Origin of the sequence: Nucisporomicrobium flavum (assembly GCF_016464385.1) — a bacterium.
Classification (GTDB): Bacteria; Actinomycetota; Actinomycetes; order Mycobacteriales; family Micromonosporaceae; genus Actinoplanes; species Actinoplanes flavus_A.
In genome coordinates this window covers 1-115,343 of the sequence record NZ_JADMLH010000011.1, presented here as the reverse complement: position 1 = coordinate 115,343, position 115,343 = coordinate 1, and the positions used below count along the sequence as shown (strand labels likewise).

Here is a 115,343-nt window from a genome sequence, read left to right as displayed (position 1 = left end):
GAGTAAGCCACCTCGTTGGTGATGGCGCGACGCTCCTCGTCGAGCCGTAGCTGCTGCTGACCGCCGGGGTTGGCACTGAGGAGCAGGATCGTGTGACGCGGCGGGGAGCTACCGGCCCCCCGGTCGGGCGAGGGCGCCACCTGCCCGTTGTGCACGATTTTGTCCCGCCCCACCGTGTCGCCGGATTTGTTTCCGAAGATGATGTCGCCCATGCCTGGTTCTGACGGACAGTCCGTCAGGACCAGGCATGGGTATCAAGCACATAGGCGTCGAGGTAAAAATCAAGAAACGCACCCTGTGGGTGGGCGACAAGGTCTACCCCCTGGCGCACGTCACCCGGGTGGAGCCACTCGAGATCGTGCCCCGGCGCGGGCGGATCCTCGCCGTCTACGGCCGGCAGGCGGGTGCCTGGCTGGGACTCGGTCTGCTCGGACTCCTGGTGCTGGCGTGTGCCGGCAACACGCTGCCGCTGTCCGTCTACACCGTCTACGAGCTTGTCGTGCTCGCAGCCCTGGTCGTGCTCACGACACAGATGATCCGCCGCCTGACCGGCGCCACCCTCTACGTGCTCAGTATCGCCACCTCCGGCAGCGCGCACGAGGTCGTGGCCAGCTGGGACCGGGACAGAATTCAGCGACTGCTGGACAAGGTCGTCGCCGCGATCGACGACCCGGCGGTCGACTACACGGTCCACATCGACCACATCGACGTCACCGGCGACGCCGTCTTCGGCGACAAGAGCGGCGACGTCATCCACCGCGACAAGCACGTCCACTGAGCCGGGGCGAGGCGTCTGAAATGCAAGAAGTCACCGCGGCGCTCAGCAACCTCATCGTGAGCGCCCTGCTCCTGCTCGCCGGACCCACCGTCCTGATGCTGCTCGTCCGGCGTTTCGTGCCTTACCTCGGCGAACAACTCTGGCGCATCTACTGCGACGTGCTGATGTGGTCGATCCGGGCACCGTTCCGGCTGGTCCGTTTCCTGATCAACGAGGTCACCGCCCGAAACCGCCGGTAGCAGTCCGTTCCCGCACAACTGTGCCGCAAGCAAGCTGTCCGTCAGGAGTGAGGCAGACGGGCGGAGCTCACATCCCGACCGAAGGAGGTTCTGCCGTGCAGGAGAGAAATCCGAACAAGATCGCCAACGAGCTGAGCAAGATCACCGAGGGGCGGCCGAGCAGCGAGGAACTGGTCTTCGACCCGCGCAGCGGACAGCTGGTGGTCACCAGCCAACCGAGTCCGGATCAGGTCATCGCCACCGACACTGCCGAGAACGGATACTTCGGATGAGCGGGGACCGGCCGAGAGTCTTTCTTTACCAGGAGCACCTCGACGCGCTGCGGTCCCGGCTCGGTTCGCAGCTGACCAGCGTGCAGGCCGACGCACTGGGCATGGCTCTGGATGGCGGCGAGGTGTTCCACGTGTACCTGCAGCCGCCGCAGGCGCACTTCGCCGGGAGGCCGTGCCGAGCGCACGTGGTCGTGTCGGAATCATCGCCGGGCGCTGTCCCCCAGCCACCGGACGACGCCGTCGAGGTGGTCGTGATGGTCGAGATCCGCGGCGATCGGCTCAGCGGCCGCGGCACGGTCTGGCGGGCGGACGGCCCGGTGCCGGCCGACGTCACGCTGGTGCCGGTATCAGCCGACATCTATTCGCGGTCCAAGGGCCTGCTGGAGACCGATGCGCTCGCCGGCAAGTCGGTGGCCGTCGTCGGTCTCGGCAGCGGCGGTTCGACCATTGCGGTGGCGCTCGCCCAGAGCGGGGTGGGCCGGCTGGTGCTGGTCGATCGCGACCGGCTCGAGGTCGGCAACGTTGCTCGGCACGCCTGCGGCATCGGCGATCTGGGCCGGCGGAAGACCAGCGCCGTCGCCGACCTCATCCACGGGAAGAACCCGGCGCTGCAGGTCGTCACCGCCGACGTCGACATCGTTCGCGAGCCGGAGGCGGCGCAGGAGGCGATCGAGGGCGTCGATCTGCTGATCGCCGCGACCGACAGCGACCGGAGCCGGTTCGTCCTCAACCAGGTCGCGCTCGACAACCGGATCCGGGCCGTCTTCGGCCGGGTTCTCACCCGCGCCTGCGGTGGCGAGGTGCTCCGGGTCCGCCCGTTCGAGGGACCATGCCTGAGCTGCGTGTACACGGAGCGTTTCCTTGCCCAGCGGCCACGGGAGTACTCGAGTCGAAGTGAGGCACGGGAGGACGCACCGGCCTATGTGGGAGACGACGATCTGGAAGCTACCGTGCAGGTCGGCCTGGCCTCGGACATCGCGCCGGTCTCCAACCTCATGGTCAAGTTGGCGCTGGTCGAACTGTCCCGCGGATCCGCCGGCGGGCTGGACAGTCTCGGCGACGATCTGCTCGCCGACTTCTACGTCTGGGCGAACCGCCGGGAGAAGGTCTATGCGTCCTGGCCGAAGATGGGCTACCAGTTCAGCCAACCGTCCATCCTCCGCTGGTACGGGGCGAACCTGGCCCGCCGCGAGGGTTGCCTTTCCTGCGCCCCTGTCCACAACGTGTCCTCCAGCTATTTCGGCGCACCGGAAGGGGTGCGGTGATGACCGTCCATGCCACCACGGGGCAGCCCACCGACACGCCCGCCGAGGAGTTCTTCACCGTCTCGATCCACCAGTCCGAGGTGGACCGGATCGCCAGGTGGGTCGCCAACCATCCGGACTGTGAGACCGGCGGTAACCTCTTCGGCTTCTGGACTCACGGCGGCGCCCCGGCGGTGCAGCTCACTCTGGGTCCCGGGCCTGGCGCGGATCACCAGCTCACCGCCTTCTTCCAGGACGTCGATCATCTGCGGACGCACGGCCGGCGAGCGCAGGAACTGTACGGACTGCAGCACATCGGGGACTGGCATTCGCATCACCGCCTCGGTCTGGCCGAGCCCAGTGGCGGAGACGCCTCGACGACCCTGCGCACCCTGCAGACCAACGGATTCGAGCGGTTCGTGATCTTCATCGCGAACATCAGCGATGAGCCTCGCGACCGCGGCTGGCGACGGCGCCGCGAGTTCACCGGCCTCGTGCGGCTCAACGCGTTTCTCTTCGAGCGCGGCCGCTCGACGTTTCGTCGCGGCCGGTTCCTCGTGCTGCCGGAGGAGAGCCCCATCGCGCACTCCGCGGCTCAGCAAGGCATCACTGAACCGTACGCGCCGGGATCCGTGCGTGTTCGCCTGCCGCTCGCCTCCAGGACGCCCACGCAATCCGCCTCGCACGCCCAAGGCTGGTACTCCCGACCGGCCGGCACCGAATTCCTGCGCGCTGTGGATACGGCGTGCCGGCAGCAGTTCACCGACTGCCGGATTCTCGTCAGGTCGGACGACGGCATCCTGCGGTACGAGTTCGCGACGCGGAAATCGGACTGGGAAATGGTCTTCCCGGCGGCCTTTCCCCATGAGCCGGCGGAGTTGATCCGTGACGGCAAGCGATTCAAGCCGATCGAGGCAGGCCGGACTCCCACACCGGACGACTTCTGCCGGCAGATCCTGGAATCGGTGCACAGCTCCGAATCGGGTGGTCCGTCACTGGGGCCGCCGGATCATGGGACGCCTTCCGATCAAGACCTCCTGCCCCGCGAGGACCTGCCCGAAGAGGAAGAACGTCGCGATGATCTGGACTGACTCCCAACAGCAGCGCCTGCTCCAGGAGCGGGCGATCCTGGCCCACTACTTCCCGACCCTGACGTGGTACAACCCGAGCATTCGCGGTTCCACGTGCGTCCAGGGCATCATCGCCACCAATGCCGGCGGACGGTACGCGATCCGGATCATGCTCTCGGCGTCCTATCCCGCCGAATGCCCGCAGATGATCGTGGTCGCTCCAGCGGTTCTCCACGACTTCTTCGGCAACCCGCTGACAACGGCCAGCAGCGCGATGCACACGTGGGACGCCGTTGACGGCTGCACCAAGATCTGCCACTACAACCCGAGGTACTGGGTGCCGACGAACACCATCTACCTGGTCGCGCTGAAGGGCCGGATCTGGCTCGAGGCCTATGAGGCGCACCGCCGTACGGGCCGGCCGCTCGACGACTTCCTTCCCCACATGGCCGCCTGATTCTCTCTGCGGGGGCGCGACGCGGCGCCCTTCCCTTACCTCCGGCCGGGTGACGAGGCGGGCCGCCTCTTACCCGCCGCCGGCGATCAGCCGCCGGGACAGTCGAGGGGCGGAACCTCTGATGCGTCATGGCAGGGGGTCGTAAGATCACGTTGGGACGATGGGGAGATGCCGTCGTACCCCCTGCCCACGTCCGGTCCCGAACCGCTCGCGGAATGCCGGGGAGCTTTTCCAACGCTCGTCTCAGGTTGACGGGTGATGCTGGCCCCGACAGCTGTGGAGGTGACCGAACGTGCACGTGCTGATCGCGGACGACGACGCCGCTATCCGTGACTCGGTGGCGCTGGTGCTCCAGGTCGAGGGATACGACACCAGTACCGTCGCCAACGGGCTCGCGGTGCTCGAGGGTGTCGACGCCAACCCGCCCGACCTGTTGATCCTCGACGTCATGATGCCGCGCCTCGGTGGGCTGGAGACGTGCCGGCGCCTGCGGACCGCCGGGTCGGATCTGCCGGTGCTCATGCTCACAGCCCGTGATCAGGTCGCCGACCGGGTCGCCGGTCTGGACGCCGGCGCCGACGACTACCTGCCGAAGCCGTTCGCGACCGAGGAGCTGCTGGCACGGGTCCGGGCGCTGCTCCGCCGCCGCACGGCTCCCACCGGGGAGTCCACCGCGCTGTCCTTCCTCGACCTGCGGCTGGAGCCGGATCTGTTCGAGTCCTGGCGCGGAGAGCGTCGCCTGCAGCTGACCCGCACCGAGTTCTCGCTGCTGGAGGTGTTCCTGCGCAACCCGCGCAGGCTGCTGACCCGGGAGGTGCTGTTCGACACCATCTGGGGCTACGACATGAGCGCGACCACCAACAACCTGCAGGTCTACATCAGCTACCTGCGGCGGAAGCTGGAGGCCGAGGGCGAACCCCGGTTGTTGTACACCGTTCGCGGCGTGGGCTACGTGCTGCGGGAGACGCCGCCGTGACCTGGGCCCCACCCCGCGTGCTGATCCGGATCCGCGAGTGGTGGCGCTGGTCGTCCCTGCGGACCAGGCTGTCGGTCATGACGGCGGCCGGGATCGCCGTCGGCTCCTTCGCCGCGTCGATCGTCGCCTGGCAGGTGCTCGCCTACGAGCTGCGCCACTCGATCGAGGAGCAGCTGCGCAGCGACGCCGCCCCGCTGCTCGCGGTCATCGAACGCGACGGTGCGTCCGCCGCCACCCTGCCGGTGGCACCCGACTCGGCGCTGACCGCCCGGATCCTGCTGCCCGACGGCACGGTCCGCTCGCCGGTCGGGTTCCCGCTCGCCCTGCCGGTCACCACCGACGCCCGGCGGGTCGCCGACGGGCGGGCTGCCGCCCGCTTCGACCTGATCGAGGTCGATGACGGCATCGACGACGACGACAACTATCTGGTGTACGACCAAGACGTGTTCCTGGTGTACACGGTCCACACCGACGGGGGCGCGGTTCAGGTCGCCCGGGACGGCCAGTTCTACGGCCAGGCGACCACGTCGTTCGCGCTGTTCCTCGTCCTGGACGCAATGGTCTGTGCCGGCAGCGGCGTGATCGTCGGGCGGATGGTGGCACGCACCGTGCTGGCGCCCGTCGACCGGCTCACCGCCGCGGCGGTCCGGGTGGCCCGGACGCACAACCTCGACGAGGCGATCGCCGTACGCAGCGGCGGCGAGATCGGCCAGCTGGCCCAGGCCATCAACGACATGCTCGCGGCGCTGGAAACCGCCCGCCGGGCCCAGCGGCTGCTGGCCGACGACGCCGCCCACGAGCTGCGTACGCCGCTGACCAGCCTGCGCCTCAACATCGAGCTGCTGATCCGGCTGGATCGCCGTGGCACGTTGCAGACCGCGCTGGAGCCCTCGGCGCGTACCAAGCTGCTCGACGACCTGGGCGCGCAGGTCGCGGAGCTCAGCACGGTCGTCGCCGAGCTGACCGAGCTGGCCCGGGGTGACGTCACCGCCGAGCGGACCGAGGTGGTGAACCTCGCCGATCAGGTCGTCGCGGCGGTGACGCGGGCCAGGTCCCGGGTCCCGGACGTCGATCTCGTGCTCGATCTGGCACCAGTACCCGTACCGGTCACCGGGCGCGCCGCGGCACTGCAGCGGGCCGTGCTCAACCTCGTCGACAATGCCGGGAAGTGGTCGCCGCCGGGCCAGCCGGTGAACGTGCGGCTGGCGGTCGAGGGCGGCGTCGCGGTGCTGGAGGTGGATGACGCCGGACCGGGCATCGACGTGGCGGACGTACCGCGCGTGTTCGATCGGTTCTACCGGGCCGATGCGGCGCGGGGCCTGCCCGGCTCCGGTCTGGGACTGTCGATCGTCCGGCGGGTCGTGGACACCCACGGTGGTGACGTGTCCGTCCACAGGTCCGATCGCGGCGGTGCCCTGCTGCGCGTACGCCTGCCTCTCGCATCGCCCTCCGACGCCGCTCCTGTGGGGTGACCCGCCGCCCCATGCCGGGCGGGTCGATCGACCCGCCCGGCTTCGAAGCACCGGGGGTGACCCGGATCAGTGCTGTGGCACCGGCTCCTCCACCTGAGGTGTCGGTTCGCGGCTGGGCTGCGGTGGCGTCGGCCCGGCCGACAGCCGGCTGGGCCACCAGACGGACCGGCCGAGGAGCAACGTGAGCGCCGGTACGAGGATCGAGCGGACCAGCAGCGCGTCGAGCAGGACGCCGAAGGCGACCAGGAACCCGAGTTCGACCAGGACCACCAGCGGCAGGGTGGCGAGCACCGCGAAGGTGGCGGCGAGCACGACGCCGGCCGAGGTGATCACCCCACCGGTCGCGGAGAGGCTGCTCAGGATGCCGGACCGGGTGCCGTGGGCGAGCGACTCCTCCCTGGCGCGGTGCATCAGGAAGATGTTGTAGTCGACGCCGAGCGCCACGAGGAACAGGAACGCCAGCACCGGTACCGCGTTGTCGATCCCCTTGAAGCCGAGCAGGTGGTCGAAGACCAGCATCGACCCGCCGAACGCCGCGGCGAACGACACGATCACCGTGCCGATCAGCATGATCGGCGCCACGATGGCCCGCAGCAGCAGTCCGAGAATCAGTACGACCACCGCGAGGACCAGGGGGATCACGATCCTCTCGTCCCTGGAGGTGGTCGTGTCGGTGTCCATGTGCTCGGCGCCCGGACCGCCGACGATGGCCTCGGCACCGCTGATCGCGTGGACCGCGGTGCGGACCCTGCGGATCGTGTCGTACTCCTGCGGGGTGTCCGGGGCGGCCTTCGGGAACGCCTCGATCTGCGCCCAGCCGCCGTAGGTCTCACCCGGGAACGCCTCGACGACGCCCGAGGTGCCCTTCACCGTGTCGAGCACCTTGTCCTGGTACGCCGGGCGGACGTACACGGTCATCGGTTGTCCGCCCTGCTCCGGGAAGTGCTGGCGGAGCACGGTGAAACCGGCGACCGACTCCGGGGTGTCGAGGAAACCGTCCTGCTGGCGCAGCGGTCCGGTGTTGCCGGTCAGGCCGACCGCCAGCGCGCCGAGCACCGCGAAGGAGCCCAGCACCGCCAGCCAGCGCCGCCGGTCGATGAACCGCCCGATCCGTCCCCAGACCCCCGCACGCCTGGTCAGCTCGGCACCGAACCGGGGCACGAACGGCCAGAAGACCCGCCGGCCCAGAAGCACCAGCATGGCGGGGAAGAGCGTCACCATGGCGAGCAGAGCGCAGATGACGCCGACGGCACCCACGGGACCGAGCCCGCTGGTGCTGTTGAGGTCGGCCGCGAGCAGGCACATCATGCCGGCGACGACCGTGCCCGCGGAGGCGAGGATCGCCGGCACGGTCCTGCGCCACGCGTGGACCATGGCGGCCCACACGCTCTCGTACTGGTGCAGGGTCTCCCGGTAGCGCGCGATCAGCAACAACGCGTAGTCGGTGCCGACGCCGAAGACGAGGATCGTCAGGATCGCCGAGTTCTGATCGTTGACCACGATGCCGAACGTGCGGACCAGCCAGTACACGGTCGCCATCGAGACGAAGGCGGCGACGCCGACCGCGAGGAGCGGCACGAACCACAGCACCGGGCTGCGATAGGTGAGGATGAGCAGCACCGCCACCACGAGCACGGTGGTCAGGAAGACCTTGACGTCGAGGCCCTCGAACACCGCGTCGAGGTCACCGTCCACTCCGCCCGGCCCGGTGACGTGCAGCTTCAGACCGGCCGGGCGGTCCGTGGCGGCCTCGCGCAGCGGTCCGACGAGATCTTCCGGGCCGCCGTACGAAGCGCTCACCTCCAGGGTGAACATCACGGCTTTGCCGTCCTCGGCGAGCATGAGGGGCGACTGTTCCTCGTCGTCGGGAGCGGGTGTGCTGTTCTTCGCCGGGTACCGTTTCACCAGGTCCCGGTAGTGCCGCTCGGCGGCCGAGCGGTCGGCGGCGGTCAGCGCGCCGTCGCGGTGGTAGAGGAAGACGAACGTCTCTGCGTCCCCATCCGGCTGACTGTCCTCGATCGCGGCGACCCGGGTCGACTCGGCGCTCGCCGGCAGGGTGTCCACCACCTTGTCCGACGTCACCGAGCTCAGCTTCGCGGCGAACGGCCCCACGACCACCGCGAGGACGATCCACAGACCGATCACCAACCACGGTACCCAGCGACCCGTCCGTCGGCTGCCAGGCCGATCCCGCGTGGATGCTGCCTTGACTGCCATACCATGCCTCCCATGTCTTTCCGCCCATTCGTGCTGCCCGTTTCTAGTTGCCGAAACTTAGAGCGGCGTTAGAGGCGCTATTCCGATGCCGGAAAGGACACAAGGCTTGGGAGTTCGATTCAATGAACAGCGGCACGGCCGGGAACCGTCACCCGTGCCGTTTTAACATTCGTCTCAGGTTCGCCCGATAGAAAGGAGGAATCGACGATGAGCCCCCTCAGATCGGGTGCGCCGGAACCCGCACGGCTGCGGGTTCCGGCGTCATGATTCTCAGAACAGGCCGTTGCTGTGCGGCAGGTCGCCCTTGATCTCCGGGGTGACGTCCCAGTGCTCCACGATCTTGCCGTTCTCCACCCGGAACAGGTCGTAGAAGGCGGTCGGGGTGGCACCGAAGCGGCCCTCGGAGACGGTCAGCACGAAGTTGCCCTCGGCGACGGCCTTGTGCACGGTGTCGTAGACCATGCTGACGCCCTGCTCGGCGAGCGCGCTGAGCGCCGCGCCGAGACCGTCCAGGTTGTCGCCGATACCGGTGTTGTGCTGCCAGTACTTCTCGGTGCTGAGGTAGTCGGTGATCGTGTCGGTCTTGCCGCGCTTGAGCACGGTCTCGACGAACTCGACGACCAGCTCGCGGTTGGCGTCGGTGGCGCCGAGGTCGGTGACCTCGGTGGCGCCGTCGGTCTGCGAGCGGCCCGACACGGTCCTGTCGACGCGCGGGGTCAGGGCGTCCCAGTGCTCGGCGAGCTTGCCGTCGGCGACGCGGAAGATGTCGAAGGCGACCAGCGGGTCCGGGCCGAAGCCGTGGTAGGTGCCGTGCAGGGCGACCAGGTCGCCGTCGGCGATGACGCGGTGCAGGTCGTAGCGGAACCCGGCGGGCAGATTCTGGACCAGATTCCGCAGGCCTTCGGGGCCGTCGGCGGCCAGGGCGCTGTGCTGCACGTAGGTCGGCACGACCCAGCGGTCGACGGCTGACGGGTCCTTCTCGCCGAACAGCTGTGCGGCGGCGCTGAGAACGATGTCCTTGGCAGTCATGATGGTGTCGCCTTCGTCAGGAGTGGTGGCTGTGCTGTTGCGTCCACGGTAAAGATCGAATCGGGCCGTTACCGGGTAGGCTGATGACTCGTGATGGTCAAAAACCGACACGCCTCCGGTGGGGACGTCCCGGAGATCGGATTTGCCGCGCCGGCGGGCACACCGGCCGGCATGGAGGTCATGACCCTCGCCCAGTTGCGAGCACGCACCGGCCATCCCGTGCCGGGTGCACCACAACGCCCGACGTTCCACCACCTGCTGACCGTCAGCCGCGGCACGCTCCGGCACACCGTCGACTTCACCGGCTACACCCTCACTGCGGGCACGTGGCTGTGGGTGCGCCCCGGCCAGGTCCAGCAATGGGGTCAGCTCGACGACGTCGACGGCACCCTGGTGCTGTTCCAACCGGACTTCCTCCCGCCCGACAGCGGCGCGGCCGGGCTCGACAACGCGTACGCGCCTGTCCTGCACGAAGCGGCCGGCGACGAGGCGCACCGCCTCCTCGACGCCACCGAGCACCTCACCCGTGCGTTCATCAGCCCCGGAGGGCTGCCGCTCGAGGTCCATCAGGCGGTGCTGCGGCACCTGCTCGCCGTCCTCGTCCTGCGCCTGACCCACCTCGGCACCCCCTCCGGCAGCCCTGCCCCCGAACCGAACGACACGTTCCTGCGACTGCGCGACGCCGTCGAACGCGACTTCACCCGCACTCGCCGCCTGGAGGACTACGCCCGCGCCCTGGGCTACTCCGCCCGTACGCTCTCCCGCGCCACCCAGGCCGCCACGGGCGTCAACGCCAAGGAATTCATCGACCGCCGCGTCGTGCTGCAGGCCCGGCGACTACTCGCCCACAGTGACGACACCGCGGCACAGATCGCCACCCGGCTCGGCTTCACCAGCGCGACCAACTTCAGCAAGTACTTCCATCAGCGCACCGGCACCACCCCGATCGCGTTCCGGGCGGCGGTGCGGGCGGGCCGGCCCGTGACACCGGCATCGATCTAGGACCCTGGATCAGCCGCAGAACGATCCGCGTGCGCGGACCGGGCACTGCAGCTCTACCACGACGTGCCAGGCGTCGGCGATGTCGGAGGCCGGACCATGATGGACCACACAAGCACCGCTGCTCTCCCCCGGCAGTTCCACGACTTCCAGCCCGGGCGGGACAGCTCCGCCGGTGGCGACGGGCCGGCCCACCGCGACATCGATCTTCGAGCCGTCCGGCCGGCCGTGGTACGTCTGGACGCGCGGGCGAGCTCCTTCAGCTGGAACGATTCGTTGGTCACGGTCAACCCTCTCTCGATGGATCGGAGCCGTCTGCCCACTTCCGCCAGCCGCGCCGTGTCGGCTTCGATGCGCTGGGCCAGCTCAGCCTGCCGGAGGCGGAGCAGGTCCATGAGGTCGCCGAGCGGACACTCGGGTGTGCCGGGCGAGGTCTCCGATACTCAACATGACCTCTGCACTCCAGGCCATGACACCGTGTCAAGGTCAACCACCCGACCATCTTGTCGGCCGCGTTGCGGTCACGGCTACGCGATGAGGCAGATACGCTGCGTGACATGCTCCGGTGGGTACGCGCGTTTCTCGTCCTCGTCGTGGTGCTCCCGGGCACCGTCATTCTCGGGGCCGGACCGGCTTCGGCCTACAGCCGGGAGACCGTGTACGCCCTCGGCGCCGGGGGCAACCTGGTGGCCGTTCTCGACCCGGCGAAGCCGAACTCCGCGGAGACCACCATCCCCGTGGCGCCCGGCGCCATGGCGATCGTGCTGTCCCCGGACGGGTTGCGGGCCTACGTCGCGCATCGGGGCAGCGCCCCGTCGATCTCGGTCATCGACACCGTGGTCGACAAGGTCGTGGGCAGCGTGCCGTTGCCGGGCAACCCGACGTGGCTCACCATGGCGCCGGACGGGCAGCGGCTCTGGTTGAGCCACGAACGCGCCTCCTCGCCTTTCACCACCGAATGGCTGGCCTTCGTGAACCTGCCCACCGGGGCCCTGCAACAGCTCGACGTCGAGCTCCACGGGGAATCCTGCCGGGTCGGCGTCACCCCGAGCCTGGCCTCGGCGGTCTGTCACACCGGCGAGGCCGCCTCGCTGAACTTCCTGACCGGCGAGGTGCTGCACGGCCAGGTGTACGGCGACGGTTCCCTGTCCGGCCTGGTCGTGGACCCGGGCACCAACCAGCTGTGGGCGTACGAGTACTCCGGACTCACGCTGTACGCCGCCGACGCGCGGACGTTCGTACGGCAGAACCAGTTCCTGCCGGGCGACGACGCCGAGTACGGCACCGGTCTGGTCTCGCTGCCCGGCGACGACCGGCTCTTCCACCTCTACGACAACGGCCAGGTCGTCACCCTGGACCGCAACACCGCCGCCGTCCAGCACGTCGGCGCCGTGCCCGGCACTCCGAAGGCCCCCCAGCTCGGCGCCGCGGCGAGCCGGGTCTACGTCGCCGCCACCAGCAGCTCCGGCAGCACCGTGTACCGCCTCGACACCGCCACCGGCGTCGCCACCGCCCTGCTGTCCGGTCTGTCCACCGCGCCCCAGGGCTTCGCCGTCGGTGACGTGCCACAGCTGCCGTACGTGGACCTGCAGACAGCACTCGCCGTGACCACCGCGGCCGGTCCGGCGTACACCTGGACCGCCCGCGTGCGCAACGCGGACGCCCGGCTGTCCGCCGAGGCCCGCGCGACGCTCACCTTCACCGGGACGGCCGTCCAGGTGACCGGCGTGCAGGCCCCGACCGGCGTACGGTGCTCCGCGGTACGCGGCGGTGTCCGATGCGACCTGGGCCGCGTCCCGCCCGGCGGCAGCGTGCCGGTCGACGTCCGGGTCCGGCCGGCCGACGGGGGCACGGTCCGCGGCACGCTCACCGTCACCAGCGACAACCCCGACCCGCGCCCGGCGGACAACACCGCCACCGCGACCGCGGGTGGCCGCGGCTGACTTCTGCTGCTTTACTATGCCCCTAGTAAAACAGTAAGGGGCTGCTGTGTTCGTCTTCCGGCTCGACACCCACTCCGGCGTACCGCCGTACCTGCAGCTCGTCCAGCAGGTCCGGCAGGCGGTCCTGCTGGGCTTCCTCCAGCCCGGCGACCGCCTGCCGCTCATCCGCGAGGTGGTCGAGGACCTGGCGATCAATCCGAACACCGTCGCCAAGGCGTACCGGCAGATGGAGCAGGAGAACCTGGTCACCGGCCGGCCCGGCCAGGGCACGTTCGTCAACGAACAGCAGTCGGCCGCGATGCCGGCATCGACGTACACGTCGCTGCGCCGCGGCCTGGCGACCTGGCTGCGCCGGGCGTACGCGGCCGGCCTCGACGAGCGGGCGGTCGACGCGCTCTTCACCTCCGTCCACCAGCAGACGCGGAACGAGGACGTGGCGTGACAGCGGCCGAGTTCGCGCTGCGCACCGACGGCGTGGGCAAGCGGTACCGGAAGGGCTGGGCGCTGCGCGACTGCACCCTGGCGTTGCCGGCGGGCGGCGTGATCGCCCTGGCCGGGCCGAACGGCGCGGGCAAGACCACACTGCTGCGCATGGTCGTCGGGTTGCTGGCACCGAGCACCGGCACGGTGGAGGTCCTCGGCCACGACGTCACCGCCAGCACCCCGCAGACGCTGTCCCGGATCGGGTTTCTGGCCCAGGACCACCCGCTGTACAAGCGCTTCACCGTCGCCGAGATGCTTCGCTTCGGCCGGGCCTGCAACCTGCGGTTCGACCAGGGGATGGCGGAGCGCCGCCTGGCGAAGCTGGGCATCCCGCTCGACCGCAGGGCCGGTACGCTCTCCGGCGGGCAGCAGGCTCAAGTCGCGCTGGCCCTCGCCCTGGCGAAGCGGCCGGAGCTGCTCGTCCTCGACGAGCCGGTGGCCAGCCTGGACCCGCTGGCCAGGCACGAGTTCCTGCAGGTCCTCATGGGCGCGGTGGCCGAAGGCGGAGTGACCGTCCTGTTCTCCTCCCACGTCGTGCACGAGCTGGAACGCGTCTGCGACCACCTGGTCGTGCTCAACCACGGCCGGGTCACGCTCACCGGCGACATCGACACCCTCCTCGCCGAGCACCGGCTGCTCGTCGGCCCGCGTACGGCCACCGACCTCGACCGGTCCGGCACCGTCGTTCAGGCCGTCCACAGCGACCGGCACACGACCCTGCTGGTCCGCGACGGCGGGATACCGGCCGCGCCCGGGTGGCAGGCCCAGCCGGTCGCGCTGGAGGAGCTGGTGCTGGCGTACCTGCGCCGGCCGTCTTCAGGGGTGGCGGCGTGACGTGGTTGATCTGGCGCCAGCACCGGACCGAGGTCTGTGTCCTGGGTCTGCTCGTCGGCGTGTTCGGCATCGCCCTGCTCGTGCTCGGGACGCAGGCCCACGACCTGTTCCCCGGCGGTCCCGCCCGGTGCACGGGAGAGGCCGGTGTCAGCGATGCCTGCACGGCCTCCTTCCGCCGGCTCGACGCGGAGTACGGGTACGTCGAGAACCTCTTGGCGGCCTTCTATCTGGTCCCCGTCGTCATCGGTGCGTTCCTCGGTGCGCCGCTGCTCGCGCGCGAACTGGAGGAGGGCACCTGGCAGCTCGCCTGGACGCAGGCCGTGCCGCGGATGCGCTGGCTGGCGGCCAAACTCGCGGCACTGGCCGGCGTCACCGTCACGCTCACCGCGCTGTTCACCGCGGTGCTCACCTGGTTCCGTCAGCCGTTCGACGCGTGGGAGGGTAGTTTCCAGTACGACGCCTTCGACCTCGAAGGGCTCGTCCCGGTGGCGTACGCACTGTTCGCCTTCGGCGTCGCCACCGCCGCGGGGGCGATTTTGCGGCGCAGCCTGCCCGCGTTCGGCATCGCGTTCGGGGCGTTCCTCGCCGCCCGGATGTCGGTGGCGCTGCTGGCGCGTCCCGCGTACGCCACCCCGCTCACCACCATGGAGCCGGTCCCCGCCGGCGGCTCGGAGGACCGGGCGGTCGCCGACTGGATGATCGAGCACGGCTACGCGGACGCCACCGGGCGCAGGCTGAGCTGGACCGAGTACGACGATCTGAAGGCCGCCGCCGACCGGGCCGGCACCAACCTGAACCAGTTCCTGCACGAGCGAGGCATCCAGCAGTACGGGGTCTACCACCCCGCCGACCGGTTCTGGACGTTCCAGCTCACCGAGGCGGCCCTGTTCATCGCCGTCGCAGCGGCCCTGATCGGCGTGGTGGTGTGGCGCGTACGGCGCCGCATGGTCTAGCGCCGCGACCACGGCCTCGACGAGACCGCCTTGACAGCGGGCGTATATAACCGTTAGATCAAGCTAACCGTTATATGGGGGCGTCGATGCAGCAGGAAGTCGTCCTCGCCATGCTGGCCAAGGAAGCCTCGCGGGGTTATCAGCTGCGTGCGCGGCTCCGCGACGCCCTCGGCCCGCTCGGCGACGACATGAACGCCGGCCAGATCTACGTCACGCTGACCCGGCTCGAGAAGGCCGGTCTCGTGACGGTGGAGGAGTCCGCGACCAGGGCCGAGCGTCCGGACGGAAAGGTCTACTCGCTGACCGCCGACGGCCATCATCGGGTGGCGGAGTGGGTCAGCGAGGTGAGCTGGCCGCGACCGGACCTGGCGGTGTTCCACCTCAAGCTGGTGGCAGCCGCGGCCGCACGGCTCGCCGACCCGATCGCCCTCGTCGACGCTCAGCGCCGCGAATTGCTGCGCCGGCTTCGTGACGCTCAGCGTGCCGTCATGGCCGAGCCGGAGGGCTCCGATGCGGCTCTGCTGTACGAGGGCATCGCGCTCCGGCTCCAAGCGGACATGCGGTGGCTCGAGGCCTGCGAGAAGAGCTGGACCCGCCGAAGGAGTGGATCGTGAGCCACGCCGCCGACAAGCCCGTGCTCCGCGCCCGCGGGTTGCGCAAGGAGTACGGGAAGGGGGAAGGCCTGGTGCGCGCCGTCGATGACATCGACATCGACATCCGGGCGGGTGAGACGGTTGCCGTCATGGGGCCCAGCGGCTGCGGGAAGTCCACGCTGTTGCACATGCTCGGAGGGCTTGACCGGCCGTCGGCCGGGGAGGTTCTCGTCAACGATCATCGTGTCGACCAGATCGGGGAAAGAGCGCTGGCCCGGCTGCGCCGTACCGACATCGGCTTCGTGTTCCAATCCTTTCACCTCCTGGACGAGCTGACCGCGGTCGAGAACGTCGAGTTGGCGGCGCTGCTCGCCGGCCGCCCGCCGCGGGCGGCTCGGAGGCGTGCGGAGGCGTTGCTGGCTGATGTCGGGCTGACCGGCCGGGAATCCTTCCTGCCCTCCTCGCTCTCCGGCGGCCAGCGGCAGCGGGTCGCCGTGGCCCGGGCGCTGATCAACGAGCCGGCCATCGTGCTGGCCGACGAACCGACCGGCAACCTCGACAGCGCCTCCACGCTGGATGTTCTCCGGCTCTTCGAGGCCTTGCACGAGTCCGGGCAGACGCTGCTCATCGTCACCCACGACGAGCGGATCGCCGCCACCACCGACCGGATGATCTCCATGCGGGACGGCTCCTTCGTCGACGAGACCGTGCTCACCGCCGACACCACCGGACAGCTGCGCGTCTTCGCGGGACCAGAGGCCTGAAAGCCATGGGCCGGATGCTGCTCGTGAGCCGCCTCGCCATGCGAGACCTGCGCCGGCGCCGCGCCGAGGCGGCACTGCTGCTGCTCTGCGTGCTGGCGGCCACGACGACGTTGACCCTGGCGCTCGTCCTGCACGACGCGGCCAGTGATCCGTACCAGCGCACCCGGGCGATCACCAAGGGCCCCGATGTTGTCGCCACCGGTCCGCTCTCCCGCCTCGAGACACTGAGCGGCGCGTCCGGTGTCGCCGGCCACAGCGGACCTTTCCCCGTCACAGCGGCGAAGCTGCGGACGTCGTCGTCGAAGACGTCGGATGTGCAGGCCGTCGGCCGCGACAGCAACGCGGCAACGGTCGACCAGCCCCTACTGACGGACGGCGCCTGGGCCGGCCCGAACGGTGTCGTGCTCGAAGCCGCCTTCGCGCGCGCTCTCGACGTAGGCGTCGGCGACCAGGTGACCCTCGCGGGCCGCTCCTTCTCGGTCACCGGTGTCGCGATCACCGCATCCTCGGCTCCGTATCCCGGCTCGCTGTGCCTCGTTCCCCGCGGCTGCGTGACCGGCTCCACCGAGGGCGCACCGGCCGGGGTGCTGCGAAACCCCGGCCTGGTCTGGCTGACGCGGGCGGACGTCATGAGCGTCGCGCAGAAGGCGGACAACCAGTTCGCCGTGCTGAATCTGAAGCTGGCCGACCCCGATGGCGCGCAGGCATTCATCGACGCCAACGGCGGACGTGGCCCCCGTGCCCTGCCTATGCACCCCTGGCAGAACATCCTCGGCGACGCCACCGAGCTCGCCCACGACTCACAGATCCTCCTGTTCATCGGCACCTGGCTGCTCGCGCTGCTCGCGGTGGCCAGCCTCTCGGTGCTGGTGGGCGGCCGGATGGCCGATCAGACCAGGCGGGTCGGGCTGCTCAAGGCGGTCGGCGCCACACCGGGCCTGGTCGCTGCCGTCCTGGTCGCGGAGTACGTCATGGTCGCCGTCAGCGCGGCCGGGGGCGGTCTGGCCATCGGCACGTTCACCGCTCCGCTGCTCACCGGGTCCAGCGCCGGCCTCATCGGCGGCGCGGGCACGCCGTCGGTGACGCTGCCGACCATCGTCTGGGTGATCACCGCGGCGCTCGCGGTCGCGGTCATCGCCACCGCCGCACCGGCCGTCCGCGCGGCCCGTTCCAGCACCGTGGACGCACTGGCCGACGCGCCGCGTCCACCGCGCCGCATGCGCCGGCTGACCGCGGTCTCGTCGCGGCTGCCGATCCCGCTGCTCCTGGCGTTGCGGCTCGCCGTACGCCGACCGCGACGGGTCCTTCTGGGGATCGCCATCGTCCTGATCACGGTCAGCGGGATCTACGTCCTGCTGATCCTCAACACCTACCTCGGCACCCAGGAGCTCAGTGGCGGATATGGCGCCGCTCAGGTCGAGGTGCTCCGTCACGTGCTTCTCGTCTGGTCGGTCATCCTGCTCAGCCTGGCAGCGGTCAACACCATCGCCATCACCTGGGCGACAGTGCTCGACAACCGGCACGCCTCCGCGCTGGTACGTGCCCTCGGCGCCACCCCGGCCCAGATGACCACAGCCCTGGTCGGAGCGCAGGTCCTTCCCGCCCTGCTCGGCGCCGTCCTGGGCGTCTTCCCCGGAGGACCCGTCCTGTTCCATCTGATCAACGCGATCGCCGGCGGGGCCGGTGACCGGGCGACACTTCCCACGCCCTGGCAGGCGACTGCCCTGATCGCAGCGGTGCTGGTCGTGGTAGCAGCGCTCACCGCCGTACCAGCCCGCGTCGGCGGCCGCCGTCCGGTCACCGAGACTCTGTGACCCCGCGACGGGCGCGTCTCCTCGCCCGGGCCATCCGCCACAGGTACGCCGGGGTGGGCGGAACCCAGCCCAGCTGCGTGGCCAAGGCCTGGGCCACCGTGCCGTGCCGTCGTACGCCAGGAACGGGCCGACCTGGCGCCCGGCCACCCAGCGGACCAGGGGTTGTTTCGCCCGCCGGGAAGACCCGTCGATGACGTTGATCGGTCTTCCACCCGGTGGTAACGATGATTGTCGATCGATGGACGCGAAGGAGCTGACATGCGAGTGACCCGTCCGAACAGAGCCGCCCTGGCGGCCTTCGCGTTGGTGCTTCTCACCCCGGCGGTCGCCGTCGCGCAGGAACCCCTGGCGGCCGCGACCGGATCATCGGCAGCCTGGGCCGACGGATGGACGGCGTCCGCTCAGGGGGTCTATCCGATCGGCTACTCGGTCGGCCAGCCCGGGCCCGTCGGGCCCGCAGGCCCCGGGAACACCGCGCCGCTGCTGACCGCCGCCTTCCCGGACAACCAGGCCCACAACCAGACGGTACGCATGATCGTGCAGCCCGGCGTGGAGGGCTCGCGCTGGCGGGTGCGGCTGACCAACGAGTTCGGCACGCGGCCGGTGACCTTCGGCCGGGCGTACGCGGGCCTCCAGCGCATCGGTGGCGCCGTCGTGCCGGGCACCAACCGCGCGCTGACCTTCGCCGGCCGGCGTACGGTCACGGTCCCGGCGGGCCGGACGGTCCTGAGCGACCCGGTGCCGGTCCGGGTCACCGACGCGCAGTCCCAGCACCTGGCCGTCAGCCTGTTCATCGCGGGCGACAGCGGGCCGATGACCTGGCACGCTGCCGCCTTCACCACGTCGTACCTCTCGGCCCCGAACGCCGGCGACCGCACGGCGGACCTCACCGACCGGGCGTTCCCGCACTCCACCACCTCGTGGTTCTTCGTCTCCGAGGTGCAGGTCCAGCGTCGGGACACCGCCACGGTCGTGGCCTTCGGCGATTCCATCACCGACGGCTTCTTCTCCACGATCAACGGCCGGGACCGGTGGCCCGACGTCCTCCAGCGCCGGCTGGACGAGCGCGAACCCGCCGGCCGCGAGGTCTCCGTCGTCACCGAGGCCATCGGCGGCAACATGGTCACCCGGATCGGGCGTACGCCGGGCGGGTGCACCCCGTGCGACGGCCCGCCGGCCGTCGACCGGCTCGACCGCGACGTGCTCCAACGGCCGGGCGTCCGGGCCGTCATCCTGCTCGAGGGCATCAACGACCTGGGCGGCGGAGGCGCGACCGCCGACCATGTGATCGCCGGCTACCGGGACATCATCCGCCGGGTGCACGCCCGCGGCATCAAGATCATCGGCGCGACGCTCACCCCGTCCGCGGGCACCGCCTTCGGCCTGTACGGCACCCCGGAGACCGACGCCGCGCGCCGCGCGGTCAACACCTTCATCCGGACCAGCGGCCAGTTCGACGGCGTCGCCGACTTCGCCGCCGTGACGGAGGACCCGGCCAACCCGGGGCACCTGCTGCCGGCGTACGACACCAACAGCAGCGTCGGCGGGCCCGGCGACCACCTGCACCCCAACCGGGCGGGATTCATCGCCATGGGACAGGCAGTGGACGTGTCGCAGCTCCTGCGGTTCGCGCTGTACCCGGCCGCCAGGCCTGCGGCCTGACTGCCGATCCGCCCGGGGTCGCCGACGGTCGACAGGCGACCCCGGGCGGCGCGGCGGCCGCGGGCGGCGCACACCAATGGCGGGCGGCCCATCGGCGGCCGGGTGTTCCCGGACCCGCTGGGAGATGGCGCAGCCCCGTTCGACGGTGGTACCACCGGCAGCGGCCCTGCGGCAGGCGGCGATCTAGGCCACAACGGCTGCGCGGACAGCATCAGCGAAGCGCTTGTTCCGGACCATTTCGCCGAGCGGGACGCCGGCGGCCGCTTCCTTCTCAATGATCCCGTTCAGCGCGGGCAGAAGCTTGAAAACCTCCCGCTCGGCGGCACCCGTATCCCAGACAAGGGTCGCCAGCTTCTCGCATTGCTTGACGGCCTCCTTGGGAGATGATGCGAGCCGGTCAGGGCCGATCGCCCTCACCTTCAGCGCGGCCATGAGGTGATATCTGGTAGGGCGGTAGAACGAGCGGACGCGCCGATTGCGGAACAGCCACTCCAGGCGATAGTGGGTCGCAGCCGCGACGTAATATGCGGCCGGCGGGTGCCCGGGCTGGAACAGGTCTCCATGCCGTCGGGTCGTGAGGTCCTTGTAACGACCCACCGACGCGGGCTCGCCAAGGAACATCGCGGCATACGCCCTCGTGAGTTCGGCGCGGTTGATCACCCGGGTCTTCTCCACCTCCGGCCGGTTGGCGTACTGCTTCGAGCGGCGCTCATACCAGAGCCGCTGCGCCGGCGCCTGCGCCGCGAACCAGTCCTCCAGCTCCTTATGGAAATCCTCGCGGACCGACAGTTCCTCCTCGCTGACCGCAGTCTGGCGGTTCGTGGCGGCGATGATTCCGGCGATGACCTCCTCGTCGCCGGAGTGGACGACGCGAACGCTGAGCTGAACCTCGTCCGACAGGTTGCCACGCTCGTGGAACAGCACATGGCACGTCTGGCAGCCGTTGACCACCTGGAAGTCACGGATGTGCACCTCGTCGCCGACCACCCGAAGGTTGCGGGTCACGACCGTGACGCCGTTGTTCAGTACGGCGAAACGACGTCTTTTCGAGTCATCGCGGATCGTTTCTCGAATCTGGCTGTTGACCGGGTTGTAGCCCTGGAAGTCACGGACGTTCTCGTGGAACAATGCAGCGCGGATGTGCCCGGTAGGATCGGTGAGGACCTTCTCCACCAACTCCTTGGCCGATACGATTCCGAGCAGCGACTCCTCGACGCCGGGCATTTTCGGCAGCGAAACCTTCTTCGCCATCTCGAAGGTCGCCGGCACCGCGTGCGTCGCCCGTTTGTACAGTTCCCGCAGATCGTCACGGGTGACGCATTGAACGGTCACGTCGTCGAAACGCCCCGACCGCATCAGGTTGCGTTCGGCGGTGGCGCCCTTCTTCCTGAGCATCTCGGCGACCTGGACGCCGGTGGTTACATAGCGGATGTGCAGCTTCGGCCGCCCGCCCGAAAACTTGGCGATGTTTCGGTAGACGGCATCCAGGCTCGCACGGAAGTTCTCCACGTCGGGCGACGCGGGGTACGGCAGTTCGCCGCCTTTGACGACCACATGAGACAGGTTGTCTGCCAGGTCGGCGATCACCTTGGACTCGAACTTCTGGCTCGTCTTGGCCTGGACCACGATGATGTGCACGTCCAGCTGCTTGGCTTGGTCGGTGACCGCCTCGACGTCGGCCTTGTCGTGCAGCAGATTCCCGTTCACCAGAACGCCGCAGACGTCGATCCCATAGTCGTTCCCACCGCCCATGCGGAACGAGTCCGGGGCGAAGTCACTTTCGTAGAACGAACTCAGGACGCAGAAGCCGGCGAATGCCTCGAACGCCTCGTCCTGGGCGAGTGCTTCCAGGTCATGGTCGGCCTGGAACTGCTTCATCAGGCTCTCGATGACGATGTCCATCCGCGTTCCTTCACTCTGCCCTGGCGCGTTGGAGAACTTCCTCCGCGCTCAGCGCGCTCTTCGGGTGATGGCTCAGGCACATCGGCGCGTTCAGCCGGCGGAACGGTGTTCCCTCGGCGACCGCATAGAATTCGCCTGCCTTGAGCCGCGAGATCTCCAGCACCGCACTTCCCTTGGCCTGAGCCACCTCCTTGGCCGCAGCAATCTGCGTGGGACTGTTCAAGAAGCCGTAGAACTGCGTCGCGGCGTTGCCGACGATCCGGTTGTGGATGCCTTTCGGCGCTTGTGTCGCGAAGATGAGACCGAGGCCGTACTTGCGGGCCTGGCTGGCCAGCGCCAGAGCGCTCTCGGTGCAGGCAGTGACCGGCCCTGAGGGCACGAGCGTCTGCGCCTCGTCCATTACGAACAGCCCGCCGAGCGGCTTGTCACCGGCCGGATGGCGCTTGATCCACGCGAACAGCGCCATCTGAAGCTGATTCACAAAACCCTGTCGCTGCTCGTCGGTCGGAAGCCCGATGAAGTTGACGACCGAGATGCGGGCGCGCTTCCCGGGCGCCGGGGTCATCAACACACCCGGGTCCAGCGCCACACCGGCCCCGCCGAAGAGCGGGTCGTTGACCATCGCCGCCTGCAGGGTCTCCGCCATGTCGGCGGCCAGCTCGTAGGCCTTCGCCAGCGTAGCCGCCTCGTGCGGGAGGTCTTTCAGCATGTCGACGAAGTCGGCCAGTCCGCCGCCACCGCGGCGGGCGAAGTGAGCCATGGTCTGCCTCAGCACGGCCCGTCCGCGGTCCCCCTTGGCCGTGTTCGCGGCCATCCGGGCCCGAGGCGCCAGCGCGGCGACCGCGGCGTCGAGCGCCAGCGCGAACTCGTCCGGCTCGTCCAGGACCGCCGCGAAGTCGGGTAGCGGTTGCAGGCTGAGCGGCCGACCTGATTCCCGCCGCGGCGTCCACACCACCACGTCGGTGCCGTCGAAATAGTCGGCGGCCTTCTGTGGATCCCCTGGCTCCCATCCGGCGGGCGGTGTGGGCCACGGGTCACCGAGGCGCGCGAGGTCGTTGTTGGGATCCAGCACGATGGCCGAGACGCCGTGGATTGCGCACTCCTCGATCAGGCGGCGGATGAGGACCGTCTTGCCCGACCCGGACCCGGCGAAGATGACGGCGTGCTTGCGGAGCGACTCGAGCGTGGCGCGCACCGGCCTGCCATCGGAGATGCCGAGACTGATCTCGTTCTCCGCCTCGGGCGCGTCCTCGCGTTCCGGTACGTCGTTTCCCGGCGCTGGGGCCGAGGGTGGCCCGAACACCGTGGTGAACAGCGCAGTGTTCCAGGCCGGCCGGCGCGACACCAACCAGTGCGGCAACGCCGGGTCGTGCTCGTCGAGCATGGTGGCCAGTGCGTCGAACGTACGTAGGTCGTCCTCGGAGACCTCGGTGATGATTCCGCCGAGGTCAAGGAACTCCTGGCGAACGCGCCGGCTGACCGGGCCGCCCGGCCAGTCGGTATTGCGCAGCAGGACGGCGCGGCGCTTGCTGATCTCCGGACGAAGGTTCGCGAAGTCGCGTAGCCGGCGCAGCCGCGTCTGCACAGCTCGGTGGTGCGGATGCGCCAGTGCCCGGAACGACCACTGTGCCTCGTCCTCGGTGGTGTCGTCGAGCGTCTCGCGCAGCCAGGCATGCAGTGAAGGACTGCCGTCCTCCCCCGGCTGCACCTTGTACCGGCTGCGGCGATCGCCCTGCTCGATCGTCCAGGCACGTAGGCCTGCGTCGAGCAGCCGCGGCATCACATGATCTTCGCGGGCGGGGTCGATCGCATCGCCGACCTTCGCCTGCCCGCGGAGTTCCGCCAGCCGCACGTCGAACCTGGTCAGGTGCTCCTGAGGCGTGTCCGGCGCGATCCGCTGCTCCGGTCGAGCGACCTCGCTGAAGTCGGCGAGATGGACGACGACTCCCGCGTCCAGGCAGGACTCGACATGATCGTCGGCACGCTGCAGAAGCTGCCGGGGAGTGAAGTTGCTCGCGGTGTCGAAGGCCTCGCGCAGGATCGGCCACGTCGGATACGGCGGGTCGAACTCGGCCGTCTCGAAGAACGGCTCGAACTTCGCCGCCAGCAGGCGCTCGGCGACCTCGGCAGATGGAAGAACGCTGAGCCTGGTCTCCTGCCGGAAGCGATTGGTGACCGAGTCCAAGGCCGATCTCCTGATCAAGTTCCAAGAAGTCGGCAGGCATGCGACGACCGTCACCGTCCGGCTCAGTACTTCCCGTAGCTGCATCAGTCCGTTGCCCAGATCGGCGGCCAGATCGATCGGCTCACCCGCCGATGTTCGCGCCTGAGCGAAGATCGTGTCGATCTGGTCCACCGCGAGCATCGTCGGTCCGGTGATCGCCAAGAGCCGCGAGATCTCCCCGGCGACCTCCTGCGGCTTCTTCAGGCCCGCGGGAAGACCCCACGCCTTCAGGGCATCCGCGGTCCCGTCGTCCGCCGACAGCAGCCAGCTCTCTGCCATGTCGCAGACATCTTCGTCAGGTGAGGCGATCAGCACCAGAGCGCGAAGGGTGTATCGGCAGTCCCGTCCCACCTCGGGGTATGCGCGCCGTACGCCGCTCACCAATTGATCGAGTGCCTCCGGCGTGATCGGCCGATCACCACGCGCCATGAGCCGGGTGGCGTTGGTGACCTGCGCGATCTCGGCGAGTGCACCAAGAAAGACGGAAAGCTGCAAATGCCGGTACGAGCCCGAACGCCGCAGTCCTCGAAGGAAGGCGTGCACGATGTTCGTCCAGAAGCTACGACCGTCCGCGATGCCCATGAGGAAGAAATAGCCGTGTCTGAGCTGCACCTGCTCACGTGCCCACCGCACCAGATGCGTCTTGCCGGCACCCTGACGCCCCTCGATCACGAGGCCCAGCGGGCATCGGACCTTGCTGTTCTCCGCCTCTTCGAAGGCGCGTAGCAATGCCTCGCCGACGTCGCCGTTCAGCTCGTCGATATGAATGTCGAGCGGCGACCAGACATCTTCCGGCGTCGGCGCCCAATCCAGCCTGCTCAGTTCGGAGAGCGCACGTCGCTCGGCCGGCTCGATCACAGCTTCCCGATCGCGATCAGGTGCATGTCCTCTCCGCCGACGCTGATCGCAGCGGCGCGTGCTTCGTCGGTCAGGGCCCGACGGTTCGGGTCAGGGTCGAGATGAATCTGTTTCCGCCGATTGAGATCGAGAAGCGTGGCGTCGAGGTCAGCACGCGAGATGGCGGTGAGCCGCTCCCGGATCTTCTCGAGACCGACAAGGTCGCCGGATCGCTCGGCGAGCTCGCCGTAGACCCGCCGGATGCCGTCCTCAGCGGACTCTTCCACCGCGAAAACATCGGCGAGCTGATAGTCCAGCTTCTCCATGAGCCGGTCGAGGTTGCGCAGCGTCGCGTAGTGCAGGCGCCAGGCAGGCGACGTCTTGGTCGGCGGCTCCGCGGTGAGCTCCTCGCGCGCCCTCGCCCACCCTTTGTCGGTGAGTTCATGAAAGATCGCCTGGCGAGGACCCTTCCGCCACGTGATCAATTTCTCGTCACTCAATTGATCACGGTCTGCCTTCTTGATCGTCAATCCGTAGCGACTGTGAAGATCCGGATTGGAAACCTCGGAAACGTAGATCATAAGTGCGACCAGGGCTTGGCGGGCTGAGGTGCTGAGGGCGTCTGCCATGGAAGCATCATGGCCGGTGCACACCGATATCGCGAGAGTCCAACCTGACAATTGACGGCTTACTTCGAAGCGGGTAATGCAGTTCGCCATTCATGATCAGGCAGGCTGACAACGTTCGTACGGCAGAAGCAGTTCCTGCTGGGCGACATCGCCGAGTACGGCACCGATCTGAGCTCGCTGCCCGGCGACGACCGGTTCCTCCGCCTCCTCGACACCGCCACCGGGCTGCTGTCCCGCCTTACCTCCGCGCCGCAGGGCTTCGCCGTCGGGGAGGTGCCGTAGCTGCCGTACCTGGACCTGCAGGCAGCACTCGCCCCGACTGGCCGATGGGGGCGGTCCGCGGCATGCTCACCGTCACCAGCGACAACCCCGGCCCACGCCCTCGGCGGACAACCCCGCCACCGCCATAGCCGGGTGCGGCTGGCCGCCATGAGACGACCATTCGCCGCTCAGCTGTGATGTCCGGGTCCGGGAGCCGGGCACCATGAGGCAGGCTGTGGGGCGTGACCGACTACGCGTACTCCACCGCGGCCGAGCTGACCGCGGCGATGGATCGTGGCGACGTGTCCGCGGTCGAGCTCACCACCGCCGTGATCGCGCGGATCGAACGACTCGACGGCGACCTCAACGCGATCTGCGTGACCGACTTCGACCGGGCCCTCGCGGCGGCGGGGGCGGCCGATGCGGCGCGGTCCCGGGGCGAGGCCGGGCCCGTGCTCGGCGTACCGATGACCATCAAGGACTCGATCGACGTCGAAGGGTTGCCCACCACCTGGGGTTTTCCGCAGTTCAGGGACCACGTGGCGGCCCGCGACGCGGTCGCGGTCGCCCGGCTCAGGGCGGCCGGTGCCGTGTTCCTCGGCAAGACGAACGTGCCGCTCGGGCTCGGCGAGTTCCAGTCCTTCAACGCGATCCACGGCGCCACGAACAATCCGTGGGACCTCGGGCGTACGCCGGGCGGCTCGTCCGGCGGCTCGGCCGCCGCCCTCGCCGCCGGCCTCGGCGCCCTGTCGATGGGCTCGGACATCGGCGGCTCGCTGCGCGTGCCGGCGCACTTCTCCGGGGTGTACGCGCACAAGCCCTCGATGGGCCTGCTCCCGTTGCGGGGACACGCGTTCCCGGGCAGCCGGCCGCTCCCCGAGTTCGGTGGCGACCTGGGCGTCATCGGGCCGATGGCCCGCGGCGCGGGCGACCTCGCGATGATGGTCCGCCTGCTCTGCGATCCCGACGAGGCCGGCCCGGGCATCGCCTACCGGACCGCGTTGCGCCCGGCCCGGCACGACCACCTGGCCGCGTTCCGGGTCCTGGTGGTGGAGACGCATCCGCTCATCCCGGTCTCCACCGAGGTGCGCGCCGCGATCGACGGCCTCGCCACCCGGCTGGAGGCAGCCGGGGTGACGGTGCGGCGGCACAGCCCGCACCTGCCCGATCTGGCCGAGGGCGCCCGCTCCTACATGCGCCTGCTCCAGTCGGCCGTCTCGGCGGGCTTTCCGCCCACTGTCTACGCGGCCGGTCTCAAGGCCGCGGCCGCCCTCGACCCGTCCGACACGTCACTGTCCGCCGAGCGGGCCCGGGGTGCGGTCCTGAGCCATCGCGACTGGGTCGCTGCCGACACCGTCCGCGCCGTCCAGCGGGCCCAGTGGGCCGAGCTCTTCACCGACATCGATATCGTGATCGCGCCGGTCTTCTCCACCCCAGCCTTCCCGCACGACCACAGCGAGCCGATGGCGAAGCGCGTCATCCCGATCGACGGCGACGAGCACAGCTACCTGGACCAGACGGCCTGGGGCGGCATCGCGACAGCGCCCGGCCTGCCGGCGACCTCCGTGCCGGTCACCCGCTCGGCGCAGGGGCTGCCCATCGGCGTCCAGCTGATCGGCCCGCTCCTCGAGGACCACACCCCGATCCGCTTCGCCGAGCTGCTCGAGCGGGAGTTCGGCGGGTTCACCCCTCCCCCGCTCGGCGCACCCGCGTAGCCGCGGCCGCGACACTAGAAGACGCGTACGGCGACCTCGGCGCGCGCTGCCAGGAGCCGGTCGATCTCGTCGTCGAGGCGGACGAGGGTGAGCGACGCGCCGGCCATGTCGAGGGAGGTGCAGTATTCGTTGACGTAGCTGCGGCCGACGGTGATGCCCCGGTCGGCGAGCTGCTGGTGGGCGCGCCGGTAGAGGACGTACAGCTCGCTGATGGGCGTACCGCCCAGGCCGTTGATCATGAGAGCGACCCGGTCACCGCCGCGGTACGGAAGGTCGGGGACGACCGCCTCGAGCATGTCGTCGACGATCGCGTCCGCGGTCGACAGCTTGCGCCGCTCCCGGCCCGGCTCGCCGTGGATGCCCACCCCGAACTCGATCTCATCGGCCCCCAGGTCGAACAGCGGGCTGCCCTTGGCGGGCGGGGTGCACGCCGTGAGCGCGACGCCGAAGGAGCGGGTGACGTCGTTGACCTTCGTCCCGATGCGGATGAGCTCGTCGAGGCCGGCGCCCTGCTCCGAAGCGGCACCGACGGCCTTCAGCACGAAGAAATTCCCGGCCACCCCGCGCCGGCCGACGGTGTAGAGGGAGTCCTTCACCGCCACGTCGTCGTTGATCGTGAGCACCTTGACCTTGATGCCCTCGGACTCCGCCATCTCCCGGCCCATGTCGAAAGCCATCCGGTCGCCCGTGTAGTTGTTCACGAGCAGGAGCACGCCCTTCGGGGAGGCCAGCAGCTTCGTGGTCTCGTACACGTAGTCCATCGGCGGCGCGGCGAACACGTCGCCCGGACAGGCCGCGTCGAGCATGCCCTTGCCGACGACCATGACGTGCGCGGGCTCGTGCCCGGAGCCGGATCCCTGGACGATGGAGACCTTGTCGTCGCGCGGCGCGTCGGCCCGCATGATGAGGTTGTAGTCGGGCACGTACCTGAGGGTGTCCGGGTTGGCGAGGGCCAGGCCCTCCAGCATCTCGGGTACGAAGGCCTTCGGGTCGTTGACGAACTTCTTCACGACGTGGCTCCTTATCTGGACCAGACCTGGCTGATGCGCTCGACGATCACGGCCACGGCCATCGCGCCGGCGTCGACCGAGCCCTTGCTGCGCTCTCCGGTGTAGGCAGCCCGTCCGCGCCTGGCGACCATGTCCTTGGTGGCCTCGGCCGCCTCGCGTGTCGCCGCCGCAGTCGCGGTGAGAGCGTCCGCGACGGACCTGCCCTGCTTCAGCTGCTGCTCCAGCGTGTCGGCCATCGGGACCAGCGCGTCGAGCAGGGTCTTGTCGCCGACGTCGGACTGCCCGCGGGCCTTGATGCCGTCGATGGACGCCCGGAGCATGGCGACCGCCTGCTCACCCGAGATCTCGGCGCTGTCCCCCGCGGCGATGCCGGCCCGCAGGAACGCGGTGCCCCAGATCGGCCCGGAGGTGCCGCCGATCCGCGAGGTGATGGTCATACCGCTCTTCTTCAAGAACGTTCCGACATCCGTACGGTCGAGGGCGTCCCAGCCTTCCAGCAGCTTCTCGAAGCCCCTCGCGAGCGAGTACCCGAAGTCGCCGTCACCGACGACGGCGTCGAGGTCACCGAAGTACTTCTCGTTCTCCACCGCCGTCTCGGCGATCGTGCGCACCACCAGCTCGGTCTGCTTGAGCGCGTCGCTGCTCACGGGTTTCCTCCTTGGACGCAGGCGCTGAGGTCCTCCAGCGTGAGGTAGTCCCCCGGGGTCGCCCCGCTCCGGTTGGCCAGCACCTGCACCGGCGGGCGTCCAGGGTCGCCGAGCTCCGAGACGACGAGGACGGCCTCGGCGAAGTCCTCGCCGCGGGTGTAGCCGTTGACGGTGACGAGGCACGCCAGCCCCGCCCCGGCGGCGGCCAGCAGCCCGTTGCGGGAGTCCTCGACCACGAGGGTGTCCGCGGGGTCGAGCGAGAGCCGCGAGACGGCGAGCCGGTAGATGGCGGGGTCGGGCTTCTTCGCCGGGACGACGTCACCGGCGAAGACGGGTACCCGGTCCGCCACCTCCTTGCCCACGGCGTTCTCGAGGACGGCCTGTACGGACTCCTGCGCCGACGTGGAGGCGACCGCCACGGTCCAGCCCGCGTCGAGCGCCGCGGGGATGATCCGGGAGATGCCCGGGCGCGGCGGGATGCGGCCCTCGGACACCAGGCGCTTGAACGCGGCGGTCTTGGTCCTGTGCCACCGGGCCAGGAGGTCCCTGCGCGCGTCCTCGTCCTCCGGGATGCTCGCGGCACGGACGAACTCCGGGTCGGCGAACAGGCTGGCCATCCGCTCCTTGCCGCCGCCGATCTTCAGCTTGTCGGCATACTCGTCCTCGCTCCACCGTACGGGCAGCCCGAAGTGCTCGAAGGTCTCGTTGAAGGCGGGCAGGTGCCCGTCGCGTTCGGTGTCCGCCAGGACACCGTCGCAGTCGAAGACCAGACCGCTCACCAGGCACGCCCCGAGCCGCCGAAAAGCCGGATGTGCCGCTTGGCCATCTCGATGACCGCGGTCCGCTGCGCGGTGAACAGCGCGGGCGGGTCCCACTTGCCCTGGGCCTCGGCCGCCTTGAGGAACCGCAGGCTCTCCTTCAGGTAACTCTCCTTGAGCGCGGTGGAGATGTTGACCTTCGCGCACCCCCGGGAGATGAGATCGGTGAACTGCTCGTCCGAGAGGCCGGTGCCGCCGTGCAAGGCCATCGGTACGCCCGTCGCCTCGACCAGGTCGGACACCCGCTGGTGATCGAGGACGGGCGCGGACCTGTACTGCCCGTGCGCGTTGCCGATGGCCGGGGCGAAGCAGTCGACGCCGGTCCGCTTGATGAAATCGACGGCCACCTCCAGGCTCTGGATGCGGGACGCCTCGTCGGAACCGAGGTCGTCCTCCACGCCCTGGATGCCCTCGATCTCACCCTCGACGTGCGCGCCCGTTCTGCGGGCCTCGGCGACGACCTCCGTGGTCTGGCGCAGGTTCTCCGCGACATCGAGCTCGTGGGCGTCGAACAGGACGCTGTTCCACCCGCCGGCCAGGCAGTCGCTGATGACGTCGCGGTGGGGGCAGTGGTCCAGGTGCAGCGTCACCGGCACCGGCACGTGCCGGACCAGGGCCTCGAAGATCCCGAACAGCTGCCGGCGACCGTACGCCCGCACGGTCTTGACCGAGGTCTGCAGGATGACCGGGGCGTTCTCCTCGGTCGCGGCGGCGAGCACCGCCTCGATCGTGAGGTCGTTGAGGATGTTGAATGCCGCGATGCCGTACCTGCCGGCGAGCGCGCGGTCCAGCATCTCCTTCATCGCGACGACGGGCACCGGGTCCCCCTGTCGGTCGAGTGGCGTGGCGCTCGGTCAGTAAAGCCCTCGCCGGCGCAGCTCAACCATGGGGGAAATCCCCCAGTCGCCCGGCCGGCGCCCTTTCAGATGGGGCGTGATCCGGCGTTCACCCCGTCCATTGCGTCTGCTCCAGCGGTCCTTCTACCGTCCAACCATGCGGCAGGAGTGGCAGCGCGCACCGGGCGACGGCCGTCCGCCGCTGGACGTCGCCGTCGGCCGCCTCTACTCGGATCAGGGACTGGCCCACGTCCTGCGCCATCTGCTCGTGACGAGCAGCGAAGTAGTGCCGGGGATCGCGGGCAGCGTGTCGCTTGTCGACGCCCGTAGCGGGACGTACAGCAAGGTCGCCGAGATCGGCGTGCCCTGCAAGCTGGGTCGCAGCTTTCCGCTCGACGAAGGTGCAACCGGGGAAGCCTTCGCCCGCCGCCGCCCGGTCGTCCTGCCGAGCTACGAGCGCGGGTCGGGACGGCACCTGCCCCCCGGACACCCCGCCAGCCGGGGATCAGCGGTCGCGGTACCCATGTGGTGGCGCGGCGAGGTCATCGCGGTCAACATCGGCTTCGCCGGCGAGTCCCGCAGCTACTCCGCGAGGGAGATCGACGCCCTGGAGGTGCTGAGCCAGGCCGGAGCGGGTGCCATCCTCCGCGCAGGCGACGCCGGGCAACCTCTGCTCGCCCGCATCATCCGGGAACGCTTCACCGCCGAGGCCGAACTCACCGGCATCGCCACCCGGGTCACCGAGGTGGGCACGGCCCGCCCGCTCGGCGAGGAAGTGGCGCAGGTCGCCACCGAGGTGGTCACGGTCGCCGCCCTCGCCGCCTCCCGGAGCGAAGGGGTGAGCCGGGTCCACGTCGCCGTCGTCCACCGGGCGGAAGGTCTCCGCCTGCTCGTACAGGACGACTCGGCACCGGCCGGGCACACCGGTCCGGACCCGGACCCGCTCGGCCTGGGCACCACCTCATGGTCGCAACTGCTCGCCGCCGCGGGCGGGGCGGTCACGGTGGACCGGGTCCCCGGCTGGGGCACGGTCGTACGGGCGGACGTCCCCTACGCCACCGGCAGGCCCGCCACCGCAGCGCCGGTCACCTCCTTGCCGTCGCCGCTGAGTGCGCGGGAGAAGGAAGTGCTGACGCTGCTGGCCCAGGGCCGGACCGACCGGGAAGTGGCGGCCGTGCTGTTCCTGTCGCCCAAGACGGTGGAGAAGCACGTCGGGGCGGCGCTCCGCAAGACCCGCACGACCAGCCGGACGGGCGCGGTCGTCCGGGCATTGGAAAACGGCTGGATCACGCGGCCAGCGGGCTGAGCTCCGCGGCCCGCTACACCGTGGCGTCGTGCCGGACGTTGCGGATCCGGTGAAGGGCGACGCCGGCGGCGCTCAGTTGGCCGGCCACCTCCATCGAGGAGTTGTCCAGGAACACCGCGACCTTCTCGTCGTCGCCCAGGTGGCAGGCCGCCACCAGCGTGCCCAGGTTGATGGGATCGATGCCGCGCACGTCGCGCAGGTCGAACACCAGCCGCAGCGGCCGCAGGCGGCGTACGGCATGAACCAGGGTGTGGCGCAGCTCGACCGCGTCCTCGGCGCTCAGGACACCGTGCGGCTGGATCACGAGGCTGCCGTCAGGACCGGTTTCTACGTCGACCGTCGTACCGGTCATCCGTGTCACCTTCCGCTGCGCGATGGGGCTCCGAGCGGTCAAGACTAGGCGGCGACCGAACCCCGGTCGACCTCCGGGCGAAAAGTTCACCACATCACGGTGACGTCACGCGGACGATGTCATCGGCCGACGTCGCCGCCCCGGATCGGGCCGGCGGTGCGGCGGGTCATGCGCGCAGGCTGGTTACGCCGTAGGTTGCCGCTGCGACGGCACAGGCGGCCGCTCCCGCTGCGGCGACGGTTCCGCCCGTACCCGTGGCCCACCAGGCGATCGCGCCCAGCGCGAGGGCGTCGCCCAGCAGGGCCACCCCGAACCAGGTCGCGTAGTTGCTGGTCGTGAACGCCACCCCGCCCGCCACCACCGCGACCACGCCGCCCGCCATCGCGAGCCATTCCCCGGCCGCGATGCCGCCGATCAGCGCGACCCAACCGACACCCCAGACCGCAAGCGCGAACAGGGTGATCCGCCCGGCCAGGGCCGCGAAACCGGCGGCGAGCGCGAGCACAGCCACGGCGATGACCGTGATGCGGCCGTCCGGCCACGCGATGCCGCCGGCCATCAGCGTGGCTCCCAGCGCGAGCAGCAGAGTGCCCATGGCCGGCCTCATGACCGCGCGTCCCAGCTGACCTCGCGGGGGCCGTCGAATCGTCCCTCCGTGAGCGACAGCAGCACCTCCGTGCGCACCGGTCCCCCGCAGGCAGGGCAGGCGCCGGTCAGGGCGGCCGCGTACCCGTCCTCGACCTCGCGCACCCGGTCCTCGTCGCGGTACGTCCACTGGGGTGTTCCCTGCAACCGCGCCGGTGTGCCGCAACCGGGGCACGGCACGTGCAGCAGCGCGGTCGCCGGGGTGAGGCGCGGGCCGATGGCGGCCGAGCCGTGCAGCCGGAGGACGACGGTGCGGCCTCGCTGGAACCGTACGCGCAGCAGATCGGGGCCTTCGGTCAGCAGGCGACTCAGCGTTCCCGGCGGCAGCGGGTCCAGGCCGGCGCGGATCTGCCGGGCCGTGAACACGTGGGCCAGGCGCAGCAGGTCCGTGCCCAGGTCGACGGCCAGCGCGCGCCGCAGGTCGCCGTCGACGGCCGCGCGCAGAAGGTCGGCGGCCGGCCCGGTGCCGAACCAGTCGTGCTCGGTGATCCAGTCCGCCGCGGTGTGGTCGTCCGGTGCCGCCAGCCACGCCGCCAGGCCATCCGATTCCACGATGCCGTGCGCCCACCCCAGGACCGCGCGGAGAAGCCGAGCCTGCTGCGCCGGATCCAGGCCGCCCGCCGGATCTTCCAGGGGGTACGGTGACCGCTCCCCCAGCGGCAGCCGGTCCAGTACGCCGAGCAGTTCGCCGTCCGTCGCGCTGCGGTGCAGACACCGGAGCGGCTCGGACACTTCGGGCGCGTACTCGAGCAGGTGCGGGAACTCGGCCAGGGCGGCCAGGTGCGCCTCGTCGTCGACGACCAGGATCCGGGAGGCGACCGCAGCCACGACGCCGGGGTTGTCAAGCTCGCGCAGGCGCCCGGCCGCTGTACGCCCGGCCCAGCCGTCGTCGGCGAGGTACCCCAGGAGTGCCCGGAACACGTCGTCGGTCAGGGGGCGGCGGACCAGCGCCTGAACGTACTGCTCCCGGATCGTGCGTACCGTCTCGACGCGCGCTGCGGCGAGGAACGCTGGTGTGTCCCGCCATTGCAGCTTCTGTACGGCCGCCAGCCGCACCTCCGCGCTCGGGTCGGACAGCGCCCGGTGCGCGTCCTCGGGGCCGAACCGGGAACTTCCGCGCAGCGCCTCGAGCCGGACGACCGGCGAGGGGTCGGCGAGGAAGCGGCGGTTGAGGTCGACAGGACGGTCGATGGGACGGACCGCCCGCAGCGCCCGTACGCGAAGCCGCTCCTCGCTGCTGACCTCCAGCTCGCGGCGCACCGGCTCGGCGTCGGGGCCGAAGATCTGCAGCAGCCGGCCGACGCGCTCGTCGTCCTCGGCCAGGTCGACGACGGCCCGGCCGATCCGGTCGTCGGCCGGCGGGTGCCGGCGGAGGACAGCCGCCAGGGCTGCCGCCGCGGCGTCGCTCAGGGAATCCCAGCGCTCGGCCACGCCGCCCGTGACCTGCACCTCGGCACCGTCGTGCAGCGCCAGGCCGAGCAGCTTGCCGATGAGCTCGGGCCCACCGTCCCGCCCGGCTCTCTCCACGGCCAGCAACCGGGCCAGGTCATCGGGGTCGTCCAGTTCCTCGGCGAGCGACACCCCCAGACGATAGGTCGCCCTCACAACTGCGGGGTCACGCGCAGGACGGCGCCGGTGGCGGTGTCGATGACCACCAGAAGCCCGCCGCCGCGGGCGTATCGCGGGTCGCTGAGCAGGACCTCCGCCTCCGGCTCTCGAACCTCCACCTCCGCCTCGGGATATGACGGGCGACCGAGCTCGGCCGCTCTCGCCCGCGCGATGGCGATGAGGTCGGCATCCGTCACGGGCCGAGTCTATGGCTCGCCCGTGCCGGTGCACCTAGGCTGTCCATTGAGGGGGTATCGACCATGACACTCCGCGACACCCCGCCCTTCCGGGCGGATCACGTCGGCAGTCTGCTCCGGCCCGCGCGCCTGCTGCGGGCCCGCGAGGAGCACGCGGCCGGGAAGATCGGTGACGACGAGCTGCGCGCCGTCGAGGACGACGCGATCCGCGAGGTTGTCGCGATGCAGCGCGACGTCGGGCTGCGCTCGGCCACCGACGGCGAGTTCCGGCGTACGTCCTGGCACATGGACTTCATCTACCAGCTCGGTGGCATCAGCCGCACCGACGAGAAGATCCAGGTGCACTTCCGCAACGCGGAGGGCGAGCTGGACTTCGAGTCCGCCGCGCTGGCCGTCGACGCGCCGGTCCGGCTCACCGACACCATCTTCGGTGAGGCGTTCGCGTTCCTCGCGCGGACCGTCGGCCCCGGCGTGACGGCGAAGCTGACCATCCCCTCGCCGAGCATGGTGCACTACCGCGGCGGGCGGGCGGCCATCGATCCGGCCGTGTACCCGGACGAGGACCAGTTCTGGACCGACCTCAGCGCCGCGTACGCCGAACAGGTCCGCCGGGTCCACGGCCTGGGCTGCCGCTACCTGCAGCTCGACGACACGAGCCTGGCCTACCTCAACGATCCCGCCCAGCGCGCCCTGCTCAGCTCGCGGGGCGACGACGCTGAGCACCAGCACCTGCGCTACATCAAGCAGATCAACGCCGCGATCCAGGACCGGCCGGCCGGGCTGGCGGTCACCACGCACATGTGCCGCGGCAACTTCCGCTCGTCCTGGGCGGCCGAGGGCGGCTACGACTTCGTCGCCGAGGCGCTGTTCAGCGAGCTGGCCGTGGACGGCTTCTTCCTGGAGTACGACGACGAGCGCTCGGGCGGCTTCGCGCCGCTGCGGTTCGTACCGCCGGGCAAGATGGTGGTGCTCGGCCTGGTCACCACCAAGCGCGGCGAGCTGGAATCGAAGGACACGCTGAAGCGCCGCATCGACGAGGCCGCAAAGTATGTGCCGCTCGAGCAGCTGTGCCTGTCCCCGCAGTGCGGCTTCTCGTCCACGGTCGAGGGCAACGTGCTCTCGTACGACGAGGAGGTCGCGAAGTTGCGGCTCATCGCGGAGATCGCCGAGGAGGTCTGGGGCTAGCCGGGGCCTTCGCGGAGACCCCCGCCGGTTCGCCGAGCCGGACCCGGTGCCGGTCCGGCGTGGCGACGGTGGGCAGCCGGACGGTGAAGGTGGCGCCGGCTCCGGGGCGGCCCTGCGCCGTGATGGTGCCACCGTGACTGGTGACGACCTCCCGCAGCAGGGCCAGGCCGAGGCCGAACCGCCGTTCCCCCGCGCCGTCCCCGCGGTGGAACCGGTCGAAGATCCGGTCGGCGTCGGCCGGGTCGAAGCCGGCGCCGTTGTCCGCGACCAGCACCTCGGCGCACCCGGGGTCGCTGACCGTCACCGTGACCCGGCCGCCTCGCGGGAGGTGGGTGAGGGCGTTGGCGAGCAGTTCACCGATGACGCGGCGCAGGGCGGATTCGATGCCGGTGACGAGGACGGGGCCGTCCGGGACCGTCAGCGTCAGCTCCTGCCCGCGCTCCGCGGCCCGGTCGAGCTCGGCGGCGACCGCCCCGGCCGCGACGGCCGTGAGGTCGACCGGGATTCCCGGCAACCGGTCGGCGGGGACCGCGGCAAGGCGGGCGGAGAGCAGCAGTTCGTCGACGATCTCGCCGAGCCGGCGGGTCAGCTCGACGAGCCGGTCCAGGTCGCGGCGCTCGGTCGTGGGCTCGGCGCGGGTGGCGCGGCGGGCCAGCATCTGGGCCCGGGTGTGGATCTGCGCGATCGGCGTCCGTAGCTCGTGGCTGGCGTCCGCGACGAACCGGCGTTGCCGGGCCAGTGCCTCGACCAGCGGCGCCACCGCCCGGCGGCCGACGAACACGCCGGTCAGGACGGACCCGAGCAGTCCGGCCGCCGCGGCCAGCGTGAACGCCCACAGCAGGTGCCGGCGGTCGGCGAGCTGGAAGCGGGCGTCGAACACCGCCTGCACGACGCCGCCGTCCCGCGGCTCGGTGCGGATGTGATACACCGTTGCGCCCCGGTCGGCCTGGCGGGTCCGGCCGGCGCCGGTGGCTGTCACCCGCTGCGCCTCGGCGTCCAGGGGCAGGCCCGGCGGCGGCGGGCTGCTCCGTCCGGTGAGCACGCCGTCGTCGTACCGGAGGATCCAGCTGCAGCCGGGCGGGCCGCTGATCGATCCGTTGGCGACCCCCCAGGCCAGTTCCCGGTCGATCTGGGCCTCCTGGCTGCGCAGCAGGACGGCGTACGAGATCCCGCCCGCGAGCCCGAGGAGCGCGGTGAAGACGAGCCCGACCGCCAGGCCGATGCGCAGCCGGGCCCGCCGTACCAGGGTCGTCTCGATCGGACCGGCCGCCGTCACAGCACACCGAGCCGGTATCCGAGGCCGTGCACGGTCCGCACCACCTGCCGCCCGAGCTTGCAGCGCAGGTAGTAGACGTACGTGTCCACGATGGAGGCCGCCGCTGCCTCGTCGAAGACCCGGCTGCGCAGGTCGGCCCGGGAGTGCACGCCGGTGGGCCGGGCGGCCAGCACTCGCAGCAGTTCGCACTCGCGCCCGGACAGCGGCACCCGCGTGCCGTCGGGCAGCACCGCGAGCCGGGTGGCCGGGTCCAGCAGGCCGGCGCCGATCCGCAGTGCCTCGACGGACTCCGGTCTCCGCCGGCACAGGGCGCGCAGCCGGGCGCTCAGCTCGTCCAGGTCGAACGGCTTGGTCAGGTAGTCGTCGGCGCCCGCGTCGAGGCCGGCGATCCGGTCGCCGACCGCGCCGAGGGCGGTCAGCATCAGGGTCCGGGCCCGGACGGAGCGGGAACGGAACCGTTTCACCAGGTCGAGTCCGTCGAGGGCGGGCAGCAGCCGGTCGATGACCATCACGTCGTAGCGCCGGCTCAGCCCCAGGTGCAGGCCCAGCTGGCCGTCGCGGGCCTGGTCGACGGCGTACCCCTCCTCGGCGAGGGTCTCGGTGAGCAGGTCATTGAGCTCGGCGTCGTCCTCCACGAGGAGCAGCCGAGGCCCGGTCCGATCATCGCTCGCATAGGGATCCATCGATCTATGGTAGTTGCTCCTTCAATCATTGGGACCCCTCCGCGCCGACCAGAACCGGTTCAGTCGTCACCGGCCGCGCCCGCGCGTCCCGGCGCTCGATCCAGCTCAGGGCCGGCGTCGTCATCAGCGTCGTGACCAGCGCGACCAGCACGAGCACGGTGAACAGCGCCGGGCCGACGATGCCGGCCTCCAGCCCGACGTTCAGCGCGATGAGCTGCATCAGCCCGCGAGCGTTCATCAGCGCGCCGACCCGCAGGGCGACCCCGTTCGGCTCGCCGCGCAGCCGCGCCGCCGCCCAGCAGGCACCGAACTTGCCGAGGATCGCGAGGGTCACGCACCCGACCGCGAACAGCAGCACGGCCGGGTTCCCGAGCAGGCCGAACTCGGTACGCAGCCCCGAGAACGTGAAGAACAGCGGCAGGAAGACGGTGGCCGCGACCGGGGTCAGCGTGTCGACGACCGTGTCGGTACGGGCGGTGTGCGGCATGACCACGCCGACCGCGAACGCGCCGAAGACCGCGTACAGCCCGATCTCGTCGGTGTACCAGGCGACCAGGAAGAGCAGCACCACCGTGCCCAGCAGCCGGGCCTGACCGGAGAGCCGCTCGGTGTGCATCAGCGCGCCGGCGACCCGCCTGCCGCCGTACCAGAGCACCAGGCCGAAGAGGACCGCGCCGCCGCCGGTGACGACGATCGGGGCGGCCTCGCCGGAGGCGAACGCCAGCACCACGGCCAGCATGATCCAGGCGACCATGTCGTCGATCGCGCCGCTGGCCAGCGCGAGCGAGCCGTGGCGGGTCCCGGCGTGGCCGCGCTCGGTGATGATCCGGGCGAGCATCGGGAACGCGGTGATGGCCAGCGCGACGCCGACGAACGCCGCCGACACGCCGATCGGCACCCCCTCCTTCTGGATCGGTACCCGTCCGGCGGTCACCAGCACCACCAGGACGCCGAGCACCAGCGGGACAGTCACCCCGGCCAGGGACACGGCCCCGGCCGTACCGGCGAGCCTGGTGGTCCGGTGGCCGGCGAAGGCGTAGCCGGCCTGGAACATGAACAGCACGAGCCCGACCTGGCCGACCACGTACAGGACGGGCAGGAGCGGAGCCGGGAACAGCGCGTCCTGGACGGTCGGGAAGAGCAGCCCGAGCAGGGACGGTCCGAGCAGGACGCCGGCGAGCATCTCGCTCACCACCGGCGGCTGCCCCACCTTGCCGAGCAGCCACGCGATCAGCCTGCAGAACACCAGGATGACGGCGACGGCGATGAAGAACCGCGACGCGAGGTCGGTGGGCGTCATACTCGTTCCTCCTGGAAGTAGGTGGTGCAGAGTCGCTGGCGTCGCGCGTCGAGGACCATCCACGTGCCGAGGACGAGCTGTTGCAGGGAACGCCCGACGCCGCCCCAGCGGTCGCGCAGCGCCATCAGCGCCAGCCGGGCCCGTCCGGGACCGGGAGTCCCGGCGGGTGTCAGGTACGCCGGTCCGCGGTTCGGCATCGAGCGGGTGTGCTGCACCGAGGAGGACAGGGCGTACCGGCGCAGCACCTCACGGGTCGCCGCGCGCAGCATCACCGGGGCGGCGCCACGTGCGGGACAGGCGCGGTTGGCGGTCACCCCGTACGGGATGAAGTGCGCCTCCTTGCGCGGGAGCCCGAGCCAGCGATCCGGGTCGAACGCGTCGTCGGCGGCCGGGCCCGTGCGCTGGTACGCCAGATAGTCGAACAGCAGCACCGAACCGGCCGGCAGGGTGACCCACTCGTCCACCACGATCGGCGCCGAGGTGATCCGGTGGGCGATCCCGAAGAGCGGGTGCACCCGCAGCGTCTCGTCGATCAGCCGGTCCACCGCGGCGTCGTCGTCCGGGTCGGGCACCGCGTCCGGGTACGCCGCCACGGTCAGCAGCACGTGCGCCATCGCCTCGGACATCTGCACGACCGCCGTGTTGAAGAACGCGCCCTGCAGGTACCAGGCCGTCTCCTGGGCGGTGAACGGCTCGGGCAGCAGCACCGGGCACGTGCCCGCCTCGATCCGGCCGAGCAGGTACCGGGTCATCCGGTCCCGGCGGTCCAGGTGTCGCAGCCCGGTCGCCTTGAGGGCGGTCACCACGTCGTCGGCGTTCGCCACGATCAGGTCGCGGGCCGCGCGCGGGCACGGCTCACCGAAGACTGCCTCGAACCAGACCTCGGCCCAGACCGGCATCATCAGGTCCCGCAGCCGTACGCGCACGGTCCGCCCGCCGGGCAGCTCGCCGAGGACCCGCCGGGTCGCCGCCGCGGCCAGGCCGGCGGAACGGGTGTGCGGCATGGCCAGCACCTGACGGGTCGTACGGGCGACCGTGCGGTGCCGCTCCCCCGGTTCCAGATGTTCCTGGTGCATCTGAGGACCGGGCGCGAGCCAGTACCAGAACAGGTCGGAGAGGCCGGCGCCCCGGCTGCGCCCGTCGGCGGCCGGGTCGGCGTACACCCGCTCGAAGTGTTCGGCCCCGACCAGCGGGCCCGGCACCGGGATGCCCTCCTCCCCGTTGATCCGGACGAAGATCCACTGCCGCAGCCGGACCACCGCGGGCGGCAGCCAGCGGGGCAGACTCCACACCAGGAGGACCAGGAGGACGCCCAGGAGGATGAAGAGGATCATGGCGCCACCAGGTCAGCAGTCAGCTCGGCCGGGGTACGGGCGCCGACCAGCGCGAGCGCGGTGTCCAGTTCGGTACGCAGCCGATCGAGCACCTGCCGCACCCCTGCGCTGCCCCCGCCGGCGAGCCCCCACAGGACCGGCCGCCCGATCAGCACCGCGGTCGCACCCAGCGCGAGGGCGCACAGCACGTCCACACCGCGCCGGACCCCGCCGTCGAGCAGGACCGGCACCCGCCCGCCGACCGCATCCACCACGGCAGGCAGTGCCCGTACCGTGGCGATCGCGCCGTCGAGCTGCCGACCGCCATGGTTCGACACCACCAGCCCCGACACGCCGTGCTCGACCGCCAAAGCGGCGTCCGCCGGATGCAGCACCCCCTTGAGCAGGATCGGCAGCCCGGTGACGCCACGCAGCCAGTCGATCCGGTCCCAGCCGAGGCCCGCGTCCATCACGATGTCGCGGACCCGGCCGGTGGTGTCGCGCATGTTCTCGCACACCATCCCGGCCGGCAGATCGGTGAACCCGTTCCGCAGGTCACGCTCCCGCCGCCCGAACACCGGCGAGTCCGCGGTCACCACCAGCGCCCGGCAGCCGGCCGCCTCCGCGCGCCGGATCACCGCCTCGGTGAACGCCAGGTCCGGCTGCGGGTACAGCTGGAACCACAGAGGGCCGCCGGCCTCGGCGATCGCCTCGAGTCCCGTGGTCGACGCCATGCTGACCACGAGGATCGTCCCGGCGGCGCCGCGGGCCGTGGCCGCCTCGCCATCGGGATGCGCCAGGCGGTGGAACGCGGTGGGCGCGACGAGGATCGGTGCGGCGAGCTCCGTACCGAACAGCGTGATGCTCAGGTCGCGCTCACCGGTCGCCCGGAGCACCCGCGGTACGAGCCGCAGCCGCTGGAACGCCTCCTCGTTGCCGCGCAGGGTCCGCTCGTCCCCGGCCCCGCCCGCGAAGAAGTCGGCGTACACCGGGTCGAGCCCCGTCAGCTGTCCAGGCATCGGCGTACGAACGCGGCGAGCGGCTTGACGTGGACGTCCGGGCGGTCCCACTGGTTCTCCAGGTTCTCCGCCAGGTGGTGCTCGGCGGTCACCACGCCACCGCTGTGGTGCCGTACCACCGGGTGCAGGTACGCGGCGTCGTGCGCCTGCCCCGGGGTGTCCTGCGCGATCCGGGAGACGGTGATGTCGAACGGGTCGACCTGGTCGTGGCGGGGCCCGTACTCGAGGGTGACGACGAAGGCGTGGTCGGCGGGGCCCAGCCCGGCGCGCGCGAAGTAGTCGACCGGCACCTCCTCGTGGTACGCCGCTTCCCCGCCGGCGACCGTGACGACGTCGCCGAGGAAGCCGAACTGCTGCCACAGCGCCGAGCTCCGGTTGACCCTCGCGACGACGGCCTCGGCGATCGCCTCCGGGGTGGGCTCCACGGGCGTGGCCGGCCAGGGCGACCCGCCGTACCGTCGCTCCAGGATTCGGAAGAGCGCGCGTACGGCATAGCGGAAGCCGTGGATGAAGCCGCTAGTGGACTTCTTGAAATCGCGCACCTGGGAGACGGTCCCGGCGAAGAAGAGACCCGGCACGTTCACCGACTCCCATTCGTCGGTCTGCGCCGGGAACCGGTCGCGGATGACCAGCTCCGGCCGGCACGAGTCGTCGAAGATCGACGGGTCGAACCGGAAGCCGGTGCAGGCGAGCACGCGGTCGTAGCGCAATTGCTTCACCACCTCATCGGCCCGCGAGAAGCGGACCGTGACCAGGTATCCGTCGCCGTCCCGCTCGATGCGGAGGATGTCGCCGTCGAGGATCGCGTTCGCCGACTTGAGCTGATAGGTGTCGAGGAAGTTGTTGTTGACCGCCCGCAGGTGCCCGACGAAATGCGTGCGCCACGCCATCCGCACCGGACTGGGCCCGGCCACGTGGATGACCGTGGTGGTCTCCATCAGCGCGTCCGCCGTCTCGAAGGCGGAGTTGCCCTTGCCGATGATCAGCACCTTCTGGTCGAGATAGTCGAGCGGATCGACAGACATCTCGTCGTAGCCCTCGGCCAGCTCGAAGCCCTCGATGTCCGGCCGGTAGGTCCGGGACACCCCGGTGGCGACGATCACCCGTCGTGCCGTGAAGACTTCGTCGGCGGTACGGACGGTGAAGACGTCCCCGGCCCGGCCGACCCGTTCCACCCGGGCGCCGTAACGGACCTTCACACCGGACTTCGCGGCGAAATCGGCCAGGTAGCGCACCATGACGTCGGCGGCCGGGAAGTAGGCGCCGGTGTACCCGGTGAACAGCAGCGCCGGGTCGTCGCCGAGGAGCGAGTTCCAGTCGAGCCGCAGGTTCAGCTCCGGGTCGTCCGTACCCGTGTGCGGTTTGTTGATCGAGATCAGCGTGCGGTGCCGCGGATAGCGGGTGAAGAACGCACCCGGGACGTCCGATCCCTCGAGCACCAGGTATTCGTGACCGGCACGCTCCATCAGGGCGGCGAGCTGCAGCCCCGCCGGACCGGCTCCGATGATCAGATAGTCAAGCGTCATGGCGGTCACCTTCGGGGAGAGAAATGGCTGCGACCACGCCGGCCGCGCGTCGCACGTCGCCGTCGAGCGGCCGGTCCGGGTCGACCGGGGGTACGGCCTCGACGAGCGCCGCCATCACCGCGGCGCACCCGTCCGCCGTCGGGGTACGCGCGCCGACGTGGGCCGCCTGCCGCAGTCCCACCGCGAGCGACCCCACGATCAGGTGCAGCAGCCGCGCCTGGTCCACGGCGCGCAGCGCGGCCTGCGTACCGAACGGGACGACGTCCTGGTTGTGCAGGTTGGTCGGCAGGCTCTGCATGCTCGCCGGCGTCGCGTCCCGGCGGATCTCGGCGACCAGCGCGGTCGAGGCGAGCTGCACGCCCTGCAGGCCGTGCTGCTGCCCGGGCCCGGCGGCCAGCATCGGCGGCAGCCCGGTGTTGCGGTCAGGGTCGACGAGCAGGTCGAGCTGCCGTTCCGCGAGGTTGCCGAGCTGCGCGATCACCGTCGACAGCAGGTCGGCGGCGAACGCGGCGGGCTGGCCGAAGAAGTTCCCGCCGTGCACGACCAGGTCGTCGTCCGGGAAGAACAGCGGATTGTCGCTGACGCCGCCCAGGTCCGCCGCGACGATCCCGTCGACGAACCGCAGGGCGTCCTCGGCCGCGCCGAGCAGCTGCGGCGAACACCGGATGCTGTACGGCTCCTGCAGCGGCCGTTTGCCCGACGGGGTGAGGCCCTCGGTGACCCGTCGCATGGCGGCGCCGACCTCGATCACGCCGGGATGCCCGTACGCGGCGAGCAGCCGGGCGTCGAGGAACTGCGGATCGCTGCCGAGCAGATCCGTCAGCAGACACGTGAGAAGCTGGATCGCGCGGTGCGCCGTACGGGTCGCGTCCAGGGCCAGGGCGGTCGCCGCCGTGGTCAGCGAGGTGCCGTTGACCAGGGCCAGGGCGTCCCGGCCGTCCAGGGGCAGCGGCGCGAGCCCGGCCCGGGCCAGCGCCTCGGCGGCGGGCATGCGCACGCCGTCCACATAGGCGTGCCCGCGGCCCCGCAGCGCCTGTGCGGCCGCACCGAGCGGGATCAGGTCGCCGCTGGCCCCGACCGAGCCGAGCCGCGGCACGGCCGGCACGAACGTGGTCGCGAGCATCGCCGCGAGCGCGTCGACGACGTGGGGGGACACCCCCGACGCGCCCTGCGCCAGGGATCGGGCCCGGATCAGCATGGTCGCCCGGACGACCTTGGCGGCGAGGTCCGGGCCCTGCCCGGCGCCGAGGTGGGCGAGCGTGTTGTCGGCCTGGTCACGCAGGTCGGCGCGGCCCGCGTAGCCGACGAGGGCACCGAAGCCGGTGGTGCTGCCGTACACCTGGCGGTCGTCGCCGAGCACCTCGGACAGGAAGTCGCGGCCGGCCGCGACCCGGTCCCGGACCGGCTGTCCGATCAGGACGGTGACCGGGTCGCGGGCGGCCCGCAGGTCGGCGATCCGCAGCGGCGCCGCGAGGTCGATCGCTGTCGTCATGGCCGGGACGCTAGAGCGCGAATATCAGAGGGCTCTGAAATCGCGTCGTTACGGTGCGCACATGACCCTCGATTACCTGATCATCGGAGCCGGACCGGGCGGGCTCCAGCTCGCCGCCCTGATGGACCGCGACGGTCGCGACTACCTCGTGCTGGAGGCCGGAGCCGCTCCCGGGAGCTTCTTCGCCACCTATCCGCGGCACCGCACGCTGATCTCGATCAACAAGGTGTGGACCGGCTCCGACGATCCTGAGTTCAACCTGCGGGCGGACTGGAACTCGCTGCTCACCGACGATCCGGCGCTGCTGTTCAAGCACTACAGCAAGCGGTACTTCCCGGCCGCCGGCGACTTCGTCCGCTACCTGGCCGACTTCGCGCGGGACCTGCGGGTCAGCTATGACACCCGTGTCACCCGGATCGCGTACGACGGCGAGGTGTTCACCGTCGAGGCCGGCGAGACGGAGTTCCGGGCCCGCCGGGTGATCGTCGCGACCGGTGTCTCGCGGATGTACGTCCCGCCGATCGAGGGTGCGGAGCTCGCCGAACGGTACGACACGGTCAGCGTCGACCCGGACGACTTCACCGATCAGCGGGTGCTCATCGTCGGCAAGGGCAACTCCGCGTTCGAGACGGCGGACGCGCTGGTCGAGACGGCGGCGGTGATCCACGTCGCCGGCCCGCACTCGGTCCGGCTCGCCTGGCAGTCGCACTACGTCGGGCACCTGCGCGCGGTCAACAACAACTTCCTCGACACGTACCAGCTCAAATCCCAGAACGCGGTGCTCGACGGCACCATCGAGCGGATCGCCCGGCGCGACGACGGCGGCTTCCGGATCGACTTCCGGTACGCCCGGACGGTCGAGTCGATCCGCCACATCGACTACGACCGGATCATCCTCTGCACCGGCTTCCGGTTCGACGCGTCCGTCTTCGACGACTCGGCCCGCCCGAGGCTGGTCATCAACGACCGCTTCCCGGAGCAGACCCCGGCGTACGAGTCGGTGAACGTACCCGGCCTGTACTTCGCCGGGACCCTGACCCAGCAACGCGACTTCAAGAAGTCCACCGGCGGCTTCATCCACGGCTTCCGGTACGGGGCCCGCGCCCTGCACCGGATCCTCGGCGCCCGGCACCACGGCACCCCGTGGCCGGCCACCCCCGTGGAGCCCACCCCGGAGGCGATCACCGACGCGATCATCGCCCGGATCAACCGCACCTCGGCGCTGTGGCAGCAGTTCGCCGTGCTCGCCGACGTGGTCACGGTGGACGGCGGCGTCGCGCGCTACCTGGAGGAGGTGCCGGTCGCGTACCTGCGGGACAACGGTCTCGGGCCGGACGTGTTCGCCCTGGTGACCACGCTCGAGTACGGCGCGGACCACGACCAGGGCGACCCGTTCGACATCACCGTGCCACGGATCGCCGAGAACGACCCCGCCGCCGCCCACGACGCCAGTTACCTGCATCCGGTCGTCCGGGCGTACCGCGGTGGGCAGGTCGTGGCCGAGCACCACCTGGCGGAGAACCTGGAGAACGAGTGGAACCTGCCGGCCGTGCACCAGCAACCGCTCGCGCTCTTCATCAAGGGCGTCCTGGCCGATGCCCACTGACGTCTGGCCGCAGGCGGTCCTGGACCTGCTGGCCACCGGCGACGACCGGCCGGTGTTCTGCGACGGCGACCGGGTCGTCACCGCCGCCGGGATGTCCGCGCTGGTCCGCCGGACCGCCGCCGGTCTGCGCGCCGCCGGAGCCGGGCCGGGCACCGATGTCGCGCTGCGCCTGGGCGTCACCGCCGAGGCTTTCGCGGCGACCATCGCCGCGTTCGCCGTCGGAGCCCGGGTGTCCGGCATCCGCACCGGCCAGAGCACCGGCCACCTGGCCCGCCTGCTCGGCGGCGACGTGCTGCTCGTCGACGACGCCCGGCTCGGCGAGCTGACGGCCACCGCCGACGACGGCGGCCCGTTGATCGCCGCCGGCCGGCCGGACGACATCGCCCGGATCATCTGGACCAGCGGCACCACCGGTCACCCCAAGGGCTGCCTGCAGACGTACGCGGCGATGAGCGCCGCCTGGGCGCCGTACCCGGACCGGTGGCCGCCGGCGATCCGGGAGCTCGCCGCCCGCCTGCGGCGGTACCTCGTCTTCGGCTCGCTGAGCAGCCAGGTCATGCTCGAGTACGCCATCGTGACCCTCGCCGCCGGCGGCACCCTCGTCGCCGCCCGGCCACCGGGGTTCCCCGCGATGATCACCCGGCACCGGGCCACCGCGAGCGTCATCACCGTCGGGAAGCTGCACCAGCTGGTCCGCGCCCAGCGCACCGACCCGGCGGACCTCAGCTCGCTCCGGGCCCTGCTCGTCTCGGGATCGCCCCTGCCACCGGCCCGGCTCGCCGAGGCGCTGGACGTGCTCGGGCCGGTCGTCTTCCACGGATACGGTCAGACCGAGACCGGCATGATCACCATGCTGACCCCGGCCGAGATGCGCGGCCCGGGCGCCGTGCTCGCCTCGGTCGGCCGCCCGCCCGCGGTGACCCGCCTGGCCGTCCGGGACGCCGCCGGCCGCCCGGCCGCCGAGGGGGAACTCTTCGTCCGGACCCCGGCGCAGGCCTGCGGGTACGCCGGCGACCCGGCCGAGACCGCGGACGTGTTCGCCGACGGGTGGGTCCGCACCCGCGACCTGGCCCGCCTCGGCCCGGACGGCTACCTCTACCTCCTCGGCCGGGCCCGCGACGTCATCATCGTCGACGCCACCCTGGTGTACGCGGGCCCCATCGAGCGGGCGCTGGCGAGCGACCCCGCCGTCGCCGAGGCCTACGTGGTCAGCCGGCCCGACGACGTCACCGGGGAGGCCGTGCACGCCTTCGTCGTACCGGCGGACGGCCGCACACCGGATCCCGCGGCCCTGCGCCGACTGGTCGCCGGCTCGCTGGGCGAGGCGGCCGCGCCGCGAACCATCCGGACGATCGACCGGGTACCGGTCTCGCCGAGCGGCAAACCGGACAAGAACGCCCTGCCGAGCTGATCCGGACCTTTCATCGCACCGGCCTGCCGGCTGTCCGGACCGGCAGCGGAGTCGGGTCCTCCTCAAGTCTGATCAGCTCGTGCGTCAGCGCGTCGACGATCGCCGGCAACAGCGACGAACGTGTGTCGTCGGCGACGGCGGACACTGACGCGTACTTCTTGATCACGTCGGATCTCACCATCGATGCGAGTCCCGCGTTGGTGCGCATGAGGAGCTTGTAGACCGGCCACCCCAGGTCTTTGTCCTGCGCCGAGCCGATGAGGTTGAGCAGCGCGAAGGCGCCCGCCACCCGGGCGAAGTCGGCGGCCGAAGGGAACCGCTGCCCGTACCAGTCCCCGATGTGCGGCAGCACCTCGAGCAGCCGCGGCCGGGCGATGATGACCGGCACCGCGCGGACCGCCTCCGCTGTGGACGTCACGGCGGCTGCCACGAGCTCGGCGGTGTCGTCCCTCGACAGGTGGCCGCAGTGGGTGAGCACGTACTCCACCACGGCGAACGATACCGGTGGCCGAAGGGGCCCGATCCGCCTTATCGCCTCCAGCAGCAGCGGAGCGCTGGCGGGCGAGGGGGCGGCGAAGAGCCGACGGGCAAGGACATCGGAATACAGCTGGACGGGGCTCGCGGCCGCAGGCACGGGGGTACCCCGCCAGAGCGCGACACCGACGTGGGCCACATCGGCGGCGGCGCGGTCGAACAGCAGCCGCGCCTCGTACACCTCCTGCATGTCGTGTGCGAAGCCATCGCGGCGAAGCCCGAGGCAGTAGGCGCCGTCGGACACGACCGGCTCGATGGCGTGCAGGACGCCGAGCCATGCCGCTTCCTCCAGTCCCGCTTGCATCAGCCGGACGACCGACCGCCACCATGCCAGCGGTTCCTGTCCGGCGGGTGCGAGATCGGTCAAGGTGATCGACCGGTGCGGGTCCAGCAGGAGACGGAGCAGAACAAGATTGATGACGTACGCCGCCAGCCGCTGAACCGTGGTCCGGGAGTGCGGGTTGTAGTCGGTCTCCTTGCTGAGGATGCGATGCCGGTCGACCTTGCTCAGCAGCATTTCCAGCACCTTGCCACCCGACGTACGCACCTGGGGCCGCAGCTTGTCGATGATCTGCCGGAGGAATCGCACGATCGCGCCGTCGGCTATGGGTCGATGCGACAGCAGGGCGTAGAGGACCTCGTCCTTGTCCCAGGCGACGCCGGGACGCAGCCTGCCGTCGACGTAGTCCTCGTACAGGTCGATCAGTTCTCTGGTCCGGTCGACGGCATGGTGCGCGATGAGGTATTCGGCGAAGGTGGCGTGCAGAAACTCATACGTCTTCCGGCTCCGGTCCGGCTCGCCGGTCTCCGACGTGTGGATGAAGAAGAACCGGCCGATGGTGCGCCGCGCCTCACTGAGCGGCTGCACGAGACCGGGCCGGTCGTCCTGCGCCGAGAGCCCTTCCGGATCGAGCGTTTCCAGGTCCTTCTGGAGCTGCACCTCGGAAACGAACTGCCGGCCACGGTTGAACATCCCGTACGCGGCAATCCCCAGCCGCCAGAGCTCGGCGTTCACCATCGGTTCCGGCGGCGCCTCCACGGCGCGATTCTCGCGGTCGGACTTGCGTAGTTCGCGGCGGGTGAAGTCGATGAGCAGCTGCTGGTAGACGGCCGCCTCGCTGGCGGCGACCGTGTGGCCGCCGGAGGCGGTCGCCTGTATCGCAATCATCAGCAGAAGCAGGGGTTGCCGAGCGATCGCACCTACGGCCAGCACGGACGGCAGTGACAGGCCGCCGGCGCCGCCCGCCGAGGCGCTCTCGTTGGCACCGTTCCAGGTCTCGATCCACTTCTCGACCTGGGGGTCGGTGAAGTCCTCGAGCCGCAGGACCGCGCATCCGTGCGGGATGCCGGCGATGTCCGCGACCACCTGACGGGAGGTCACGATCACGGCCACCGGAGAGTCCTGGCCCGTCTCAACCCGCTGGAACTCCTGTACCCGGCTGAGGTAACCGGACTCGGTGGTGCCGGTGGCCTGCATCAGCTCGTCCAGTCCGTCGAGGAGAACGACGCGCGTGGCGCCACCACCGAGCCCCTCCTCCGGCGAGGTCGCGTCCGCGATCGCCGCCCAGCGGGCACGCGCGTGCGTCGACCGGTCGAGCACGTCCTGTATCTGCTGGAAGATCGGTGCGCTGGGGGCTTGGACCTGCCGGAGCGGGACCAAAAACGCGGGAAACGAGGTCGAGGAGAGCCGAGCTGTCAGCACCCGCATCAGCAACGACTTGCCGGCACCCGGGTGCCCGAGGACGACGAGCGGCTGCTGCGTGCTTCGCGCGGACGCGAGGTAGGCGATGAGGAACTCGTCCAGGTCGGACCGCACCGGATGGCCGGCCCACCAGTCCTCGTTCGAGGGTTGCGATTGGCCGTCGATGACAGCGAACCGGAACCGGGGAGCGATATAGCCCTCTTCGATCGAGGGAATGGAGACCGTGGTGGTGCCCTCCATCTCGCCGATCCTGATGAGGGGCTGGGTGAGGATGGCACGGTTCGCCTTCTCCAGCGCGATCCGGTCGGCTTGCGGTTGACGCGGACCGGACAGCAGCGAGAGCACGGTCTCGACCCGGTGCAGCGCCACGGTCTGGCTGCGCAGCGCGCCTACGATGTCGCGACCGGCCGCCTTGATCGCCCGGTCGGCCGCTCGCTGGCCACCGAGCATCGCCCAGACCAGGAACTCCGGTACGTCGGACGCGAGCCTGAAGTAGTTCTCCTCGTACCGCTGAACGGCATCGGCCACCAGGTCGTCGGGCGTGGGCTCGTACCCGAGATCGAGCCAGGCTCGTCGCCAGGCGGAAATCTTCTCGAACGAGGCGAAACACCGGGTGAGACCGGCTCGGAGCTCAGGAGCGACATGACGCTCGAGGTTCTCGTCGAACGAACAGCCGGCCCACGGAACCTCGACACGTGCCCCGAGCAGCTCATCCACCGCCGTCCGGTACTCCTCGGCGACATCCGGTTCGGCGAGGAGGAACCGCTTCTCGCGGTCGTTGAGTTCCAGCGTGCGGTATGCCGGACCCAGATGGGTCTGAAGGCTGTGAAACATCGCCTCACCGACCAGGACCGTGTGGGCGGCCGTGATCAGCTGGATACGGTCGTAACCGGCCGCCGAGCCGAGCCGGCCCCGGATCCACGACGTGCCCTTGCCGAGCAGCTTGAGCAGCTCTCCCTTCTGGTCGATCCAGCCCCAGACCTGGGTCAGGACGGCGTTGCCGGTCGGCAGAGCCACCGCTCCGGACGCCAGCAGGATGCCGCCGAGGAGGAGGTCCAGCGTGTTGATCAGAGCCGGTTGCTCCGCTCCCAGCAGCTTCAAGGCGGATCGGTAGGTCAGCGGGAGCTTCATGATTCCTCGGCTCTGCACTACGGGACACCCCGGCGACGCATGGCGACTTGCCAATGTAGGGTTCGCGCCGTCCGCACCCGAGCGTCTGTCGTGGATCCGACCGTCCCAGCCTCGGTCGCCCTTGATCGCCGCCGACGGTGACCCCATGAACGACGGGTTGCCTGGCGGCGACGCGGCGTTGCGGTACGGTGATCGCCGTCACCGTCCACACGGGTTCGCGAGGCGGAGGTTAGGCGTGCCGGTCACAGGCCAACGTGTCGTGCGGCGGGCGCTGGGGCGGCGTCTGACGCGGCTGCGCACCGCGTCCGGGATGAGCCGGCGCGATGTGGTGGAGGCGCGGCTGGGCATCTCGGAGCCGACGCTGCACCGCATCGAGACGGGCAAGGTGCCGGTCACCGGGGCGAACGTACGCGCGCTCTGCTGGCTCTACGGCGCCGACCAGAGCATCACCGACGCGCTCGCCGACCTGGCGCTGGGCACGTCGCAGCAGGAGTGGTGGGACGCGAGCCCGGTCATCCCCGAGTGGTTCAAGCTGTACGTCGGCCTGGAGGCGTCCGCGTCCCGCCTGTTCGGGTACGACGGCGAGGTGGTTCCCGGCGAGCTGCAGACCCCGGACTACGCGCGAGCCGTCTTCGGCGCCGAGCAGCCGGTCGATGTGGAGGCCGCCGAACGCCACATCAAGCTGCGCATGCAGCGGCAGAAGACGCTCTTCGGCCGTACCCCGCCGATCCGCCTCATGACGGTGCTCGGCGAGGGTGCACTGACCCGGCCGGTCGGCGGCGAACAGGTGATGAAGGGTCAGCTGGAGCACCTGCGGCGGCTGTCGCTGGAGGACACGGTCGACATCCGGGTGCTGCCGTTCTCGGTCGGGGCGCACGCGGCGATGGCCGGCGCCTTCCGGATCCTGGAGTTCGACGACCCGGACGATCCCGACGTGGTCTATCTGGAGTCCCACGTCGGTGCCCTCTACCTGGAGGAGCAGGCCGAGGTCGACGAGTACCGCCGGATCTTCGACCTCATCAGCAAGGATTCCGTACCCGTCGGGGAGTTCCGGTGACGAAGGGGAAAGCGACGTGACAAGCGTGGGCCGCGGCGCACAGGACGCACACCGGAAGCCCGTCACGGCAGCCCGGCTGTACGACTATTACCTGGGTGGCATCCACAACTTCCCGGCGGACCGCGAGGTGGGGAAGGCCCTGCTGGAGCGGACCCCGATGCTGCGCACCATCGCCCGGGACAACCGGGCGTTCCTGGCCCGCGCCGTCCGCTACCTGACCTCGGCCGGCGTGCACCAGTTCCTCGACCTCGGCTCCGGCATCCCCACCGAGGGCAACGTCCACGAGATCGCGCAGGCGGCGGTCCCGGACGCCCGCGTGGTCTATGTGGACATCGACCCCGACGCGGTGTCGGAGAGTCTGGAGCTGCTCGAGGGCAACCCGTACGCCACGGCCATCCGCGCGAACGTCCGTGAGCCACGAGCCGTCCTCGACCATCCGCAGGTACGCACCCTGCTGGACTTCGACAAACCGGTAGCGGTGCTGATGGTCGCGGTGCTGCATTTCGTCGAGGACTCCGACGAGGTGTGCGACATCGTGGCCAGGTTCCGCTCCGCGCTCGCGCCGGGCAGTCACCTCGTGATCGCGCACGCGACGATCGACGAGCTGGTCTTCGACGAGCGGCTGTGGGAGAAGACGCAGCAGGACTACCGCCGGCAGACCTCGACGGCGCTCGTTCCCCGCAGGAAGAGCGACGTGGCCCGGTTCTTCGACGGGTTCGAGCTGATCGAGCCCGGCCTCGTCTGGCTCAACACCTGGCGGCCGGACCCGGACATGGTCGATGAGTTCAAGGACAAGCCGGAACGCTCGAGCTTCTACGTCGGGGTCGGCCGCCTGTCCTCCAGCGGACCCTCCTGACGCCCCGGAGTGGTCAGTCGGCCAGGAGCTGGTCGAACTCGCCGCGCTTGGCGCCGAACAGGAACGAGTCCCACTCCTCGAGCGTGAACACCACCGTGCCGGCCTCGCGTGCCTTGCTGTTGCGGACCTCGATCCGGCCGTCCTGGCGGCGTGCCTCGACGCAACTTCCGCCGTTGCCCGTCGACCTGCTGGAAATGATCCAGCCGGTGTCGCTTCTCATCAGTGCCCTCCCCCTCGAGCCGCTTGCTCTGGGTAACCGACGTACCACCGATCCGGTGGCCGGTGTGTCACCCAACGCCCGCTTTGAGTGCCCGTCAGCACGTGATATTCACGCCGGACTCTTTCACCACGAAAGTGGCGCATACCTAGCGTAGGCGAAACCCGCCATCGATGCATCATGTCATCGCGACAGTTGTCCCCGTGAAATCTTGCACGGGTCCCGCCCGACTGCCATGATTCCTCTGTGGAGCTCGACGGCTCCTGCTGGTCCGCCGCAGTTGGAGAGGACGGCCGATGCGGATCCTCGATCCTGCCGCCGCCGACATGGGCGGTGTCCTGCCGGATGACGCCGAGCCGCGGACCGGAGCCGAGGCCGCCCGCCTCCAGGCTCGCATCGATCAGCTCGCCGCGCACGTCCAATTGCTGGAGCAGGAGCGCGCCTCGCTGCGCTGGATGGCCGGTCACGATGAGCTCACCGGACTCGCCAACCGCCGCCTCTTCCACGCGCTCGCCCCCGAGCTGCTGCGCGGCGACGACTGCTCCCCGGCCGTCCTGATCCTCGACCTCAACGGCTTCAAGCCGATCAACGACACGTACGGCCACGACGCCGGCGATGAGGTCCTGTGCGCGGTCGCCGCCCGCATGACCGCCTGCCTCGGCGACCACCTGGTGGCCCGGTTCGGCGGTGACGAGTTCGCCGCGCTGCCGCGAGCCCCGCGCGCGGACGCCCCCGAGACGTGGTGGCACGAAGTGGCCGGTTCGCTGAGCGCCGCGATCGCGCCTCCGATGGACGTGAAGGGCCACGCCCTGTCGGTCACCGCCTCGATCGGCGTCGTCCCGGCCGAGGGCTCCGCCGATCTCCTCGACCTGCTGCGCCGCGCGGACCAGGCGATGTTCAGCGCCAAGCGGCACGCGAGCACCACCGGGAAGGCCGGCATCACCTGGGTCGTCGCCACCGGGAACGGCGACCACGTGGAGACGTACGAGCCGGACCTGACCACCCCGGCGCCCGCGGTGGCGTGCCGGCCGGGCGACCCCGTGTGGGTGCACCGCAACGGCGCCCGCCGCGCGGGAGTGGTCGAGGGCGCCTGCGAGTGGGCGGCCCTGGTCCGCTACCGGTGCCCGAACGGCGCCGGCACGATGGTCGACACGATCCCCACGAGCTGCCTCACGGTCCGGGCCGAAGCCGATCCGTACCTGGACCGGAGAGCCGCCGGATAGCAGCGGCGCCGGCGCTCAGCCGACCGTCAGCACGAGCTTCCCGTGCAGGCCACCCGCCGACACCCGCCGGTGGGCGTCGGCCGCCTCGGTCAGCGGCATCGTGTCCGCCACCCGCGTGCGGAGCCGTCCCTCCGCCACCTGCACCACCAGGTCGGCCAGCAGGTCGCGGTCGAGCCGGATGAGCTGCAGCTCCTGGCGCACGCCGCGGGCCGGAACGATGGCCGAGGTGGGCCGCGTGGTGACCACCACTCCCCTGTCCTCGACGGCGGCGGCCGCCGCCTCGCCGACGGGGACCGCGTCGAACACCGCGGCCACCGGACCCACCGTGGCCAGATCGGCGGAACGGGGAACCACCTCGTGGGCGCCGAGGTCGTGCACCCACTGCTCGTCCCCGTGGCCGGCCTGCGCCAGGACCCGGTAGCCGTCCCGAGCGGCAAGCTGGACGGCGAAGCCACCGACGCCACCACTGGCACCGGTGACCAGAATGCTGCTGCCGGCCGGAAGCATGGCCAACGACACCAGCGACAGTCCCTGATGCGCGGTCTGGGCGTTGAGCGGCACCGTGGCCGCGGACACGAAGTCGAGCCCGTCCGGCAGCGGCACCAGCCAGTCCGCCTCGGCGGCCACGAGCTCGGCGTAGCCGCCGGGGTTGCCCCGCGTCAGGTACCACGGGATCATCCCGACGACACGGTCGCCCACCCGGAACTCCGCCGTGCCGGAACCCACCGACACCACCTCGCCGGCGATGTCCCACCCGGGCGAGAACGGCGGCGGCACCGGCCCGCGCGGGATCTCGCCGGTGGTGGCGGCCAGGTCGGCCGGGTGCACACAGACCGCACGGGTCCGGACGACCACCTGCCCGGGACCGGCCTCGGGATCAGGCAGTTCCGTCACTTGCAACACCTCAGGACCGCCGAGCGCGGCCGCCACGACTCCCAGCACCCGTCCACTCTAGACCCGGCAGCTACTGGACCGGATTCCACCCGTCGCTGCCGGCGAGGTACTTCTGCGCGGTGTAGCCGTCGGCCGTGGAGGCGCTCAGCTGCGGCCGGTCACCGGTCCCCGGGGTGGCGCCGGATCCCGTGTTGCCGTACTCGGAGAATCGGCAGGTCCTCCAGGAGAAGCCACTCATGTCCTGCCAGGCGCCGGCCTGGCGGATGTGGCCGCCGAGCGCCGACTCGCGGATGAGCACCTGACCGATCGCGTCCGTCGCACCGCCGGCGTGCCAGCAGCGGCCCAGAGCAACGGTTTCCGCGGCGGCGGAGCTCACCAGCGTCGACCGGGTGATCAGGATGCCGTACTTGTTGGCGGCGTTCGTGGCGGCAGCGGTGATGTAACCGTTGTTGGAGCTGCCGCGGTCGAGCGAACGGATCGTCGTGCTGTCGACGACCAGCGCCCCGTTGCCGTAGATGAAGTCGACGGCACCCTCGATGTAGCTCTTGTAGACGTACTGCCGGACCTGGGACGCGCCGGTGCCGCCCCAGGAGAGGAAGGTGTCCTGGTAGCCCTTGAGCTGGACGTTGCGGTACACCTGCCGGTCGCCGGCGGCGTACAGCGCGAGGGCCTGGCTGTCGTGGCCGGCGTACGTGTTCTGGATGGTGAGGCCCTTGACGGTGGTGCCGGCGGCCTGGTTGAGCACGACGGCGCTGCCGGCCGTACCCGCCGTCGAGGCCGGCCTGGCACCCGTGACGACCACATCGGACGAGGTCCCCGTCGCGCCCTGCAGGGTGATGCCCGGCTTGCTCGAGGGGATGAGCACCTGGCCCTGGTACGTACCGGCCTTGACGGTGATGACGGTCCCTGAGGTCGCGGCCGCAACCGCCTCCTGGATGGTCCGGTAGGTGCCCGAGCCGTCCGCGGCGACCGTGATCGTGGCGGCGGCGGAGGCGTCCCCCGCGGCGACGGTGACGGCCGCTACCGCGGCGACGACGGCAGCGACGGCGGCGCAGGCTCGCGCCGGTCGGTGGTCGGCGACGGAGATCATGGGCGCCTGCTTTCTCGATAAATGTTACCGATAACAAGATTGGTCGAGCAGATGGGCCCGCTGCCGATGCACTGCTTCGAGCATCGGCCACCCCCACCAGGGTGTCAAGTGATGCTCATCGATATCTGCCCGCGCTGTGAACGGTCACAAAGATGGTCCGGGCGGAACCACCAGCTCTCATGGCGGGACCTCTGGCCGTACCGATCATGGGGCTTGATGCCCTGCCGCGCCGGGCTTTGCGACCGGACGCTGGGTGGCATGATTGCGATTCTTCTCGGCCTGACCGCAGCGGTCCTCCTCGTCGCCGGACCCACCATGATCGTGCAGGGTCTCGTGGGCCGGCGGAGCGTCACCAGCGAGCTGGCGCAGCAGCGGATCACCTTCCCCGCCGACGAGGGTCTGCCCGCCGGCCTGCACCGCTACGCCGGGACGCCGGTGCACACGGGCGCGCAGGCCAGGGCGTTCGCGGAGCTCATCGGGGCGCACGTGGCGAAGGCGACCGGCGGCCGAACGTACTCCGAGATCGCCGACGAGTGGATGGCCGGGGGCCGCACCGATGACCGGCTGGCCCGGCTGCGCGAGACCGCGTTCATGGGTCAGAGCCTGCGGGGGGCGCTGCTCGGGGCTTACCAGGCGTGGCAGATCACCGTGCTGGTGCTCGCGCTCGGTGCCGTGTTCACCGCGATGGGCGCCGCTTTCCTGGCCCTGGCCCTGCACGGTGTCTGACGGCCCGGCGGGACTTAAGCCTCTGTCCGGCGGTGCCCATGGTTCCGCAAGCTCGCACCGCACACCGGGCGAGGACAGGAGACGCAGGATGGCTGACGCCACACGGAGCACGGCACCGCCGGCGATCGTCCAGGGCGGGATGGGCGTCGGTGTTTCCGGGTGGCGGCTGGCGCGGGCCGTCGCGCGTTGCGGGCAGCTGGGGGTCGTCTCCGGCGTCGCCCTGGACGCCCTGCTGGCCCGGCGCCTGCAGACCGGCGATGACGGCGGGCACGTCCGGCGCGCCCTCGCGCGGTTCCCGGCGCCCGCGGTGGCCGAGGCGGTGCTGCGCCGGTACTTCGTGCCCGGCGGGCTCGCCGGCGGCCGGCCGATGCGGCCGGTGCCGAAGCTCGGCCTGCGGACCCGGCTCCAGGCGCAGCAGCTGGCCGTCGCCGGCGCCTTCGTCGAGGTTTTCCTGGCCAAGGAGGGCCACGACGGCCCGATCGGGATGAACCTCCTCGAGAAGATCCAGACGGCGACCCCGGCCGCCGTGTACGGGGCGATGCTCGCCGGCGTCGACTACGTGCTGATGGGCGCGGGCCTGCCCACGGAGATCCCCGGCCTGCTGGACACCCTGGCCGCCCACCGTCCCGCCCGCCTGACGGTCACCGTGCACGGCGCTCTGCCGGACGAGGACCACCACGTCACCCTCGACCCGCGCGAGGTCCTGGGTGAGGTGCCCGAGCCGGTGCGCCGGCCGCGGCTGCTGGCCATCGTCTCCTCCGCCACCCTTGCCGTCTACCTCGCCCGGGACCCGGTCACCCGCCCGGACGGCTTCGTCCTGGAGACACCGGTCGCCGGCGGGCACAGCGCCCGGCCGCGGGGACGGCTCACCCTCGACGACGACGGCGAGCCGGTGTACGGGCCGCGCGACCACATCGACGTGCCGAAGGTCGCCGCGCTGGGCCTGCCGTTCTGGCTCGCCGGCGCGCAGAGCAGCCCTGAACGGCTGGCCGCGGCGCGGGCCGCCGGCGCGACGGGTATCCAGGTCGGCACGGCGTTCGCGTTGTGCCGCGAGTCCGGCCTCGACGACGGTCTGAGGCAGCGGCTGCTGCGGGAGGCGGCCGACGGAACGCTGACCGTCCGCAACGACGTGCGGGCCTCCCCGACGGGATTCCCCTTCAAACTCGCCGCCCTCACCGGCACCGCCGCCGACGACCAGGTCTACGCGGATCGTCCCCGGCTGTGCGACCTCGGCTACCTGCGCACCCCGTACCGTCGTCCCAACGGCGCGGTCGGCTACCGCTGCCCGGCGGAACCGGTCGACGAGTACGTCCGCAAGGGCGGAGCGGCCGGCGACACCGTCGGCAGCCGCTGCCTGTGCAACGGCCTGACCGCCACCGTCGGGCTCGGTCAGCGCCGCGCCGACGGCTACCTCGAACCGCCCCTGGTCACCCTGGGGCAGGACCTGGCGTTCCTCCCGCACCTGACCCGGCACGGCGCCGACTACACCGCCGCCGACGTCGTCCGGTACCTGCTCACCGCCGCTCTGAGGGACAAATCATGATCACCCAGATCCTGACCGATTGCGTACGCCTCGCGACTGCCGCACCGTCACTGCACAACAGCCAGCCCTGGCGCTTCCGCTTCCGCGAGGCGGCGGTGGACGTGTACGCCGATTCACGCCGCCGTCTGCACGTGCTGGACCCGGCCGGCCGCGAGCAGCTGATCAGCGTGGGCGCCGCCGTGTTCAACCTGCGCCTGGCGCTGCGGCAGGCCGGCTTCTGGTCGGATGTGACCCTGTTCCCCGAGCCGGACGAACCCGACCTCGTGGCCCGGGTGACGCCGACGAACCCGGGCCCCGCCACGTCCGCCGTGGAGGCGCTCGCGTCCGCCATCCCGCACCGGCACACCAACCGGCGGCCGTTCGCCCAGGCCGCGGTTCCCGCCGCCGTCGTCGAGGAGCTGCGCGCCGCGGCGTACAAGGAAGGCGCCGTGCTGGCCGTGGCCCAACCGCCCGGCCGGGACGCGATCCTCGGCATGGCCCGGTCCGCGGACGGCTGGCTGCAGTCCCGGCCCGGCTACCACGACGAGCTCGCCCGCTGGACCCGGGACAGGATCCGGCGCCACGACGGCATCCCGGAGTCGGCGGCCGGGCCGTGGGACGCGCTCGAGACGGTGCCGACCCGCGACTTCTCCGGCCTGTGGCCGGGCCTGCGACGCTGTGAGAAGTTCGAGCCGCGCCCGACGATCCTGGTGCTCGCCACCGCGGCCGACCAGTGCAGCGACTGGCTGCGCGCCGGGCAGGCGCTGCAACGGGTGCTGCTCACCGCGACCTGGAAGGGCCTGGCCACGACGCCGATCAGCCAGCCGGTGGAGGTCCCGGCCGTGCGGCGCCGGCTCATCGACCCGCACGCGGCCCTGTGGGTGCAGATGGTGCTGCGCATCGGGTACGGCACACCGGCCGGCGGCACGCCCCGGCGCCCACTCGAGGACGTGCTGCTCCCCGCGTGACCGCACCCCGTCGGCGCCGCGGCGCAATCCTTACCGTCTTCTGACGCTTGCCGTGCGACCCGTCCGGGGCCGGGCGGGGCGCCGTACCGCTGCCCGACGGCTGAGCCGAGCCGTCGACGACTCGATCTCGAGGAGAGCAGCGTGCGAATCCCCGGACCACGACATGCACTGATGCGATCGCGCCACGCCAGGATCGGCATCGCCGCCGCCGTCCTGGCCGCGACGGGCGCCCTCACCGTCACGTTCGTCTCCGCGGGCGGCAAGGGCACCGCCGACGCGGCCACCGAGCTGCAGCAATACGTCGCGATCGAAACCGTACGGCCGAACGTCACGGTTCCCCGGGTCCGCGCGAACGGCTCCCGTGGCCGTTTCGTCGTCGACTGCGGCACGAACGGCAACGGCAAGTTCAGCCCCGACAACCCGGTCGCGCAACCCGGGATCAGGAACGGCGCCGAACACGTGCACGACTTCGTCGGCAACCTCGCCATCACCGCGACCTCGTCGGACGCCGACCTCGACGCGTCCGGCACCACCTGCACCAACGGCGACAAGTCGTCGTACTTCTGGCCCGTGGTCCGCATCGACCGCTCGGTACGGTCCGCCACGGCCGTACGCCAGGCCCTCGCCAGCACCACGCCCACCGTGACGTGCCCGAGGGTGCGCGACCGGCTCCCCGCCGTGCCGGCCGGCGCGCGCCAGGCCGTCCTCGCCCGGCTACGCAGCCTCGACGAGGCGACCGCCCGGGCCGACGAGCGCATGGCGAACAGCCGCGGACGCATCGACGCCCGCGCCAACGACGCGCTCCTCGCGTCCCTGAGGACCGAACGCGCCCGGCTCATCAAGGGCATCAGCGACAGCATCACGGCCGGCGGCGGCCGCAGCTCCGGGCTCGTCTCGCTCGTCGAGTGCGACGTCAGCTACGACGGCATGCACGCGGCCATGCGGCACACCGCCGCCGAGGTCAAGGCCCGCACTGTCGCCTCGGCTCAGGTCCGCTGCCCGACCGTACGCGACAAGCTCCCGGGCGTCCCCGCACCCGCTGTCGCCGAGGTGGACAGGAACCTCGCCGAGCTGGACCGGCAGATCGCCGAGGCCGACGAACGCCTGGTCACGACCCGCGGCCAGGGCGGCCCCGACTTCGTCGCCAACGCCGTCCTCGGACCGCTCAACGCCCGGCGCACCGCCGTGCTCGACCGCATCGCCACCGCCATCGGCCGCCACGCCGACCGGCCCCGGAACCTCGGCGCCCTCGCCACCTGCACCGTCGATGCGCAGAGCAGCACGCCCGGCACCGCGCTGCCCGCCCCGCAGGGACCGAACCTGGAGCTGCCCAACAACACCGGCGGGATCGTGCGGCCGTCCTCCGTGCTGATCGAGTACCGCGGCAACGCCACCGCCAAGGTCGTACCCATGCCGAAGTTCCTGCGCGCCCTCACCGGCGACGCGAAACCCACCAGCCGCGGCCCGGCCAACGCCCGCGCCGCCTGGACCTGCTCCGGGTTCGCCGACCGGCTCTCCGACCGGTACCCCGTCTGCCCGGCCGGCCGGCAGGTGCAGCGCGTCCACGACTTCCCGGGCTGCTGGGACGGCAGGAACACCGACAGCACGAACCACCGCAGCCATGTCGCGTTCGCCGACAGGACGACCGGCGCCTGCCCCGCGGGCTTCGTGGCCATCCCCCAGCTACGGATCACGATCTCGTACGCCATCCCCCGCGACGTCCAGACCAGGGGCCAGTACGCGCTCGACTCCTTCCCCGAGGAGGACCACAACCCCTTCTCCGACCACGACGACTTCGTCAACGTCAACTCCGCCCGCACGATGCAGCGCATCGCGACCTGCATCAACAAGGCCCGCACCTGCTCGGGCCGGTGAACGCGCGGTCTCGTGCCGCCCGGCCCTCCCAGGTCGCCGGCGGCACGAGACGGGGCGCGACCACTCCGAGCCGTGCCGGGCGTCTACCGCTCAGCGGCCAGGTCCTGGTCCAGCCACACGCGGTCACGCAGCGGGATGCCGTCGATGACGATCTGCTGCGGGTACCCGGTCGCCGGCGTGAACGCGTCCCGGTCCACCGAGCGCATCCGAAAGCCCTGCCGCTGGTAGAAGCGCAGATTGCCGATGCCGGCGGCCGCCGTGGCGACCCGGAGCGTGGTACCCGCCTCGGATGCCGCCAGCTCGATCGCCGCCCGTACCAGCCGCCGGCCGACGCCGCTTCCCTGGTGGGTCTCCCGGACGGCCATGTTCTTGATCTCGAATTCTCCGGGACGGCCGCCGTCGACCAGCTGCAGGTGACCGATCACCTCGCCGCCCGACACCGCCACCAGGACCCGGCCGTCATCGAGGTAGGAGTCGAGCTGGGCCACCGAGTCCTCGGCCAGCTCGAACAACGGCCGCAGGGCGGCACGGGAACCGGCATACAGCTCGATCAGCTCGTCCACGACCGCACAGTACGCGGCTCCCCTCAGGCCCGCGTCCGCGTTTCCCGTATCCTGCTCGGGCCATGAGCGACGACGCCCTGATCACCAGCCTCACCGCCGCCCTCGAGGCGCGCCCCGACGACCTGACGCTGCGCCTGCACGTAGCCGGGGTGCTCGTCGACCTCGGCCGGGCCGCCGACGCGGTGCCGCATGTCGGGCTGGTGCTCGCGCGGGATCCCGGGAACCAGGCCGCGCAGGGGCTCATGCGGCGCGCCCTCACCGCGACCGCGCCCGGTGCCGGGCCGGTCGGTCCGCCTGCGGCCACGACCGCCGGTCCCGCTCCGGACGACCCGCTGATGGCGTACGAGCAGGAGCTGTCCGATGTCGTGCCGCCCCGCTACGTCACCGGGGAGCCACCGCCCGGCGCCCCGCCCGTCCGCAATCCCGCAGGTGATCTGCCGGAACCGGTCCGCGGGGATGGCGACCGGCAGTTCGACGTCGAGTCGTCGAAGGTGCGGCTGGCCGACGTCGGCGGCATGGACGCCGTCAAGGAGCGCCTCGAGCTCTCCTTCCTGGGCCCGCTGCGCGACCCGGAACTGCGCAAGTTGTACGGCAAGAGCCTGCGCGGCGGCCTGATGCTGTACGGCCCGCCCGGCTGCGGCAAGACGTTCCTGGCACGGGCCGTGGCCGGCGAGATGGGCGCCCGGTTCATGTCGCTGTCCATCGTCGACGTGCTGGACATGTGGATCGGCAACTCCGAGCGCAACCTGCACGAGCTGTTCCAGACCGCGCGGCGTAACGCCCCGTGCGTGCTCTTCCTGGACGAGGTCGACGCCCTCGGCCAGAAGCGCTCTCAGACCCACTCCAGCTCGATGCGGACCGTGGGCAATCAGCTGCTCGCCGAGCTGGACGGCATCGACGCCGACAACGAGGGGGTGTTCGTGCTCGCCGCGACGAACACGCCCTGGCAGGTCGACCCCGCGTTGCGCCGTCCCGGCCGGCTCGACCGGATGGTGCTGGTGCTGCCGCCGGACGCCGCGGCCCGGGACGCGATCCTCCGGCTCAACCTGCGCGACCGGCCGATCGCGGGCATCGACCTGCCCCGGATCGTCGCGGCGACCGAGGACTTCTCCGGCGCCGACCTGACCCACCTGTGCGAGACGGCGGCCGAGTACGCGATGGCCGACTCGATGCGCAGCGGCAAGGTCCGGATGATCGGGCAGCACGACTTCGACCGGGCCCTCGGCGAGGTCCGGCCGTCCACCGGCCCGTGGTTCGCCACGGCCCGCAACGTCGCGATGTTCAGCAACGAGGGCGGCGCGTACGACGACCTCGTCGCGTACCTCAAGGCTCGGAAGCTGCTGCGGTGACCCCGCCGGCACCGCTCGAGGAGATGGCGGCCCGGGTGCGGCACCTGCTGGCCGTGGGACGCCCCGACGACGCCGCGCCGCTGGTCGAGCGGCACCTCGCGGAGCACCCGGACGACGTGGTCGCGCTCGTCCTGCTCAGCGCGTGCCGGCACGCCGGCGGGCGCCACGACGAGGCGATCTCGGTGGCCGCCCACGCCGCCGCGCTGGCGCCGGAGTTCCCTCTCGCCCACCGCCAGCTCGCCGCCCTGATGCTGGAGACCGGGCGCATCCGTGAGGGCCTCGCCGCGGCGCACACCGCGCGCGAACTGGACCCCGAGGATCACCGCAACGAGCTCGTGATGGTGTACGCGCTGCTCGGCGCCGGCGGCACCGGCAACATCGCGGCCGCCGACCGGGCCGTGGCACGGGCACGGCAACTCGCGCCCGAGGACCCGATGGCGTACGTCGCCGAGGGTGACGTGCAGCGCCGCATGGCCCGGTTCGGCGCGGCGCGGACGGCGTACGAGCGCGCCCTGGCGCTGGCCCCCGACGACCCGGTCGCGCTGTCCTCGCTGGCGGAGCTGGACGCCGGTCGCGGGTACGCGCTGAGCGCGTCGCCGTTGCTGGCGGCGTCCCTCGCCGCCGCGCCGACCGACGAGTCCGTCGTGCGTATGGCCACCCGCAGCGCCCGGGCGGCGCTCTGGCTGATCACCGACATCGCCAGCCTGATCGCGATCGCCGCGTCGCTGGCCGCACTGGCGGTACGGGCACAGGTCGACGGCCCGGCCGGCGTCGGGGCGGCCGTGGTGACGGCCGGATGCGGTCTTGCCGGCGCGGCGGCGTACGTCCGGTGGCGACTGCGGGCGCTGTCCGGCCCGACCCGGGCGCTGATCCGCCAGAACCTGCACCGGCCGACGTTCGCGCTGGCCGCGCTCCGGGTGCTGGTGACAGCGGTCGCCGCCGTGCTGTTCGCGATCGATCCCGACCCCAGCGGGGCCGGCGGCGTCAAGGTGTTCGCCATGCCGGCGACCTCGCTGCCGTTCATCCTCCTGCTGCTGCGGGCCCGCAACTGGTTCGCCCGCGAGGTGTCCTGGCAGGTCCGGCGGGGCTGGTTCAGCGTGGCCGCGCGCCGCCGTGAGGCCACGCCGCAGGACTGACGCCCGGCCGACTCCCTCCCCCGGCAGCGATGGCGGCGCCGCCGCGAGACAGGCCCGCCGGCGTCAGCGCAGCCGGTTCATCGCTGCCATGACCGCGCGGCTGGTGGCGCGGTCGACCAGATCCAGGACCTCCTCGCGGGTACGGCCCGGCTGGTCGTTCCACCGCGTCAGATCGCATACGCGGGCCAGGCGGAGCTCCCGGGGAGCCGCCCAGCCGGCGATCCCGGTGCCGCCCAGGCCCCGCGCCTCCTGCCAGGCGTCCCAGAGGTGATCGAGCGCCGGCCCTGCCTTGACGAAGTCGTCGCCCGGTCCGCGCTGCCGGGCGGCATAGACCACAGCGCCGACCAGGCAGGCGGCGGGGGCGCCACCGCGGTTGTCCGACGCGAGGGACGACTGCGCCCCGGGGCGGAGTGGGGCAGGGGTGCGTGCGTACCAGCGATCCTGGATCCAGCCCTGCGCGATCACCGCACGGGCATCCTGCAGGACGTGGTACGCCTCCTCGGGCCGGCCCTGCCACGGCGGGGCGTCCGGCTCCGGCCTCCGGAAGGCGCGGATCCGAGCGAGCAGCGATCGCCGCACGCCCTCCCGGTCCGGTCGTTGCTGCCGTACCGGTCCGCCGTGAGGAGTGGTGGGCCGTTCGTCAATCGTCCGTGTCATCGCTGCTCCCGAAAGTGCGGGGCCCGCCCTTCATCGTATGCACGATGAGGACGTCGCACGATGCCCGTTGTGACACGTCCGCCGGCACCGAGCCGAGCAGTCGCCCGGAGAGCGTGTTGATGCCGCGGCTGCCCACGACGATGAGGTCCGCGCCCTGCTTCTTCGCCGTCGTCAGCAGTGCCTGACCGGGATCGCCCTTGACCAGCGTCGTGGTCACGTCGGATGCGCCGGCCTCGGCCGCACGCTGCCGTGCCGCCTCGAGCGCCTCCTTGGCGGCGTCGGTCCCGGCCACCTGGTACATGCTGGTGGGGCCGACCGCCGCGGCGAGGATGCTCTGCTCCTTGGCCGTCAACGGGTGATAGGCGCACACCAGGAGGAGCCGCGCGGAGCGCGCCGCGGCGATCTCGGCGGCCTGCTCGACCGCTTTGAGCGCGGACTCCGAACCGTCGGTGCCGACGATGATCGTGCCGTACCTCATGTTCCCTCCTACGCGGCAGGCGGCTCCCTGAACGGTCAGTGCCCGCCCGGGCGGCGCCGTCCTGGCGGGGGCGGCGGGTCGGTGCCCGGTTCGCCGGGGTGCTCGGGGACGGCTTCCAGGCCGCGGTGGCGCAGTTGTTCGGGGAGGTCCTCCTCGGTGACCTCATGGCTGTGCAACAGCTGTGGTGGCTTGAGCAGGAGCCAGACCACGAAGAACAGCCCCATGGCGAGCATGATCGGCCCGATGATGAGCGCGAGGTTCAATCCAGCGGACTTGCGGATATCGGCGTCGCCGGCGGTCAGCCCGACGACTGTGACGATCGCACCGAAGATCAGGAACAGCGCGCCGGTGAAGGAACGGATGTCGAAGAGCTTCGCCCAGAAGTCGGTGCCGTGCTCGCCCGGCCTCTCCTCCGGTGACGTCATGGCGGAACCTCCTCGGGTTCAGCGGGTCAGAACGCGTAGACGGCGCCGTAGAGCCCGGCGTTGAGGACGAGCACCCCGACCCCGAGAACGATCGGCGATCGGTACCACGCGCGGGCGGCGGTGTCGGAGGCGTCGCGGATCTCCATCCCGTACACCAGCCCGTGCAGTTCCTGGTCGGTCTTGCGCGGCTCTCGCAGCGACGCGAGCACCATCGCGAGGGCACCGGCGCAGAATGCCGCGATCGAGCCCCACATCGTCTCGTGCAGATCGCTGCGGAACTGCAGCACGTCGAATTTGTAGAGCGCGTACACGAGAACGGCGGTCACCGTACCGGCCAGAATGCCCCAGAAACCCGCGCTCCTGCTCGCCCGCCGCCAGAACATGCCGATGATGAACGCGCAGAACAGCGGGACGTTGAAGAACGAGAACAACGTCTGCAGGTAGTTGGAGATATTGCTGAAGCCGGAGGCGATGAGCGCGGTGAGAACGGCGACACCGACCCCGCCGACGGTCACCCAGCGGCCCACCACGAGGTAGTAGCGGTCGGGGCGACCCGGCCGGATGTAGTCCTGCCAGAGGTCGTAGGTGAACACCGCGTTGAAGCTCGACACATTCGCCGCCATGCCGGCCATGAACGCGGCCAGCAGACCGGTCACCGCGACCCCGAGCACACCCGGGGGCAGGTACTTGTCCATCAGTGCGGGGATGGCGTCGTTGTATTCCAGTCCGCTGCCGGCGGTGCCGATGCCGGGCAGCAGAACGAGAGCGGCCATGCCCGGCAGAATGGTGATCAGGGGTACGAACGACTTGGGATAGGCCCCGATGATCGGGGTGAGCCGGGCGGAGTTGCCGTCCTTGGCGGCCATCGCGCGCTGGACCTCGGCGAAGTTCGTCGTCCAGTATCCGAAGGACAGGCAGAAGGCCAGGCCGAGGATGATGCCGATCCAATCGCCGACGGGGTTGGAGCCGCCGACGCCCGTGCCCGTCCACGGTTCCACGAACGCCGCGCCGTGTTCCGCGCTCAGCCTGTCGAACAGCCGGCCGAGGCCGCCGGTCTCCTTGATCGCGATGATCGTCAACGGGACCATGCCGATGAGCACGACGAAGAATTGCATCACTTCGTTGTAGATGGCGCTGGTCAGCCCACCCAGCAGGATGTAGGACAGCACGAAAGCGGCGGACAGGATGATGGCGAAGATGAGCGGGATGCCGAGCAGCGCCTCGAGGACGATGGACAGCGCGTAGAGGTTCACGCCGGCGATCAGCATGCTTCCCACGACGAAGGTGATCGCGTTGATCAGGTGCGCCTTCGGGTCGAACCGCAACCGCAGGTACTCGGGGACGCTGCGCACCTTGGAGCCGTAGTAGAAGGGCATCATGACGATGCCCAGGAACACCATGGCGGGAATGGCGCCGATCCAGAAGTAGTGCACCATGGACGCGCCGTACTGGGCGCCGCTGGCGGACTGACCGAGGAGCTCGACCGCGCCGATGTTGGCCGAGATGAACCCGATACCGGTGACCCATGCGGGCAGCGACCGGCCGGAGAGGAAGAAGTCCAGCGACGACTTGACCGCGCGCTTGAGCGCGAACCCGATGCCCAGCACGAAGGAGAAGTAGATCACCATCAGCACCAGATCGACCGGGCTCAGGTCCAGACTCAGGGCGCTGCCGCTGTCCGCCGCCACAAACATGATCGGCCCCTTCCCAGCTGGTGTGGGAGAGAATGTCCAGACATTTATCACGCGTACTGCGGACGGACTGACCCCTGTTTACTCATCAGCGCTCGTCGATTGTCAAGGCCAGTGAACAACGGCCCATTGACGTCGTCAAGCACGGATTCGGCATGCGCAAGGGTGGTCCGATGGCGATTGCCGGCCTCAGGCGGACCGCGGCGCGGTGTCGTCGCCGCGGAGGCCGTCCAGCTCGGCGAGGTACATCGCCTGCATGCGGCCGAAGTGGTGGACCAGGAACGTGAGCTCCTCGACGCTGTAGCCCTCGATGAGCCGCTGTGCCCGCTCGGCGAACCGCTCGTACGGTCGCTCCAGCTCGGCGGCCCGCTCCGGCCGCAGGGTGACGATCACGCGGCGCCGGTCCGCCGGGTCACGGTCGGCCGTGACATAGCCGGCCTGCTGGAGGCGGCGGAGCATGCTGGTCACGGCTCCGGTGGTGAGGTTGGTTCGCTCAGCGACCTGGCCCGCGGTGGCGGATCCGACGTCGGCCAGGAAGTCCAGGGCCTCCAGGTCGCTCACGGTGAGACCCAGCCGGTCCGCGATCGCGTACCGGAAGACCACGGACAGCCGCGAGGTCTCGCGGCCGGCACGCATGAGGTCGGCGATCGCGGACTCGCGGGCCGGCTCGTGGGTCATGCCCGCCATCATGCCTCGGGTACGGTGACCCGGTGCAGCCGCGGTAGCACCCGGGTCAGCACCCAGTGCGGGGCGGCCGCTCCCCCGGTGAGGCGGCGCATCAGCCCGGCGGCGGTGTCGACGGCACGGAAGGCGTACGGCACCATCTCGTCCTGGTACGCGGCGATCGCCTCCTCCACCGGCGTACCGTTCGCGCGGGCCTCGACAAGCCGGTGGCCGAGCAGGGCGGCGTCGCGCAGAGCGGTGTTGCCGCCGTGGGCGCCGAACGGCGGCATGACGTGGACGGCGTCGCCCATCATCGTCGCCCGGGGCACGGCCCACCGGTGCGGGCGCCGGCCGGTGGCGAAGAGGTTGAGCACGGTGGCGTCCGGCTCCGCGGTGTCGACCAGCCGCCGGATGAGCGGGTGGAAGTCCGCGCTCCTGCGGGCGGCCAGCTCCCGCAGCGCCAGCAGGTCCCCGCGGACGCCGGCGGGAACCTCCTCCTGCCGGAGCAGCAGCCCCCACATGACGTAGTCGTCGCCGGTGGGCGCATAGCTGCCCGGTGCCAGGCGCGCGAACGCCTCCCGCGGGCTCTCCCCGAATCGCATGGAGGTGAAAAAGAAGGCCCGGCCGGGCCGGTCGGCGATGGCCAGGACCCCGCTGGTCCGCAAAGCCTCCGGGATGACGCTCCCGCCGTCCCGCCGCAGCGGGGACCTGCCGTAGACGCCCGCCATCGGGGTTCCGGCCGGATCCGCGTCCGGCATGAGCTGCGCGCGCAGCGCCGAGCCGACGCCGTCCGCGCCCACGACGACGGTCGCCGGGACGGACCGTCCGTCGGTGAACCGCAGCCGCAGCCCGGCTGGGCCGCCGCTGTCGACCGCGACGGCGGACCGGCCGTAGTGGACGCGCCCGTCCAGTCCGGACATGAGGATCGACCGCAGGGTCAGCCGGTCGACCTGGCGGGTCGCGTGCGGCTCGTCCTTGAAGGTGACGGTGAAGGCGTCCCGCAGGCGCCTGTCGGTGAAGCGCATGTGCCCGCCCGGCTCGTCGCCGGTGGTGAGCGCCAGGCGGTACAGCGGGCGGGGCAGGCTCTCCCGCAGCGCCTCCAGCCCGTACCGGTCGAGGATGATCCGGTAGCCCTGCCGCCGGACGAAGGGTCCGGGGTCGCGCTCGTAGACGTGCACGTCCACGCCGGCCCGCATCAGGTACTGGGCGAGACAGAGGCCGGACAGTCCGGCGCCGGCGATCGCCACCGAGAAGTCGGTCGATATATCCATCCAGTTATCTTAATGACTAAGATGATTGCGGCAAGCCTGCCAGCTGTTCCTCGATCGCCCGGGTGTCGAGGAGGTACCACATGCGCTCGAAGCGGCCGTCGCGGAAGTGGTAGAACGCGCACTCGGTGAAGGTGACGTCGCGGCCGGTGGGTTGCAGGCCCCGCCACTCCCTGACCGGGGTGCCGGTGACGGTCAGCCGGGCCGCCGCCCGTTCGCCCTCGATGACCAGGTCGTCGAGGCGCCAGGTGTAGTCCCGCACCGAGTCCACCGCCTGCCGCATCGCGGCAACGTAGTCGTCCCGGGAGACGGGGTCGCCGTTGAAGACGAGGGTGTCGTGCACGAACTCGGCCATGCGGTGGAACTCGCGGTCGTTGGCTGCCTGAAGGTAGTCGACATAGATCGTGCGCAGGTCAGCGGCGCTCATCGGCATCCTGGCCCGGCGGGAGCTCAGGGACGCGCGTACCTCGCTGCGGTTGTCCATGTCCCCAGGTTAGGCAGCCGGTCCGGCCGGAAGGGGCCCCTGCCGGTACCCCTTTGAGCGGTGACTCCCTCCCGGGCCGGACGCGAGCTTTGCTGGGTGCATGACCACAGGTCGCGATCAGCGGTGCGCTTTGAGCCAGCCCTGGACCTCGTCGATCACCCGCTGGTCCGGTTCACCCAGCTCATCGGCGTACCTGGGTGACAGGTTCATGGTGTGCGCCAGGCCGGGGTAGATCACGACCTTGTGGTCCCGGTTGCCGGCCGCGGCCACCGCGGCGTCCGCCGCGAGGGCGGCCCGGGCCGGGGTCTCGAGGTCGTTCTCGCCGTTGAGCAGCAGCGTCGGGCCGGAGAACCGCGGCAGTGCCCGCTCGACGGTCGGGAAACGGCCGAGATCCTTCAGGTACGTGACCAGGAAGGGGTCCAGGCTGGGAATCTCCGGGTACGCGTCGATGCCGGTGAGCTCGCGCAGCACCGGGCCGGCCTCGGCGTCGACAGCGATCCGGCCGTCGTGGTTGCGGTCGGTGCCGGCCTTCACCCGCCCGCCGTCGAGCAGCACGGAGCGGAACAGGGCGGCGACCTCCTCCGGCTGGCCCACCAGGCCATCGGACGCCTCCACGGCCGTCAGCCGGCCGTCGCCGTCGAGGTCGAACTCGTCGTGCAGTTGCAGCAGCAGGCGGCCGTACACCTGGAACGTCACCAGCTGCTCGACGGGCTTGCCGACGACCGCCATCGCGACCACCCCGGCCGGTTTCGGGATGCCGTACCGCTTCGGCTCGGCGGCGAGGTTGGCGGCCACGTTGGTGCCCTCGCTGTGGCCGAGCAGCATGATCTTCGACGGGTTCACCCGCGGCGACCGTGCGGCGAACCGGACCACCGCGGCGGCGTCCAGCTGGGTGCGCTGGTACGGCTTCTCCGGCGTCAGCTGGGCGGGGTCCGTGGTGCGTACCGGCCCGATGCCGGTCACCCCGCGCTTGTTGAACCGCAGGGTCGCGTAACCCTCCCGGCCGGCGGCCTGCGCGAGCCGGACGAACGTCGAGCCCTTGCCGCCCGGCACAGTCTGGTTCATGTCGTTGCGTCCGCTGCCGTGCAGGAACACGACCAGCGGCAGACGGCCCCCGGCGGCGGCCGGGTAGGTCAGCTCCCCGTCGGTGACCCAGCCTGCGCCGAGGTCGATCCGCACCTGCTCGCGGGTGATGCCCTCCCAGCCGGACGGTGCGGCGGCCGCGGTGGTGGTGGCGGCTGTAGCGCCCGTGCGCTCGCCGGCGTTGGCGACTCCCACGCCCACGGTGAGCAGGGCGGCGGTGGCGAGAACCATCGGCAGGTGGCCGTACCTTTTCGCGATTGTCATGTCGTTGGGTCCTTCCCCGGTGGTGGACGGCGGGCCGCGCCCGGCGAACGGGCGCGGCCCGCAGGGCTCAGCGGGCGCCGCAGAGCGCGTGGTCGATCAGGTCGGTGGCCACGTCCACCGTGGGCAGCTGAACTCCGGGGTCCGGCTGGAGCGAATCGGTGTTGATCGAGACGGTGACGCTGCGGGAGCCGTCCGGGGTGACGCCGTTACGGGTCATGAAGCCGGGGATGTCGCCGCCGTGCGTCCAGTAGCCGCCGCACGAGTTCTGCGCCCACACGATGCCCAGGCCGTACCGGCCGCCCGGGAACCGGGTCGTCAGCCGGTCGCTGGTCTCGACGGTCCGCAGCATCTCGGCGAGCTGCGCGCGCTTGAGCACCTTGCCGCCCAGCAGGGCCCGCAGGAACCGGTTGGCGTCGTCCGTGGTGCTGATGATCTCACCGGCGGCGTCGGCCATGGACGGGTTCAGCACCGTCGCGTCGATCGGCTCACCGTAGCGGGGATCCTCCGGAGTTCCGCCCGGGCCGGGGAACCGCTGGTAGCCCACCGCGTGCGGGCGCGGGATGGTGGGGGTGGTGCCGGGCAGGGAGGTGTCGCGCAGCCGGAGCGGCTCCACGATCCGCGTCCGCACCTCCTGCTGCCAGCTGTGCCCGGTGACCTTCTTGATGATCATCCCGGCCACGACATAGTTCGTGTTGGAGTAGTCCCACTTCGAGCCGGGCGGGAATTCGGACGGGAACTGCAGGGACAGCTTGACGAGGTCGGCGTCGGTGTAGGTGCGCAGCCGGGTCTTCAGGAACCCCTCGGCGGTGTCCGAGTCGGTCACGCCCATGAAGTACTCGGGCAGGCCGCTGGTGTGCTGCAGCAGCTGCCGTACGGTGATCTTCCGCCCGTCGTTGCCGTTGCCCCGGATCGGGCCGGGAAGGAACCGCTCGACCGTGTCGTCCAGCGACAGCTTCCGCTCGCCGACGAGCTGCAGCATGGTGGCCGCCACGAACGTCTTGGTGTAGCTGCCGATGCGGAACTTCGCATTCCACGGCACCGGCGTCCGCGCGTCGACGTTGCCGTACCCGCTGCGCACCCGCACGTCACCGCGCGCGGTGTCCAGCTCGGCCAGCACGCCCGGGGCGCCGTACTTCCGCAGCGCGTCCGCGTCGGCCTGGAGGGTCGCGGTCAGGCCGGGCCGGAACGCGACCGGCACCGGCCGGTCGGTGGTCCTGGCCTGAGCGACCCCGATACCGACGACGGCCGTCCCGGCCACCGCCGCCGCGACGACGACTGTCATGAATGATCTCTTCATGCCGGAAACGCTAGGGAAATCCGCTCCGCGAAACGTCACCACAGAGTGGACAGTTGGCTGTCCCCCGCGCGGGGGACCCCGCTGCGGCTCGACTCCCCCGGAGCTGACGGACGCGCCGGTCAAATCGGGTGCGGCACCCCGCCGGCGGCCCTAGATTGCGTCGGATGGACCTTTCCCAGCTCGGCACGCCGATCGCTCCGATGGTCCGGGTGCACGGCGGGTTCGCCAACCGGATGTACCGGCTCGACACCGACCGGGGATCCTTCGCGGTGAAGGAGCTGAACGTCCTCGACCGCCGCTCGGCCTACCACGCCGCGGACGTGTTCCGGTTCGAGCGGGCCGCGTTCGCCGCCGGCGTCCCGATGCCCGAGCCGATCTCGGCCGGCCCCGGCATGCTCGTGCATCGGTGGGTCGAGGGCGAGAAGGTGCCCGAGGAACCCGTGTCGCCGGCGTACGCGTTCGAGATCGGTGAGATCCTCGCCCGCATCCATGCGCTCGGCGTCGCGTGGCCGCACGTCCCGGCGGAGGAGCCGGCGCCGCGGGACTGGCCCGAGCTCGCCGAGCGGGCCACGGCCACCGGGCAGCCGTGGGCCGGCGAGCTCGCCTCGCGGGTCGCGACGTTCCTCGCGATCGCCCGATTCGTGGAGACCTGTGAGCGCCCGGGCCCCGTCGTGCTGACCCACCGGGACATCCAGCCGTGGAACCTGCTCTCCCGGGAGGGGCGGCCGGTGGTGCTCGACTGGGAGCTGTCGGGGATGCTCGACCTGTCCGGCGAGCTCGGCTCGACCGCGCTGAGCCTCGCGAAGGGGCCGGGCTTCGACGACATCCGGCCCGCCATTTTCCGTACGGTCCTCGACGGCTACGCCGCGGGCGGCGGAACCCTGCCGCCGTGGGGGCCGAGCTGGTTCGTGTTCCTGATCGGCGGCTGGCTGGGGCACACGAGGTGGAACATCCTGCGCTGCCTCGCCGGTGTCGAGGCAGGCGCCGGACCCGAGCTCGCGCTGTCCCACGAGTCCGTGCGGAACGGCCTCCGCGGACTCCCCGACCTGTTCAGCCGACTCCCGGAACTTCAAGACCTGCGGGGCTGAGGAAGCTGACGCCGGTGAGCTCCTCGGAGGCGGCCCACAGCCGCTGCTGGACGGCCACCTCGTACGACTCCGGGCTGGACGTGACCAGCCGCGGGTGGCCCTTGACCTCGAAGCGTCCGCCGGGACCGTAGTACTGGCCGCCGAGCGCGGCGGGGTCGGTGGCGGCGCGCAGGGTGGGCAGGGCGCCCATCGCCGGCGTCTGGGTGATCATCGGCGCGAGCCAGGTGAGCGGGAGCCGCAGGGCCGCGGGGGCGTTGCGGGCGAGTTCGGTGCTGGAGATGCCGGGATGCGCGGCCATCGCGACCGTGGTGCCGTGCGGGGCGAGGCGGCGCTGCAGCTCGTAGGTGAACATCAGGTTGGCCAGCTTGGACTGACCGTACGCGCCGACCCGGCTGTACGACCGCTCCCACTGCAGGTCGTCGAAGTGGATGGCGGCCCGGATGCGGTGCCCGGTGCTGCTGACCGTCACCACGCGCGAGCCGGGCACGGGCAGCATCAGGTCCAGCAGCAGCCCGGTGAGCGCGAAGTGTCCGAGGTGGTTGGTGCCGAACTGCAGCTCGAAGCCGTCCCGGGTGGTCTGCCTCGGTGTGTACATCACGCCGGCGTTGTTGATGAGCAGGTCGATCCGGCCGAGCCGGGACCGCAGCTCCGCCGCCGCGGTCCGGACGGAGTCGAGCGAGGTCAGGTCCAGCGCCTGCACGGTCACGTCGCCCGCGATGCCGGCCGCGGCCCTGGCACCCTTCTCGACGTCGCGGACGGCGAGCACCACGGACGCTCCCCGCTCGGCGAGGGCCTTGGCCGTCTCGTACCCCAGGCCGGTGTTGGCGCCGGTCACCACGGCCACCCGCCCGCGCTGATCCGGAATGCTCGCCGTCGTCCAGTTCTCGGTCATGCCGGGCTCCCCAATTAAAGTACCGAAGGTATCTTGTGCCGACGACGTTAAAGTACTTCCGGTACGATGTCAACGTACCGGAGGTACGTAAGTTAGGCTGGCGGGCGTGACATTCCAGCGGGCGCGCACCGAGGAGCAGCGGGAGATCCGCCGGCGGGCCATCCTCGACACGGCGGCGGCGATGCTCGACGAGATGCCCGTGGCCGCGGTGACCCTGAACGAGCTCAGCCGCCGCGCGGGCCTGGCGAAGCCGAACGTGCTGCGCTACTTCGAGTCCCGCGAGGCGGTGCTGCTCGAACTGCTCGACCGCTTCCTGCGGGAGTGGCTGACGGAGCTCGCGGACGAGCTGGCCGCCGGCGTCGACGACAACCAGCCGATGGCCGGCCGGGCGGCAGCGGTGGCCCGGGTCCTCAGCCGCTCCCTCGCGAGCCGGACGGTGCTGTGCGACCTCTTCGGCGCCCAGGGCAGCGTGCTGGAACACAACGTCTCGGTCGAGGTCGTCACCCGCTACAAGCGCGCGTCGCTGAACCGCCTGACCACCATGACCGAGCTGATCCGCAAGCGCCTGCCGGAGCTGGGTGACAACGCCATCCTGTTCAGCCTGCAGACCATGGTGATGGCGGGCGCGCTGTCGGCGTACAGCACTCCCCCGCCGAGCCTGCAGGCGGCGTACGCGGCGGAGCCCGACCTGGCGCGCTTCCGCCTGGAGCTGGGGGAATCGCTGGAGCTGGCCCTGACCGCCACCCTGCTGGGCGTCCTGCCCCGCGCCTGACCTGGCGCACCGGGCGGATCGGCCGGCGTTAGGCTGCTCCCGTGCCGGCCGTGATCGAGGTTGTCTCCCTGATCAACGCCGCCCCCGGCACGGTCTTCGACCTGGAGCTCGACGTCGACGTGCACGCCGATTCCGTGGCCGGGAGCCGGGAGACAGCCACCACGACCACGGGCCGCCGCCGGCTCACTCTCGGCGACGACGTCACGTTCCGGGCCCGTCATTTCGGGGTGCGCTGGCGGATGACGAGCCGGATCCAGGCGTACGAGCGCCCGAATCGTTTCGTGGACGTACAGACCCGCGGGCCCTTCCGTGCCATGCGACACGAGCACCTGTTCGAGGACCTCGGCGACGGGCGTACGCGAATGACGGACCGTATGACGATCCGCGCGCCGTTCGGGCCGGTGGGGGCGGTGGTGGCCCGGGCGGTGCTCGTGCCGTACCTGAAGCGACTGCTGGTGCTGCGCGCGGCTCATGTCAAGCGTCTGGCGGAGACGGCCGGCCACGGGCGGTGAGCGCGGCGGACGTCGCGCTCAGCCGGCGAAGAGGCGGACCGGCCTTCCCGTGACGCCGACGTCCGCGCGGAACAGCGCGCCGGCGAGCGGGTCCTCGCGGGTGTCGATGTCCTCCTGCGAGGTGGTGATGAAGAGTTGGTCGAGGCGTTCGCCGCCGAACGTGCACGCGGTCACCTTGCGGGCCGGCACCTCGATCTTCTCCTCCAGCACGCCGCCGGGGCTGTACCGGTGGACGGCGCCGCCGTTGGAGATCGCGGTCCACACGCCGCCGTCCGCGTCGACGGTCAGGCCGTCCGGCCGGCCGCCGCCGGGGACCTCCGCGAACGGCCGCCGGTGGGTCAGCCCGCTCGCCGTGTCGTAGTCGAACACCCAGATGGTCGAGGCCACCGTGTCGTTGTAGTAGGCCCGGGATCCGTCGGGACTCCACTCGAGGCCGTTGGAGATGGTGACGCCCTCGAGCACCACCTCGACGGAACCGTCCGGGTCGAGCCGGTGGACCGATGCCGCCCCGGGCGTCTGGTCGTAGGCCATCGACCCGCAGTAGAACCGGCCGTCCGGGTCACAGCCGCCCTCGTTCATCCGTACGCCGGGATCGCTCCACAGCGGCGGCATCAACGTCACGGTCCCGTCCGGTTCCTCGAGGGCGAAGCCGCGTTCCACCGCGATAACCGCGCCGCCGCCCTTGCGCGGGCGGACCACCGCGGCGACGGTCGCGACGTGGCGGCGCTCGACGGAACCGTCGGGACCCAGCGTCAGGATGTCGCCCGCCAGCATGTCGACGAACCGCAGCCCGCCCCAGCCCGGATGCCATACCGGGCCCTCACCGTGGTAGACGATCGGATCGGTCACCTGCTCGACGCGCATGCCGGTCCTCCTGACCTCGGGCGACGTTCCGTACCGCATTATGCCGGGGCCGGCCGCACCCGACGGAGGAGCCGGCGATTGCCGATGGTCGGCAACCCCACCCACCCGTGTTGGCCACTGCTGACCGTAGTCGGCCAGTAACAGGAAGGCGATGCTTGAGGGGACCGAAACCGCCGTGGAGCACGGGCCGTACCGCAGCCCGGGGAGGGTGCCGACATGACATGCCAGGCCGACGTCGCGACGCGCGACAGGACCACCGGAGAGGCCGGCGCGCCGGTGGGCCGCGCCGCCGGGATCGGCCGCGAGGTGGCCGGCGTGCTGCGCCACCGGCTCTGGATCCACCCCGGGCAGGTGCAGGCCCACGCGGTCGGCGGCACGGTGGTGCTGACCGGGGACGTGGGCCGGCGGTCCACCGCCGCCATCGCCCGCCGCCTGGCCGCCACCGTGCCCGGGGTGACCGCCGTCGTCGACGACCTCCGGTACGAGTTCGACGACACGGACCTGGTCCGCTCGAAGGTGCACCGCACCCACCCGTTCAGCGCCGACCCGTTCCCGCCCGGGCCGCGGCGCCGCCCCCGCCGCCGACTTTTTGCCGGTCGTCGGCAATGAGCGAGCGCGTAATTGACCGGCCGCAGCCCCTGCCGGGCGTCGAACCGTACGCCACCATCGGAGGTCCGACCTCCCGGGAAACGAGGAGAACCGGCATGGGCGTGACATCGATCCCGCGCGCGGCGTCCCGCGGGCGGACGGTGGCGCCGGCGGTGGCCGTCGACCTGGGCAGCCGCACCGCGGGCGTATGGGCGGCACACCGCGGCACCGTCAGCGGGCCGTGCGGCGACCCGACCGCCCCGGCCGGCACGCTGGTGCGCCGGGGCCGCGTCGTGGACGCCGACGGCTGCGTCGACGTGCTGACCCAGCTCGTACGCCGCTACCCCCAGCCGGTTCCGTCCGGCGCGGTGATCGTGGCGTGCCGGCCGGTGCTGGCCTCCGAGGCGGACCAGGCGGCCACCCGCCACGTGCTCGACACCGTGTTCGCGCCCGCCCGGATCATGTTCGTCGACGGGGTCCGCGCGGCCGCGATCGGCTCCGGTGCCGCCGCGGGCAGCCTGCTCGTCGTCGACGTCGGCGCCGAGCTGACCGAGGTCGCGCTGCTCAGCGACGGCCGGGTCGTGGCCGCGCGCCGGTCCGAGATCGGCACCCGGGACCTCAGCCGGGGCGCCACCGTGGAGCTGCTCGGCGACTGCGTCGTCGGCCACGTCCACGACCTGCGCACCGGCGCCGACGCGTCACATGTGCTGACCGCGGTGGCACGCGGTCTCCTGCTGGTGGGTGACGGCGCCCTGCATCCGGGGCTCGCCTCCGCCGTGTCCGGCGCGTTGCGCGTACGCGTGCACCGCGCCGCCGCCCCTCGCACCGCCGCCCTCAACGGCGCCGGTCTGGCCGCGATGTCGCTGGCCCGTCACCCCGCCGGCGGCTGATCCGCCGAACCCACCGAGCTCACCGACCGGAGGCATCATGACCAGCACGTTGCACCGTCCGGCCCCGCTGTCCGCCGAGCCGATGGAGCTGCTGCGCAGCATGCTCGAGGAGGACTTCGCCGTGCAGACGGCGCGCCTCACGCAGCTCACCGTCTACGCCCGCATGCCCGGGCACGGCGGCTACGACGCGCACGTGCTCGAGCTGCTCACCGCCGCCGCCCGGCAGCGCATCGCCGACACGGCCACCGCCCTGCGGCGCATGGCCGAGGGCACGTACGGCGTCTGCGGCACCTGCGAACGGCCGATCCCGCTGGGCCGGCTGCGCAGCGTGCCGTACGCGAGCCTCTGCGGCGCCTGCGACCAGGCCTCCTGACCCCGCCCCGGGAGGCCGGTCAGCGCGCCGGCGATCCGTCGTCCGTACGGTCCTCGCGCAGCTCGTCGACGATGAGCAGATCGCCGCGCGCCTGCCCGGCCCGGTAGACCGCCCGGCCCACCATGTGCGCGGCGACCGGCGCGGTGACCAGCTGGAAGACGCCGACCAGCACCAGCGTCGTGACGTCGATGATGTTGTGCAGCCGCACCGCCGCGCCCGCGAGGATCAGCAGCAGCCCGAGCACCTGGGGCTTGGTCGCCGCGTGCATGCGGGACAGCAGGTCGGGGAAGCGCAGCAGGCCGACGCCGGCCGCGAGACTGAGCACCGCGCCCGAGACGAGGCAGGCTCCGGCGACGAGGTCCGCGAGGGTCTGCACCGTCATCGCCGGCTCCGCGGGGAGAACCGGGCCACAGTCACCGAGCCGATGAAACCCAGGATCGACAGCACGACCAGGACGGGCAGCGACGTCGCGTCGCGGGTGAACGCGGCCTCGGCGGCGATCGCGCACACCACGATGGCGAGCAGCACGTCCACGGCGACGATGCGGTCCAGGGTGGTCGGCCCGCGGACGATGCGGATCAGCACGAGCGACACGGCCGCGAACAGCAGCGCGGACACGATGATGCCGACGACGGTCATGAGTCTTCCCTTCTGCGGACCGGGACCGGACGGCCGAGCATCCCGATCTCGGCCTCGGAGCCGATCGCACGGACGATGCGGGCCTCGGTGGCGTACACCTCGCGGCGGAAGCGTTCGACGGCGTCGCGGTCGGCCACCCCGATCACGTGGATGTAGAGCGTGGTGGACGCCTGGTCGGTGTCCACGATCAAGCTGCCGGGCACCAGCGAGACGGCCTCCCCGGTCAGCGTCAGCACCAGGTCGGACGGCACCCGCAACGGCACCCGGATGATGGCGCTGCGCGGCTGGTGGCCGAGCCGGAACGCCAGCACGGCCAGCTGCACGCTGGCGCGGACGAGGTCGCCGGCGAACCGTACGGCGAAGCGCAGCAGCCCGAGCGGGTGCGGACGCCCGGCGAACGTGACCGCCGGGAGCGGGAACACCTTCAGCACCACGGCCGCGACGACGATCCCGCCGGCCAGGGTGGCCCAGGAGAAGACGCCCCAGAGCAGCATCCACACGGCGACGAGCACGAGGGCGGCGACGATCCGGTCGCGCCATCGGGTACGCCGCACCGCTGACGAACCGGCGGTCATGGCACCTCCTCGGCGAACACGGCGTGGACGTACGGCTGTCGCTCGCGCAGCTCGGTGGCGGCCCGGCTGGTGATGTCGAACAGCGGACCGGACACCACGGTGAGCCCCGTACCCAGGACGACCAGGGCCAGGGTGGCGCCCACCATCAGCCGGGGCAGCGCCCGGCCGGCCCGCGCACCGCCGTCCGCGGGCATCGACGCGTGCGGGGTCCGCCAGAAGGCGAGGTTCCAGACGCGGCCGATGGCGTAGAGGGTCAGCAGGCTGGTGACCACACTCCCGGCGACGAGGACCCAGGCGAGCGCGCCGCCGGCGTCCACCCCGGCCTGCAGCAACCCGAGCTTGCCCAGGAATCCGGAGAACGGCGGGATCCCGGCGAGGTTCAGGGCGGGCACGAAGAACAGCACGCCGAGCACCGGTGTCAGCCGCGCCAGCCCGCCGAGACGGTCCAGCGTCGTGGTGCCGCCCCGGCGCTCGATCAGCCCCGCGGCGAGGAACAGCGTGGTCTGCACGACGATGTGGTGCACGACGTAGAAGATCGCCCCGGACAGCCCGGCGCTGGAGGCGAGCCCGATGCCGAACAGCATGTACCCGATGTGGCTGACCAGCGTGAAGGACAACAACCGCTTGATGTCGGACTGCGCCACCGCGCCGAGGATGCCGACCGTCATCGTCAGCAGCGCGGCGACCAGCAGCACGCCGCCGGCCGGCCCGTCGGGGAAGAGCAGGGTCTGGGTACGGATGATCGCGTACACGCCGACCTTGGTGAGCAGGCCGGCGAAGACCGCCGTGACGGGCGCGATGGCCGTCGGATAGCTGTCGGGCAGCCACGCCGACAGCGGGAAGACGGCGGCCTTGATGCCGAAGGCGAGCAGCAGCATGCTCTGCAGGCCCAGCTGGAGGCCGTCGGGCAGCGCGTCCAGCCGGCCGGCGAGCTGCGCCAGGTTGAGCGTGCCGGTAGCCGCGTAGATCAGCCCGATGGCGGTCAGGAAGATCAGCGACGACAGCAGGCTGACCACGACATACGTCGTACCGGTGCGGATGCGGCTGCGCGTGGCGCCGATGGTGATGAGCACGTAGCTGGCGGCGAGCAGGATCTCGAAGCCGACGTAGAGGTTGAACAGGTCACCGGCGAGGAACGCGTTGGTGACGCCGGCGGTGAGGATCAGGTACGCCGGGTGGTAGACCGCCACGGGTACGGCGTCGTCGCCGTCGGCCATGCCCTGCCCGATCGAGTACACCAGCACGCAGAGCGTCACCGCGGCGGACACCACCAGCATGAGCGCGGCGAGCCGGTCGGCGACCAGCACGATGCCCAGCGGCGCGGCCCAGCCGCCGACGGCGACGGTCAGCGGGGGCCCGGTGGCGGTGGACGCCAGCAGGAGGACCGCGACGACCAGCGTGGCGGACAGGACGAGCACGCTCACCGCGCGTTGCAGCACCGGGCGCCGGCGCAGCAGCAGCGTCACCGCCGCGCCGAGCAGCGGCATGATGACCGGCAGCGGGACGAGCCACGTCATCGCTGTCCGCCGTCCTCGTCCTCGTTCTCCAGGCCCTCGTCACGCTCCGCGCGCCTCATGATGCGCCGGTCCTCGACGTCGTCCTGCACGTTGTCGTGGCCGGTCAGCAGCCAGCTGCGGTACGCCATCGCGAGCAGGAACGCGGTCATGCCGAGCGTGATGACGATCGCGGTGAGGATCATGGCCTGGGTCAGCGGGTCGCTCATCCTCGGCTCGGGGGTGACGCCGACGATGGGCGGGCCGCCGTACGCGCCGCCGAGCAGGATCAGCAGGTTCACCCCGTTGCCCAGCATGGTGATGCCGAGGATGACCCGGGTCAGGTTGCGTTCCAGCAGCAGGGTGACACCCGCGGCGAACAGTACGCCCACGACGACCACCAACAGCAGGTTGGGACTCAAGCTGCACCTACCTTCTCCCGGCGGGCCGTCTCGCCGGCGCGCTGGATCTGCTCGTGGCGGTCGACCTCCGCGCCGAGGCTGCGCAGGATGTTCAGCACCACGCCGATGACGACGAGGTAGACGCCGACGTCGAAGATCATCGACGTGACGAAGTGGACGTGGCCCAGCAGCGGCAGGTGCCAGTCCAGCAGGGTGCTCTGCAGCACCTGGCCGCCGCCGATCAGCCCGGCGAGGCCGGTGCCGAGCGCGATGAACAGCCCGGCGCCCATCACCGCGCCGGCGTCCACCGGCGCGGCCACCGCCAGCTCGTGCCGGCCGCCGGCGAGGTAGCGCAGCACCAGGGCCAGCCCGACGACGAGCCCGCCGGCGAACCCGCCTCCGGGGGCGTTGTGGCCGGCGAACAGCAGGTAGATCGAGAACAGCACGATCGTGTGGAACACCAGCCGGGTGACCACCTCGAGGATGGGCGAGCGCAGGCCGGCGTCGAGCGTGTGCCCGGCCATCAGCCACACCTGGCCGCGCGGCGGCGTCGGCAGCGGTGGGCGCCGGCCGCTGTGCAGCAGCCGCCCCGAGCCGCCGAACACGAGCCCGGCGACGCCGATCGCGGCCACCAGCAGCACCGAGATCTCGCCCATCGTGTCCCAGGCCCGGATGTCGACAAGGGTCACGTTGACGACGTTGCGCCCACCGCCGTACGACACGGCCGGCTCGGGGAAGCCGGTGGAGATTGCGACGGCCTGCCGGCCCGCGGTCGCCGCGTACGCCAGGCCGGAGATCACCGTGCCGACCGCGACCCCGATGGCCACGCGCAACCGGCGGGCGGCGACCAGCGGCCGGACCGAGAAGTGCCCGGGCAGCCGGCGCAGCACCAGCACGAACATCACCATGGTGCACGTCTCGACGAGCAACTGGGTCAGGGCGAGGTCGGGGGCGCCGTGCAGGATGAACAGGATCGCCGTGGCGTACCCGGTCACGCCGACCAGGACCACCGCGGCCAGCCGGCGGCGGGCCCGGGTAGCGAACCCGGCGGCGACGACGAGGACGGCCGCGGGCACCAGCTGCAGCGCGTTGTCCCACAGCCGGAACCCGCCGGGCAGCGGCCAGGCCGCCAGCAGGGCGCCGCCGCCGAGAAGGACCAGGACCAGCAGGATGGTGCCGAGATAGATGGGCAGGGAGCCGCGCTGGGTGGCGCCGGTGACCTCGATCGCGAGCCGGCCCAGGCCGTCGGTGGCCCGTTCGTAGCCGGCGGCCCCGTCCACGGGCAGCCGCACCCGCCGCCACCAGCGCGTCCGCATCGTCATCGCGAACAGCGCCGCGCCGGAGGCCAGGATCAGCGCGGACAGGGCCAGCGCGGGTGTCACCCCGTGCCAGAGCGCGAGGTGGTAGTGGCCGGCGTCGGGATAGGTGTCGGCGTAACCGGCGAGGAGCCGGTCGAGCACCGGCGCGAACAGCCCGGCCGCGAGCCCGGCCGCGGCCAGCAGCGCCGCCGGCCCCAGGAACGACCAGGAGACCCGATGGACCGTACGCGGCTCGACGGCGGGCTTGTCGAAGAAGGCGCCCCACAGGAACCGCACCGTGTACGCGACCGTCAGCATCGACCCCGCGACGACCGCGGCGAGGACCGTCCACTCCCACCAGCCGCCGGAGAGGAACGCGTCGACGATGGCTTCCTTGCCGACGAACCCGGCCAGGGGCGGCACCCCGGCCATCGACAGCGCGGCGAGCAGGGCCACCACCCACACGGCGGGTGCGGACCGGCGCAGGCCGCTGAGCTCGCGCAGGTCCCGGGTGCCGGCGGCGTGGTCGATGATGCCGACGACGAAGAACAGCGCGGCCTTGAACATCGCGTGGGCCAGCAGCATCATGGCGCCGGCCAGCGCCGCGTCACGGAACCCCGCGCCGAGCGCGACGACCAGCAGACCGAGCTGGCTGACCGTCCCGTACGCGAGCAGCAGCTTCAGATCGTGCTGACGCAGCGCGGTCCACCCGCCGAACAGCATGGTGACGGCGCCCGCGGTCAGCACGACCGGCCGCCACGGCCCGGCGCCGGCCAGCGCGGGCCCGAGCAGGCCGACGAGGAACACGCCGGCCTTCACCATCGCGGCGGCGTGCAGGTACGCGCTGACCGGCGTCGGGGCGGCCATCGCGGCGGGCAGCCAGAAGCTGAACGGGAAGATCGCCGACTTCGACAGCGCGCCGAGCAGCAGCAGGACCACCGCGACGGCCAGGTAGCCGCCACCGGGCAGGTCCGACACCACCTGCGACCAGCGGTAACTGCCGGCGTGCTCGCCGAGCATGATGATGCCGACGAGCATCGCCAGCCCGCCCAGCGTGGTGACGATCAGCGCCTGCAGGGCGGCGCGCCGGCTCGCCCGGGCGGCCGCGTCGTGCCCGATCAGCAGGTACGAGAAGACGGTGGTCAGTTCCCAGAAGACGTACAGCACGATGAGGTTGTCGGAGACGACGAGGCCGAGCATGGCACCGGCGAAGCCGACGAACACCCCGGCGAAGCGCGCGAGCCCCGGCTCGGCGGCGTCGAAGTACCGGGCGCAGTAGATCAGCGCGAGCGCGCCCACGCCGCCGACGAGCAGCACCATCAGCCAGGACAGCGAGGTCATGCGCAGGGCCACGTCGAGGCCGAGCTGCCCGGCCCACGGGTACGTCTCCGCGACCGCGTGCCCGTCGCGCATGGTCGTGGTGTGGGACAGGGCCCACACCAGAGCGGCGCCCGGAACGGCGGCCAGCACGTAGAAGGCCCGGAGCCTCAGCAGGCGGACGAGACTCGGGGCCGCGACGGCCGCAGCCAGGTGAGCGGTCAGCAGGATCAGCACACGGAGTCCCCTCTGCGCGGCGGCGGCGCCCGGTGCCGCTGACGTACCCGCGCCTGTCGGTGGGCAACCCGCCGGCTGCGCTGCACGTTCAGCGGTTCACGTAGACCGGCGCGCCGAGCAGTTCCGCGACGGTCCTCGCCTCACTCTCGGTCAGCGCGGCGGTGTGCAGGGCGCTGTCCGGCTCCTGCGGGTCGTAGATGACCAGGTCACGACGCCCGTCGCGGTGCTCCACGACGCCGAGGCGTTGCCGTGCCGCGGTGGAGAGGGCGTACGCGACCCCCACTCCCGGCAGCGCGGTGCGTTCGACGCGCGTGACGGGGGCGGTCAGGACGGGCTCAGCCGCGCTCCAGGGCGCGCAGGGCCTGCGGAGCGTGGGTGCCGGCGACCTCGACGGCGTACTGCCGGGCGCGCAGCGCGGTGGTGCTCGTGAAGTCACGGCGCCCGTCTCCGGCCCAGTGGGTGAGGTAGCCGAGAGCGGCGCCGGCGACCGCGCCCGTGACCAGGCCGCTGACCAGGGTGAGCAGCCACGCGAGGGGCAGGAACAGGCCGAGCGCCAGGCCGGTGAGCATGCCTAGCCAGGAGCCGAGCGCCGCGCCGAACAGGGTCGCGCGACCGCCGGTGAAGCGGCCCATCACCTGCTCGACGCTGTGCAGCCCGGTGCCGACGATGCGGACCCGTTCGACGGGGAAACCGGCGTCGGAGAGCCGGTCCACCATCCGTTCGGCCTCGGCGTACGTCGTGAACTCGCCCAGTCGGGAAACGTCCGTGCGATCCGTGCTGTGGTGCAGGGTCGCCGTGGCGCTCATGTCCATCACTCCCCTCGAATAGTTGGTATGGCCAAACCATACCCCATATAGTTGGTTGGCGCAAACCAACGGACGGCGTAGGGTGTGCCCGTGCACGATGACGACACCTCCGAGGCCGGGCAGATCCACGCCGCCTTCACCCGGCTGATGCGCTGGGCGCAGCGCGGCGACGTGCGCCGGTTACTGATGGGCAGCGCCGCGGAGGAGCTGTCCATGCACGACATCACACTGCTGCGGGCGATCAGCACCCACGGGCCGGTCCGCGGCTCCGACCTCGCCGCCTGGCAGGGCGTCGACAAATCGACCATCACCCCCCAGGTACGGCGACTCGAGGACCGCGGCCTCGTCACCCGCGAGGGCGACCCGGGCGACCGGCGCGCGGCGCTGCTCACCGTCACCGCCCACGGCCGGCGCAGGCTCCGCGAGGTGGACGACAGCGGGGTCCGGCTGTTCGAGCAGGCCCTCGACGGCTGGTCCGACGACGACCGGCGCGTCCTGGCGCAGCTCATGACGCGGCTCGCCGGCGAGCTGGCCCTGGTGCCCCGGGAGAGCGTCCTGCACGCCCGCCGCCGCGCCTGACCGCTTGCCGGGCACCGGCAACGACCCCGGCACGGGATCGGCCGGTGCGGGCCCTGTCCGCCGGCCCTCCCGCCGGGCCACTGTGGTGATGTCACCACAACCACCGTGGAGGTGCCCCGTGCAGCAGCAGACCGTACGCACTCTCATGACCAACCAGGTGCTCACCGTGCCGACCGGCGCCACGCCCGCCGAGGTGGTCGCGATGCTCACCGCCCATGACGTCAGCGCGCTGGGCGTCGTGGACGAGTTCGACGTCGTGATCGGCGTGCTCACCCGTACCGACGTGCTCGCCGCGCTGACCTGGCACGAGGAGCGGCCCCGCAGCCGCCTGCCGTGGCGGCGCCGCGAGCGGCCCGGCCCGGGCTGGAGCCGTACGACCGCCCGCGAGCTGATGAGCGCGCCGCCGGTGACGATCGAGCCCGGGGCGACCCCCGCCGAGGCCGCGGAGCTCATGCGGACCGCCGGGGTGAACCGGCTGCTGGTGACCGACCACCGCCGCCGGCTCGTGGGCATCATCGCCGCCGCCGACCTGCTCCGGGTCCTCGGCCGCTCCGGCGAGCCCGTCGCGGCCGGGATGCGCGTTTGACCGGCCCGGCCGCCGGACACATCTGGGTCATGGCTGTGACCGGCGAGGTGCCCGCATGATCGGCGACGCCCTGTTCCCCGTCGAGCCGTGGCAGGTCCGCGAGCCCGCGCTGGACCCGGAGCGGCTCGCGCAGACGGAGTCCGTGCTCGCCCTCGCCAACGGGCACATCGGGCTGCGCGCCAACCTCGACGAGGGTGAGCCGCACGTCATCGCGGGCACGTACCTCAACTCGTTCTACGAGCAGCGGCCGCTGCCGTACCCGGAGGGCGGGTACGGCTATCCGGAGCAGGGCCAGACCGTCGTGAACGTCACCGACGGCAAGCTGATCCGGCTGATGGTCGACGACGAGCCGTTCCACGTGGCGCACGGCCGCCTGCTGGCCCACGAGCGGGTCCTGGACCTGCGCGACGGCGTCCTGCGGCGCAGCGTGGACTGGGAGTCGCCGGCCGGGCGCCGGGTGCGGATCCGCAGCTCGCGGCTGGTGTCGTTCACCCAGCGGGCGGTGGCCGCCGTCGACTACGAGGTCGAGGCGGTCGACGCCGAGGTGCGGATCACCGTGCAGTCCGGGCTGGTCGCCAACGAGGAGCAGCCGCAGGAGTCCACCGATCCGCGGGTCGCCGCGGCACTGGACCGCCCGCTCGAGGCGGTGGCCCAGGACACCGAGCAGCACGGCGCGGTGCTGCTGCACCGCACCCGCGTCAGCCGGCTGCTGATGGGCGCCGGCATGGACCACCTCGTCGATGCGCCCGGCGACTACGACGAGGAGACCGACGTCCGCGGCGACTGGGCCCGCACGACGGTGGTCACCGTGCTGCGGCCCGGCGAGCGCCTGCGGATCACCAAATTCCTCGGGTACGCCTGGAGCTCGACGCGCTCGCCCCAGGCGCTGCGCGACCAGGTGGCCGGCGCGCTCAACGGCGCGCGGTACGCCGGCTGGGACGGCCTCGCCGCCGGACAGCGCGCGTACCTGGACGACTTCTGGGACGCCGCCGACGTCGAGATCGACGGTGACCCGGTGCTGCAGCAGGCCGTCCGCTTCGGACTGTTCCACGTGCTGCAGGCCGGCGCCCGAGCCGAGCGGCGGGCCATCGGCGCCAAGGGGCTGACCGGACCCGGGTACGACGGGCACGCGTTCTGGGACACCGAGGGCTTCGTACTGCCGCTGCTGACGTACGTCGCCCCGCACGCCGCCGCCGACGTGCTGCGGTGGCGGCACAGCATCCTCGGCCAGGCCCGCCACCGGGCCCGTACGCTGGGCCTCGCCGGCGCGGCGTTCCCGTGGCGCACGATCCACGGCGAGGAATGCTCGGCGTACTGGCCGGCGGGCACCGCGGCGCTGCACCTCAACGCCGTCATCGCGCGCGCCGCCGACCGCTACCGCGACGTCACCGGCGACGAGGAGCTCGAGGAGGAGTGCGGCCTCGAGATCCTGGTCGAGACGGCCCGGCTGTGGATCTCCCAGGGGCACCACGACGCCGACGGTGTCTGGCACGTCGACGGCGTCACCGGCCCGGACGAGTACAGCGCGGTGGCCGACGACAACCTCTTCACGAACCTCATGGCGGCCCGCAACCTGCGCGCGGCCGTCGCCGCCTGCGAGCGCCGGCCGGAGGCGGCCGCCCGGCTCGGGGTCGATGCGGACGAGACGCGGGCGTGGCAGACCGCCGCCGACGCGGTGCACGTGCCGTACAACGAGCGGCTCGGCGTGCACGAGCAGTCCACCGGCTTCACCCGCTACGCCCCGTGGGACTTCGCCGCCGAGCGCCCCGGCGAGCCGCTGATGCTGCACGCGCCGTACTTCCAGCTCTACCGGCGGCAGGTGGTCAAGCAGGCCGACCTGGTGCTCGCCATGCACTGGTGCCCGGAGGAGTTCACCGCCGAGCAGAAGGCCCGCAACGTCGACTACTACGAGCGGATCACCGTACGCGACTCCTCGCTGTCCGCCTGCACGCAGGCGGTGATGTGCGCCGAGGTCGGCCACCTCCAGCTCGCCCACGACTACGCCCGGGAGGCCGCCCTGGTCGACCTGCGCGACCTGCACGACAACACCCGCGACGGCCTGCACATGGCCTCGCTGGCCGGGGCCTGGTCGGCGATCGTCGAGGGTTTCGGCGGCCTGCGCGAGCACCACGGGCTCCTGGCGCTGGCGCCCCGGCTGCCCGAGGGCATCACCGCGCTGCGGTTCCGGCTGCGGCACAGCGGCCTCCGGCTGCTCGTCGAGGCCGGCCAGGACACCGTACGGGTGAGCCTGCGCGACGGCTCCGGCGCGACGCTGCCGATCCGGCTCTACGACGAGACCATCGACCTCACGGCCGGCGGTTCCGTGGAACGGCCCGTCGCCGCGCTGAAGCCGTTGCTGCCCCCGCCAGAGCAGCCACCCGGCTACGCGCCGAGCGCCTCATGAGGATGCCGGGGTGAACCGTTCGATGCGCCCGCGGCCGTTGTTCTTCGCCTGGTAGAGCGCCGTGTCGGCGTTCTGGATCAGCGCCTCGGCCTGGTCCGCGTCCCCACCGAGGGTCGCGATGCCGATCGACACCCCGATCCGCACCGTCCGGCCCAGCACCTCGAACGGCTCGCTCAGGTAGTTCTTGATGCGGTCGGCGACGGCGAACGCGTCGTCCTCGCCCTGCAGCCCGCGGCACAGCACGAGGAACTCGTCGCCCCCGAAACGGCTGACCAGGTCCTCGGGGCGGGTCGCCGCGACCAGCCGTTGCGCGACCGCCTTGAGCAGCGCGTCGCCGGTGGCGTGGCCGTACGTGTCGTTGACCGGCTTGAAGCCGTCCAGGTCGAGGAACAACGCCGCCACCTGGCCGCCCGCGGCGCTCGACACCCCGTCCCGGCGGCGCCATTGGCTGATGGCGGCCTCCGTGCTCTGCAGGAACAGGGCGCGGCTGGGCAGGCCGGTCAGCTGGTCGTGCAGGCGGGCGTGGGCCACCCGCGAGGTGCTGACGACCATGCCGGCGCCGATCACCATCATCAGGAGCACGGCGGCGGCGAATCCGGCGAACATGAGCCAGGCGCTGCGAGCGGTCCGGTCGTACGGCGCCAGCAGCGCCGAGTGCGAGGTCACGAGCACCGTACGCCAGTTGCTGGCGGCCACCGCATCGGCCGCGAACTGGTGGTGGCCCACCGTGCCGCGGTTGGACCTGCCCACAGCCGCGGCGATGGCCGCGTCGGGCAACGTGGCGCCGAGCACGGTGCTGTCCGACGCGACGACCACGTGCCCGGCGCCGTCGATGACGTAGGAACGGGCGCCCGCCACGTTGAGCGCGCTGCCCAGGAGGATGTTCATGCTGGTCGCGCGCTGGGGCAGGACCAGCACGCGGGTGCCGGAGCCGGCGGCGTACGGCTGGAACGCGTGAACCCACGCGACGCCGTCGACGGTGACGAGATCGCCGAAGGCGATCGTGCCGGTCTCCACCGCGCGCCGGAAGCCGGTGTCGCTCCGCAGCGCCGCGGCCCGCTCCCTGGCCCCCGCCGGGGAGGCGCCGAGCAGCGTGCCGTCCGCTCGCAGGACGGCCAGCCACGGGACGGAGGCGTCCAGGCCCGCCGCGAGGGCCCCGGACAGCGCGTCGCCGTCCGAGGCGAAGGCGGCGGCCGCCCACTCGCGGGTCTTCGGATCGCTGGCCAGCAGCGTGTCACCGACGACGCCCGCGGCCAGCCGGCCGCGGTCGTCGAAGGCCCGGATGACGCTCTCGCGGGCCTCGCTCTGGGTACGCGACAGGTAGAGGCCCGCGCCCCCGACCAATCCCATGCCGAGCACGACAGCGCAGACAATGGCGATCTTGCGCAGCATTGACGAGGACATACCCGCACGATCGGCAGCCGAGGCGCCGCACTGAGCGCCCAGCGGCGCCGGGAGTCGCCGCGCTGTCAGCCAGGTTCACTCGCAGCCCACGGGCCGCTCGAGGCCGGCGCATCCACCGCGGCGGCGACCGGCGCCCCGAACCAGCGACCGGCGGCCCGTTCGACCTCCCCGGGCTCCCCGGCCCAGGCCACCACGCCGTCCGGCCGGATCAGCACCGCGTCGAGCCCCAGATCGTCCCGGGCCGGACCGGCCACATGGCGGATCCGGCCCGGCCGGCCCCGCGCAACGTCCTCCAGGCCGCCACGGAAGTCGAGCAGGACGCCACACCCCTCCCGCAACAGCTCGCCCAGGCTGGTGCCGTCCTCGAGGCGGAAGTCCGGGGCGTCCCGGCCGGCCAGCGGATGCTCGCTGCCCACGTCGTACCGGCCGCAGAGCCCCGACACCCGCTCGAACACGTACGTCGTCCCGTCCGCGGTCGCCAGCAGGTCCCGGACCACACCCTGCAGCGCCGTGGCGCTCCCGCCCGGCCGCATCACCGCCACCTGGGCACGGGACCAGTCGAGGATGCGGGCGCCGACCGGATGACGCTCGGTGGTGTACGTGTCCAGCAGGCCACCGGGCGCGTACCCGTGCACCGTCGCGGCCAGCTTCCAGCCCAGGTTCATCGCGTCGCCGATGCCCAGGTTCAGCCCCTGCCCGCCGAGCGGCGAGTGGATGTGCGCCGCGTCGCCCGCGAGCAGCACCCGCCCCCGCCGGTAGGTCGTCGCCTGCATCGCCCGATCGGTGAAGGTCGAGACGAGCTGCACGTCGCTCAGCGTCACGTCGGTGCCGGAGATCCGGCGCAGCACCGCCTGGAGGTGCTCCCGGGTAGGCGGCTGCGACCGGTCGTACGCGCCGCCGTCGAAGTCCATCAGGCCGAGGTGGCCCCCGATCGGCATCCGCAGGTACATCCCGTCCGGCGTGAGGTTGAAGCCGGGGCGCAGCTTCTCCGGATCGGCGATCGTGGCGAGCGCGGTGTACCCGGTGAGCTGCGGCCCGGTCCCCACGAACTCGAAACCGGCCAGCCCGCGCACCGCGCTGCGTCCGCCGTCGCAGCCCACGAGCCAGCGAGCCCGGTACGTCCGCCCGCCCGCCGTCGCTTCGACGTACTGATCATCCTGCGCGACGGCGTCGACCACCACACCCCGCTCGATCCGTACGCCGAGCTCGACCGCCCGCTCGGACAGAACGGTCTCGACGGCTTCGAGGCTCGTCATGACCGCGTCCAGGGCCGGGCTGGGCAGCGTGGTGAAGCGGACCTTGGCGGGGTCGAGGGTCATTCCGGCGAAATGGCTCACGTTTCGCGGAGAAGTGCGGGGTTCTTCGTCGACACCCAGGGCGGAGAGCATGCCGCGCCGGTAGAACGCCTCCACCGAAGCGGGGTTGAGCCCGCGCATCCCGAGCGGCAGGGCCTTCCAGGCGGTGTGCGGCTGTGGCTCCCGTTCGAGCACGATCACCTCGCAGCCGGCGAGGCGCAGCTCACAGGCCAGGAACAGGCCGACGGGGCCGCCACCCACGATCACGACGTCAGGCATGACAGTTCTCCTCATCCGAACAGGGACAGGTCTCACCCGAACAGGGAAACGTCGATGGAGTCCGCCAGGGCCAGGTAGCCGGCGTCGTTGCCGTGCAGGTGGTCACCCGCGTGCAGGTCGTCGCGGATCCGGCTCGGCCGGTCCGGGTCCCGCCAGACGGCGTCGAAGTCGAACACCGCGTCGAACTCCCCGCTTGTCCGGATCCAGTCGTTGACCGCTCTGCGCGCGGCGTCACCCTCCGCGGTGTAGATGTCCTCCCCCTCGTAGGGCGCGATGGTGGTGCCGTGGACCGCGACCCCGCGGTCGTGCGCCCGCGCGATCAGCTGACGGAGGCCGGCGATGACATCGTCCGCCGTCACCGGGGCGCCCGGGAACATCGCGAGGAAGCCGGCGAGCGGTCCGTCGTCACGGGGTGCGAACGACACGATCACGTCATTGCCGCCGATGGACACCACCACGCAGCCCAGGCCGGGTGTCGCCAGCACGTCACGGTCGAAGCGGGCGAGGCCGGAGGCGCCGAGCCCGTCGGTGAGCAGCCGGTTGCCGCTGATGCCCTGGTTGGACACGTAGACACCGCGCTCGGCCAGCCGGTCCGGCCAGCTGCGGGCCGCCCCCACGGTCGAGCCGGCGCCGTCGACCCGGGAGTCGCCCAGCACGACGACCGTCCTGGCGGAGCCGCCGGCCAGCACCTCGACCGCCGAGATGAGCGCCCGGGCCGCCAGCGGTTCAGCCTCCGGGGGCAGGGCGGGGGACGCCACCGCGTCGCCCGGGATCGCCCAGCCCACGTCGAGCGGCATGTCGTGGCCCGTGCAGGCCTCGACCTTCCCGGGCAGGTACAGGCTCACGGAGAGCCGGGTGAGGGCGGCGAGCGGCAGGTCCACCGGATCGCTGACCAGCGGCGCACCCGCCGGGACGGTGGCGGTGGCCCGGCCGCCGAAGGTCAGCACGCGGTCGGAGCCCGCCTCGACACCGCCGCCGGGCGTCGCGAACCCCAGCCGCGCGGCGCCGATGGCGAGCGGCTCGGTCCCGTACTCGTTGCTGAGGCGTACGCGTACCCGGCTCCCGCCGCCGCTGACGCGGAGCTCCTGGCGCAGCGTCACGTCGGCGAATGCTGCATCGGTGACCTGGGGGGACGTACCCCAGGTACGCACCCAGCCGGCGTCTTCGAAATCAGTCATGCCGGAACGGTGCTGCCCGCCGCTGACACCGGACGGACAAGGCGTCGACACGTGGCCCACACCGCGCCGACACGAGCCGTCAGACGGGCGACCCCGCTATCTCGCGCAGCGCGTCGAGGACCGTACGCACGGCGGCCCGATGCAGGCTCTCCGGACGGGCCAGCACGTCGATGTGCCGCCCGGCCGGAAGGTCGGCCAGCGGACGCAGCACCACGCCGGGACCGGGCCGGCTGGTGTAGCCGGGCAGCAGCGCGAGCCCGCCGCCCGCCGCCACGATCGCGGCCGCGACGGTGAAGTCGTTGACCCGGTGGACGATCTCGAGGGGCCGGCCGGCGGCCGCGGCGATCGCCGTCAGCACGCCCTCCAAGGGGAAGCCCTCATGGACGCAGAGCCACGCCTCGCCCGCGACGTCGGCCACGGTCAGCGCCGCCTTCGCGGCCAGCCGGTGGCCCGCGGGCATCGCGACGGACAGCGGCTCGTGGACGAGCGGCACCACCGTGAGCCTGCCCGCCGGCCAGGGCGGGCTGTACGCCAGCCGGTGCGCCAGCACCAGGTCGTAGTCCGCGACCAGGGCGGGAAAGTGGGCCTGGGCGACGTCCTCGTCCGAGCACCGCACCGGGGGCAGGCCGGGACGGCCGAGCAGCGGGCCGAACCAGGTGAGCCCGGCGCTGTGAAAGGCGGCCACCGTCACCGGCGCGGCCGGATCGTCGAGGTAGGCGTCCACGGCGCGGCCGGCCCGGTCGAGCGCGGTGGAGACCTCGATCGCCGCGGCTGCCAGGGCCCGCCCCGCCCCGGTCAGCACGAGGCGGCGGCCGCGGCGCTCGGTCAGCGGCACCCGCGCCGAGCGCTGCAACGACCTCAGCTGCTGGGAGACCGCCGACGGGGTGATGTGCATCGCCCGGGCGACGGCGGCGAGGCTGCCCCGGTCGCCGAGTTCCCTGAGCAGGCGCAGGTGGTGCAGATCCATAAGGCATCACTACACCATCGGTTGAGAAGATGGCGGCTTGTCTTCACGGTCGACCGGCTCCACGCTGCGAGCATGTCGATACGCCGCAGCGATCTGTTCCTGCTGGCCGTGGCGGTGGTGTGGGGCAGCAGCTATCTGGCCGCCCAGACCCTCGTCCTGGCCGGCGGGGTGCTCGCCGTCCTGGCGCTGCGCTTCCTCGTCTCGGCGGTCGCACTCGCGCCTGCCATGGCGGTACGCCGCCCGGGCCTGCCGGAGCTGCGGGCCGGGGCGCTGCTCGGGCTCACCCAGGCGACGGTGCTCGTACTGGAGACGTACGGGGTGTCGCTGACCAGCGCCACCAACGCCGGGGTGCTGATCAGCCTGACGATCCTGCTCACGCCGGCGCTCGAGGGCGCCGTACGACGGCAGTGGCTGCCACCCCGGTTCTTCGCGGCCGCGGCGGTGGCGGTGGCCGGGGTCGTCCTGCTGGTAGCCGGCCCAGGGCTGCGCGCGCCGACGGCCGGGGACGCGCTGATGCTCGCGGCTGCGGTCGTCCGCGCGGCACACGTCACGCTGTCCGGGCGGCTGACGGACGGCCGGCAGTACGACACGGTCACGCTCACCTGGCTGCAGACCGCGGTCGGCGCGCTCCTGTTCACCGTCCTCGCGGCACCCGCCCTGCCCGCGGCGGTACGGGCCTTCGGGCCGGGACACTGGCTCGGCGTGCTCTACCTCGCGCTGGGCTGCAGCGTCTTCGCGTTCCTGGTGCAACTGTGGGCGATCCGTCGTACGTCCGCGGCGCGGGCGAGCCTGCTGCTGGGCACGGAGCCGGTGTGGGCGGTGCTGATCGGGGTGGGCCTCGGCGGCGAGCACCTGACCGCGGTCGCCGTCGCCGGTATCGCGCTCGTCCTCGGTGGCACGTACTACGGCCAGCGCATCGAGGCGGACCACCGCGCGCCGGCCCAGGCCCGCTCCGCGGACCGGACTGCGGCGGACGGACTTTCGCCGGCCTCGCCGCTACCCTGACATCGACGACCATGCCATGTGGACGGCGACACAGGTGGAGGGGGCGGCATGCCCGCGGACCGGCCCGACGCGGTCTTTCAGCGGGTCGAGGCGGTCAGCGGGTTCGCGTACGGCGCCATCGGCGCGGACATCCACGTCTTCGGCGACGGCTCCCCCGTCTACCTGCTGCGCCGGCGTACGGAGCCCGGCGGCACCGACTCCGCGTGGTTGCGTGCCCAACCCAGCCGGATGCTCGACTTCCGGGCCGGTACCGTCGAGTTCACCGGCCGGGAGACCGAGCTGGGGCTGCTGCGGGCCTGGATGACAGCACCGGCGGCGTTCTCGGTGCGCTGGCTGCACGGCGCGGGCGGCCAGGGCAAATCGCGGATGGCGGCGCGGCTGGCCGACGAGTTCGGCGGCGCCGGCTGGCTGGTGGTCGACGCGGTGCACGCCACGGACACCTACCCGCCGGCGGAGGGCAGCCAGGACCTGCGGATGGACGGCCGGCCCGGGCTGCTGGTCGTCGTCGACTACGCGGACCGGTGGCCCGTGGCGGCTCTGGCCTGGCTGTTCCAGAACCGCATCATGCGTCAGCGCGTGCCCGTACGGGTCCTCCTCCTGGCCCGCTCGGTGGACTCCTGGCCGCCGGTACGGGCCAAGCTGCACCGCCTCGGTGAGCGGGTGGACACCTCGGACCAGTACCTCCCTCCACTGTCGTCCACCGGCCCGGACGGCGACGGCACGGAACGCGACGCCCTGTTCCGGGCCGCCCGCGACGGTTTCGCACAGCACTACCCGCCCGCGCCCGGACCGGCGGAGATCACCCCGCCGCAGGCCCTGACCGGAGCGGAGTTCGGCCTCACGCTGGCGATCCTCATGGCGGCGCTGGTGGCCGTCGACGCACGGCACCGCGGTCGTGAGGCCCCACGCAACCTGCTGGGGCTCACGACGTACCTGCTGGACCGGGAGTACGAGAACTGGCAGGACCTGTACGACGACGCGGGGGCACCGCCACGCATCGACGCCCGTACGATGCGCCGCCTGGCCTTCTGCGCGACCCTCGCCGGACCGATGCGCCGCGACCGCGCGGTGGAGCTGGTGGCGTCGCTGCCGTTCACCGCCCCGCCGGAGCTGCTCATCGACCAGCATCGGCGAAGCTTCCCGGCCGCCGAGGGCGAGGCCGGCAACGTGCTGCAGCCGATGCTGCCGGACCTGCTGGCGGAGGAGTTCGTCGCGCTGTCGCTGCCCGGGTCGCCGGTCACCGGCTATCCGGCGGACATCTGGTCGGTCACCGCCGCGAGCGACCTGCTGGAACGGGTCGACGGACATGCCCCTCCGCACACGCCCCGGGCCCTGGCCGTCCTGACCGCGGCCGCCCAGCGATGGCCGCACGTCGGCACGGAGCTGCTGTTCCCCGTGCTGCGGCGGGATCCCGGCCTGGTGATCGACGGCGGCGGCGCGGCGCTCGGCAACCTCGTCGGGATCGACGAGCTGGACGCCGAGGTGCTCGAGGTCCTGGGCTGGCAGGTGTACGAACGCGGTCACCTGGAGACGGTCGCCGACCCGGCCGCCGACTTCACCGAACGCTGGGTCATGGAGCGCCGGGTGCCCGGCGAAGATCCGGACCCGGCCGCCTTCCACCAGCTCGCCCGGGGCATCGGTGCCGCCCGTGCGGGCCGCCACTCGGAGGCGCTCAGGGCCCTCCGCGAGGGTGTCGACGGCTATCGGGACCGTTACGCCGCGGATCCGTCCCACCGCAGGTACCTCGCTTCCGCGCTGGACAAGCTCGGCAGCGTGGAGGCGATCACCCACGACCACGAGCAGGCCATGCTCGCCTTCCGCGAGTCGGCCGCGCTGTACCGCGCCGGCTGCGACGAGGGCGAGCCCGAGCTCGAGCTGCTCGCCTTCGCGCTCGGGGCGTGCGCGCTGGCCCTCGTACGCCAGGCCCGCACGGACGAGGCGGTCTCGCTGGCCCGGGAGTCCGGTGATCACCACCGTGCCGCACTGGCGTCGGGGCCGACACCCGAGCGGCTGTCGATGCTGGTGGCCACCGACGTGCTGTGCGCGGAGGTGCTGCGCAGCGCGGGTGAACCGGCGGCGGCCGCGGCCCGGGTCGACCGCGCCATCACGTACCTGAGCTCCGGGTCCTGCCCGCGGGCGGACGTCCTGCTGCCCGAGGCGCTCCTGGCCCGATCGAGGGTCAGCGAGCGTCTCGAGCGGATCGAGGAGGCGGTCGAGGCGGCCCGGCAGGCGGCCGAGCTGTACCGCGAGCTCACCGGCGTACGGCCGTTCAACCGGCTGCGGTACGTCGAGGCGCTGCAGCAGTGGCACGACGTCCTGCGGTTCACCGGCCGCCGCGACGAGGCACGGGAGAGCCTGGCGGAGCTGAAGACGCAGGCGCTCCGGCTCGCGGACGAGTACCACGACAGCGCGCCGGTGCCGCTGAAGAAGGCCCTCGACGCCGAGCAGCGGTTGCATCCCCTCCGCGCCCTCGAGTGGAACGACCCGGCCGAGATCGCGGCGGCCGCCGAGCGACAGGCCCGGCTCCGGAACTGGGCGGCGGTGTGGGAGCTGGCGACCGCCGCGCCCCTCGACGACGCCGTCCGCGTGGCGCGACTGATCCCACCCGACCGGTGGCAGCCCGGCGACGAGCAGGCCGCGCTGCTGGCCACGCGGCTCACGGCGGCCGATCCCCGGCAGGTCGGGGACACGATCGCCGGGTTCGCCGACGAGGCCGTGACCCACACCGGCCCGGTCGGGCACGCCGGGGACGTGTCGTTCGCGCGCCAGGAGCAGATCCTGGTCATGGCCGTGCGACCCGGACGCGGACGCGAACGCCTGGTGCAGCGGGACCTGAACGGCGCCGCCGACACCGTGCTGTACCGCGGTACGACCCGGCACCGCGCGCTGGCCAGCGTCGGCCGCGATCACCTGGTCGCGGTCCGGATCGATCCGGACGGGCCGGCGCTCGTGCGCTATCGCGACGGCCGGGCCGACGTGCTCGCCCGCGGCCCGGAGCTGGGGACGGCCCGGCTGCTGCCGACCGCCACCAGCGTGATCGTCGCGATGGGACAGCGGGCCGGCGTGCTGGTCTGCGACGAACGCGGGGTGCGGCACCACCGGGACCCGGACCGGCTCGGCACGGCGGCCGGCACACCGGCCGCGGTGGCGCCGGGCGGGCGGCGGCTCGCCTTCGCGACCGGCCGCGCCCTCGCGGTGACGGACGCGGACCTGACCGCGCGGGAGGCCTTCGAGCTGCACCCGGAGTTCCTCGGCGACGTCGGTGACCTCGCCTTCGTCTCGGACAGCGAGCTGGTCACCGCCGGCGCCGCGGGCGGGCTGGCGCGGTGGGAGATCGCCGGTGGCCACCTGATCCGCGTGGCCGATGCCGGCACCGTCGCGCTCACCGACCTGTTCAGCGTGCCGTCCTGGAGGCTGCTCGGCGGCCGGTCGGCCACCGGGGAGGGACACACGGTGCTCGACGCCCTGCTCCTGCGGCCGACGCCGGCCACCGCGAGGATGCCCGGCCCCGGGCCGCTCCGGGTCATCACCACCTCGGCGGACGGACGCTACCTGCTGTGCAGCGGCCGGCTGTCCACAGGCTCCGGACGATGGGCGCGACAGCCACGGCCGGTCACTCGTATCATCGATCTGCGTCATCCCGGTACCGCGCTGCGGCGGCCGCTCGCGTCCCTGACCGCGGCGGACATCGCAGGCCTGGAGGCAGCCGCCGGAACCGGACGGCGCCGGGAGATCGTGGCGCTGGCCGCGGCGGTCGCCCGCTGGCGGATCGGAATCGGGGTGTGATGGCCGAGAAGAGCGGGCGGGCCGGTCCGGGGTGGACGCCGGCGAAGCGGCCCACCATCGCGCAGATCGTCGACATCTCCGTGCGGACCGTCGGCGACAGCGCGGCAACCAGCGACGACGGCAACTGGGACGCCGCCGAGGCGACGCTCACGTCCGCGTTCACCGCCGCGCCCGAGCAGCCGGACCGGCGGCAACAGCCCACCGGGCAGGACCGGGCGGACCTCTTCGCCGACCACTGCGCCGCGGGGCGGTGGGGCGACGCGGCCGCCGTCGCCGGCGAGCTCGAGGCGTACCACCGGAGGTACTACGGCCGATACCACCACCGGACCGTGCTGTGGACCGGCCGGCTGGGCGAGGCGTACCTGCGGGACGGCGACCCGGGCCGGGCCGAGCCGCTGCTCCTGGCCGCGCTGACCGCGCTGGAGTCGCTCCGGGGCGCCGGCCACCCCGAGACCCTGAACTGCCGCCGGCTGTACGACGCCGCCCGCGCCGGGCGTCCCGGGCCCACCCCGGCCGGGAGCGCCTCGTGACCGGCGCCGGGTCGAACCGCCAGGTCCGGCGCGGGGCCGGGAGCGCCTCGTGACCGGCGCCGGGTCGAACCGCCAGGTCCGGCGCGGGGCCGGGAGCGCCTCGTGACCGGCGCCGCGTCGAACCGCCAGATCCGGCGCGCCTTCGAGAAGATGCAGGCCACCAGCCGGGAGGCGGCCGAGCTGAGCCGTGCGGGGCGTAACGCGGCCGCGCTCAACGCCGCGGAACGGGCCGCCCGGGAATGCGTCGAGCTGTGCAGGATGGACCCGCTCTACCGGCCGGCGCTGATCGTGGTGCTGCACAACGCCGCCGTCCTCAGCCGGCTGAACGAGGACGTGCTGTCCTGGCTGCACTACGCGGCGCGGGCGGTCGTGACCGCGTACGACGCCGAGGAGGCGACCGGGCAGATGCCGGCCGAGGCCGAGCAGGCCTTCACCGCGTTCGAGCAGACGACGTTCCTCATGGCCTTCGGGCAGGGCTCGGACCTCATGCGGGAGAGCCTCGCGACGGTCCTGGACGGCTCGAGTCCCGAACGCCGGTCGGAGGCGCTGGAGACCATCGACCTGTGCCTGCGCATCGGTGACCGGCACCGGCGGTCCGGCGCGGTGGAGGCGGCCATCGGGCACTACACCGCGGCCGCGGTGCTCAGCGACGAGTGCCACGAGCTGGGACCGCCGTTCGTCGCGGCGGACTGCGCGGCATGGATGAGCCTGGCCGAGGCCCGGGTGGCGACCACCGACTACCGGCAGGGCGGCCGCGAGTCCGCGTCGCGCGCCTGTGCACGGGCACTGAACTCGCTCGGCGAATGGTTCCGGGTCTCGGACGTGGGCCTCATCTTCACCCCCGTCCACGAACTGCCGGCCGGCGCCGACCTGATGCGACGCTGCACCCTGGCCGGCGACATGCTCGTCCGCTACTCCGGGGTCCTCGACACCCTCGGGCACGAGGCCGAATCGGTGAGCATGGAGGTCGCCGGCCGCCTCCTGCTCGAGGGACTGGACCGTCCCGAACGGATGGAGGTCGACATCTCCCGGGAAATGTCGGTGGAGCGGTTCAACGCCGTGGAAGCGGGCTTCTCCGAGCGGCCGTGACGGCCCGGCGAGCCGGCGTGACGGCCCGGCGAGCCGGCGTGACGGCCCGGCGTGACGGCCCAGCGAGCCGGCCGGTATCGACCGGGCCGGATTCCGCCGTAGGCTCCGGTTGTGTCCATCACCGTCCTGTTCCTCGCGGCGAACCCCCGCGACACCGCTCCCCTGCGGCTGGACGAGGAGGTCCGGCACGTCACGCGCAGCATCCGCGCCGCCGGGTTCCGCGACGACATCCGGCTCGTGCCGTGGTTCGCCGCCCGCCCCGACGATCTCGTGCAGGGCCTGCTGGAACATCGGCCGCAGGTGCTCCACGTCAGCGGTCACGGCGACCGTACGGGCGAGATCAGCTTCGTCGGCGACGACGGGCGCACCCGGCCGGTCAGCCCGGAGGCGCTGCGCCGGATCCTCGGCGTGCTGCGCGACGTCCGCGTGGTGCTCCTCAACGCGTGCCACAGCGCCGCGCAGGCCGCGGCGATCAAGGAGCACGTCGACGTGACGATCGGCATGAGCCGCGCCATCGGCGACCGCGCGGCCATCGCCTTCGCCGGCGCCTTCTACCGGGCGCTCGGATTCGGCCTGAGCGTTCAGGAGGCTTTCGAGCTCGGGGTGGCCACGCTGCTGCTGGAGGGCATACCTGGCGAGAACATCCCGCAGCTGGTCACCCGGGACGGCGCGGCGGCGTCCCTGCATCTGCTCCGCACCGACGCTTCTGGGTCCGACGCCGCCGCGCCCGAGGCTTCCGGGTCCGACGCCGCCGGGTCCGACGCCGCCGGGGCCGACGCCGCGCCCGATGCCGAGCCCCACGCCGCGGGGTCCGACGCCGCAGGTCAGCGCGACGATCGGCCGGCGGCCACCTCGCCGGGCTGGGTGCAGAACATCACCAGCTCCGCGCCGGGCGCGATCGCCCAGGGCGCGATCTTCGGCAACGTCGTCAACCACCCCTCCCTCGATCACCCGGCGTCTCCCGCGGACACCCCCTAGCTGTTTCGCACCCGGAGGCCGGGCTACGGCGGGCCTTGGCACTCGGGGTCCCAGAGCGCCTCCACGGAGGACCGCAGCGCCTTCGCGACCTTGATGGCCAGGTAGACCGATGGGGCATAGTCGCCGGTCTCCATGGCGATGATGGTCTGGCGGCTCACCTGGACGGTGGCGGCCAGGCCCTGCTGGGTCAGGCCGGCGTCCTTGCGGGCGGCGCGGATGCGGATGCCGGCGGCACCGTCCGCTTCCGGGGAGCGGACCGGGCCGGGGACGGGTGTCATCAGTCCTCGTCCCCCGCCAGGGCCTCCTGCCGGGCGCGGCGGCGACCCTTCACGATCGCGGCCGCGACGCCCAGGAGCGCGCCGAAGACGCTGCCGACGGCCGAGCCGAGCCACGAGGAGTCGTCGGGATCGGTGACGTACTGCGCGCCGACCACGAACACCGCGTACGGAGTGACGCCGGCCACGAGCAGGACGATGCGCTTGGCACTCCAGCTGCGCGGGGTGGTGTCGACCTGCCGGTGTCGCACGTACAGCGTCGCGACCATCATGGGGACCCACAGCGCCGCCAGCATCACCGCGAGCGGCAGCACGGACGGCTTGCCCAGCACCCAGACCATGACGGCGGCGGCCCACGGCAGCAGAAGGTGGTGCAACGAGGCCGCCGTTGTCATGCCCTCGTACCACCGGAGGCGCTCGCGCTCGTCACCGTAGATGTCGCCGCCGAAATCAAGGTTCCACCGGACGACCCGGTCAAGGATTGTCGTCGTCATGCGTCCAGCATCGTGTAAAGTCGTCTTGACGTCAAGAGGACTTGACTCCGGGAGGTCAGACATGGATCCACGGCTTCGCGCCGCCGTCGACGCGAGCGTCGGGTGGTACGAGGACCTCTGCACGCTCCACGGCGTCGGGTCGACCCTGGTGGACGGCCTTTGGAGCGCGCTCAGCCCGCCGCCCCCGCTGCACTCGGACGCCGTGGTCGTCGAGCCCGCGGTGGACGCCGGCCTGGTGCGCGCCCGGCTCCAGGGCCGGGAGCACTGCGGGGTCAAGGACAGCTTCGCCACCATGGACCTGACGGGCGACGGCATGCGGCTGCTGTTCGCGGCCACCTGGATCCATCGCGCCGCCCGGCCGGCGGGCCGAAGGGACCTGCCCGCCGGGTGGGCCGCGGTGACCGGCGCCGACGAACTCGCCGCCTGGACCGGGCAGCACGACACGAGCGACGTCCTTCTGCCGCCGTTGCTGCAGCGGGCGCACTTCCGCATCCTTGCCCGGCGCTCCGGCGACCGCATCGTCGCCGGCGCGGTCGCCCGGCTCGGCAGCGGGGCCGTCGACGTCTCGAACGTGTACGCCGTACCCGGCCACCGGGTCGACTGGGCGGAGCTCGCCGAAGTCGCCGACGCGTGTTTCCCCGGCCGCCCGCTCGTCGGCTACGAACGCGGAGACGCGCTCGCGGCCGCGCTCGACGGCGGCTTCGAGCCGGTCGGTGAGCTGCGGGTCTGGGTCCGCTGACGGGCCGGGGCGCGACGGCGCTCAGCGCGGCACGACTCAGCGCGGCGGGCCGCGGCGGGCCGCGACACGGCTCAGCGCGGCACGGCGCGGCACGGCTCAGCGTGCTCAGCGCGGCACGGCTCAGCGCGGCACGGCTCAGCGCGGCACGGCTCAGCGCGGCACGGCTCAGCGCGGCACGGCTCAGCGCGGCGGGGCGCGACCGAGGCTCAGCGCGGCGGACCGCGGCAGGGCTCAGCGCGGCGGGGCGCGACCGAAGCTCAGCGCACCCGTTCGGCCTTGAACTGCATTCGCGGCGAGGCGTAGAACTCCTGCGCCTGCACGAGCCGCAGCTCCCGCTCACCGGAGCGGTACGTCGTCTCGATCAGGTCGAAGACGCTCGAAGCCGTACGCTCCAGCGACACTGCCGCGTCCCGGGTCGCGACGTAGTGGGCGGTGAACAGGGCTGCCGTGACGTCGCCCGAGCCGTTCGCCTTGAACGGCAGGTGCGGGGTGCTCACCAGCCAGGCGCCGGCGGGGTCCACGACCAGCATCTCGATCGTGCCCTCGTCCCGGTCGGGACGCTCCACGCTCGTGACGAGCACGGTCGACGGGCCCGCGGCACGGGCGAGGTCGGCAGAAGCCAGGGTCGACTCGAGGCTCGCCGGCTCGGTGCCGGTCAGATATCCGAGCTCGAACTGGTTGGGGGTGATGATGTCGGCCACCGGCACCACGCGGTCCCGGAGCAGGTCGGGGATCTCCGGGGCGACGAAGCATCCGGACTTGGCGTTGCCCATGACCGGGTCGCAGGCGTACAGCGCCGAGGGGTTCGCGGCCTTGACCCGGCGTACGGCGTCGACGATGACGTCACCGATGCCCACCCCGCCCTGGTAGCCGGAGAGCACCGCGTCGATCTGCGGGAACACTCCCCGCTCCTCCACGCCGAGCAGCACCTCGGCCACGTCCGGCGGCGGGATCAGCGGCCCGCGCCAGGCGCCGTACCCGGTGTGGTTGGAGAAGTTGACCGTGTAGACCGGGATGACCTCGACGCCGATGCGCTGCAGCGGGAACACGGCCGCGGAGTTGCCGACGTGGCCGTGGGCGACCGCCGACTGGATGGACAGAACCTTCATCACGCCAGCGTAGAGGGCGGGCCCGCACGGCCCGGCGGGATTCCCCGCCGGGCCGTCACGCCACGGCTCAGGCGACGTCGATCGCGTCGAGCTCCGCGAAGTTCGCTCCCTTGCCGTACGCGATGGTGTTGGTCCCCGCCACGAGGGTGACCGTACGCTCGCTGACCTGCCAGTTGTCCCAGCCGGTGACCGGGTAGTCCACGGTGCCGGCGGCTGCGCCGTTGACGGTCAGCGTGTGGCTGGCGGCGCCCGCGTCGGACCCGTTGGCGTAGCGGGTGGAGAGCTGGTAGGCGCCGGCCCGGGGCACGTAGACGGTGAACGTCACCCGGCTGTCGTCGAAGTCGATGCCGCCGACCACGACGCCGTTGCTGGCGCCGCCGGCCGCGTACCGGGCGTTGGCGCGGGTGAAGGCGGCGTCCTCGGCCTCGTACCGGATCTTGGCGCCTTCCACGATGGGGCGGCCGCCCTGCCAGTCGAGCCGCTGCGTGTACATCGCCCGGTACGTGAACGTCGGGTCCCAGCCGTGGAAGACGATCCGGTCGCCGTCCGGGCCGGCCACGATGTCCTGGCCGCCGGGGCCGCGTACGGTGCCGGCGAAGGCGTCGGTGGTCATCAGCGGCGCCTCCGCCTTGGTGTACGGCCCGCGCAGCCGCGTCGACGTGGCATAGCTGCTCACGTAGCTGCCGTTGCCGAAGAAGTTGGCGGAGTAGAACAGCACGTACGTGCCGTCGTGCTTCCACAACGTCGGCGCCTCGACGAGCGTGCCCTCGAACGGCTTGTTCTGCTTGATCAGCTCGGTCTCGGCGCCGGTGCGGCGCAGCCCGTCGGCGGTGACCTGTTGCAGGTGCAGCCAGGTGTCCTGGGCGCAGCAGTTGCCGTCGTTCTTCCATAGGATGTAGCGGCGCCCGTTCTCGGTGAACGAGGACGCGTCGATCACGCCACCGGTCTCCGGGGTGCAGACCAGCGAGGTGTCCCGCGGCACGAACGGCCCGCCGGGCGCGGTGGCGGTGGCGGCGCCGATGCACTGCTTGCCGGAGGCGCGGTCGTGCGCGGTGTACCACATGACGAAGCTCCTGGGCCCGGTGGAGAACACCTCGGGCGCCCAGACACCGTGGTCACCGGACCCGCCGGGCGGGAACGACCAGGCCGGGTCCGCCCAGGCTCCCAGGGCCGGCAGCGCGTCGCTCGCCTGCACGGTCCAGCTGACGAGGTCGGTGGAGGTGGCCCACTTGATGTTCCGGCCGTCGCTGTTGGTGGCGTACGCGTAGTAGGTGCGGCCGACCTTCATGACGTCCGGGTCGGCGAAGTTCTGATCGATGACCGGCCCGGAGGCGACGGCGGCCGACGGCGCGGCCGTGGCGGTGAGCAGGCCGGCGACCAGGGCCAGGACGGCGGTGGCGGCGGCCGCCGGACGCAGGAAGCTGCGCCGGCCACGGATCGGTCTCATGTGTTCTCCATCGAGGTCGGTAAAGGTGCTCCATCATGGCTCACCGAGTTCTTCAGCGCCGCTCCGGCGCTCTACCGGCTTCCCGGGTGACGGAGGCGGTCCGCCTCGGCGGGCATTCCGGCTCGGACGTATCCGTCGATCGCGCGGCGGAGGTGGTCGCGGGCGGAGTCCGGGTGGCCTTCCCGGTGGTCGAGGTCGCTCAGCATCCGGTGCACGGTCGCCTCGGTGGCGGGGTCGGGCAGCCGGACCAGCGCCGCCAGCGCGGCCCGCAGTTCGGCCCGGGCCTCGGCGGCGTCCCCGGCGGTCAGGTGGGCGCCCGCGAGCCGGGCCCTGGTGGACGCCTCGCGCCGGTCCGGGTTCACCGCGAATCGGTCCACCGCCAGCCGCAGGCAGGAGACCGCCTCGTCGTGTTCGCCGCGCCGGAGCCTCACCTCGCCGAGGTTGACCAGGGTGTCGGCCTCCGCCTCGGGGTCGGCGGCCTCGCGCAGCGCGGTGCGGGCGGCCTCGAAGTGGCGTAGCGCCGCCACCGTGTCGCCGCGTTCCAGGTGGACCACGCCGATGCTGTCGAGGGCCGTGCCCTCACCGCCCCGGTCGTCGTCGGAACGGTGGGCCTGCAGCGCCCGGTCCAGCACCTCCAGCGCGCGGTCGGGATCGCCACGCCGGTAGTGGGTGTAGCCGATGTTGTTCAGCTGGTAGCCGCGGCCGCGGGCTCCGGCGGCCTCGCGGGCGGCGAGGGAGCGTTCGAAGGCGTCCAGGGCCTCGTCGTACCGGGCCTGTTCGAGGTGGAGCCGGCCCAGGTTGAGCAGGGCGCGGCTCTGGGCGTTGCGGTCGCCGGTCTCCTGGCTCAGCTCGTACGCCCGCCGCAGGTGCTCGGTCGCGTCGGCGTACCGGAGCAGCACGGCGTTGCCGATGCCGAGGCTGTTGTGGAACGTGGCCAGGGCGGACCGGTCCCCCAGGTGCCGGGCGGCCGCCAGCCCGGCGTCGTAGACGGCGAGGCTGTCCGGGGCGTCACCGCAACGCTGGTAGTACGCGCCCAGCATGGCGGCGAGGGCGGCCGTGGTCTCGTGGTCGCCGAGCCGGCCGGCGAGATCGGTGACCGCGACGAGGTTGTGGCGCTCGCCGTCGAAGAAGGCGAGCGCTTCGGCGGCCGAGCCTTCGGGGAACGGTGGCGGAGGAGCGGGACTCGGCGGCTCGGGGCGGTGGCGGTGCGGGGCGACCACGCGGCACATCGCCGTTGCGGCCGCGAGATACCAGCGCAGGATGCGCCGGGCCGCCAGGTCGCGATCCTCCGGGGTTTCGTCGGCGGTGGCCTGGTCCCGAGCGTACAGCCGGATGAGGTCGTGCATCGTGTAGCGGCCGGGCGCGTGCTCCTCCACCAGGTGGTCCTCGACCAGCATGGCCATCAGGCGGGCCGCGGCGCCGGGGGTCAGCTCCGCGACGGCCGCCGCGGCGGCGACGCCGAAGTCGGTGCCGGGGAGCAGGCTCAGCAGCCGGAACAGCCGCTGCGCCGGGGCCGTCAGCCGGGCGTACGAGACTGCGAGCACGGCGAGCACCGCCGTGTGCGGGTCGCCGTCGACTGTGAGCGCGGCGAGCCGGTCGCGGTCGACGTCGCGGAGGTACCGCTCGATCGTCTGGTGCGGGTTGTCGTTGATGTTCGCGACGGCGATGCGCAACGCGAGCGGCAGCCGGTCGCAGACCCGGACGAGCGCCGCGACCGCCTCCGCCTCGCCCTCGGCCCGGCGGGCGCCGAGGGTACGGCGGACGAACCCGGTCGCCTCCTCCGGGCTGAACGGGCCGAGCGCCACCCGGTGGACGCCCTCGATGGCGGTCAGCCCGGCCATCCTGTTGCGGCTGGTCACGAGCGCGAGGCTGGGTGGTCCGCCGGGCAGCAGCGGGCGGACCTGGGCCACGTCGGCGGCGTTGTCGAGGAGGATGAGCGTCCGCCGGCCGGCCAGCAGCGTCCGGTAGGTGGCGGCCGCCTCCTCCGGATTCGCCGGCACGCGTTCCACCGGCACGCCGAGGCCGCGCAGGAGCTGGCCGAGCGCCTCCTCCACGGTCAGCGGCGGCACGGCCGAGTAGCCGCGCAGGTTCAGGTAGAGCTGACCGTCGGGAAAGCGGTCGCGCACGCCGGCGCTCCAGTGCAGTGCCAGCGCGGTCTTGCCCACCCCGCCCGCACCGGCGATGGCGGAGATGATCACCGCGGGGGTGGCGGCCCGCTCGTCGAGCAGGTCACTGAGCGCGGCCAGCTCGGCGTTCCGGCCGGTGAAGCCCCGGGGCGGCAGCGGCAGCTGGGCGGGCGCCGGCGCGACGGTGGCCGCCGTGCCGGCGACCACGCGCTCCGGGGCGGGGCCCAGGCCGGGGTCGCGGCGCAGGATCGCCGCGTGCAGCCGTTGCAGCTCCGGCTCCGGGTCGAGGCCGTACTGCTCGACGAGCTGGGTACGCGCCTCCTGGTAGGCGGCGAGCGCGTCCAGCTGCCGACCGGCGCGGTACAGCGCGAGCATGTAGTGCGACAGCAACCGCTGCCGGCCCGGGTTCGCGGCGACGATGTCGGCGAACTCGGTCACCGCGACGGCGTGGCGACCGGCGGCCAGATCGGCCTCCACGCAGGATTCGACGGTGGTGAGCCGCAGCTCGGTCAGCCCGGCGCCGACCCGGTCGCGCAGCCGGTCGGTGGCGACGTCGGCCAGCAGCGGCCCGCGCCACAACGCGAGCGCCTCCCGCAGCATCCGCGCCCGGGCCGCCGGATCGTCGATCGTGCGCGCCCGCTCGACCCGCGTGCGGAACAGGTGGGCGTCGACGCACTCCGGCACGACGTCGACCAGGTACGCGTCGCCGCGGTTGACGATCCGCACGCCGTGCCGCCCGGTCCGGTCCGGGTCGAGCTGTCCGCGCAACCGTGACACGTGGCTGCTCAGCGTGGATCGCGCGTTGGCCGGGGGCGGCCCGTCCCAGAGCAGCTCGACGAGGCGGTCGATGCCGACGACGCGGCCGGGTTCCAGCAGGAGCAGACCGAGCAGGCACCGCTCGCGGCGGCGACGGCTCACCTCGACCGGACGTCCCCCGTCGGCCACCTCGAACGGACCCAGCAGGCGGAACTCCATGATGGACCGTACGGTAGCCGGGCCACCCGGGCGATGAGAAATGCATTGCCCGGGTGACCCGCCGCCGGCCCGGCCGTTCGTTCAGCCGAGGATTACCGCCGTGGCAGCGTTGGTGGCGCAGCCCACCACCCCCGCCTTGGTGAACGCGGCGACCCGGGCGCCCTTGGTCAGGAAGCCCGAAGCGGTTTTGTTGGCCTTGTCGTAGAAGATGTCCGTGCCGACCCCGATGAAGGTGCCGACGCCCAACGCACCCACGACGCAGGCGACCACCGCCCCCGCCACCCGGTCCTTCGGATGCTTCTTGTACCCGGCGGTCGTGTTGTAGCCGGCCTCGTGATACTTGCGCTGGGCGTCCATCTTGGCGAACCCGGTCAGGTTCTCGGCGTCGTTGGCCATCTGGTGCCCGGCCACGTCACCGACCTCCGGCGCGTCGGGCTCGCCGCCGTACACCTCGCTGCCCCCGATGTACGACGGCAGCAGGCTGTGGTCGTGCGCGGCCCGCGCGTCGTTGACGACCGCCCGCGCGAAGGTCGGCGAGCACTCCTTGCCCAACGACTCGCAGCCCACGGCCACGCCCCGGATCGACTGCTCGAAGTCGCTGCGCCCGTTGCGGGTGCGCTCGACCTCCGGCGCCCGCCCGTCGGTGGCCTCGGCCAGCAGGTACGGGTCGGGATGGCCGGTGGGCAGGATGTAGCCGTTGATCTCGACGGCGCCGCCGTGGTAGACGGTCAGCTTGGTGCCGTTGCGGTAGGTCCGCTGATCCTTGATCGACCGCGGGTCGGGCTTGTACGAGCCGGTGCAGTCCTCCCTCGGAACGTTGCGCGGGCACAGCCGCAGGTTCTCCTTGCGCTCGCGCTCGACGGCTTTCTCGTGCTGCTGGCTGATGAGGTCGTCGGCGCGGCCGCACTCGTCCAGGCAGACGCGCAGCCCGTCGGCGTCCGTACCGGTCACCGGCGTGTTGTTGGCGTACGCGTAGCCCTGCATGCTCTGCGGGTCGGCCACGTCCAGGATCGGGTCCACCGAGATGAACCGGCCCAGCGCCGGGTCGTACTCGCGGGCTCCGAGGTGGACGGTCCCGCCGCCGTCCTGCGCGCCACCCACGAACCCGTAGAGCGTGGGCCAAGGTGCGGCGGTACCCCGGCCGCCGCCGAACGGGGTGGCCCGGCGCCGGGACGGCTGGAGGTCGGACGCCCGGAACGCGTGCTGGCTGGTGCCCTGGTGATCCCCGGCCTGCCAGAACAGCCCGGCGCCCGCGGTCCGCGACGCCACCAGACCGGCGGAGGCGTGGTCGTAGAGCCGGGTCCCGGTCACCTTGCCCGAGCCGTCCGAGCGGAATTCCGCACCGCCCAGGTACAGCACGCTGCCCTTCGCCTCGCGCTGCACGAGCCGGTTGCCGTCGGCGTCGTACACGATGCTGGCGGTGGCACCGTTCTCCGTGAGAGCGGCGAGCCGCCCCTCGGCGTCCCAGTCCAGCTTCTGCGGGCCGGTCGGGCCGGGCCGGCGGGTGGTGTTGCCGGCGTCGTCGTAGTCGTACCCGTCGGTCTGCTCCGCCGTGCCGACCTTGCTGGTGACCGAGGTGACGGCGTGCGGCTGACCGTCGTCCGGCCCCGGGTAGGCCAGCGTACGGGTGACCGTCCCGCCCGCGGTCTGCTCGGTGACCGACGTCCGGTTGCCGCTGGCGGTGTAGCCGAAGGCCTGCCGGTACGGTGCGGGACCGCCGAGGTCCGCCTGGGCCGGGTCCCCGCCGCAGTCGCCCGAGCGGGGCGTCCAGGCGTTCGTGAGCCGGCGCAGGTGGTCGTAGCGGAAGCACTGGGTGTCGTCCTGCCCGGCGGCGTACTGGGCCAGGTCGTCCGACACCGACAGGACGTTGCCCTGCTGGTCGTAGCGGTACGTGGTGTCCGCCGCGACCACCTGCGCGAAGTCACCGAGGACCTGGTGCTCGGCGAGCCGGGCGGTGCCGTGCTCGTACGTCCAGTACTGCAGGATGTTGCGCCCCGACCCGTCGGTCGCGTTGACCGAGGAGAGCTGGCCGTCCTGCCGGTACTCGGTCGAGGTGACGTACGAGCTGAGCCCCGACACGGTGGTGGGCATGCCGAGCCCGTTGTAGCCGTACGTGAGGGTCTCGTCGGCCAGCCCGCCGAACCCGGCGGCACCCGTGCGGGCCGGCATGCCGCGGGTCGCCACCGAGCCGTCGGCCGCGTAGGTCAACGAGGAGGTGTACTCGCCGGCGAGTGTGCCCTCGGCGGCGGGAATGACGACCCGGGTGCCGGTCGGCTGGTAGCGGTCGGTGTAGCCGGTCACGCCGGTCTCGTACACCGACGTGCCCTGGTGGCGCTTCGCCGAGGTCGGCTTGCCCTTCGCCAGGGTGTCGTAGGTCCACTCGGCGAGCAGCGGGCCGGTGACGGAGTCCTTGTGCTCGGCCGTACGGCGGCCCAGCGCGTCGTGCTCGTACGCCAGCGTCACGTCCCGGGCGTCGGTCATCGTGACGAGCTGGCCGGCGTCGTCGAGGCCGTACTTCGTCACGCCCTTGTCCGGATCCTCGTCCCGGATCTTCCGGCGGCGCTGGTCGTAGCGGTACCGCCAGGTGGTGCCGGCCGCGTCGGTGACGCTCTCGAGGTCACCGGCCTTCGTGTACGTGCGGACCGTCTCGTCGTACGCGCCGGCCGGCTCGTTGCCGTGGTACTGGCGGGTGGTGACGACGTTGCCGCGCGCGTCGAGCCAGTTCGCCGTGGCAGTGCCACCGACCGGCACGGCGACGCGGGTGTGGTCGCCGCCGTACGTGGTGGTGGTCCGCCAGCGCTCGGCCGCGTCCACCTGGAACGCCTCCACCGACGGGCGGCCCGCGCCGTCGTACGTGGTGACGGTCTGGGCCGGCACCGCCGTGTCCCCGGTCGGCGCGAACAGCGTCGGCGACGGCGCGGCGGCGTTGAAGTACGCCGGCCGGGTCTTGGCCGCCAGGCCGCGCGAGTCGTAGATCGTCTCGCTGATCATGCGGCCGCCCCCGACCGCGGGTACCTGCCGCTGCCGCTCACGCAGCCGGCCGTCGTAGAGCGTGACCGACTCGATGTGGCCGGTGCCCGCCGGGTTGAGCTTCTTCGTGGTGACGACCGTGGGGCCGCCGCTGTTGCGCAGGGTGTACGTGTAGCCGATGTCCGGCAGGTCGGTGCGGCCGCGGCCGGGCAGCCACACGCCGGTCAGCCGGCCGAGCGGGTCGTAGGCCGTCTCGGTGCGGCGCCGGTTGACGTCCTCGGCGACCGTCGGGGCGCCCCACGCCGGGTCGCTGTCGATCGCCGTGGTCCAGCCCATCGGATCGGTGACCACGGTACGGGTGACCGGCCCCCCGGTGGCCGGCGTGTACGCGGTGGCGGTGCGGCGGTCGAGCGCGTCGAACTCCTCGGCGACGCGGCCGTGCCTGTCGTGCGTCCTGCGACTCGTGGTGGTGTACACCGGCGCGCCGTCGTCCCATCCGGAGCGCTCCTCGACCCGGGTCGCCAGGCCGGCGGTGAGCGTCGTGCCGTACGCGGTGGCGCCGTCGTACCAGGTCCGTACGTCGGACAGGACGTCGGTGGCCTGATCCGGGGTGGCCTGGCAGCGCACGGACACGGTCTGCACCCGGGCGAGGCTGGTCACCGAGGTGCCGGCCGCGTCGGACGCGTACGTGTACCGGGTGCACTGGTCGTCGGCCGTGGTGCTGACGTCGCCCTCGTTGTCCACCCTGTCGAGCCGCCCGGTGCGGTCGGCCAGGAACACGTTCGTCTGCCGGGTGGTACGCCAGCCCCGGCCGCCGTCGAGGGCGGTGTCGGTCCTGGTGGACGCCGTGTTCACCACCCGGGCCTCGATCGTGACGCCGTTCAGCGACGCGGTCGCGGTCGGGCCGAACTGGTACGGGTCCTTGCGCGTCCGCTCGATCACGGCCGGCGTGGTGCCCAGATGGGTGAACTGCTCGAACAGCTGCCCGGTGAGCCAGTCGGAGTCCGGCACGCGGTTGCCGTCCCAGTCGGTCAGCTCGGCCGAGCGGGTGCCCTTCTCGAGCCGGTCGCCGTTCATGCCGCGGAAGTACGAGAACGTGGTGCGCGACTGGGTCTGCCCGGGAGCACCGACGGTCTCGACGACTTTGCCGTACCCGCGCCACTGGCCCCAGCTGCGGCGGGCCGGCAGGGTCAGCGCGTTGTCGTCGGAGTGCCAGGCCGGCGCCTCGGGATAGGCGTACGTGGTGACCTGGTCCGGTGAGGCGCCGGTGAGGTCGCTCTCGGTCACCTCCTTCACCACGTACTTGTGGAAGTACTCCAGCTTGGGCTTGCTCGCACCCGGCGGCAGCCAGTGGAGCGGGAAGCACAGCTTCGTGTTGGTGTCCGGAGAGGACGGGACGTTCGTGCCCGCGACGCACTCCGGCTCGGAGTAGGTGACGGTGAGCTGGCTGCCGCTCTCCGAGACGATGGAACGCATCCGGTAGCGGATGATGGAGCTGGTGGAGCCGGCCGGGTCGACCCGGTTGGAGCCCTGGACGGCCGTGAACGTCACCGGTGGCAGGCAGAGCTCGCCGCCGACCAGGCCGCAGTGCGTGATCTGGCGCAGCCAGAGGATCTTCGCCTGGCCGTCGCCCGGGTTCTTGAACTCGTGTTCCAGCCGCCACTCGTCGACGCCCCGCCAGGTCTTGGTGCCGCTGGCGACCTCGGTACGCACACCCGCCAGCCGGTTCAGCGTCCAGAACGTCGGCGAGTACCTGCCACGACAGTTCGCCGTGGTGCATGACTGGTCGAGCGGCGCGTCCGGGAAGTTGGCGGGATTCGACGGTACGCAGGTGGCACCCGGAGTGATGCAGCGTGGTGCGGTGGCGAACAGGACCCGCGCCGGGGCGGTGCCGGCGAACACCGTGTCCGCGCCGCCCTCCTGACGCGTACCGTAAGCGATCTCCCGCACCTGGCTGGACCGGACGTACTCCGGGGTGTCGGTGTCAGTCACGTTGCGCGCGTACCGGTTGATGTCGCGGCTGTAGAAGTACGACATCGTGTTGCCGCGCGGGTCGACGACGTAGTCCAGCCCCCACCGGTACGCCTGCTGGCAGCTCGATGCGGCGAACGTCGACCGGTGGCACGGTTCGCCTTCGTCGTTGCCGAACACCGGCACGTACGAGACGGAATCGGTCTGCGGGTCCTTCTCCGACGCCCGCCAGCCCGGCAGGCGGTTGAGCCCGAAGAAGTACTGGGTGCCGTCGGTCGTGGTGACCTTCCAGTGCTCGCCGTCGTCGTCGCCGTTGGCCAGGCCGGTGTCGGTGAGCCGTTCCACCCGCGAGCCGTCGTCGGCCGCCGGGCGCCAGAGCTTCGCCGCGGCGTCGTACACCAGCGGGCTGGACCGTCCGTTGAGGCTCAGCACCACGCTCTCGCCGGCCCAGCACAGGTCGCCGACGCCGGCGTGGCCGTCGTCGGCGCAGGCCCGGTAGCCGCGGTCGATCGAGCCGGGCTGCCAGCCGAAGCCCTCGCCGGCCCAGCTGGGCTGGGCGTTGGTGGCCGCCGTGAACCCGTCCACGGCCTGCGCCGAGTAGCCCAGCGCCACGGTGGGTGCGGGACCGCCGAGCGCGGGCGGCGTGCGCAGCGCGTACGACCAGGCGAAGTCGCCGGCCGAGCCGCCGCCGCTCCAGGTGCCGGACGGCTTGAGGTCGGTGGCCTGATAGTCGCCGCCGTCGCCGGAGGGGCCGGCGGCCAGGGCCACCAGCGTGCCGGAGGCGGCGACGCCGACCTCCGCGCTGAGCACCCCGGCGGCGACGTCGTTGGTGGTCCGCAGCGGGGTCGCCGCGCAGCCCGGCACTCCGGGGGTACGCAGCGCGCACTCGGGCAACCGCAGCAGCCGCAGCCGGCCGGCCCAGTCGCCGCCGTACGCCCCGGCGAACGATCCGTACCGCAGGGCCACGACGGCGCGGCCGGCGGCGGCAGCCCCGTCGGTCCGGCTCACCCGGAACACCAGCTCCTGACCGGCGCCGCGAGCGCGGGCCCGGTCCAGTGTCTGGACGCGTACCGTGCGCGGCTCGCCGGCCACCACCAGCGGTGCGGTGCCGCCCGCGCCGGCGGCGGTACGGGCCGCCGCGGACCGGGCCTGGGCGGCGCTCCCGCGCACGGTCGTCAGCTCCGTGGTCCCGGCGGCGGGCCACGCGGTGGCCGGGGCGGCGTTCAGGACCGGCGTGGGGTCCTTGGCCGGGCTGCGCCCGGGATGGTCGCCGCCCGGCACCGACTGCAGCGCCGCGGGCGGGCGCGGCCGGGACGGCTCCGCCGCCGCGGCCCGAGCGGCCGGCACCGGTCCGGTGAGGACAGTCACCAGCACCGCCGCCAGAACAGACCTTCTCCCGATCATTCGTCGCCCCTTCCGGTCCCCGTTTGCGGCGACCCTAGGCACGCGCGAATGACACCGGTCTGACACGCGCCGCCCGCGTGTCAATCCAATGGCAGACGGCGTCGCCGATGATGACCGCCGTCCGTCGGCAAGGAGTTTCAATGACCATGTCAAGCCGCGTTCGCGGTGAGCGGTGGTGAGGGATGGAACTCACGGCCGTCGCGCAGCAGGGCCCAAATAACGTCGATCAGGCGGCGGGCCAGGGCGATCACCGCTTGG

General features: G+C 71.9%; 101 protein-coding genes (1 of these 101 running past the window's edge). 46 read left to right on the top strand and 55 right to left on the bottom strand.

The genetic code is table 11. From position 1 onward, the window contains the following. Window positions 1-212: the 5' end (the start) of a CHAT domain-containing protein gene (locus IT780_RS25315; RefSeq protein WP_199514161.1), read on the bottom strand. The gene continues 493 nt to the left of window position 1, outside the view; only the first 212 of its 705 coding nucleotides appear in the window; the start codon lies at window positions 210-212; the stop codon falls past the left edge of the window. Between the two features lie 35 nt (window positions 213-247). Between IT780_RS25315 and IT780_RS25310 the strand changes: the two genes are divergently transcribed. The 8 genes from IT780_RS25310 to IT780_RS25275 all read left to right on the top strand — a co-directional run bounded on the left by IT780_RS25310 (window position 248) and on the right by IT780_RS25275 (window position 6,508). Further along, entirely contained in the window at window positions 248-778 is a 531-nt protein-coding gene (locus IT780_RS25310; RefSeq protein ID WP_199514160.1) for a DUF6232 family protein, read from the top strand. Between the two features lie 20 nt (window positions 779-798). Continuing rightward, complete coding sequence (locus IT780_RS25305; protein WP_199514159.1) at window positions 799-1,017, top strand: hypothetical protein; 219 nt, start codon at window positions 799-801, stop codon at window positions 1,015-1,017. Window positions 1,018-1,112: 95 nt separating this feature from the next. After that, window positions 1,113-1,289, top strand: coding sequence for a hypothetical protein (locus IT780_RS25300; protein ID WP_199514158.1), 177 nt, complete (start codon window positions 1,113-1,115; stop codon window positions 1,287-1,289). Then, a complete protein-coding gene (locus IT780_RS25295; protein ID WP_199514157.1) occupies window positions 1,286-2,554 on the top strand; it encodes a HesA/MoeB/ThiF family protein in 1,269 nt (422 codons plus the stop codon). The genes IT780_RS25300 and IT780_RS25295 overlap by 4 nt, the downstream gene beginning before the upstream one ends. Next, entirely contained in the window at window positions 2,554-3,624 is a 1,071-nt protein-coding gene (locus IT780_RS25290) for a hypothetical protein (RefSeq protein WP_199514156.1), read from the top strand. Before IT780_RS25295 ends, IT780_RS25290 begins: the two co-directional genes overlap by 1 nt. Further along, window positions 3,611-4,060: a hypothetical protein gene (locus IT780_RS25285; RefSeq protein WP_199514155.1), complete on the top strand. Its 450-nt coding sequence runs from the start codon at window positions 3,611-3,613 to the stop codon at window positions 4,058-4,060. Before IT780_RS25290 ends, IT780_RS25285 begins: the two co-directional genes overlap by 14 nt. Window positions 4,061-4,352: 292 nt before the next feature. Then, a complete protein-coding gene (locus IT780_RS25280; protein ID WP_199514154.1) occupies window positions 4,353-5,036 on the top strand; it encodes a response regulator transcription factor in 684 nt (227 codons plus the stop codon). Continuing rightward, window positions 5,033-6,508: a HAMP domain-containing sensor histidine kinase gene (locus IT780_RS25275; RefSeq protein WP_307831366.1), complete on the top strand. Its 1,476-nt coding sequence runs from the start codon at window positions 5,033-5,035 to the stop codon at window positions 6,506-6,508. The genes IT780_RS25280 and IT780_RS25275 overlap by 4 nt, the downstream gene beginning before the upstream one ends. A 66-nt stretch (window positions 6,509-6,574) precedes the next feature. Here the strand turns inward: IT780_RS25275 and IT780_RS25270 are convergent, their stop codons facing one another. Next, window positions 6,575-8,653, bottom strand: a complete 2,079-nt coding sequence (locus IT780_RS25270) for an MMPL family transporter (RefSeq protein WP_307831365.1) — start codon at window positions 8,651-8,653, stop codon at window positions 6,575-6,577. Between the two features lie 342 nt (window positions 8,654-8,995). Next, entirely contained in the window at window positions 8,996-9,754 is a 759-nt protein-coding gene (locus IT780_RS25265) for a nuclear transport factor 2 family protein (protein WP_199514152.1), read from the bottom strand. A 171-nt stretch (window positions 9,755-9,925) separates the two neighbouring features. Between IT780_RS25265 and IT780_RS25260 the strand changes: the two genes are divergently transcribed. The 9 genes from IT780_RS25260 to IT780_RS25220 all read left to right on the top strand — a co-directional run bounded on the left by IT780_RS25260 (window position 9,926) and on the right by IT780_RS25220 (window position 19,799). Then, on the top strand, window positions 9,926-10,756 hold the full coding sequence (locus tag IT780_RS25260; protein ID WP_233413485.1) for an AraC family transcriptional regulator: 831 nt from the start codon (window positions 9,926-9,928) through the stop codon (window positions 10,754-10,756). Between the two features lie 554 nt (window positions 10,757-11,310). Next, the gene (locus tag IT780_RS25255; protein ID WP_199514150.1) at window positions 11,311-12,696 is read left to right on the top strand and encodes a DUF11 domain-containing protein; all 1,386 of its coding nucleotides are present in this window, start codon (window positions 11,311-11,313) and stop codon (window positions 12,694-12,696) included. A gap of 46 nt (window positions 12,697-12,742) precedes the next feature. Beyond that, window positions 12,743-13,138, top strand: coding sequence for a GntR family transcriptional regulator (locus IT780_RS25250; protein WP_199514149.1), 396 nt, complete (start codon window positions 12,743-12,745; stop codon window positions 13,136-13,138). After that, window positions 13,135-14,013, top strand: a complete 879-nt coding sequence (locus IT780_RS25245) for an ABC transporter ATP-binding protein (protein ID WP_199514148.1) — start codon at window positions 13,135-13,137, stop codon at window positions 14,011-14,013. The genes IT780_RS25250 and IT780_RS25245 overlap by 4 nt, the downstream gene beginning before the upstream one ends. After that, complete coding sequence (locus IT780_RS25240; protein ID WP_199514147.1) at window positions 14,010-14,966, top strand: ABC-2 membrane transporter-related protein; 957 nt, start codon at window positions 14,010-14,012, stop codon at window positions 14,964-14,966. The genes IT780_RS25245 and IT780_RS25240 overlap by 4 nt, the downstream gene beginning before the upstream one ends. 86 nt (window positions 14,967-15,052) lie before the next feature. Next, on the top strand, window positions 15,053-15,580 hold the full coding sequence (locus IT780_RS25235) for a PadR family transcriptional regulator (protein ID WP_199514146.1): 528 nt from the start codon (window positions 15,053-15,055) through the stop codon (window positions 15,578-15,580). After that, on the top strand, window positions 15,577-16,323 hold the full coding sequence (locus tag IT780_RS25230) for an ABC transporter ATP-binding protein (RefSeq protein ID WP_307831364.1): 747 nt from the start codon (window positions 15,577-15,579) through the stop codon (window positions 16,321-16,323). The genes IT780_RS25235 and IT780_RS25230 overlap by 4 nt, the downstream gene beginning before the upstream one ends. Window positions 16,324-16,337: 14 nt before the next feature. Then, on the top strand, window positions 16,338-18,137 hold the full coding sequence (locus IT780_RS25225; RefSeq protein WP_233413484.1) for an FtsX-like permease family protein: 1,800 nt from the start codon (window positions 16,338-16,340) through the stop codon (window positions 18,135-18,137). Window positions 18,138-18,395: 258 nt separating this feature from the next. Further along, the gene (locus IT780_RS25220; protein ID WP_199514144.1) at window positions 18,396-19,799 is read left to right on the top strand and encodes an SGNH/GDSL hydrolase family protein; all 1,404 of its coding nucleotides are present in this window, start codon (window positions 18,396-18,398) and stop codon (window positions 19,797-19,799) included. A 183-nt stretch (window positions 19,800-19,982) separates the two neighbouring features. Here IT780_RS25220 and IT780_RS25215 read toward each other — a convergent pair whose 3' ends face one another. Genes IT780_RS25215 through IT780_RS25205 form a run of 3 tightly spaced genes read right to left on the bottom strand, consistent with a single transcriptional unit; the run spans window position 19,983 to window position 25,391 of the window. Further along, on the bottom strand, window positions 19,983-21,701 hold the full coding sequence (locus IT780_RS25215) for an AIPR family protein (protein WP_199514143.1): 1,719 nt from the start codon (window positions 21,699-21,701) through the stop codon (window positions 19,983-19,985). A gap of 10 nt (window positions 21,702-21,711) precedes the next feature. Then, window positions 21,712-24,783: a helicase HerA domain-containing protein gene (locus IT780_RS25210; protein ID WP_199514142.1), complete on the bottom strand. Its 3,072-nt coding sequence runs from the start codon at window positions 24,781-24,783 to the stop codon at window positions 21,712-21,714. Further along, complete coding sequence (locus IT780_RS25205) at window positions 24,780-25,391, bottom strand: hypothetical protein (protein WP_199514141.1); 612 nt, start codon at window positions 25,389-25,391, stop codon at window positions 24,780-24,782. The genes IT780_RS25210 and IT780_RS25205 overlap by 4 nt, the downstream gene beginning before the upstream one ends. Before the next feature lie 503 nt (window positions 25,392-25,894). On the opposite strand from IT780_RS25205, the gene IT780_RS25200 reads away from it, so the two are divergent. Beyond that, window positions 25,895-27,367 carry an amidase gene (locus IT780_RS25200; protein WP_307831363.1) on the top strand — a complete coding sequence of 491 codons (1,473 nt, stop codon included), beginning with the start codon at window positions 25,895-25,897 and terminating at the stop codon, window positions 27,365-27,367. Window positions 27,368-27,381: 14 nt separating this feature from the next. Here IT780_RS25200 and dhaK read toward each other — a convergent pair whose 3' ends face one another. From dhaK to IT780_RS25180, 4 genes are read right to left on the bottom strand one after another with little or no spacing between them, the layout of a single operon-like run. Next, window positions 27,382-28,377 carry a dihydroxyacetone kinase subunit DhaK gene (gene dhaK, locus IT780_RS25195; RefSeq protein WP_199514140.1) on the bottom strand — a complete coding sequence of 332 codons (996 nt, stop codon included), beginning with the start codon at window positions 28,375-28,377 and terminating at the stop codon, window positions 27,382-27,384. Window positions 28,378-28,388: 11 nt separating this feature from the next. After that, window positions 28,389-29,024, bottom strand: a complete 636-nt coding sequence (dhaL, locus tag IT780_RS25190; protein WP_199514139.1) for a dihydroxyacetone kinase subunit DhaL — start codon at window positions 29,022-29,024, stop codon at window positions 28,389-28,391. After that, window positions 29,021-29,803, bottom strand: coding sequence for an HAD-IA family hydrolase (locus IT780_RS25185; RefSeq protein ID WP_199514138.1), 783 nt, complete (start codon window positions 29,801-29,803; stop codon window positions 29,021-29,023). The genes dhaL and IT780_RS25185 overlap by 4 nt, the downstream gene beginning before the upstream one ends. After that, window positions 29,800-30,660: a class II fructose-bisphosphate aldolase gene (locus tag IT780_RS25180; protein ID WP_199514137.1), complete on the bottom strand. Its 861-nt coding sequence runs from the start codon at window positions 30,658-30,660 to the stop codon at window positions 29,800-29,802. The genes IT780_RS25185 and IT780_RS25180 overlap by 4 nt, the downstream gene beginning before the upstream one ends. Before the next feature lie 175 nt (window positions 30,661-30,835). Between IT780_RS25180 and IT780_RS25175 the strand changes: the two genes are divergently transcribed. Beyond that, window positions 30,836-31,984: a LuxR C-terminal-related transcriptional regulator gene (locus IT780_RS25175; protein WP_199514136.1), complete on the top strand. Its 1,149-nt coding sequence runs from the start codon at window positions 30,836-30,838 to the stop codon at window positions 31,982-31,984. 13 nt (window positions 31,985-31,997) lie between these two features. Here IT780_RS25175 and IT780_RS25170 read toward each other — a convergent pair whose 3' ends face one another. The 4 genes from IT780_RS25170 to IT780_RS25155 all read right to left on the bottom strand — a co-directional run bounded on the left by IT780_RS25170 (window position 31,998) and on the right by IT780_RS25155 (window position 34,786). Beyond that, window positions 31,998-32,336, bottom strand: a complete 339-nt coding sequence (locus IT780_RS25170) for an STAS domain-containing protein (protein WP_199514135.1) — start codon at window positions 32,334-32,336, stop codon at window positions 31,998-32,000. A 166-nt stretch (window positions 32,337-32,502) separates the two neighbouring features. Continuing rightward, window positions 32,503-32,931, bottom strand: coding sequence for a hypothetical protein (locus tag IT780_RS25165; RefSeq protein ID WP_199514134.1), 429 nt, complete (start codon window positions 32,929-32,931; stop codon window positions 32,503-32,505). Between the two features lie 8 nt (window positions 32,932-32,939). Continuing rightward, on the bottom strand, window positions 32,940-34,562 hold the full coding sequence (locus IT780_RS25160) for an amino acid adenylation domain-containing protein (RefSeq protein WP_199514133.1): 1,623 nt from the start codon (window positions 34,560-34,562) through the stop codon (window positions 32,940-32,942). Window positions 34,563-34,582: 20 nt separating this feature from the next. Next, complete coding sequence (locus tag IT780_RS25155) at window positions 34,583-34,786, bottom strand: hypothetical protein (protein ID WP_199514132.1); 204 nt, start codon at window positions 34,784-34,786, stop codon at window positions 34,583-34,585. Between the two features lie 63 nt (window positions 34,787-34,849). On the opposite strand from IT780_RS25155, the gene IT780_RS25150 reads away from it, so the two are divergent. Continuing rightward, on the top strand, window positions 34,850-35,971 hold the full coding sequence (locus tag IT780_RS25150) for a 5-methyltetrahydropteroyltriglutamate--homocysteine S-methyltransferase (protein WP_199514131.1): 1,122 nt from the start codon (window positions 34,850-34,852) through the stop codon (window positions 35,969-35,971). Here the strand turns inward: IT780_RS25150 and IT780_RS25145 are convergent. The 7 genes from IT780_RS25145 to IT780_RS25115 are packed head-to-tail and all read right to left on the bottom strand — an operon-like array spanning window position 35,937 to window position 44,580. Then, window positions 35,937-37,247, bottom strand: a complete 1,311-nt coding sequence (locus IT780_RS25145; RefSeq protein ID WP_199514130.1) for a sensor histidine kinase — start codon at window positions 37,245-37,247, stop codon at window positions 35,937-35,939. The genes IT780_RS25150 and IT780_RS25145 overlap by 35 nt on opposite strands. Then, the gene (locus IT780_RS25140) at window positions 37,244-37,930 is read right to left on the bottom strand and encodes a response regulator transcription factor (RefSeq protein WP_233413483.1); all 687 of its coding nucleotides are present in this window, start codon (window positions 37,928-37,930) and stop codon (window positions 37,244-37,246) included. The genes IT780_RS25145 and IT780_RS25140 overlap by 4 nt, the downstream gene beginning before the upstream one ends. Window positions 37,931-37,955: 25 nt before the next feature. Further along, window positions 37,956-39,230 (bottom strand): cation:proton antiporter, encoded by a 1,275-nt coding sequence (locus IT780_RS25135; protein ID WP_199514129.1) that lies wholly within the window; start codon window positions 39,228-39,230, stop codon window positions 37,956-37,958. After that, on the bottom strand, window positions 39,227-40,564 hold the full coding sequence (locus IT780_RS25130; protein ID WP_199514128.1) for a cytochrome P450: 1,338 nt from the start codon (window positions 40,562-40,564) through the stop codon (window positions 39,227-39,229). The genes IT780_RS25135 and IT780_RS25130 overlap by 4 nt, the downstream gene beginning before the upstream one ends. Continuing rightward, window positions 40,561-41,562, bottom strand: coding sequence for an alpha-hydroxy acid oxidase (locus IT780_RS25125; protein WP_199514127.1), 1,002 nt, complete (start codon window positions 41,560-41,562; stop codon window positions 40,561-40,563). Before IT780_RS25125 ends, IT780_RS25130 begins: the two co-directional genes overlap by 4 nt. Beyond that, window positions 41,547-43,088 (bottom strand): NAD(P)-binding domain-containing protein, encoded by a 1,542-nt coding sequence (locus IT780_RS25120; protein WP_199514126.1) that lies wholly within the window; start codon window positions 43,086-43,088, stop codon window positions 41,547-41,549. The genes IT780_RS25125 and IT780_RS25120 overlap by 16 nt, the downstream gene beginning before the upstream one ends. Beyond that, on the bottom strand, window positions 43,078-44,580 hold the full coding sequence (locus IT780_RS25115; protein WP_233413482.1) for an HAL/PAL/TAL family ammonia-lyase: 1,503 nt from the start codon (window positions 44,578-44,580) through the stop codon (window positions 43,078-43,080). The genes IT780_RS25120 and IT780_RS25115 overlap by 11 nt, the downstream gene beginning before the upstream one ends. A gap of 61 nt (window positions 44,581-44,641) precedes the next feature. Between IT780_RS25115 and IT780_RS25110 the strand changes: the two genes are divergently transcribed. Together IT780_RS25110 and IT780_RS25105 are read left to right on the top strand one after the other, a co-directional pair. Then, a complete protein-coding gene (locus IT780_RS25110) occupies window positions 44,642-46,186 on the top strand; it encodes an NAD(P)-binding domain-containing protein (protein ID WP_199514125.1) in 1,545 nt (514 codons plus the stop codon). Further along, window positions 46,176-47,597, top strand: coding sequence for a class I adenylate-forming enzyme family protein (locus IT780_RS25105; protein WP_199514124.1), 1,422 nt, complete (start codon window positions 46,176-46,178; stop codon window positions 47,595-47,597). The genes IT780_RS25110 and IT780_RS25105 overlap by 11 nt, the downstream gene beginning before the upstream one ends. Before the next feature lie 10 nt (window positions 47,598-47,607). On the opposite strand, the gene IT780_RS25100 is transcribed toward IT780_RS25105, so the two are convergent. Then, a complete protein-coding gene (locus tag IT780_RS25100; protein WP_372443792.1) occupies window positions 47,608-50,964 on the bottom strand; it encodes an NACHT domain-containing protein in 3,357 nt (1,118 codons plus the stop codon). Here IT780_RS25100 and IT780_RS25095 point away from each other — a divergent pair. Beyond that, a complete protein-coding gene (locus IT780_RS25095) occupies window positions 50,963-52,021 on the top strand; it encodes a helix-turn-helix domain-containing protein (protein ID WP_307831362.1) in 1,059 nt (352 codons plus the stop codon). The two genes, IT780_RS25100 and IT780_RS25095, sit on opposite strands and share 2 nt — an antisense overlap. A gap of 16 nt (window positions 52,022-52,037) precedes the next feature. Further along, window positions 52,038-52,877, top strand: a complete 840-nt coding sequence (locus IT780_RS25090; protein WP_199514121.1) for an SAM-dependent methyltransferase — start codon at window positions 52,038-52,040, stop codon at window positions 52,875-52,877. 13 nt (window positions 52,878-52,890) lie between these two features. Here IT780_RS25090 and IT780_RS25085 read toward each other — a convergent pair whose 3' ends face one another. Further along, window positions 52,891-53,097 (bottom strand): DUF397 domain-containing protein, encoded by a 207-nt coding sequence (locus IT780_RS25085; RefSeq protein ID WP_199514120.1) that lies wholly within the window; start codon window positions 53,095-53,097, stop codon window positions 52,891-52,893. 293 nt (window positions 53,098-53,390) lie between these two features. Between IT780_RS25085 and IT780_RS25080 the strand changes: the two genes are divergently transcribed. Further along, entirely contained in the window at window positions 53,391-54,317 is a 927-nt protein-coding gene (locus IT780_RS25080) for a GGDEF domain-containing protein (RefSeq protein WP_199514119.1), read from the top strand. A gap of 15 nt (window positions 54,318-54,332) precedes the next feature. Here IT780_RS25080 and IT780_RS25075 read toward each other — a convergent pair whose 3' ends face one another. Both IT780_RS25075 and IT780_RS25070 read right to left on the bottom strand, forming a co-directional pair. Beyond that, window positions 54,333-55,211 carry an NADP-dependent oxidoreductase gene (locus IT780_RS25075; RefSeq protein WP_307831360.1) on the bottom strand — a complete coding sequence of 293 codons (879 nt, stop codon included), beginning with the start codon at window positions 55,209-55,211 and terminating at the stop codon, window positions 54,333-54,335. A 70-nt stretch (window positions 55,212-55,281) separates the two neighbouring features. Further along, entirely contained in the window at window positions 55,282-56,301 is a 1,020-nt protein-coding gene (locus IT780_RS25070) for a pectinesterase family protein (protein ID WP_199514117.1), read from the bottom strand. Between the two features lie 258 nt (window positions 56,302-56,559). On the opposite strand from IT780_RS25070, the gene IT780_RS25065 reads away from it, so the two are divergent. The 4 genes from IT780_RS25065 to IT780_RS25050 all read left to right on the top strand — a co-directional run bounded on the left by IT780_RS25065 (window position 56,560) and on the right by IT780_RS25050 (window position 61,392). After that, window positions 56,560-57,027 (top strand): hypothetical protein, encoded by a 468-nt coding sequence (locus tag IT780_RS25065; protein WP_199514116.1) that lies wholly within the window; start codon window positions 56,560-56,562, stop codon window positions 57,025-57,027. A gap of 88 nt (window positions 57,028-57,115) precedes the next feature. After that, the gene (locus tag IT780_RS25060) at window positions 57,116-58,570 is read left to right on the top strand and encodes a nitronate monooxygenase (protein ID WP_199514115.1); all 1,455 of its coding nucleotides are present in this window, start codon (window positions 57,116-57,118) and stop codon (window positions 58,568-58,570) included. Next, window positions 58,567-59,517, top strand: a complete 951-nt coding sequence (locus IT780_RS25055; RefSeq protein WP_199514114.1) for an Acg family FMN-binding oxidoreductase — start codon at window positions 58,567-58,569, stop codon at window positions 59,515-59,517. The genes IT780_RS25060 and IT780_RS25055 overlap by 4 nt, the downstream gene beginning before the upstream one ends. Before the next feature lie 171 nt (window positions 59,518-59,688). Beyond that, window positions 59,689-61,392, top strand: coding sequence for a DUF1996 domain-containing protein (locus IT780_RS25050; RefSeq protein ID WP_199514113.1), 1,704 nt, complete (start codon window positions 59,689-59,691; stop codon window positions 61,390-61,392). An 83-nt stretch (window positions 61,393-61,475) separates the two neighbouring features. Here the strand turns inward: IT780_RS25050 and IT780_RS25045 are convergent, their stop codons facing one another. After that, window positions 61,476-61,955, bottom strand: a complete 480-nt coding sequence (locus IT780_RS25045) for a GNAT family N-acetyltransferase (RefSeq protein ID WP_199514112.1) — start codon at window positions 61,953-61,955, stop codon at window positions 61,476-61,478. Window positions 61,956-62,017: 62 nt separating this feature from the next. Here IT780_RS25045 and IT780_RS25040 point away from each other — a divergent pair, with 62 nt between their 5' ends. Together IT780_RS25040 and IT780_RS25035 are read left to right on the top strand one after the other, a co-directional pair. Beyond that, window positions 62,018-63,304 carry an ATP-binding protein gene (locus IT780_RS25040; protein ID WP_199514111.1) on the top strand — a complete coding sequence of 429 codons (1,287 nt, stop codon included), beginning with the start codon at window positions 62,018-62,020 and terminating at the stop codon, window positions 63,302-63,304. Beyond that, on the top strand, window positions 63,301-64,440 hold the full coding sequence (locus IT780_RS25035; RefSeq protein WP_199514110.1) for a tetratricopeptide repeat protein: 1,140 nt from the start codon (window positions 63,301-63,303) through the stop codon (window positions 64,438-64,440). The genes IT780_RS25040 and IT780_RS25035 overlap by 4 nt, the downstream gene beginning before the upstream one ends. Window positions 64,441-64,503: 63 nt before the next feature. Here IT780_RS25035 and IT780_RS25030 read toward each other — a convergent pair whose 3' ends face one another. From IT780_RS25030 to IT780_RS24990, 9 genes are all read right to left on the bottom strand, one after another. Beyond that, window positions 64,504-65,097: a DUF6197 family protein gene (locus IT780_RS25030; RefSeq protein ID WP_199514109.1), complete on the bottom strand. Its 594-nt coding sequence runs from the start codon at window positions 65,095-65,097 to the stop codon at window positions 64,504-64,506. Then, window positions 65,081-65,575 carry a universal stress protein gene (locus IT780_RS25025; protein ID WP_199514108.1) on the bottom strand — a complete coding sequence of 165 codons (495 nt, stop codon included), beginning with the start codon at window positions 65,573-65,575 and terminating at the stop codon, window positions 65,081-65,083. Before IT780_RS25025 ends, IT780_RS25030 begins: the two co-directional genes overlap by 17 nt. A gap of 35 nt (window positions 65,576-65,610) precedes the next feature. Continuing rightward, the gene (locus IT780_RS25020) at window positions 65,611-66,000 is read right to left on the bottom strand and encodes a hypothetical protein (RefSeq protein WP_199514107.1); all 390 of its coding nucleotides are present in this window, start codon (window positions 65,998-66,000) and stop codon (window positions 65,611-65,613) included. 26 nt (window positions 66,001-66,026) lie between these two features. After that, complete coding sequence (locus tag IT780_RS25015) at window positions 66,027-67,694, bottom strand: sodium:solute symporter family protein (RefSeq protein ID WP_199514106.1); 1,668 nt, start codon at window positions 67,692-67,694, stop codon at window positions 66,027-66,029. Between the two features lie 186 nt (window positions 67,695-67,880). Continuing rightward, window positions 67,881-68,369, bottom strand: a complete 489-nt coding sequence (locus IT780_RS25010; RefSeq protein ID WP_233413480.1) for a MarR family transcriptional regulator — start codon at window positions 68,367-68,369, stop codon at window positions 67,881-67,883. Between the two features lie 8 nt (window positions 68,370-68,377). Then, entirely contained in the window at window positions 68,378-69,625 is a 1,248-nt protein-coding gene (locus IT780_RS25005) for an FAD-dependent oxidoreductase (protein ID WP_199514104.1), read from the bottom strand. Window positions 69,626-69,641: 16 nt separating this feature from the next. After that, on the bottom strand, window positions 69,642-70,106 hold the full coding sequence (locus IT780_RS25000; RefSeq protein WP_199514103.1) for an ester cyclase: 465 nt from the start codon (window positions 70,104-70,106) through the stop codon (window positions 69,642-69,644). A 117-nt stretch (window positions 70,107-70,223) separates the two neighbouring features. Beyond that, window positions 70,224-71,453, bottom strand: a complete 1,230-nt coding sequence (locus IT780_RS24995) for an alpha/beta hydrolase (RefSeq protein WP_199514102.1) — start codon at window positions 71,451-71,453, stop codon at window positions 70,224-70,226. A gap of 67 nt (window positions 71,454-71,520) precedes the next feature. Next, window positions 71,521-72,750 (bottom strand): serine hydrolase domain-containing protein, encoded by a 1,230-nt coding sequence (locus IT780_RS24990; protein WP_199514101.1) that lies wholly within the window; start codon window positions 72,748-72,750, stop codon window positions 71,521-71,523. Window positions 72,751-72,914: 164 nt separating this feature from the next. On the opposite strand from IT780_RS24990, the gene IT780_RS24985 reads away from it, so the two are divergent. Then, complete coding sequence (locus IT780_RS24985; RefSeq protein ID WP_199514100.1) at window positions 72,915-73,838, top strand: phosphotransferase family protein; 924 nt, start codon at window positions 72,915-72,917, stop codon at window positions 73,836-73,838. On the opposite strand, the gene IT780_RS24980 is transcribed toward IT780_RS24985, so the two are convergent. Beyond that, window positions 73,801-74,730: an SDR family NAD(P)-dependent oxidoreductase gene (locus tag IT780_RS24980; protein ID WP_199514099.1), complete on the bottom strand. Its 930-nt coding sequence runs from the start codon at window positions 74,728-74,730 to the stop codon at window positions 73,801-73,803. The two genes, IT780_RS24985 and IT780_RS24980, sit on opposite strands and share 38 nt — an antisense overlap. Before the next feature lie 106 nt (window positions 74,731-74,836). On the opposite strand from IT780_RS24980, the gene IT780_RS24975 reads away from it, so the two are divergent. Both IT780_RS24975 and IT780_RS24970 read left to right on the top strand, forming a co-directional pair. After that, entirely contained in the window at window positions 74,837-75,502 is a 666-nt protein-coding gene (locus tag IT780_RS24975; protein ID WP_199514098.1) for a TetR/AcrR family transcriptional regulator, read from the top strand. Between the two features lie 41 nt (window positions 75,503-75,543). Further along, window positions 75,544-76,014, top strand: coding sequence for an SRPBCC family protein (locus tag IT780_RS24970; RefSeq protein WP_307831359.1), 471 nt, complete (start codon window positions 75,544-75,546; stop codon window positions 76,012-76,014). 18 nt (window positions 76,015-76,032) lie between these two features. On the opposite strand, the gene IT780_RS24965 is transcribed toward IT780_RS24970, so the two are convergent. Next, window positions 76,033-76,878 carry an SMP-30/gluconolactonase/LRE family protein gene (locus IT780_RS24965; protein WP_199514097.1) on the bottom strand — a complete coding sequence of 282 codons (846 nt, stop codon included), beginning with the start codon at window positions 76,876-76,878 and terminating at the stop codon, window positions 76,033-76,035. A gap of 216 nt (window positions 76,879-77,094) precedes the next feature. Between IT780_RS24965 and IT780_RS24960 the strand changes: the two genes are divergently transcribed. The 3 genes from IT780_RS24960 (at window position 77,095) to IT780_RS24950 (ending at window position 78,729) form a co-directional block, all read left to right on the top strand. Then, window positions 77,095-77,487: a BON domain-containing protein gene (locus IT780_RS24960; protein WP_199514096.1), complete on the top strand. Its 393-nt coding sequence runs from the start codon at window positions 77,095-77,097 to the stop codon at window positions 77,485-77,487. Between the two features lie 95 nt (window positions 77,488-77,582). Beyond that, complete coding sequence (locus tag IT780_RS24955) at window positions 77,583-78,356, top strand: rod shape-determining protein (RefSeq protein ID WP_199514095.1); 774 nt, start codon at window positions 77,583-77,585, stop codon at window positions 78,354-78,356. 37 nt (window positions 78,357-78,393) lie between these two features. Beyond that, window positions 78,394-78,729 (top strand): TraR/DksA family transcriptional regulator, encoded by a 336-nt coding sequence (locus IT780_RS24950; RefSeq protein ID WP_199514094.1) that lies wholly within the window; start codon window positions 78,394-78,396, stop codon window positions 78,727-78,729. Between the two features lie 19 nt (window positions 78,730-78,748). Here the strand turns inward: IT780_RS24950 and mnhG are convergent, their stop codons facing one another. From mnhG to IT780_RS24910, 8 genes are all read right to left on the bottom strand, one after another. Beyond that, the gene (mnhG, locus tag IT780_RS24945) at window positions 78,749-79,111 is read right to left on the bottom strand and encodes a monovalent cation/H(+) antiporter subunit G (RefSeq protein WP_199514093.1); all 363 of its coding nucleotides are present in this window, start codon (window positions 79,109-79,111) and stop codon (window positions 78,749-78,751) included. Beyond that, window positions 79,108-79,368, bottom strand: coding sequence for a monovalent cation/H+ antiporter complex subunit F (locus IT780_RS24940; protein ID WP_199514092.1), 261 nt, complete (start codon window positions 79,366-79,368; stop codon window positions 79,108-79,110). The genes mnhG and IT780_RS24940 overlap by 4 nt, the downstream gene beginning before the upstream one ends. Continuing rightward, window positions 79,365-79,943, bottom strand: a complete 579-nt coding sequence (locus tag IT780_RS24935; protein ID WP_199514091.1) for a Na+/H+ antiporter subunit E — start codon at window positions 79,941-79,943, stop codon at window positions 79,365-79,367. Before IT780_RS24935 ends, IT780_RS24940 begins: the two co-directional genes overlap by 4 nt. Next, complete coding sequence (locus IT780_RS24930) at window positions 79,940-81,460, bottom strand: Na+/H+ antiporter subunit D (RefSeq protein WP_199514090.1); 1,521 nt, start codon at window positions 81,458-81,460, stop codon at window positions 79,940-79,942. The genes IT780_RS24935 and IT780_RS24930 overlap by 4 nt, the downstream gene beginning before the upstream one ends. Further along, entirely contained in the window at window positions 81,457-81,858 is a 402-nt protein-coding gene (locus IT780_RS24925; RefSeq protein ID WP_199514089.1) for a Na(+)/H(+) antiporter subunit C, read from the bottom strand. Before IT780_RS24925 ends, IT780_RS24930 begins: the two co-directional genes overlap by 4 nt. Then, complete coding sequence (locus IT780_RS24920; protein WP_199514088.1) at window positions 81,855-84,689, bottom strand: Na+/H+ antiporter subunit A; 2,835 nt, start codon at window positions 84,687-84,689, stop codon at window positions 81,855-81,857. The genes IT780_RS24925 and IT780_RS24920 overlap by 4 nt, the downstream gene beginning before the upstream one ends. Window positions 84,690-84,777: 88 nt before the next feature. Continuing rightward, a complete protein-coding gene (locus IT780_RS43630) occupies window positions 84,778-85,125 on the bottom strand; it encodes a cation:proton antiporter regulatory subunit (protein WP_504739624.1) in 348 nt (115 codons plus the stop codon). Continuing rightward, a complete protein-coding gene (locus tag IT780_RS24910; RefSeq protein WP_233413479.1) occupies window positions 85,025-85,495 on the bottom strand; it encodes a YflT domain-containing protein in 471 nt (156 codons plus the stop codon). The genes IT780_RS43630 and IT780_RS24910 overlap by 101 nt, the downstream gene beginning before the upstream one ends. A gap of 90 nt (window positions 85,496-85,585) precedes the next feature. Here IT780_RS24910 and IT780_RS24905 point away from each other — a divergent pair, with 90 nt between their 5' ends. From IT780_RS24905 to IT780_RS24895, 3 genes are all read left to right on the top strand, one after another. Then, entirely contained in the window at window positions 85,586-86,074 is a 489-nt protein-coding gene (locus IT780_RS24905) for a MarR family winged helix-turn-helix transcriptional regulator (RefSeq protein WP_199514086.1), read from the top strand. Window positions 86,075-86,192: 118 nt separating this feature from the next. Continuing rightward, the gene (locus IT780_RS24900; RefSeq protein ID WP_199514085.1) at window positions 86,193-86,660 is read left to right on the top strand and encodes a CBS domain-containing protein; all 468 of its coding nucleotides are present in this window, start codon (window positions 86,193-86,195) and stop codon (window positions 86,658-86,660) included. Between the two features lie 55 nt (window positions 86,661-86,715). After that, window positions 86,716-89,064, top strand: coding sequence for a glycoside hydrolase family 65 protein (locus IT780_RS24895; RefSeq protein ID WP_199514084.1), 2,349 nt, complete (start codon window positions 86,716-86,718; stop codon window positions 89,062-89,064). On the opposite strand, the gene IT780_RS24890 is transcribed toward IT780_RS24895, so the two are convergent. The 4 genes from IT780_RS24890 to IT780_RS24875 form a co-directional block, all read right to left on the bottom strand. After that, window positions 89,059-90,468, bottom strand: coding sequence for a GGDEF domain-containing protein (locus tag IT780_RS24890; RefSeq protein ID WP_199514083.1), 1,410 nt, complete (start codon window positions 90,466-90,468; stop codon window positions 89,059-89,061). The genes IT780_RS24895 and IT780_RS24890 overlap by 6 nt on opposite strands. Window positions 90,469-90,533: 65 nt before the next feature. Continuing rightward, window positions 90,534-92,042: an FAD-dependent oxidoreductase gene (locus IT780_RS24885; RefSeq protein ID WP_199514082.1), complete on the bottom strand. Its 1,509-nt coding sequence runs from the start codon at window positions 92,040-92,042 to the stop codon at window positions 90,534-90,536. A gap of 32 nt (window positions 92,043-92,074) precedes the next feature. After that, the gene (locus IT780_RS24880) at window positions 92,075-93,220 is read right to left on the bottom strand and encodes an SGNH/GDSL hydrolase family protein (protein WP_199514081.1); all 1,146 of its coding nucleotides are present in this window, start codon (window positions 93,218-93,220) and stop codon (window positions 92,075-92,077) included. Window positions 93,221-93,299: 79 nt separating this feature from the next. Continuing rightward, window positions 93,300-94,187, bottom strand: a complete 888-nt coding sequence (locus tag IT780_RS24875) for a LysR family transcriptional regulator (RefSeq protein WP_199514080.1) — start codon at window positions 94,185-94,187, stop codon at window positions 93,300-93,302. A gap of 72 nt (window positions 94,188-94,259) precedes the next feature. On the opposite strand from IT780_RS24875, the gene IT780_RS24870 reads away from it, so the two are divergent. From IT780_RS24870 to IT780_RS24850, 5 genes are all read left to right on the top strand, one after another. Then, window positions 94,260-95,192: a DMT family transporter gene (locus IT780_RS24870; protein WP_199514079.1), complete on the top strand. Its 933-nt coding sequence runs from the start codon at window positions 94,260-94,262 to the stop codon at window positions 95,190-95,192. Window positions 95,193-95,240: 48 nt separating this feature from the next. Beyond that, the gene (locus tag IT780_RS24865) at window positions 95,241-98,978 is read left to right on the top strand and encodes a tetratricopeptide repeat protein (RefSeq protein ID WP_199514078.1); all 3,738 of its coding nucleotides are present in this window, start codon (window positions 95,241-95,243) and stop codon (window positions 98,976-98,978) included. Next, window positions 98,978-99,508: a hypothetical protein gene (locus IT780_RS24860; RefSeq protein ID WP_199514077.1), complete on the top strand. Its 531-nt coding sequence runs from the start codon at window positions 98,978-98,980 to the stop codon at window positions 99,506-99,508. The genes IT780_RS24865 and IT780_RS24860 overlap by 1 nt, the downstream gene beginning before the upstream one ends. 102 nt (window positions 99,509-99,610) lie before the next feature. Continuing rightward, a complete protein-coding gene (locus tag IT780_RS24855; RefSeq protein ID WP_199514076.1) occupies window positions 99,611-100,597 on the top strand; it encodes a hypothetical protein in 987 nt (328 codons plus the stop codon). A 111-nt stretch (window positions 100,598-100,708) separates the two neighbouring features. Beyond that, window positions 100,709-101,575: a CHAT domain-containing protein gene (locus tag IT780_RS24850; protein ID WP_199514075.1), complete on the top strand. Its 867-nt coding sequence runs from the start codon at window positions 100,709-100,711 to the stop codon at window positions 101,573-101,575. A 23-nt stretch (window positions 101,576-101,598) separates the two neighbouring features. Here IT780_RS24850 and IT780_RS24845 read toward each other — a convergent pair whose 3' ends face one another. Continuing rightward, a complete protein-coding gene (locus tag IT780_RS24845; protein WP_199514074.1) occupies window positions 101,599-101,853 on the bottom strand; it encodes a helix-turn-helix transcriptional regulator in 255 nt (84 codons plus the stop codon). Next, window positions 101,853-102,344 carry a hypothetical protein gene (locus IT780_RS24840; protein ID WP_199514073.1) on the bottom strand — a complete coding sequence of 164 codons (492 nt, stop codon included), beginning with the start codon at window positions 102,342-102,344 and terminating at the stop codon, window positions 101,853-101,855. Before IT780_RS24840 ends, IT780_RS24845 begins: the two co-directional genes overlap by 1 nt. A 61-nt stretch (window positions 102,345-102,405) precedes the next feature. Here IT780_RS24840 and IT780_RS24835 point away from each other — a divergent pair, with 61 nt between their 5' ends. Then, entirely contained in the window at window positions 102,406-103,083 is a 678-nt protein-coding gene (locus tag IT780_RS24835) for a hypothetical protein (RefSeq protein WP_199514072.1), read from the top strand. 257 nt (window positions 103,084-103,340) lie between these two features. Here the strand turns inward: IT780_RS24835 and pdxY are convergent, their stop codons facing one another. From pdxY to IT780_RS24815, 4 genes are all read right to left on the bottom strand, one after another. Beyond that, window positions 103,341-104,192, bottom strand: a complete 852-nt coding sequence (pdxY, locus tag IT780_RS24830; protein WP_199514071.1) for a pyridoxal kinase PdxY — start codon at window positions 104,190-104,192, stop codon at window positions 103,341-103,343. A gap of 67 nt (window positions 104,193-104,259) precedes the next feature. Next, a complete protein-coding gene (locus IT780_RS24825; RefSeq protein WP_199514070.1) occupies window positions 104,260-105,639 on the bottom strand; it encodes a family 43 glycosylhydrolase in 1,380 nt (459 codons plus the stop codon). A 71-nt stretch (window positions 105,640-105,710) separates the two neighbouring features. Further along, the gene (locus IT780_RS24820) at window positions 105,711-108,740 is read right to left on the bottom strand and encodes an AfsR/SARP family transcriptional regulator (protein WP_199514069.1); all 3,030 of its coding nucleotides are present in this window, start codon (window positions 108,738-108,740) and stop codon (window positions 105,711-105,713) included. A gap of 81 nt (window positions 108,741-108,821) precedes the next feature. After that, window positions 108,822-115,085, bottom strand: a complete 6,264-nt coding sequence (locus IT780_RS24815; protein WP_199514068.1) for an RHS repeat domain-containing protein — start codon at window positions 115,083-115,085, stop codon at window positions 108,822-108,824. Window positions 115,086-115,343: the final 258 nt, after the last annotated feature.

Bases quoted from the DNA above. Each gene is read 5' to 3' on its own strand.
- IT780_RS24965 (WP_199514097.1), bottom strand. From the start codon at position 76,878: ATGCGCGTCGAGCAGGTGACCGATCCGATCGTCTACCACGGTGAGGGC.
- IT780_RS25070 (WP_199514117.1), bottom strand. From the start codon at position 56,301: ATGATCTCCGTCGCCGACCACCGACCGGCGCGAGCCTGCGCCGCCGTC.
- IT780_RS25290 (WP_199514156.1), top strand. From the start codon at position 2,554: ATGACCGTCCATGCCACCACGGGGCAGCCCACCGACACGCCCGCCGAG.
- IT780_RS24960 (WP_199514096.1), top strand. From the start codon at position 77,095: ATGACATGCCAGGCCGACGTCGCGACGCGCGACAGGACCACCGGAGAG.
- IT780_RS25000 (WP_199514103.1), bottom strand. From the start codon at position 70,106: ATGGACAACCGCAGCGAGGTACGCGCGTCCCTGAGCTCCCGCCGGGCC.
- IT780_RS25265 (WP_199514152.1), bottom strand. From the start codon at position 9,754: ATGACTGCCAAGGACATCGTTCTCAGCGCCGCCGCACAGCTGTTCGGC.
- IT780_RS25150 (WP_199514131.1), top strand. From the start codon at position 34,850: ATGACACTCCGCGACACCCCGCCCTTCCGGGCGGATCACGTCGGCAGT.
- IT780_RS25310 (WP_199514160.1), top strand. From the start codon at position 248: ATGGGTATCAAGCACATAGGCGTCGAGGTAAAAATCAAGAAACGCACC.
- IT780_RS25125 (WP_199514127.1), bottom strand. From the start codon at position 41,562: ATGCCTGGACAGCTGACGGGGCTCGACCCGGTGTACGCCGACTTCTTC.
- IT780_RS25115 (WP_233413482.1), bottom strand. From the start codon at position 44,580: ATGACGACAGCGATCGACCTCGCGGCGCCGCTGCGGATCGCCGACCTG.
- IT780_RS25165 (WP_199514134.1), bottom strand. From the start codon at position 32,931: ATGGGCACTCTGCTGCTCGCGCTGGGAGCCACGCTGATGGCCGGCGGC.
- IT780_RS24935 (WP_199514091.1), bottom strand. From the start codon at position 79,943: ATGACCGCCGGTTCGTCAGCGGTGCGGCGTACCCGATGGCGCGACCGG.
- IT780_RS25015 (WP_199514106.1), bottom strand. From the start codon at position 67,694: ATGTTTGTGGCGGCGGACAGCGGCAGCGCCCTGAGTCTGGACCTGAGC.
- IT780_RS25205 (WP_199514141.1), bottom strand. From the start codon at position 25,391: ATGGCAGACGCCCTCAGCACCTCAGCCCGCCAAGCCCTGGTCGCACTT.
- IT780_RS24950 (WP_199514094.1), top strand. From the start codon at position 78,394: ATGACCAGCACGTTGCACCGTCCGGCCCCGCTGTCCGCCGAGCCGATG.
- IT780_RS24840 (WP_199514073.1), bottom strand. From the start codon at position 102,344: ATGACGACGACAATCCTTGACCGGGTCGTCCGGTGGAACCTTGATTTC.
- IT780_RS25105 (WP_199514124.1), top strand. From the start codon at position 46,176: ATGCCCACTGACGTCTGGCCGCAGGCGGTCCTGGACCTGCTGGCCACC.
- IT780_RS25140 (WP_233413483.1), bottom strand. From the start codon at position 37,930: ATGGATCCCTATGCGAGCGATGATCGGACCGGGCCTCGGCTGCTCCTC.
- IT780_RS25295 (WP_199514157.1), top strand. From the start codon at position 1,286: ATGAGCGGGGACCGGCCGAGAGTCTTTCTTTACCAGGAGCACCTCGAC.
- IT780_RS25050 (WP_199514113.1), top strand. From the start codon at position 59,689: ATGCGATCGCGCCACGCCAGGATCGGCATCGCCGCCGCCGTCCTGGCC.
- IT780_RS24885 (WP_199514082.1), bottom strand. From the start codon at position 92,042: ATGCCTGACGTCGTGATCGTGGGTGGCGGCCCCGTCGGCCTGTTCCTG.
- IT780_RS24845 (WP_199514074.1), bottom strand. From the start codon at position 101,853: ATGACACCCGTCCCCGGCCCGGTCCGCTCCCCGGAAGCGGACGGTGCC.
- IT780_RS24910 (WP_233413479.1), bottom strand. From the start codon at position 85,495: ATGAGCGCCACGGCGACCCTGCACCACAGCACGGATCGCACGGACGTT.
- mnhG (WP_199514093.1), bottom strand. From the start codon at position 79,111: ATGACGGTGCAGACCCTCGCGGACCTCGTCGCCGGAGCCTGCCTCGTC.
- IT780_RS25255 (WP_199514150.1), top strand. From the start codon at position 11,311: ATGCTCCGGTGGGTACGCGCGTTTCTCGTCCTCGTCGTGGTGCTCCCG.
- IT780_RS25025 (WP_199514108.1), bottom strand. From the start codon at position 65,575: ATGAGGTACGGCACGATCATCGTCGGCACCGACGGTTCGGAGTCCGCG.
- IT780_RS25100 (WP_372443792.1), bottom strand. From the start codon at position 50,964: ATGAAGCTCCCGCTGACCTACCGATCCGCCTTGAAGCTGCTGGGAGCG.
- IT780_RS24985 (WP_199514100.1), top strand. From the start codon at position 72,915: ATGGACCTTTCCCAGCTCGGCACGCCGATCGCTCCGATGGTCCGGGTG.
- IT780_RS25040 (WP_199514111.1), top strand. From the start codon at position 62,018: ATGAGCGACGACGCCCTGATCACCAGCCTCACCGCCGCCCTCGAGGCG.
- IT780_RS25120 (WP_199514126.1), bottom strand. From the start codon at position 43,088: ATGACGCTTGACTATCTGATCATCGGAGCCGGTCCGGCGGGGCTGCAG.
- IT780_RS25085 (WP_199514120.1), bottom strand. From the start codon at position 53,097: ATGAGAAGCGACACCGGCTGGATCATTTCCAGCAGGTCGACGGGCAAC.
- IT780_RS25060 (WP_199514115.1), top strand. From the start codon at position 57,116: ATGGCTGACGCCACACGGAGCACGGCACCGCCGGCGATCGTCCAGGGC.
- IT780_RS24820 (WP_199514069.1), bottom strand. From the start codon at position 108,740: ATGGAGTTCCGCCTGCTGGGTCCGTTCGAGGTGGCCGACGGGGGACGT.
- IT780_RS25260 (WP_233413485.1), top strand. From the start codon at position 9,926: ATGGAGGTCATGACCCTCGCCCAGTTGCGAGCACGCACCGGCCATCCC.
- IT780_RS24930 (WP_199514090.1), bottom strand. From the start codon at position 81,460: ATGACGTGGCTCGTCCCGCTGCCGGTCATCATGCCGCTGCTCGGCGCG.
- IT780_RS25215 (WP_199514143.1), bottom strand. From the start codon at position 21,701: ATGGACATCGTCATCGAGAGCCTGATGAAGCAGTTCCAGGCCGACCAT.
- IT780_RS25220 (WP_199514144.1), top strand. From the start codon at position 18,396: ATGCGAGTGACCCGTCCGAACAGAGCCGCCCTGGCGGCCTTCGCGTTG.
- IT780_RS25225 (WP_233413484.1), top strand. From the start codon at position 16,338: ATGCTGCTCGTGAGCCGCCTCGCCATGCGAGACCTGCGCCGGCGCCGC.
- IT780_RS25135 (WP_199514129.1), bottom strand. From the start codon at position 39,230: ATGACGCCCACCGACCTCGCGTCGCGGTTCTTCATCGCCGTCGCCGTC.
- IT780_RS25175 (WP_199514136.1), top strand. From the start codon at position 30,836: ATGCGGCAGGAGTGGCAGCGCGCACCGGGCGACGGCCGTCCGCCGCTG.
- IT780_RS24955 (WP_199514095.1), top strand. From the start codon at position 77,583: ATGGGCGTGACATCGATCCCGCGCGCGGCGTCCCGCGGGCGGACGGTG.
- IT780_RS24875 (WP_199514080.1), bottom strand. From the start codon at position 94,187: ATGGATCTGCACCACCTGCGCCTGCTCAGGGAACTCGGCGACCGGGGC.
- IT780_RS25170 (WP_199514135.1), bottom strand. From the start codon at position 32,336: ATGACCGGTACGACGGTCGACGTAGAAACCGGTCCTGACGGCAGCCTC.
- IT780_RS25305 (WP_199514159.1), top strand. From the start codon at position 799: ATGCAAGAAGTCACCGCGGCGCTCAGCAACCTCATCGTGAGCGCCCTG.
- IT780_RS24980 (WP_199514099.1), bottom strand. From the start codon at position 74,730: ATGACCGAGAACTGGACGACGGCGAGCATTCCGGATCAGCGCGGGCGG.
- IT780_RS25005 (WP_199514104.1), bottom strand. From the start codon at position 69,625: ATGGATATATCGACCGACTTCTCGGTGGCGATCGCCGGCGCCGGACTG.
- IT780_RS25065 (WP_199514116.1), top strand. From the start codon at position 56,560: ATGATTGCGATTCTTCTCGGCCTGACCGCAGCGGTCCTCCTCGTCGCC.
- IT780_RS24940 (WP_199514092.1), bottom strand. From the start codon at position 79,368: ATGACCGTCGTCGGCATCATCGTGTCCGCGCTGCTGTTCGCGGCCGTG.
- IT780_RS25010 (WP_233413480.1), bottom strand. From the start codon at position 68,369: ATGACCCACGAGCCGGCCCGCGAGTCCGCGATCGCCGACCTCATGCGT.
- IT780_RS24880 (WP_199514081.1), bottom strand. From the start codon at position 93,220: ATGACTGATTTCGAAGACGCCGGCTGGGTGCGTACCTGGGGTACGTCC.
- IT780_RS25285 (WP_199514155.1), top strand. From the start codon at position 3,611: ATGATCTGGACTGACTCCCAACAGCAGCGCCTGCTCCAGGAGCGGGCG.
- IT780_RS25030 (WP_199514109.1), bottom strand. From the start codon at position 65,097: ATGACACGGACGATTGACGAACGGCCCACCACTCCTCACGGCGGACCG.
- IT780_RS25020 (WP_199514107.1), bottom strand. From the start codon at position 66,000: ATGACGTCACCGGAGGAGAGGCCGGGCGAGCACGGCACCGACTTCTGG.
- IT780_RS25080 (WP_199514119.1), top strand. From the start codon at position 53,391: ATGCGGATCCTCGATCCTGCCGCCGCCGACATGGGCGGTGTCCTGCCG.
- pdxY (WP_199514071.1), bottom strand. From the start codon at position 104,192: ATGAAGGTTCTGTCCATCCAGTCGGCGGTCGCCCACGGCCACGTCGGC.
- IT780_RS24995 (WP_199514102.1), bottom strand. From the start codon at position 71,453: ATGACAATCGCGAAAAGGTACGGCCACCTGCCGATGGTTCTCGCCACC.
- IT780_RS24990 (WP_199514101.1), bottom strand. From the start codon at position 72,750: ATGAAGAGATCATTCATGACAGTCGTCGTCGCGGCGGCGGTGGCCGGG.
- IT780_RS24895 (WP_199514084.1), top strand. From the start codon at position 86,716: ATGATCGGCGACGCCCTGTTCCCCGTCGAGCCGTGGCAGGTCCGCGAG.
- IT780_RS24825 (WP_199514070.1), bottom strand. From the start codon at position 105,639: ATGAGACCGATCCGTGGCCGGCGCAGCTTCCTGCGTCCGGCGGCCGCC.
- IT780_RS24835 (WP_199514072.1), top strand. From the start codon at position 102,406: ATGGATCCACGGCTTCGCGCCGCCGTCGACGCGAGCGTCGGGTGGTAC.
- IT780_RS25130 (WP_199514128.1), bottom strand. From the start codon at position 40,564: ATGATCCTCTTCATCCTCCTGGGCGTCCTCCTGGTCCTCCTGGTGTGG.
- IT780_RS25235 (WP_199514146.1), top strand. From the start codon at position 15,053: ATGCAGCAGGAAGTCGTCCTCGCCATGCTGGCCAAGGAAGCCTCGCGG.
- IT780_RS25095 (WP_307831362.1), top strand. From the start codon at position 50,963: ATGATTCCTCGGCTCTGCACTACGGGACACCCCGGCGACGCATGGCGA.
- IT780_RS24815 (WP_199514068.1), bottom strand. From the start codon at position 115,085: ATGATCGGGAGAAGGTCTGTTCTGGCGGCGGTGCTGGTGACTGTCCTC.
- IT780_RS24890 (WP_199514083.1), bottom strand. From the start codon at position 90,468: ATGTCCTCGTCAATGCTGCGCAAGATCGCCATTGTCTGCGCTGTCGTG.
- IT780_RS25110 (WP_199514125.1), top strand. From the start codon at position 44,642: ATGACCCTCGATTACCTGATCATCGGAGCCGGACCGGGCGGGCTCCAG.
- IT780_RS24870 (WP_199514079.1), top strand. From the start codon at position 94,260: ATGTCGATACGCCGCAGCGATCTGTTCCTGCTGGCCGTGGCGGTGGTG.
- IT780_RS25055 (WP_199514114.1), top strand. From the start codon at position 58,567: ATGATCACCCAGATCCTGACCGATTGCGTACGCCTCGCGACTGCCGCA.
- IT780_RS24865 (WP_199514078.1), top strand. From the start codon at position 95,241: ATGCCCGCGGACCGGCCCGACGCGGTCTTTCAGCGGGTCGAGGCGGTC.
- IT780_RS24860 (WP_199514077.1), top strand. From the start codon at position 98,978: ATGGCCGAGAAGAGCGGGCGGGCCGGTCCGGGGTGGACGCCGGCGAAG.